At 56.0% G+C, this 95,701-nt stretch carries 86 protein-coding genes, 2 pseudogenes, 1 riboswitch and 1 other annotated feature; of the genes and pseudogenes, 71 read left to right on the top strand and 17 right to left on the bottom strand.

The annotated features are described in order from the left end of the window. Positions 1-498, top strand: a pseudogene (locus AC3WJN_RS12250) (hypothetical protein); the annotation flags it as partial. A 17-nt stretch (positions 499-515) separates the two neighbouring features. Here AC3WJN_RS12250 and AC3WJN_RS12245 read toward each other — a convergent pair. Further along, a pseudogene (locus tag AC3WJN_RS12245) lies at positions 516-1,278 on the bottom strand (MFS transporter); the annotation flags it as partial. Between the two features lie 16 nt (positions 1,279-1,294). Then, on the bottom strand, positions 1,295-1,714 hold the full coding sequence (locus AC3WJN_RS12240) for a MarR family winged helix-turn-helix transcriptional regulator (protein ID WP_310670352.1): 420 nt from the start codon (positions 1,712-1,714) through the stop codon (positions 1,295-1,297). A gap of 195 nt (positions 1,715-1,909) precedes the next feature. After that, positions 1,910-2,129: riboswitch (cobalamin riboswitch) on the top strand. 283 nt (positions 2,130-2,412) lie between these two features. On the opposite strand from AC3WJN_RS12240, the gene cobO reads away from it, so the two are divergent. From cobO to AC3WJN_RS12125, 23 genes are all read left to right on the top strand, one after another. Continuing rightward, positions 2,413-2,952 (top strand): cob(I)yrinic acid a,c-diamide adenosyltransferase, encoded by a 540-nt coding sequence (gene cobO / locus AC3WJN_RS12235; protein ID WP_005831984.1) that lies wholly within the window; start codon positions 2,413-2,415, stop codon positions 2,950-2,952. Beyond that, positions 2,952-4,058 carry a threonine-phosphate decarboxylase CobD gene (cobD, locus tag AC3WJN_RS12230; protein WP_007785829.1) on the top strand — a complete coding sequence of 369 codons (1,107 nt, stop codon included), beginning with the start codon at positions 2,952-2,954 and terminating at the stop codon, positions 4,056-4,058. The genes cobO and cobD overlap by 1 nt, the downstream gene beginning before the upstream one ends. Continuing rightward, positions 4,055-4,594, top strand: coding sequence for a bifunctional adenosylcobinamide kinase/adenosylcobinamide-phosphate guanylyltransferase (gene cobU / locus AC3WJN_RS12225; protein WP_005831989.1), 540 nt, complete (start codon positions 4,055-4,057; stop codon positions 4,592-4,594). The genes cobD and cobU overlap by 4 nt, the downstream gene beginning before the upstream one ends. Further along, positions 4,591-5,331, top strand: a complete 741-nt coding sequence (cobS, locus tag AC3WJN_RS12220; protein WP_005831991.1) for an adenosylcobinamide-GDP ribazoletransferase — start codon at positions 4,591-4,593, stop codon at positions 5,329-5,331. The genes cobU and cobS overlap by 4 nt, the downstream gene beginning before the upstream one ends. Next, on the top strand, positions 5,328-5,951 hold the full coding sequence (locus AC3WJN_RS12215; protein WP_005831994.1) for a histidine phosphatase family protein: 624 nt from the start codon (positions 5,328-5,330) through the stop codon (positions 5,949-5,951). The genes cobS and AC3WJN_RS12215 overlap by 4 nt, the downstream gene beginning before the upstream one ends. Beyond that, positions 5,948-6,907, top strand: a complete 960-nt coding sequence (cbiB, locus tag AC3WJN_RS12210) for an adenosylcobinamide-phosphate synthase CbiB (RefSeq protein WP_007785823.1) — start codon at positions 5,948-5,950, stop codon at positions 6,905-6,907. The genes AC3WJN_RS12215 and cbiB overlap by 4 nt, the downstream gene beginning before the upstream one ends. Positions 6,908-7,006: 99 nt before the next feature. Next, positions 7,007-8,788: a precorrin-3B C(17)-methyltransferase gene (cobJ, locus tag AC3WJN_RS12205; RefSeq protein ID WP_007785819.1), complete on the top strand. Its 1,782-nt coding sequence runs from the start codon at positions 7,007-7,009 to the stop codon at positions 8,786-8,788. A 34-nt stretch (positions 8,789-8,822) separates the two neighbouring features. Further along, complete coding sequence (locus AC3WJN_RS12200) at positions 8,823-9,824, top strand: sirohydrochlorin chelatase (RefSeq protein WP_007785817.1); 1,002 nt, start codon at positions 8,823-8,825, stop codon at positions 9,822-9,824. 13 nt (positions 9,825-9,837) lie between these two features. Continuing rightward, positions 9,838-10,605 carry a precorrin-6A reductase gene (gene cobK, locus AC3WJN_RS12195; protein WP_005832000.1) on the top strand — a complete coding sequence of 256 codons (768 nt, stop codon included), beginning with the start codon at positions 9,838-9,840 and terminating at the stop codon, positions 10,603-10,605. Between the two features lie 62 nt (positions 10,606-10,667). Further along, positions 10,668-11,318 (top strand): precorrin-8X methylmutase, encoded by a 651-nt coding sequence (locus AC3WJN_RS12190; RefSeq protein WP_007785813.1) that lies wholly within the window; start codon positions 10,668-10,670, stop codon positions 11,316-11,318. A gap of 5 nt (positions 11,319-11,323) precedes the next feature. After that, entirely contained in the window at positions 11,324-12,460 is a 1,137-nt protein-coding gene (locus tag AC3WJN_RS12185) for a cobalt-precorrin-5B (C(1))-methyltransferase (RefSeq protein ID WP_007785812.1), read from the top strand. Beyond that, a complete protein-coding gene (gene cbiE / locus AC3WJN_RS12180; protein WP_290426617.1) occupies positions 12,423-13,652 on the top strand; it encodes a precorrin-6y C5,15-methyltransferase (decarboxylating) subunit CbiE in 1,230 nt (409 codons plus the stop codon). The genes AC3WJN_RS12185 and cbiE overlap by 38 nt, the downstream gene beginning before the upstream one ends. Further along, positions 13,649-14,362 (top strand): precorrin-2 C(20)-methyltransferase, encoded by a 714-nt coding sequence (cobI, locus tag AC3WJN_RS12175; protein WP_007785810.1) that lies wholly within the window; start codon positions 13,649-13,651, stop codon positions 14,360-14,362. The genes cbiE and cobI overlap by 4 nt, the downstream gene beginning before the upstream one ends. After that, entirely contained in the window at positions 14,359-15,138 is a 780-nt protein-coding gene (gene cobM / locus AC3WJN_RS12170) for a precorrin-4 C(11)-methyltransferase (protein ID WP_492329272.1), read from the top strand. Before cobI ends, cobM begins: the two co-directional genes overlap by 4 nt. Further along, positions 15,135-16,277 carry a cobalt-precorrin 5A hydrolase gene (locus AC3WJN_RS12165; protein WP_290426619.1) on the top strand — a complete coding sequence of 381 codons (1,143 nt, stop codon included), beginning with the start codon at positions 15,135-15,137 and terminating at the stop codon, positions 16,275-16,277. The genes cobM and AC3WJN_RS12165 overlap by 4 nt, the downstream gene beginning before the upstream one ends. After that, entirely contained in the window at positions 16,274-17,650 is a 1,377-nt protein-coding gene (locus AC3WJN_RS12160) for a cobyrinic acid a,c-diamide synthase CobB (RefSeq protein ID WP_290426620.1), read from the top strand. Before AC3WJN_RS12165 ends, AC3WJN_RS12160 begins: the two co-directional genes overlap by 4 nt. Further along, positions 17,643-19,160 (top strand): cobyric acid synthase, encoded by a 1,518-nt coding sequence (locus AC3WJN_RS12155; RefSeq protein WP_492329271.1) that lies wholly within the window; start codon positions 17,643-17,645, stop codon positions 19,158-19,160. Before AC3WJN_RS12160 ends, AC3WJN_RS12155 begins: the two co-directional genes overlap by 8 nt. Then, positions 19,157-20,209: a nicotinate-nucleotide--dimethylbenzimidazole phosphoribosyltransferase gene (cobT, locus tag AC3WJN_RS12150; protein WP_007785801.1), complete on the top strand. Its 1,053-nt coding sequence runs from the start codon at positions 19,157-19,159 to the stop codon at positions 20,207-20,209. Before AC3WJN_RS12155 ends, cobT begins: the two co-directional genes overlap by 4 nt. Continuing rightward, positions 20,206-20,994 (top strand): uroporphyrinogen-III C-methyltransferase, encoded by a 789-nt coding sequence (gene cobA, locus AC3WJN_RS12145; RefSeq protein ID WP_310670346.1) that lies wholly within the window; start codon positions 20,206-20,208, stop codon positions 20,992-20,994. Before cobT ends, cobA begins: the two co-directional genes overlap by 4 nt. 90 nt (positions 20,995-21,084) lie before the next feature. Then, on the top strand, positions 21,085-21,738 hold the full coding sequence (locus AC3WJN_RS12140) for a precorrin-2 dehydrogenase/sirohydrochlorin ferrochelatase family protein (protein WP_327953288.1): 654 nt from the start codon (positions 21,085-21,087) through the stop codon (positions 21,736-21,738). A 188-nt stretch (positions 21,739-21,926) separates the two neighbouring features. After that, complete coding sequence (locus AC3WJN_RS12135; protein ID WP_327953286.1) at positions 21,927-23,294, top strand: YcdB/YcdC domain-containing protein; 1,368 nt, start codon at positions 21,927-21,929, stop codon at positions 23,292-23,294. Positions 23,295-23,544: 250 nt separating this feature from the next. Beyond that, a complete protein-coding gene (locus AC3WJN_RS12130; protein WP_007785798.1) occupies positions 23,545-24,237 on the top strand; it encodes a hypothetical protein in 693 nt (230 codons plus the stop codon). After that, on the top strand, positions 24,227-24,784 hold the full coding sequence (locus tag AC3WJN_RS12125; RefSeq protein ID WP_005832024.1) for a peroxiredoxin family protein: 558 nt from the start codon (positions 24,227-24,229) through the stop codon (positions 24,782-24,784). Before AC3WJN_RS12130 ends, AC3WJN_RS12125 begins: the two co-directional genes overlap by 11 nt. Before the next feature lie 271 nt (positions 24,785-25,055). Here AC3WJN_RS12125 and AC3WJN_RS12120 read toward each other — a convergent pair whose 3' ends face one another. Together AC3WJN_RS12120 and AC3WJN_RS12115 are read right to left on the bottom strand one after the other, a co-directional pair. Further along, positions 25,056-26,285 (bottom strand): cation:proton antiporter, encoded by a 1,230-nt coding sequence (locus AC3WJN_RS12120; RefSeq protein ID WP_005832025.1) that lies wholly within the window; start codon positions 26,283-26,285, stop codon positions 25,056-25,058. 2 nt (positions 26,286-26,287) lie between these two features. After that, positions 26,288-26,785, bottom strand: a complete 498-nt coding sequence (locus AC3WJN_RS12115) for a cation:proton antiporter regulatory subunit (RefSeq protein ID WP_005832026.1) — start codon at positions 26,783-26,785, stop codon at positions 26,288-26,290. Positions 26,786-27,065: 280 nt separating this feature from the next. Between AC3WJN_RS12115 and AC3WJN_RS12110 the strand changes: the two genes are divergently transcribed. Then, entirely contained in the window at positions 27,066-27,320 is a 255-nt protein-coding gene (locus tag AC3WJN_RS12110) for a hypothetical protein (protein ID WP_005832027.1), read from the top strand. Between the two features lie 161 nt (positions 27,321-27,481). On the opposite strand, the gene AC3WJN_RS12105 is transcribed toward AC3WJN_RS12110, so the two are convergent. After that, complete coding sequence (locus AC3WJN_RS12105) at positions 27,482-28,777, bottom strand: dicarboxylate/amino acid:cation symporter (protein WP_007785794.1); 1,296 nt, start codon at positions 28,775-28,777, stop codon at positions 27,482-27,484. 264 nt (positions 28,778-29,041) lie between these two features. Here AC3WJN_RS12105 and AC3WJN_RS12100 point away from each other — a divergent pair, with 264 nt between their 5' ends. From AC3WJN_RS12100 to AC3WJN_RS12090, 3 genes are all read left to right on the top strand, one after another. Next, complete coding sequence (locus AC3WJN_RS12100) at positions 29,042-29,788, top strand: stalk domain-containing protein (RefSeq protein ID WP_005832029.1); 747 nt, start codon at positions 29,042-29,044, stop codon at positions 29,786-29,788. A 167-nt stretch (positions 29,789-29,955) separates the two neighbouring features. Continuing rightward, entirely contained in the window at positions 29,956-30,642 is a 687-nt protein-coding gene (locus tag AC3WJN_RS12095; RefSeq protein ID WP_007785791.1) for a response regulator transcription factor, read from the top strand. Continuing rightward, on the top strand, positions 30,632-32,059 hold the full coding sequence (locus AC3WJN_RS12090; RefSeq protein WP_007785789.1) for a HAMP domain-containing sensor histidine kinase: 1,428 nt from the start codon (positions 30,632-30,634) through the stop codon (positions 32,057-32,059). The genes AC3WJN_RS12095 and AC3WJN_RS12090 overlap by 11 nt, the downstream gene beginning before the upstream one ends. 23 nt (positions 32,060-32,082) lie before the next feature. Here the strand turns inward: AC3WJN_RS12090 and AC3WJN_RS12085 are convergent, their stop codons facing one another. After that, positions 32,083-33,132 carry a DctP family TRAP transporter solute-binding subunit gene (locus AC3WJN_RS12085; RefSeq protein ID WP_005832031.1) on the bottom strand — a complete coding sequence of 350 codons (1,050 nt, stop codon included), beginning with the start codon at positions 33,130-33,132 and terminating at the stop codon, positions 32,083-32,085. A 127-nt stretch (positions 33,133-33,259) separates the two neighbouring features. Between AC3WJN_RS12085 and AC3WJN_RS12080 the strand changes: the two genes are divergently transcribed. The 10 genes from AC3WJN_RS12080 (at position 33,260) to AC3WJN_RS12035 (ending at position 43,096) form a co-directional block, all read left to right on the top strand. Beyond that, entirely contained in the window at positions 33,260-34,819 is a 1,560-nt protein-coding gene (locus AC3WJN_RS12080; RefSeq protein ID WP_007785786.1) for an ATP-binding protein, read from the top strand. After that, a complete protein-coding gene (locus AC3WJN_RS12075) occupies positions 34,819-35,577 on the top strand; it encodes a response regulator (RefSeq protein ID WP_007785784.1) in 759 nt (252 codons plus the stop codon). Before AC3WJN_RS12080 ends, AC3WJN_RS12075 begins: the two co-directional genes overlap by 1 nt. Beyond that, positions 35,574-36,944 carry a sigma-54 interaction domain-containing protein gene (locus AC3WJN_RS12070; RefSeq protein WP_005832034.1) on the top strand — a complete coding sequence of 457 codons (1,371 nt, stop codon included), beginning with the start codon at positions 35,574-35,576 and terminating at the stop codon, positions 36,942-36,944. Before AC3WJN_RS12075 ends, AC3WJN_RS12070 begins: the two co-directional genes overlap by 4 nt. Before the next feature lie 231 nt (positions 36,945-37,175). After that, positions 37,176-38,105: a S66 peptidase family protein gene (locus AC3WJN_RS12065; protein ID WP_007785781.1), complete on the top strand. Its 930-nt coding sequence runs from the start codon at positions 37,176-37,178 to the stop codon at positions 38,103-38,105. A 16-nt stretch (positions 38,106-38,121) separates the two neighbouring features. Next, entirely contained in the window at positions 38,122-39,309 is a 1,188-nt protein-coding gene (locus AC3WJN_RS12060) for a M20 metallopeptidase family protein (protein ID WP_492329273.1), read from the top strand. Between the two features lie 113 nt (positions 39,310-39,422). Then, positions 39,423-39,875, top strand: a complete 453-nt coding sequence (locus AC3WJN_RS12055) for a Dps family protein (RefSeq protein ID WP_007785779.1) — start codon at positions 39,423-39,425, stop codon at positions 39,873-39,875. Between the two features lie 22 nt (positions 39,876-39,897). Beyond that, on the top strand, positions 39,898-40,563 hold the full coding sequence (locus AC3WJN_RS12050; RefSeq protein WP_005832038.1) for an RNA polymerase sigma factor: 666 nt from the start codon (positions 39,898-39,900) through the stop codon (positions 40,561-40,563). Beyond that, a complete protein-coding gene (locus AC3WJN_RS12045; RefSeq protein ID WP_310670343.1) occupies positions 40,554-41,531 on the top strand; it encodes a hypothetical protein in 978 nt (325 codons plus the stop codon). The genes AC3WJN_RS12050 and AC3WJN_RS12045 overlap by 10 nt, the downstream gene beginning before the upstream one ends. A 169-nt stretch (positions 41,532-41,700) precedes the next feature. Then, the gene (gene coaA / locus AC3WJN_RS12040; protein WP_005832040.1) at positions 41,701-42,633 is read left to right on the top strand and encodes a type I pantothenate kinase; all 933 of its coding nucleotides are present in this window, start codon (positions 41,701-41,703) and stop codon (positions 42,631-42,633) included. 22 nt (positions 42,634-42,655) lie between these two features. Then, on the top strand, positions 42,656-43,096 hold the full coding sequence (locus AC3WJN_RS12035) for a 2-thiouracil desulfurase family protein (RefSeq protein ID WP_005832041.1): 441 nt from the start codon (positions 42,656-42,658) through the stop codon (positions 43,094-43,096). Between the two features lie 653 nt (positions 43,097-43,749). Here the strand turns inward: AC3WJN_RS12035 and AC3WJN_RS12030 are convergent. Beyond that, positions 43,750-44,619, bottom strand: a complete 870-nt coding sequence (locus AC3WJN_RS12030) for a LysR family transcriptional regulator (RefSeq protein WP_007782867.1) — start codon at positions 44,617-44,619, stop codon at positions 43,750-43,752. A 145-nt stretch (positions 44,620-44,764) separates the two neighbouring features. On the opposite strand from AC3WJN_RS12030, the gene AC3WJN_RS12025 reads away from it, so the two are divergent. From AC3WJN_RS12025 to AC3WJN_RS11985, 9 genes are all read left to right on the top strand, one after another. Next, positions 44,765-46,057: an NCS2 family permease gene (locus tag AC3WJN_RS12025; protein WP_007782864.1), complete on the top strand. Its 1,293-nt coding sequence runs from the start codon at positions 44,765-44,767 to the stop codon at positions 46,055-46,057. Between the two features lie 82 nt (positions 46,058-46,139). Next, complete coding sequence (locus tag AC3WJN_RS12020; protein WP_007782860.1) at positions 46,140-47,546, top strand: competence protein CoiA; 1,407 nt, start codon at positions 46,140-46,142, stop codon at positions 47,544-47,546. Between the two features lie 135 nt (positions 47,547-47,681). Further along, the gene (locus AC3WJN_RS12015) at positions 47,682-48,467 is read left to right on the top strand and encodes an ABC transporter ATP-binding protein (protein ID WP_007782858.1); all 786 of its coding nucleotides are present in this window, start codon (positions 47,682-47,684) and stop codon (positions 48,465-48,467) included. Further along, positions 48,464-50,386: an AMP-binding protein gene (locus AC3WJN_RS12010; protein WP_007782855.1), complete on the top strand. Its 1,923-nt coding sequence runs from the start codon at positions 48,464-48,466 to the stop codon at positions 50,384-50,386. Before AC3WJN_RS12015 ends, AC3WJN_RS12010 begins: the two co-directional genes overlap by 4 nt. Continuing rightward, on the top strand, positions 50,386-51,270 hold the full coding sequence (locus AC3WJN_RS12005) for a branched-chain amino acid ABC transporter permease (RefSeq protein ID WP_005832048.1): 885 nt from the start codon (positions 50,386-50,388) through the stop codon (positions 51,268-51,270). The genes AC3WJN_RS12010 and AC3WJN_RS12005 overlap by 1 nt, the downstream gene beginning before the upstream one ends. 4 nt (positions 51,271-51,274) lie before the next feature. Then, positions 51,275-52,336, top strand: coding sequence for a branched-chain amino acid ABC transporter permease (locus AC3WJN_RS12000; RefSeq protein WP_310670340.1), 1,062 nt, complete (start codon positions 51,275-51,277; stop codon positions 52,334-52,336). A 47-nt stretch (positions 52,337-52,383) separates the two neighbouring features. Continuing rightward, positions 52,384-53,628 (top strand): ABC transporter substrate-binding protein, encoded by a 1,245-nt coding sequence (locus AC3WJN_RS11995; protein WP_007782849.1) that lies wholly within the window; start codon positions 52,384-52,386, stop codon positions 53,626-53,628. Positions 53,629-53,648: 20 nt separating this feature from the next. Beyond that, positions 53,649-54,437 carry an ABC transporter ATP-binding protein gene (locus AC3WJN_RS11990; protein ID WP_005832051.1) on the top strand — a complete coding sequence of 263 codons (789 nt, stop codon included), beginning with the start codon at positions 53,649-53,651 and terminating at the stop codon, positions 54,435-54,437. A gap of 205 nt (positions 54,438-54,642) precedes the next feature. After that, positions 54,643-55,107 carry a GNAT family N-acetyltransferase gene (locus AC3WJN_RS11985; RefSeq protein WP_007782845.1) on the top strand — a complete coding sequence of 155 codons (465 nt, stop codon included), beginning with the start codon at positions 54,643-54,645 and terminating at the stop codon, positions 55,105-55,107. A gap of 258 nt (positions 55,108-55,365) precedes the next feature. Here the strand turns inward: AC3WJN_RS11985 and AC3WJN_RS11980 are convergent, their stop codons facing one another. After that, positions 55,366-56,424, bottom strand: a complete 1,059-nt coding sequence (locus AC3WJN_RS11980) for a YybI family spore inner coat protein (protein WP_007782842.1) — start codon at positions 56,422-56,424, stop codon at positions 55,366-55,368. A gap of 281 nt (positions 56,425-56,705) precedes the next feature. On the opposite strand from AC3WJN_RS11980, the gene AC3WJN_RS11975 reads away from it, so the two are divergent. The 4 genes from AC3WJN_RS11975 (at position 56,706) to AC3WJN_RS11960 (ending at position 65,291) form a co-directional block, all read left to right on the top strand. Next, entirely contained in the window at positions 56,706-57,386 is a 681-nt protein-coding gene (locus AC3WJN_RS11975) for a queuosine precursor transporter (RefSeq protein ID WP_283858823.1), read from the top strand. An 855-nt stretch (positions 57,387-58,241) separates the two neighbouring features. Further along, a complete protein-coding gene (locus tag AC3WJN_RS11970; RefSeq protein WP_005836666.1) occupies positions 58,242-58,898 on the top strand; it encodes a SurA N-terminal domain-containing protein in 657 nt (218 codons plus the stop codon). Between the two features lie 53 nt (positions 58,899-58,951). After that, on the top strand, positions 58,952-59,182 hold the full coding sequence (locus tag AC3WJN_RS11965) for a hypothetical protein (protein ID WP_221843649.1): 231 nt from the start codon (positions 58,952-58,954) through the stop codon (positions 59,180-59,182). A gap of 592 nt (positions 59,183-59,774) precedes the next feature. Further along, positions 59,775-65,291 (top strand): DUF8508 domain-containing protein, encoded by a 5,517-nt coding sequence (locus AC3WJN_RS11960; RefSeq protein ID WP_492329270.1) that lies wholly within the window; start codon positions 59,775-59,777, stop codon positions 65,289-65,291. A 136-nt stretch (positions 65,292-65,427) separates the two neighbouring features. Here the strand turns inward: AC3WJN_RS11960 and trpS are convergent, their stop codons facing one another. Next, positions 65,428-66,411 (bottom strand): tryptophan--tRNA ligase, encoded by a 984-nt coding sequence (gene trpS / locus AC3WJN_RS11955; protein ID WP_005836084.1) that lies wholly within the window; start codon positions 66,409-66,411, stop codon positions 65,428-65,430. Positions 66,412-66,479: 68 nt separating this feature from the next. Then, positions 66,480-66,744, bottom strand: a binding site (T-box leader). A 138-nt stretch (positions 66,745-66,882) separates the two neighbouring features. On the opposite strand from trpS, the gene AC3WJN_RS11950 reads away from it, so the two are divergent. The 5 genes from AC3WJN_RS11950 (at position 66,883) to AC3WJN_RS11930 (ending at position 72,135) form a co-directional block, all read left to right on the top strand. Further along, a complete protein-coding gene (locus AC3WJN_RS11950; protein WP_487091729.1) occupies positions 66,883-67,491 on the top strand; it encodes a TetR/AcrR family transcriptional regulator in 609 nt (202 codons plus the stop codon). After that, positions 67,484-68,023: an HXXEE domain-containing protein gene (locus AC3WJN_RS11945; RefSeq protein WP_327991482.1), complete on the top strand. Its 540-nt coding sequence runs from the start codon at positions 67,484-67,486 to the stop codon at positions 68,021-68,023. The genes AC3WJN_RS11950 and AC3WJN_RS11945 overlap by 8 nt, the downstream gene beginning before the upstream one ends. 72 nt (positions 68,024-68,095) lie before the next feature. After that, a complete protein-coding gene (locus AC3WJN_RS11940; RefSeq protein ID WP_492329269.1) occupies positions 68,096-69,394 on the top strand; it encodes an ArsR family transcriptional regulator in 1,299 nt (432 codons plus the stop codon). 227 nt (positions 69,395-69,621) lie between these two features. After that, a complete protein-coding gene (locus AC3WJN_RS11935; RefSeq protein WP_026557928.1) occupies positions 69,622-70,851 on the top strand; it encodes a Zn-dependent hydrolase in 1,230 nt (409 codons plus the stop codon). Positions 70,852-70,953: 102 nt separating this feature from the next. Then, on the top strand, positions 70,954-72,135 hold the full coding sequence (locus tag AC3WJN_RS11930) for a M20 family metallopeptidase (RefSeq protein WP_007782819.1): 1,182 nt from the start codon (positions 70,954-70,956) through the stop codon (positions 72,133-72,135). A 77-nt stretch (positions 72,136-72,212) separates the two neighbouring features. On the opposite strand, the gene AC3WJN_RS11925 is transcribed toward AC3WJN_RS11930, so the two are convergent. From AC3WJN_RS11925 to AC3WJN_RS11905, 5 genes are read right to left on the bottom strand one after another with little or no spacing between them, the layout of a single operon-like run. Next, positions 72,213-72,689, bottom strand: a complete 477-nt coding sequence (locus tag AC3WJN_RS11925; protein ID WP_005836091.1) for a DinB family protein — start codon at positions 72,687-72,689, stop codon at positions 72,213-72,215. 28 nt (positions 72,690-72,717) lie between these two features. Further along, a complete protein-coding gene (locus AC3WJN_RS11920) occupies positions 72,718-73,224 on the bottom strand; it encodes a HugZ family pyridoxamine 5'-phosphate oxidase (protein WP_492329268.1) in 507 nt (168 codons plus the stop codon). Between the two features lie 28 nt (positions 73,225-73,252). Then, positions 73,253-74,032: an ABC transporter ATP-binding protein gene (locus AC3WJN_RS11915; RefSeq protein WP_005836095.1), complete on the bottom strand. Its 780-nt coding sequence runs from the start codon at positions 74,030-74,032 to the stop codon at positions 73,253-73,255. A gap of 1 nt (position 74,033) precedes the next feature. Then, positions 74,034-75,029: a FecCD family ABC transporter permease gene (locus AC3WJN_RS11910; RefSeq protein ID WP_007782812.1), complete on the bottom strand. Its 996-nt coding sequence runs from the start codon at positions 75,027-75,029 to the stop codon at positions 74,034-74,036. A gap of 15 nt (positions 75,030-75,044) precedes the next feature. Next, entirely contained in the window at positions 75,045-76,055 is a 1,011-nt protein-coding gene (locus AC3WJN_RS11905; protein ID WP_492329267.1) for a helical backbone metal receptor, read from the bottom strand. A 547-nt stretch (positions 76,056-76,602) separates the two neighbouring features. On the opposite strand from AC3WJN_RS11905, the gene AC3WJN_RS11900 reads away from it, so the two are divergent. Beyond that, the gene (locus tag AC3WJN_RS11900) at positions 76,603-78,717 is read left to right on the top strand and encodes a polymorphic toxin-type HINT domain-containing protein (protein ID WP_157179527.1); all 2,115 of its coding nucleotides are present in this window, start codon (positions 76,603-76,605) and stop codon (positions 78,715-78,717) included. Positions 78,718-78,734: 17 nt separating this feature from the next. Then, entirely contained in the window at positions 78,735-79,121 is a 387-nt protein-coding gene (locus tag AC3WJN_RS11895; protein WP_007782801.1) for an Imm8 family immunity protein, read from the top strand. A 494-nt stretch (positions 79,122-79,615) separates the two neighbouring features. Here the strand turns inward: AC3WJN_RS11895 and AC3WJN_RS11890 are convergent, their stop codons facing one another. Continuing rightward, positions 79,616-80,212 carry a MerR family transcriptional regulator gene (locus AC3WJN_RS11890; protein WP_007782798.1) on the bottom strand — a complete coding sequence of 199 codons (597 nt, stop codon included), beginning with the start codon at positions 80,210-80,212 and terminating at the stop codon, positions 79,616-79,618. Positions 80,213-80,498: 286 nt separating this feature from the next. On the opposite strand from AC3WJN_RS11890, the gene AC3WJN_RS11885 reads away from it, so the two are divergent. The 3 genes from AC3WJN_RS11885 (at position 80,499) to AC3WJN_RS11875 (ending at position 82,267) form a co-directional block, all read left to right on the top strand. Then, complete coding sequence (locus AC3WJN_RS11885) at positions 80,499-80,693, top strand: hypothetical protein (RefSeq protein WP_005828092.1); 195 nt, start codon at positions 80,499-80,501, stop codon at positions 80,691-80,693. A 169-nt stretch (positions 80,694-80,862) separates the two neighbouring features. Further along, positions 80,863-81,558 carry a metal-dependent hydrolase gene (locus AC3WJN_RS11880; RefSeq protein WP_005828090.1) on the top strand — a complete coding sequence of 232 codons (696 nt, stop codon included), beginning with the start codon at positions 80,863-80,865 and terminating at the stop codon, positions 81,556-81,558. Positions 81,559-81,808: 250 nt separating this feature from the next. Further along, entirely contained in the window at positions 81,809-82,267 is a 459-nt protein-coding gene (locus tag AC3WJN_RS11875; protein ID WP_429775992.1) for a TspO/MBR family protein, read from the top strand. Positions 82,268-82,286: 19 nt separating this feature from the next. Here AC3WJN_RS11875 and AC3WJN_RS11870 read toward each other — a convergent pair whose 3' ends face one another. Further along, positions 82,287-83,579: an amidohydrolase gene (locus AC3WJN_RS11870; RefSeq protein ID WP_238503933.1), complete on the bottom strand. Its 1,293-nt coding sequence runs from the start codon at positions 83,577-83,579 to the stop codon at positions 82,287-82,289. 209 nt (positions 83,580-83,788) lie between these two features. Between AC3WJN_RS11870 and AC3WJN_RS11865 the strand changes: the two genes are divergently transcribed. The 10 genes from AC3WJN_RS11865 to AC3WJN_RS11820 all read left to right on the top strand — a co-directional run bounded on the left by AC3WJN_RS11865 (position 83,789) and on the right by AC3WJN_RS11820 (position 94,022). Continuing rightward, a complete protein-coding gene (locus tag AC3WJN_RS11865; protein WP_035423134.1) occupies positions 83,789-84,646 on the top strand; it encodes a MurR/RpiR family transcriptional regulator in 858 nt (285 codons plus the stop codon). A gap of 21 nt (positions 84,647-84,667) precedes the next feature. Beyond that, positions 84,668-85,705, top strand: a complete 1,038-nt coding sequence (locus AC3WJN_RS11860) for a serine hydrolase domain-containing protein (protein WP_197187254.1) — start codon at positions 84,668-84,670, stop codon at positions 85,703-85,705. A gap of 57 nt (positions 85,706-85,762) precedes the next feature. Beyond that, positions 85,763-87,061 carry an ABC transporter substrate-binding protein gene (locus AC3WJN_RS11855; protein ID WP_005828078.1) on the top strand — a complete coding sequence of 433 codons (1,299 nt, stop codon included), beginning with the start codon at positions 85,763-85,765 and terminating at the stop codon, positions 87,059-87,061. Positions 87,062-87,087: 26 nt separating this feature from the next. Beyond that, positions 87,088-88,077 (top strand): carbohydrate ABC transporter permease, encoded by a 990-nt coding sequence (locus AC3WJN_RS11850; RefSeq protein ID WP_005828076.1) that lies wholly within the window; start codon positions 87,088-87,090, stop codon positions 88,075-88,077. 60 nt (positions 88,078-88,137) lie between these two features. Next, on the top strand, positions 88,138-88,962 hold the full coding sequence (locus AC3WJN_RS11845) for a carbohydrate ABC transporter permease (RefSeq protein WP_025846788.1): 825 nt from the start codon (positions 88,138-88,140) through the stop codon (positions 88,960-88,962). Next, entirely contained in the window at positions 88,949-89,923 is a 975-nt protein-coding gene (locus tag AC3WJN_RS11840) for an N-acetylglucosamine kinase (RefSeq protein WP_005828072.1), read from the top strand. Before AC3WJN_RS11845 ends, AC3WJN_RS11840 begins: the two co-directional genes overlap by 14 nt. A gap of 8 nt (positions 89,924-89,931) precedes the next feature. Then, positions 89,932-90,834: an N-acetylmuramic acid 6-phosphate etherase gene (gene murQ / locus AC3WJN_RS11835; protein ID WP_005828070.1), complete on the top strand. Its 903-nt coding sequence runs from the start codon at positions 89,932-89,934 to the stop codon at positions 90,832-90,834. 173 nt (positions 90,835-91,007) lie between these two features. Then, complete coding sequence (locus AC3WJN_RS11830) at positions 91,008-92,420, top strand: PAS domain-containing sensor histidine kinase (RefSeq protein WP_122952882.1); 1,413 nt, start codon at positions 91,008-91,010, stop codon at positions 92,418-92,420. A 33-nt stretch (positions 92,421-92,453) separates the two neighbouring features. After that, positions 92,454-92,780 carry a DUF3870 domain-containing protein gene (locus tag AC3WJN_RS11825; RefSeq protein ID WP_005831450.1) on the top strand — a complete coding sequence of 109 codons (327 nt, stop codon included), beginning with the start codon at positions 92,454-92,456 and terminating at the stop codon, positions 92,778-92,780. Positions 92,781-92,807: 27 nt separating this feature from the next. Then, positions 92,808-94,022 (top strand): sensor domain-containing diguanylate cyclase, encoded by a 1,215-nt coding sequence (locus AC3WJN_RS11820; protein WP_005831448.1) that lies wholly within the window; start codon positions 92,808-92,810, stop codon positions 94,020-94,022. On the opposite strand, the gene nhaC is transcribed toward AC3WJN_RS11820, so the two are convergent. Next, positions 94,019-95,389 (bottom strand): Na+/H+ antiporter NhaC, encoded by a 1,371-nt coding sequence (gene nhaC / locus AC3WJN_RS11815; protein WP_005831446.1) that lies wholly within the window; start codon positions 95,387-95,389, stop codon positions 94,019-94,021. The genes AC3WJN_RS11820 and nhaC overlap by 4 nt on opposite strands. Positions 95,390-95,701: the final 312 nt, after the last annotated feature.

Genomic DNA, 95,701 nt, shown 5'->3' with positions numbered 1-95,701 from the left:
GAACGCTTAGTCATTCAAGAATCCCACCCGTACACCGCAAGGTGGAAGGCTTGCGGCTTTAGCCGTGGGAGTCTCAACAGTCAGCCCTATTGCGATTTGCCCGAATGTTATGCGGGCTGGATGATACGCAAGGCTCCACAGTCGGGGGAAATTTTTGAACCGCAGACGGTGCAGGACAAGATCGACCTCGCTTCACGCTCTACGATCTGCATCCCGGTCATTCTCGATCTGGCGGAGCGAAAAGTGATCTGGACGGACATCGCGCTGCGCTCCCACCCCCGGTTTGTCAATAACGTAGAGGCGAACGGAGGCGGCGTGGAGTGGATGGGAAGGGCGCTCACCTCGCTGGTGAAGCCCACTCTCTATGAGCTGTTCACGCTTCATGCGCAAGCGAGAGGCACGCTGACTGACCGGGCGGATGAGGCGGACACGGTTTTCTCCATGGACGAGGGAATCACTCCGTTTGACCTGGAAATCATCATGGCGGACTTTTTGTAAGCTCGCTGGTTTCGTTAGGCAAAGGGAATGAGGTGCGTGTCCATTAAGCCGGTAGTGGTGAATCCGCAGATGAAAAATGGCAAAATCAGAAACCAGAAAGCTTTGGTTGGAAATATCCGCCTGACCGGTTGCCGGCTGGAAGGATGTATTTGTTGTCTTTCATCTGCAATCTGTGGCGACCTCCTATCGGTTGCAACCCCTTTTCGGCAGGATGATTCTTCAGAAGAAACATCATGACGGGAAATACCACGATCAGTAAAAAGAGACCCAATACCGCAACAGCCATTTTCCAGTCAAACCACTGTATGAAAAACAGTGAGGCTGGCACAACTACCATTTGGCCTACGCTAAAGCCAGCCTCTATTACTCCGAATGCGAGTCCACGCCTTTTATTGAACCAATTTGTGACCATAATGGTTGCGGCTACATTGGAGGCACCTCCAACACCAATGGAAGCGAAGACACCATAGAGAATAAACAATTGCCAGAGGGAAGTTACCCATTGCGTGAAAAAATGCTCAGACCAACCAGAAGTGTGCTGCCTAAGAGAATGGACCTGGCACCAAAGCGGTCAATCAACCTGCCTGCTATTGGTTGGGATATGCCATAAATGACAAAACTCAATGTGGAGATGAGAGAAATGGTACCTCGATCCGCGGCAAAGCCATTCTCCCAAGGTTCAATAAATGCTCCGAAAGAAAGTCTTGCTCCTTGCACAGCCAACAATGCGAAAAAGGTGACAAATAAAATGATCCACGCGTAATGCACTTTGCTCTTCACAGGCTCAACGCACTCCTTATGAGTTTAATCCCAATCTGGTCAGCATGTTTTTGAATAATTTCGCTTCTTCTTCACTGAATATGGACATCGCTTCTTGATTCACTTCGTCACTGATCTGATTCAGAGGTTGTTCCAATTCCTTGCCTCGCGGAGTCAGAAAAATCAAGTTCGTCCGGCTATCATTGGGATCGGAACGACGCTCGATGAGCCCCATATTTTGCAGTCGATCGAGCACCCCCGTGATGGTTGCTCCATCCAAGCGAAGCCGACTACCCAATTCCACACCTTTTTGGCCATCTTTTTCCCATAGCGCATGTAATAGAACAAACTGCACGGGAGTAATCCCGTACGGCGATAATTTGGCCTTTTCCATTTGCCAGATTTTTTGATACGCCTTCCCGAGAAGAAACCCATAGCAATCCTCAATCCGATCCATATGTACCTCCAAATATTTTATTGGAAATCGATGTAAGAATAAGATAACACGCACACAAAAGATTTGTGTACAAATAATTAGTTCACAAAACAAAGATCAATGCCCAGTATGTTCCTATCCGCAGCTTTTGCTTGAATCCCCGGTAGCATTTGCTATTATTAAAGCAAGTGCTTGTCATAGAAAAGAACGACATTTGAATATGGTAGAAAAACAGGTCCTTGTTTTTCGCAAGCGATAGTTTGCGAATGCGAGGTTAAAAGGGAAGTTTGGTGAAAAGCCAACGCGGTCCCGCCACTGTAAAAGAGGAGCTCTTCTTCTTGGCAACGGCGCCATCCACTGCACGCCAGCGTGCGGGAAGGAGGAAGAAGAGCGAAGATCCTTGAGCCAGGAGACCTGCCTGTTTTGATGTCCACTGATTTCCTTCGGGTCAAAGGATGAGGTGAGGATTGTTGCAGTCGGCTATCCGCGCTTTGTTTTCCTTGGAGGTTTGGGGAAACAAGGCGTTTTTTTGTACGCGGAAAGCGAAACAGGAAGCAAATCGGCAAACTCTTCACTTTTTCAGTCAGGTAAATAACGAGGCTATGGAAAACATTTGAAATAGGCAACGGAGCCTAAACTGCATTTTTGGAGCGCTGTGCCTCCGAAAATTATTAGGGATGGGCAACGGGGCCTACAGTTTATTTTGGGGGTGAGCGTACTTGAGCAACAAGCGGGGCCTGTTTTTGGTCTACACCGGAGACGGCAAAGGAAAGACAACAGCCGCGGTGGGGCTGGCTGTGCGCGCGACTGGACGAGGCAAAAAGGTCATCATGATCCAGTTCATCAAGTCGCCGGAGCGCACGTACGGAGAGAAAATCATCTTCGACAAGCTGGGCATCGAAATCGTGCAAAAAGGCGTAGGCTTCACCTGGACGAAGACGCCGGAGGAGCATCGCGCGGCGCTGCAGGAAGCGTGGGCGTTCGCCCGGGAAAAGCTCGCTTCGGGCGAGTACGATGTCGTCATTCTCGACGAGCTGAACAATGCGCTGGCGATCGACCGTTTTCCGATTGCGGACGTGCTGCCGCTCGCGGACGTTTTGGAAGCGATTCAAAACAGGCCGAGCCATGTGCATCTGGTCGTGACGGGGCGGAGCGCCAAGCAGGAAATCATCGACATGGCCGATCTCGTGACAGAGATGAAGCCGATCAAGCATTACTACGATGAAGGAATACCAGCGGTGCTGGGGGTAGAGTTTTGATGAACGTACTGGAAGCGTACGGCCACGGCGGAGATTTGCTGACGGCAGCGGACCGCTTTGGGATGGAGCCGGGCCAATTCCTTGATTTCAGTGCCAATATTAACCCGCTGGGCATGCCGGACAGCGTGCGCGAGATGCTTTTGGCCTCGCTGTCTGCCGTGCTGCGTTACCCGGACCCTGGGCATCGCCAGTTTCGCCGGGCGTTGGCGCAGCGGTTGCAGTTGCCAAAGGAATGGCTTTTGCCTGCGAACGGAGCGGCAGAAGCGATGGCGCTCGCGATTCTCGGGCTGCAGCCGCAAACAGTCGGCGTGATTTATCCTTGCTTTTCGGAATATGCAGAGCTTTCCGAGCAGTTTGGCGCAACCGTCATCGGCTGCTACGGAAAAGAAGAGAACGGCTACAAGGCCGACAGCGCCGAGCTGTACCGTCTGTTCGAACAGGCTGATCTGGTGTTTGTCGGCTCGCCGAACAATCCGACTGGCATCTTGTATGAGCCACAGGAGCTGTTGCAGATGGCGGACTGGACGGCCCAGACCGATACGTGGCTGGTCGTGGACGAGGCGTTTCTCGATTTTGTGGAAGAAAGCCGCCAGTTTACGCTGGCAAGTCGGCTGGAGCGCTTTCCCCGCGTCATTTTGCTGCGGTCGATGACGAAAATGTACGCGATCCCCGGCTTGCGTCTCGGATACGCGATCGCCCAGCCTGACGCGATTGCGAAAATGCGCGCGAAGCAGGTGAGCTGGAGCGTGAATGCGCTTGCGCTTTTGGCGGGGGAGCTGTGCTTGCAAGAGCATGAGTACGAGCGGCGGACACGCAGCCTGGTCGCCAGGGAGCGCGCTGGCCTGGTCGCGTTTATTCGCGGGGAGCTGGGCTGGAAGGTCTGGCCGGGGGAGGCGAACTTTTTGCTGCTTCGCTCGCCGGAGGGCTTGCCAGCCGCACAACTGCAAGAGCGGCTCGGCAAAAAAGGCGTGCTGATTCGCAGTTGCGCCATGTATCCCGGATTGACGGCGCATGACGTGCGCATCGCCGTTCGCGGGCCAGAAGACAATGCGCGCTTGATCGCGGCCTTGCGCGAGGTACACAGCGAAGGGAGCGGGGAGCGATGAGTCTTGTGCTGGTGACAGGCGGCGTGCGCTCGGGAAAAAGCCGCTTTGCGGAAGAACTGGCGCAACAGGCCGGAGAGCGCGTCCTGTACGTGGCGACGGGTCAGGCGTGGGACGAGGAAATGCGGCAGCGGATCGAGCGGCACAAGGAGCGGCGGCCGAAGCAGTGGGGCAGCGTGGAGGTCGGCGAGCGGCTGTGCGACTACGAGCCTGCTAGCACACCTTACGACGTCGTGCTGATCGATTGCCTGTCGACGTGGGTGAGCAATCGGCTGATGAGCGTCGAGGAAGCAGAGTGGCGAAGCGAGGCGCACACAGAGGCGCTGCTTGCGGAGGCAGAGGCGTGGCTTGGGCTTGTCCGGCGCTCCCCGCAAAAAGTGATTGCGGTCACAAGCGAGGTCGGGCTGGGCGGTGTCGCCATGAATCGGCTCGGCCGCTGGTTCGCAGACGCGCTGGGCGACGTCAACCAGCGGGCTGCGCGTCAGGCAGAGAAGGTCTACGCGGTCATGGCCGGAATCCCGTGGAGGATCAAAGGATGAATGCATTTTGGCACGCGATCGCCTTTTTCACCCGGATTCCGGTTCCGTGGCTGCGCCCGTCCGACGAGGCGTGGAAAAAAAGCGTCAACTGGTATCCGGCAGTCGGGCTGGTCATAGGTATTTTGCTATGGGGAGTCCACCAGACGGGGCTTGTGCTCTTTAGCCCGTGGCTGTCCGCCGTGCTGACGCTCGCTGTCTGGGTGTACATCACAGGCGGACTGCATCTGGACGGCTGGATGGATTTGGCGGACGGACTGGGAAGCAGCCGGCCAAAAGAGCAAGTGCTCGCGATCATGAAAGATAGCCGCGTGGGCGCGATGGGGGTTTTAGCCGCGATCTTGCTACTTTTACTCAAGGCAGGGGCCGTCGCGGAGCTTGCGCATCCTGGCTGGGGTGTGCGCCTCGTATTCGTTCCTGCCATAGCGCGGACACATGTGCTGCTGTCGATTCGGCTGTGGCCGTATTTATCGCAGGAAAAAGGGATCGGCAAAGGCATCAGTGCAGGGCTGTCGCCTGTCGCCATCGCCGCCGGATACATCGTTCTCGCCGCGGCTGGCTGGTTCGCCGGAGGTTTGCAGGTCGTCGCGGCAATGGTCGTCTCGCTTTTGTTCGTGCTGTTGTTTTCCCGCTCGGTCGCCCGCAAGCTCGGCGGCCTGAACGGAGACTGCTACGGAGCAGCTATCGAGAGCGGCGAGGCGGTCATGCTGCTCGTACTGGTCGGGAGCTGGTGGACATGAAGTTGATCTGGATACGGCACGGGGAGACAGACAGCAATCGGGAGCGCAAATATCTCGGGCATAGCGACATTCCATTGAACGAAAAGGGGGAGCAGCAGGCGCGCGAGCTGGCGCGGCAATTGTCGCAGCAACTAAAACGGCCTGTCGCGCTGTACGCAAGCGATTTGCTCCGCTGCACGCAAACGGCCCGGCCGCTGGCAGACGAGTGGGGGCTGCCGATCATTTCCGTCCCGGCTTTGCGCGAGCTGTCGTTTGGCGACTGGGAGCTTTTGACCTACGAGGAGCTGATGCGCTCGGATGCCGAGCGGGCTGTCCGCTGGTACGACGACCCGTATCGCTGCAGTCCGCCGAATGGCGAGAGCTTGCAGGAACTGGGGCACCGGGTGGACGGCTGGCTGCGCAAGCTTTTGGAGCAGCGGCAAGCGGCTGCGGACGAGACTACGGTTTGCGTCGCGCACGGGGGAGTGATTCGCTGGTTTCAGGCGGTTTGGCTGGAAAACGACCCTAAGCGATATTGGCACGTAGATGGCGTAGGGCACGGAGAGGCCCTGCTGGCGCAATGGGACGGGCGACGCTGGCGAAGACTACGGCTGGAAGGTTTAAAGAGAGGGACAACATGACAGAAGTATGGATATTGTGCGCGGCATACGTGATTGACCGGGTGGTCGGCGACCCGCGCAGCCTGCCGCATCCGGTGGTCATGATCGGCTGGTGGATTACGCGGCTGGAACGGGTAATTCGCGCGGCAGTCAAGCGGGAATCGCAACTGAAGCTGGCTGGCGTCCTGCTCCCGCTGTTGATCGTCACAGGCAGCTACGCGGTCGTCTGGCTGCTGTTATGGGGAGCGGCGTTCATTCATCCGCTGCTCTCGTGGGTGTTGAGCGCGTGGCTCATCTCCACGACGATTGCCACAAAAGGACTCGCGGACGCGGGACTGGAGATCGCCCGCCACCTGCTCGCCGGGGACATGGCAGCGGCGAGGCGCTCTCTGTCGATGGTGGTCGGCCGCGATACGGATCAACTGGACGAACCGGAGATTTGCCGGGGGGCCGTGGAGACGGTGGCGGAAAACATCGTCGATGCGATCGTTTCCCCGCTGATCTATGCCGCGATTGGCGGCGCGCCGCTGGCGATGGCGTACCGGGCAGCCAACACGCTGGACTCGATGGTCGGCTACAAAAACGAAATGTACAAAAATCTCGGCTGGGCGTCCGCCCGCTTCGACGACGCGATGAACTACATACCCGCCCGGCTGACGGCATTGCTGTTGGTAATCGCAAGCGGGCTGCAGCGGCTGGATTGGCGACAGTGCTGGGCGATGATTCGCCGGGACGCGCATCTGCACCCGAGCCCGAACAGCGGGCTGCCGGAAGCGGGAGTGGCTGGCGCGCTGGGCGTGCAACTTGGCGGGCTCAACTACTACCAGGGAGTGCCTTCCAACCGGGCGCGGCTCGGGGATGCGCATCGGCCGTTGGCTGCGGCGGATATTATGGCGACGATTCGGCTGATGTATCTCACCTCCTTGCTGTGCCTGCTCGTGTGCCTGGCGATTGCGGCTGCCATTGCTTTTATATAGGGCGGCACTTGAAACGAAGCGTAAGACAACGGAAGAAATGAGAACGAACGAGATAACGGCTGCCTGCGACACGCAGGCAATGGAAAGGGGAGGGGCCGTATGAGCGGCAAGTTGTTTGTGATCGGGTTTGGCCCAGGAAGTTTTGAGCATATCACCAAGCGGGCGCGGGAGGCACTGCAAGAGTCGGACGTCATTATCGGCTATTCGACTTACGTGGATTTGATCCGCGGACTTTTGACCAACCAGGAGATCGTCAGCACCGGGATGACGGAGGAAGTGACGCGTGCGCGCGAGGCGGTGCGTCAGGCCGAGGAAGAAGGCAAAAAAGTAGCGGTCATCTCCAGCGGCGACTCCGGCGTCTACGGGATGGCGGGACTGGTCTACGAGGTGCTGGTGGAAAAAGGCTGGACAGAAGCGACAGGCGTTCCGATCGAAATCGTGCCGGGCATCTCGGCGATCAACTCCTGTGGCGCGATCCTCGGCGCTCCGATTATGCACGACGCCTGCACGATCAGCTTAAGCGACCACTTGACGCCGTGGGAGCTGATTGCCAAACGGATTGACGCAGCCGGGATGGCCGACTTTGTCATTGCGCTGTACAACCCGCGCAGCGGCAGGCGGACGCGGCAGATCGTCGAGGCGCAGCGCATTCTGCTGCAATACCGCTCGCCAGATACCCCTGTCGGTATCGTGAAGAGTGCCTACCGCGAGCGCGAGACGGTTGTCGTGACGACGCTTGCGCAAATGCTCGAGCACGACATCGGCATGCTGACGACGGTCATTATCGGGAACTCTTCGACGTTTGTCTACGATGGCAAAATGATTACGCCGCGCGGCTATCAGCGCAAGTACACGCTGTCTGCGGATGAGCAGCCGCTGAAGCCGCACCAGCGCCTGCGCGTGGAAAACGAACCGTGGTCGCTCGAAGCAAGCGGCGAAAGCGTCAACGCCTCTGCGGCCAAGCCAGCCGAGCCTGCGAGCGAGCGCCCTGTGCTGGCTGGGGAAGCTGCGAAGCCAACGGCGCCGGAAGCGGCGTTTTCCGGCACGGCGACCAGTACGGCTGTTCTGGAAGCGCCGCCAGTCGAACAAAAGGTGGAGACAGCAAAGCCCGAAGCAGAGCGTCCGCCATTCGAATGGGCGATGCAGGCGCTGAATGCGATCCATGCAGCCAAAGGCATCGAAACGACGCCTGCCACAGCAAGCAACGTGCGTCCAGCCTCGGCGTTTCAGCCGGAAATGATTTTCGAATTTGCGGTCAGTCCAGGCGTCGCCAACAAAAAAATTACGCCGCAGCAAATGATGGCCATTGCCGAGGTGGCGGGTGAAAAGGGCGAGATCGAATACACGCCGCACCACCAGATGATTTTGCGCGTGCCGACTGCCGACCCTGACAGCATTACAGGCCGACTGCGCGAGCTTGGGCTGATCCTCAGTCCGATCGGAGACGTGTTGCAGGTAAAAGCGTGCGATTTTTGCGACGGCGAGAAAAAAGACAGCATTCCGTATGCGGAGGAGCTGCACCGAAGACTGGGCGGAAAAGAAATGCCGAAGGAGCTGAAAATCGGCTTCAACGGCTGCGGAATGGCCTGCTACGGAGCGGTTCAGGAAGATATCGGAATCGTGTTCCGCAAAGGCAAGTTCGACCTGTTCCTGGGCGCGAAAACAGTCGGGCGCAATGCGCACTCCGGCATTCCGGTCGCGGAAGGCATCGACAAGGAGGATATCGTGCCGATTGTCGAGCGAATCGTGAATCGATTCAAAAAAGAGGCATTTCCGAACGAACGCTTCCACAAGTTTTTCCAACGGGTAGGCGAACTGGAAGGCTACGCCTGGTACGAACCGGCCAAGGCGGAAATCGAGAACGCCGCTTGCGGAGATTGATCGGTTGTTCGAACAAATACGAGGGGGAAACGAAATGGACGCGGTATTATTTGTAGGACACGGGAGCAAGGACCCGGAAGGCAACGAAGAAATCCGGCAGTTTGTCGCTTCGCTTGCGCCAGAGCTGGATGTGCCGATCATCGAGACGTGCTTTCTGGAGTTTGCGCGCCCAGACATGCTGCAAGGCTTGAATACGTGCGTCGCTCGCGGCGCTACGCGGGTGGCGGTCATTCCGATCATCCTGTTCTCTGCGGGACACGCGAAAATCCACATTCCGGCGGCAATCGACGAGGCGAAGGAGCTGCATCCGCACGTGCAGTTCATCTACGGCCGTCCGATCGGCATTCACGAGGAAGTCATCAACATCCTGTCTACACGGATGGCGGAAGCGGGCTTTGCCTCCGGCGAAGACCACGACGACCTGGCAGTGCTCGTGATCGGGCGCGGCAGCAGCGACGCGGACGCCAACAGCGATATTTACAAAATGTCCCGCCTGTTCTGGGAGCGCTACAAGGCGCGCTGGGTAGAGACGGCTTTCATGGGCGTGACCTATCCGCTCTACGACGAGGGCGTGGAGCGCTGCCTGAAGCTCGGCGCGAAGCGGATCGTGCTCTTGCCGTACTTCCTGTTTACCGGCGTGCTGATTAAGCGGATGAGCGATCAACTGGAAAAGTTCCGCCAGCAATACCCGGAAGCCCAGTTTGAGATGGCTGAGTATTTCGGCTTCCACCCGCTGTTAAAAGAAGTGATGAAGGACCGGATCGAGGAAGCGCTGCACGGGGAAGTGAAGCTGAACTGCGACACCTGTCAGTACAGGCTGGCAGCGATGGAGCACATCGACCATCACCACCACCATCATGACGACGAGCACGGTCATGGTCACCATCACCATCATCACCACCATGGTCATCATCACGATCATGACCACGACCACGAGCACCACCATGGTCACGATCATCACCACGCTCACGACCATCACCATGACCACGACCATGACCACAAGCATGAGCATAAACACGACCACGTATCGAAGTAGGAGGAGACACAGCATGATTCTGGTACTGGCTGGAACGAGCGACGCCCGCGAATTGGCCCTGTTAATCAAGGAAAACGGCTACGACCTGCTGACGACGGTCGTAACGGACAACGCTGCGAAAAGCATGGAAGAGGCAGGCGTGCCTGTCCAGGTCGGACGCTTGAGCGCGGACGACATCCAGCAGTTGATCCGGGAAAAAGGCGTGCGGTGCGTGGTAGACGCAAGCCACCCTTTTGCCGAGGAAGCCTCGAAAAACGCCATGGCTGGCGCGCAGGGCGCAGGTGTGCCGTACATCCGCTACGAGCGGGAAAGCCTCGCTGCGCCAGGCAGCGAAAAGCTGATCGTCGTCGAGGATTACGTGCAGGCGGCTGAGCTTGCCGCTGAAAAGCGCGGGGTCATCATGCTGACGACAGGCAGCAAGACGCTGAAAACGTTCACGGATCGCCTCTTGGGCCTGCCGGATACGACTTTGGTCGCCCGGATGCTGCCGCGCCTCGACAACATGCAAAAATGCGAGGAGCTCGGCGTGGAGCAAAAAAACATCGTCGCGATGCAAGGGCCTTTTTCCAAGGAGCTGAACAAAGCGCTCTACGCCCACTACGGCGTGACGCTGATGATTACGAAGGAGAGCGGCAAGGTCGGCGCATTTGACGAAAAGGTGGAAGCGGCGCTGGAAATGGGCATCGAAACCATCGTCATCGGCCGGCCGAAAATCGACTACGGGACCAAGTTTTCCGATTACGAAAGCGTGCTGAACCAGCTCAAAGCGGTCGTTCTATAAGCGCCAGGCCGTGTGCATGCAATGAGCACCTACCCCAAACAACTGACTGGAGGAAACCAACCATGGATTTCAAGACGGAATTCAAGCCTTTGACTGTACAACCGCAAGAGATCGAGGACATGAGCTTTCAGATCATTACCGATGAGCTAGGCGAGCATCCTTTTACCGCCGAACAATTTCCTGTCGTGCAGCGCGTCATCCACGCTTCCGCAGACTTTGACCTCGGACGCAGTCTCGTCTTCCACCCGGATGCTGTCCAATCCGGCATTGAAGCGATCCGCAGCGGCAAAATCGTCGTCGCGGACGTGCAAATGGTTCAGGTCGGCATCAGCAAAAACCGGATCGAGAAGTTCGGCGGCCAAGTGAAGGTGTACATCTCCGACCGCGACGTCATGGAAGAAGCGAAACGCCTCAACACGACGCGCGCGATCATTTCCATGCGCAAAGCGGTGAAGGAAGCAGACGGCGGCATTTTCTGCATCGGCAACGCGCCGACAGCGCTCCTGGAGCTGATCCGCATGGTCAAGGAAGGCGAAGCGAAGCCAGGTCTTGTGATCGGGATGCCAGTCGGCTTCGTCTCTGCGGCAGAGTCCAAGGAAGAGCTGGCGAAGCTCGATATTCCGTTCATTACGAACATCGGGCGCAAAGGCGGAAGCCCTGTGACAGTAGCTGCATTGAATGCCATTTCCATCATGGCGGAACGGTTGGGATAAAAGAGATGGCAGCCAAAGCAGCGTCGGACGAAAAAGAGGCAAAACCCCTCCGCCACGGCTATACAACGGGAGCATGCGCAACGGCGACGACCAAGGCTGCTTTGATCGCGCTGATTACCCAGGAGCCGCAGTCAGAGGCGACCATCCGCCTGCCGATAGGCGAGGACGTGACGTTTCGGATGGAGAGCTGCGAATTTTCGCCGGAAAAAGCGACGGCGGGCACGATCAAGGACGGCGGCGACGACCCGGATGCGACCCACGGTGCGCTGATTCTCTCCACCGTGGAATGGTCCGATGAGCCTGGCATTATACTGGACGGCGGCGTTGGTGTCGGTCGGGTGACCAAGCCAGGGCTGCCTGTTCCGATCGGAGAAGCGGCGATTAACCCCGTCCCGCGCAAAATGATTCGGGAAACCGCGCAGGCGGTGCTCGATGAGTACGGAACAAAGCGCGGGATCAAAATCGTCATTTCCGTGCCTGCAGGCGAGGAAATCGCCAAAAAAACATTGAATGGACGACTCGGCATACTCGGCGGCATCTCTATTTTGGGGACGCGCGGAATCGTGGTGCCGTTTTCCACTTCTGCCTACAAAGCGAGCGTGGCGCAAGCGATCAACGTCGCCAAGGAGGCGGGCTGCGACCACATCGTCCTGTCCACGGGCGGCAAGAGCGAATCGTTCGGGATCGCCACCTACCCGGAGCTGTCCGAGGAAGCGTTCGTGGAAATGGGAGACTTTGTCGGTTTTGCGCTCAAGCAATGCAAGAACCGAAACATGCGCAAGGTGACCTTGGTTGGAATGATGGGCAAGTTTTCCAAAGTGGCGCAGGGCGTCATGATGGTCCACTCGAAAAGCGCCCCTGTCGACTTCGGCTTTCTCGCCCAGATGGCAGAAGAGGCGGGCGCGCCGCAGGAGCGGACCCGCGAGATACTCACCGCGAACACGGCCTCGCAGGTTGGCGATCTGATGGCAGATACGCCTGCCTTTTTCGAGATCATGTGCGCGAACTGTTGCCGGGCAGCCCTGAAGGAAGTGGGCGGCGGTATGGAGGTAGAAACCATCATCATTACTATGAAAGGGTCCCTGTTGGGAAGGGTGACGATCAATGACACAAGCGATGAAAGTGATCGGGATCGGGGATGACGGACAGCAAAGCCTGCTGCCGTTGTACCGGACCTGGATTGAAGAGAGCGAGCTTCTGGTCGGCGGAGAGCGGCATCTGGGCTTTTTTCCGGAGTACAAAGGGGAAAAACGGGTGCTGAAAGGCGGCTTGTCCGCGATGGTGGAGGAGCTGCGCTCCGAGACGCGCAAGACGGTCATTCTCGCTTCGGGCGATCCGCTCTTTTACGGGATCGGCAGCTTGCTGGCGAAAAAGCTGAACGTGGAAATTTACCCGCACCTAAGCTCCATTCAGCTCGCTTTCGCCAAAATGGGCGAGGCGTGGCAGGATGCGGCGCTCGTCAGCGTGCACGGCCGCAGTATCAAGGGACTGGCGCAGCGCATCGACGGGAAGGAAAAGGTCGCACTGCTCACCGACCGGGAAAACTCGCCAGCGGCTATCGCCCGTTATTTGCTGTCGTTTCAGATGACGGAATACGAGGCGTTCGTGGCCGAGAACCTGGGCAGCGCCGAGGAGCGGACGGGCTGGTACACGCTGGAGGAAATGGCAGATGGCGTCTTTTCCGATCTGAATGTCGTGATTTTGAAAAAACGCCGTCCAGGCCCGGTCTGGCCGTTTGGAATCGCGGATGAAGAGTTTTCCCAGCGCAAGCCGGACAAAGGACTGATTACGAAAAAAGAAGTGCGCATTGTAAGCATCGCCCAACTGCAACTGCACATAAAAAGCATCGTCTGGGACATCGGCACGTGCACAGGCTCTGTCGCCATCGAGGCGGCGCGGATCGCGCGGGAAGGCGAAGTGTACGCCGTGGAGAAAAACGCGGACGATTTGGAAAACTGCCGCCAGAACATGGCGAAGTTTCGCACGGATTTGACCGTTGTGCATGCGCGCGCGCCGCAAGGACTGGACGAGTTCCCGGATCCGGATGCCGTGTTCATCGGCGGCAGCGGCGGGGAATTGCGCGAGCTTTTGCATATTTGCTGCACGCGTCTGCGTCCGGGCGGCCGAATCGTGGTCAACGCCGCGACAATCGAGACGCTGTACGAAGCGACGCAAGCTTTTGCAGACGAAGGCTTTGAAACATCGGTGACATTGGCGCAGTTGTCGCGCAGCAAGCCGATTTTGTCTCTGACGCGGTTTGAGGCGTTGAATCCGATCTACATCATCACGGCCTGGGCCAAACAGACAGAGGAACAAGGGGGAGACAGCAAGTGAGCAAGATCGGAACATTGTACGGGCTGGGCGTAGGTCCAGGCGACCCGGAGCTGATTACTGTCAAGGCATTCCGCCTGTTGCAGCAATCTCCGGTGATCGCGTACCCGAAAAAGCGGATGGGCAGCAAAAGCTACGCGCACCAAATCGCCGAGCTGTACGTGCAGCAGTCAGAAAAAGAAATGCTCGGACTGGTGTTCCCGATGACGCGGGACAAGGAAATTTTGGAGCGCGAGTGGAACAAAACGGTGGAAATCGTCTGGGAGCGTCTGTCCGAGGGAAAAGACGTCGCGTTCGTGACGGAAGGCGATCCGATGTTTTACAGCACGTTTATCCACATGATGCGGGTGATGCACGACGCGCACCCGGAAGTGCCTGTGGTGACCGTGCCGGGCGTATCCTCGTTTCTCGGAGCAGCTTCGCGCTTCAACCTGCCGCTTGCGGACGGCGACGAGCAGATCGGAATTATTCCGGCGACAGAAGACCGGGAAGCGATGCGCAAAGCGCTTGAGAACCACGATACCGTCGTGTTTTTGAAGGTAGCGAAAGTGCTGCCGATGATAATCGGTTTGCTGCAAGAAATGGGACTCAGAGACAAAGCCGCCGTCGCGACAAAGGTCACCTCTTCCGAAGAGATGGTCTGGACGGACATGCGCGAGCTGGAGCGGGCAGAGCTTGGCTATCTTACACTGATGGTGGTGAAAAAGGGATGAAACTGTACATAGTGGGAGCGGGTCCCGGCGACCCTGACTTGATTACCGTAAAAGGCTTGAAGCTTTTGCAAAAGGCAGACGTGATTTTGTACACCGACTCGCTCGTCAACGAAGAGCTGGTGGCGCTCGGCAACCCTGACGCTGAGGTGCTGCACAGCTCCGGCATGGCCTTGGAAGAAATGGTGGCGCTGATGGTGGACCGGATCAGCAAAGGCAAAACGGTCGTGCGCCTGCATACGGGCGATCCGTCTGTGTACGGGGCGATCATGGAGCAGATCGCGCTGTTGAAGGCAGAAGGCATCGAGGTGGAAATCGTGCCGGGCGTAAGCTCTGTGTTTGCGGCGGCAGCGGCGGTCGGTGCGGAGCTGACGATTCCCGAGCTGACCCAGACGCTGATCCTCACCCGCGCGGAAGGACGCACGCCTGTGCCAGACAGGGAAAAGCTGCGCTCACTCGCGGAGCATCATTGCACGCTGGCTCTGTACCTCAGCGCGACTTTGACGAAAAAAGTGGTGCGCGAGCTGATCGAGGCGGGCTGGAGCGAGGATACGCCCGTCGCTGTCGTGCAGCGGGCGAGCTGGCCGGATCAGTTGATCGTGCGCACGACCTTGAAAAACCTGGACGAAGACATGGGCAAAAAAGGGATTCGCAAGCACGCGATGATTTTGGCCGGCTGGGCTTTGGACCCGGACATTCACGAAAAAAGCGAGCAATACCGTTCCAGGCTGTACGATAAAACCTTCACGCACGGGTACAGAAAAGGTGTGAAAGAATGATAATCGAACTGGTCGAAGGAGAAATTCCTGTCATCCGTCAGCAGGGCGATTACGCGATTGTCGCCATCACGAAGCACGGGGTCGAGATGGCCCGCGATCTGGCGCAAAAATTTCCCGGGACAGACCTGTACTACATGAGCAAGTTCGCGCGCGGGGATGAGGAAGCGCGCGGCATCCAGCTTTTTTCCAACAGCGTGCGGATGCTGTTTCCGGCGCTGTGGCCTGTGTACAAAGGGCTGATTGTCATCATTTCGCTCGGGGCGGTCGTGCGCATGATCGCGCCGCTGCTCGAAGACAAAAAGAAAGACCCGGGCGTCGTTGTCGTCGACGACCGGGGGGAGAACGTCATCAGCGTGCTGTCCGGCCATCTGGGCGGGGCCAATGAGCTGGCCCGCGAAGTGGCGGCGGTCATGGGCGCCCGCCCGATCATCACGACCGCGTCCGACGTGCAGAAGACGATTCCGGTCGATTTGTTCGGTCGCCGTTTTGGCTGGGAGTGGGACTCTGCCGACAAGCTGACGCCTGTGAGCGCCTCGGTCGTCAACGAGGAACACGTAGCGGTCGTCAACGAATCCGGCGAACGCGACTGGTGGATGCACGACACGCCGATGCCGCCGTCGATCAGGGAGTATGCGAGCATCGCCGAAGCACAGGCTGCCAAGCCGCACGCGGCCCTCGTCGTAACTCACCGCCTGCTTGCGCCGGAGGAACAGCCGATTTTGGACAACGGCGTCCTGTACCGCCCCAAGGTGATCGTGTTGGGGATGGGCTGCAACCGGGGAACGTCTGCGGAGGAGATCGAGGCGGTCATCCGCGAGACGCTGGACGAACTGCAATTTTCGCTCAAGAGCGTCAAGGCGCTGGTTACCATCGAGCTGAAAAAAGACGAGGCCGGGTTGCTCGCCGTATGCGAGAAATACGGCTGGCCGTTCGTCTGGTACTCACCACAGGAGCTGAACCAGGTGGAAATCAGCGAGCCGTCCGAGACGGTGTTCAAGTTTACGGGAGCGTACGGGGTGAGCGAGCCTGCGGCCAAGCTGTACGCAGGCGTCGACGAGCTGGTGCTGACCAAGAAAAAGTCGGGCAACGTCACCATTTCGGTCGCCCTGATGCCCTATCATAAGGAGGAGCGCGCATGATGGACAGCCGCCGTATCGTAATCGCCGGAACAGGCAGCGGAGCGGGGAAAACGACGGTAACCATCGGGCTGATGGCTGCCCTGATCCGCAAAGGCTATATGGTGCAAGGCTTCAAGTGCGGTCCTGACTACATCGACCCGACTTACCATACCGCGGTGACGGGCAGAGCGTCGCGCAATCTGGACAGCTTCATGCTGGAGCACGACGTCGTGAAGGAGATTTTTGTCCGCGGCAGCGACGGCGCGGATATTTCGATCATCGAAGGCGTCATGGGCATGTACGACGGCAAGGAAGCGACCAGCGACAAGGGCAGCACGGCCGAAATCAGCATTTTGACCGGATCGCCTGTATTGCTCGTCGTCAACTGCCAGAGCATGGCGCGCAGTGCGGCTGCGATTGTAAAAGGCTTCCAGTTGCTCAATCCGCAGGCGAAAATCGTCGGAGTGATCGCGAACAAGGTCGGCAGCGAAGGCCACCACAAAATCGTCAAGGCCGCGATTGAGCAGGAGTGCGGGATTCCGGTCGTCGGCTACCTGAAGCGGGAAAATGAGCTGGAAATTCCCGAGCGCCATCTGGGGCTTGTGCCGTCTGTGGAGCGCGGCGAGCTGGCGCCGCTGTTTGCCAAGCTGGCTGACCTGATCGGGGAGACGGTAGACCTGGACCTGGTCTGGGAGCTGGCCAAAGCCGAGCCGCTGCAAGTGGAGCCGAAGCTGTTCGCACCGCGCGAGGCGGCTTTCGACGTCACGATTGCCGTAGCGAAAGACCCGGCATTCCATTTTTACTATCCGGAAAATCTGGAGCTGCTGCAAGCGTACGGCGCGAAGCTGGCCTTTTTCTCGCCGCTTGCGGGGGAGGGCGTACCGGAAGCAGCGGACGGCTTGTACATCGGGGGAGGCTTCCCGGAGGAGTTTGCCGCCGAGCTGTCGCAAAACGAGGCGGTGAAGGAATCGTTCCGCCAGGCGGTCAAAAAAGGCTTGCCGACCTTGGCCGAGTGCGGCGGATTCATGTTTTTGACCGAGGCGATTGTGACGACAGACGGGGAGAGCTATCCGATGGTCGGACTCATCCCCGGCAAGGTGACGATGCAAAAAAAATGGGCGGCGCTCGGCTATCGCGAGGTGCGCGGCAAGGAGGGCAACTTCCTGATCGGTCCAGAGGAACAGGCAAAAGGCCACGAGTTCCACTATTCGACCTATGCCACCGACGAGCAGCTCCCTGCGGCCTACGAGACAAAAGGGCTGCGCGGCACCAAGCCGGAGGGCTTTGCCAGGGACAATCTCGTCGCGGGGTACACGCATTTGCATTTCGGCTCCAACCCGGCGCTGGTGAAGCGCTGGCTCGGTTTGTGCGCGGAGGTGGCCTCCCGTGCCTAAAGCGCTCCCGCTGATGATTCAGGGAACCAGCTCCGATGCCGGAAAAAGTGCGATCGCGACAGCGCTCTGCCGCATTTTTGCCCAGGACGGCTACAAAACGGCGCCGTTCAAGTCGCAAAACATGGCGCTCAATTCCTATGTGACGCTGGACGGAAAAGAAATCGGGCGGGCACAGGGCGTTCAGGCGGAGGCGGCGGGCATTCTCGCCACGACCGACATGAATCCGATCCTCATCAAGCCGACGCGGGATTCGGAGTCGCAGATCGTGGTGAACGGCGAGCCGTACGCCAACATGAAAGCGATGGCGTATCGGACGGATTTTTACGACGAGGGACTGCGCATCATTCAGGAGTCGTATCAGCGGCTTGCTGCCGCTTACGAGCGCATCGTCATCGAAGGAGCGGGCAGTCCGGCGGAGATCAACCTGAACGACCGCGAGCTGGTCAACATGCGGGTTGCCCGCCTGACGAACGCTCCGGTCATTTTGGTGGCGGACATTGAGCGCGGCGGCGTGTTTGCCAGCCTCGTCGGCACGCTGCAACTGCTTGAACCCAAGGACCGCGACCGGGTGATTGGCGTCATCATCAATCGTTTTCGCGGCGATCTGACGCTGTTGCAGCCAGGTCTGGACTGGTTCGAGCAGTACACAGGCAAGCCTGTGCTTGGCGTGGTGCCGTTTATTCCCGACTTGTGGATCGACGCGGAGGATTCGCTCATTTTGCACCGTTACCAGGGCAAGCGGGAGACGCCGCGCGAGCTGGATATTGCCGTCTTGCGCTACCCGCGCATCTCCAATTTTACGGATGTCGACCCGTTTTTTGTGGAGCCGGACTGCCGTCTGCGCTTTGTGACCCGGCTGGAAGAGTTGGGCGAGCCGGACCTGATCGTGCTGCCCGGCAGCAAAAATACGTTGGAAGACTTGCAATTTTTGCGCGAGACGGGACTGGCCGAGGCGGTGAAAAAGCTGCATCTGCAAGGCAAGTCGTACGTGGTCGGCCTGTGCGGCGGCTATCAGATGCTCGGCGAGTCGATTCTGGACCCGGCTTGTGTGGAGTCGCCGCTGCAACAGCTTGACGGGCTGGGCCTGATTCCGATGGTGACGACGATGGAGCAGAAGAAAACGACGGTGCTGTCCCGCGGGGAAGCCACATTCGCCGGAGAACAGCTTACGCTCGAAGGCTACGAGATTCACATGGGCCAATCCGTTTATGCCAAGAGCGAATGTCCTTTTATTCAGATGGGAGATCGGGCAGAAGGCTACTGTCACGAGGAACGCCGGCTGATCGGGACGTATTTTCACGGACTGTTCCACAACGACCGCTTCCGCACGCTCTTGCTGAACGCGATTCGCGCGAAAAAAGGGCTTGCGCCGATCACAGAGCGCCCATCTTTCGTGGCGCTTCGCGAGCAGGGCTACGATCTCTTGGCGGATACGGTACGCCGTCATGTGCGGTTGGATGCGATTGAAGAACAGATGAAGGCTTATCAGGAAAAAGAGGTGCGTAGATGATGGCAGGCTTGGAAAAGCGATTTCCGGCGATTGCGCCGCGAAACCAGGAAGCGAGTGAGCAAACGAGACAGCATGTGGATCAACTGACAAAGCCGCTGGGCAGTCTGGGACGTCTGGAGGAGCTGGCCGTCGAGCTGGCCGCGATGACGGGCGAGACGTTTCCGGTCGTCACGCCGCCGGGCGTACTCGTTTTTGCCGCCGATCACGGGGTGGCCGCAGAAGGAGTGTCGGCCTACCCGCAAGAGGTGACGGCGCAAATGCTCTTGAATCTGGTGAACGGCGGCGCGGGCATCAACGTTTTCGCACGGCAAATCGGCGCGATGCAAAAGTTCGTCGATGTCGGCGTGGCAGTAGAGGTCGAGGCGCCAGGCGTCATCAACAGAAGAATCAGGGCAGGCTCGGGCAACATGCTGAAGGAAGCCGCCATGTCCGCTGACGAAGCGCAGCGCACGCTCGCGGTCGGCATCGAGCTGGCAGAGCAGATTATCGACGAAGGCGCCAAGGTGCTGATCGTCGGAGAAGTAGGAATCGGCAACACGACGGCGAGCAGCGCAATCCTGTCTGCCTTGACCGGGGCGGACCCGGACGAGATCGTCGGCCGCGGCACAGGACTGGACGATGCGGGCTGGCAGCGCAAAAAAGCGGTCGTGCGCGAGGCGCTCGCCCTGCATCGCCCGGATGCCAACGAACCGCTGGACGTCCTGGCAAAAGTAGGCGGGTTGGAGATCGGCGCGATGGCAGGCGCGATGATCGGCGCGGCTTCGCGGCGCGTTCCGGTGCTCTTGGACGGCTTTATCGCCACCGTGGCGGCACTGCTGGCCGTGCGGCTTGCGCCTGCGGTCGCAGACTACCTGATTGCCGGGCATCGCTCCCAGGAGCCGGGGCACGCTTTTGTGCTGAACGTACTCGGCAAACAGCCGCTGCTCGACTTAAACCTGCGACTTGGCGAAGGCAGCGGAGCGGCCGTTGCGTTTTCGATCGTCGAGGCGTCGTCGCGAATGGTTCGGGAGATGGCGACATTCGCATCGGCGGGGGTCAGCGACCGATGAGCGGCGCAGGCAAAGTGTATCTCGTCGGCGCAGGCCCAGGCGACCCGAAGCTGATTACCGTAAAAGGTCTGGAATGTCTGCAAAAGGCAGACGTAGTCGTCTATGATCGGCTGGCGAATCCGGCTTTGCTCGCGCATGCGCCCGAGACAGCGGAGCGCATCTACTGCGGCAAGCTCCCCGATCATCACACGATGCGGCAGGAGTCGATCAATGAGGTGCTGGCCGCAAAGGCGCTGGAAGGCAAAGTCGTCGTGCGGCTGAAAGGCGGCGATCCGTGCGTCTTTGGCCGCGCGGGAGAGGAAGCGGAGTATCTGGCTACGCGCGGCGTCGCGTTTGAAATCGTGCCGGGCGTGACGGCAGGAATCGCCGCTTCGGCGTACGCGGGCATCCCGGTGACGCATCGCGATCACGGCTCGTCGTTTGCCGTGGTGACGGGGCATTTGCGCGAGGACAAACCGGAGCTGGCCGTGGAAAAATGGCGGGCGCTGGCAGGCGGGATCGACACGGTTGCTTTTTACATGGGCGTCGCCAACCTGCCGCTCATCCGCACGCAGTTGATGAAGCACGGCCGCGATCCGAAGACGCCCGTCGCCGTCATCTCCTGGGGGACGCTGCCAAAGCAGGCTGTCGTCACAGGCACGTTGGCGGATATCGAGGAGCGCTTGGCAGAAAATAGCCATATCACCAATCCGGCGATCATTCTCGTCGGAGACGTCGTGAAAATGCGGGAAAAGATTAACTGGTTCGAGGCTTCGCTCGGTCTGAACGAGGGGATTCCCGGGTAAGCCAGGGCAGGCGAGGCGGGCAAGCGGATGAGGCGGTCGGAGGAGCCATCCGCTTGGTTGCCTGAAACATTTTGGGAGGAGGGATGCCGGATGCGGCCGTATGCCATGATGGTCAACCTGGAAAACAAACGCTGCGCAGTCGTCGGCGGCGGGCAAGTCGCGGAGCGGAAAATCGCCAGTCTGCTTGCCGCTGGGGCAGCCGTCAGCGTCGTGAGTCCCTCCTGCACAGCGTTGATCCGCGAATGGGAGCAAGCTGGCAAGCTGACGCTCCGGCTGCGCCCGTTCGTCCCCGAAGACGTCGCGGACGCCGTGCTCGTCATCGCGGCGACCAGCGATCCGGCTGTCAACCTGGCCGTCTATGAGGCGTGCGGGCCGCAGCAGTGGGTCAACGTGGCAGACCGTCCCGACCTGTGCTCGTTTACGGTTCCGTCCGTAGTCGAGCGCGGCGACCTGACCGTTGCCATCTCCACCGGAGGAAACAACCCGGGCCTGGCGAAAAAAATGCGCCGCCAACTGGAAGCGTGGATCGGGCCGGAGTACGAGGACTACACGCTCTTCTTGGGCAAAATGCGCCGCCGCGTACTCGCGCTGGATGAGCTTCGCCCGGCAAACAAACGCGCCATTTTGGCAGAGCTGTTGGACGACCGCTTTTTGCACTGGACCCGAAGCGGGGAGATCGAGCGGAGGGACCGGGAGGCAGAGGCGGTTGTCGCGGGATGGCTGGAAAGACAAGAAGAAACATGAACGGAAACAACCTGAGCCTGTTCAGCATATGGGCTTGGGTTATTTTTTTGTGAAAAAGATGACTGCATCCTGAAATGCGCTTTTGTGGTAAAATTTAGTATATGAAGCTATCGGCGCATCCAATTTTCATTCAAGCTCCCATGAGATGTACCGGGACGAGCGATAAACAGGAGTAGGAGAAGATAATTATGAGGCATACTGGCAGAAAAAGATTTTGGAAACGAATGTCGATTCTCACGCTTTTATCCGTATTTGCAGTGGGCAGTTTCGCAGGTGTGAGTCAACAGGTACACGCAGTTGAGCAAAAATCCGCAAAGCTTCTTTCAGAACAACAGGCTGTAGAAGCGGCGAAGAAATGGATGGATATCCCCGCAGGCTACCAATATTCTTACGGACTATACTTCGAACCGTACGAAGAGGACAAGACACCGTACGGAGCATGGTTTCTCGCCTGGCATCACCCAGACGGTTCGTTCATTTCGTATAAAATTCACCCTGTCTCAGGCCGCCTGTTGAGCTACGATCGTTACGACAATGACACTAAACCCGCTGGCACTGCTCCCCCGATTCAAAAGCAAATGGCCCGTGAGAGAGCGTTGCAGTTTCTTGCAAAATTCGTTCCCTCAGAGGAGCGGGCAAAGCTGATGGAGCCAGAGGAATGTACATATACGAGATACGGTTCGCCAAGATATGGAATTAAATTTAAACGTGTTGAAAACAGCATTCCTTTCAAAAACAATTCGATTGACGTAGTTTTGGGAGGAGACGGAAAGCTTCTCCACTTCGTGCGGCACTGGTATGAGGGAGAGGTGCCCGACGCAAGCAAGATCATGGCAGAAAAGGCAGCGCGGGAACTTCTGGAGCAAAATGCGGAGCCGACCTTGTACTATAGGGAAACGCCTGATAACTTGCAAGGGAAATACAAGCAAAAATATATGTTAGTCTATGATTATTTGCGGGGCGACCCCCAATTCGTCGATGCGATCTCAGGTGTGATGGTGGACAAGTATGGAACCTTGGCAAAGCCGAAGCAACCGATCAAGAGCCTGAAAGATTTGCCGCTTGTAGCTGCTCCGAAAGAGGGAAACGGGATAAAAGGAACGTTTACTCTGGAGCAGGCGAAGGCTGCGGCAATTCATTTTTTACAAACCACACTCAAAGATCAACTAGATCATGTCTATCTGGAACCGGAGATTATACCGAGATCGGCTGATTGGAAAGATTACAGTTTCAAATTTAGCTGGTTGCATAAAGGGACTCTGGTTGACTACGCTACATTTGAAGTAAGGGTCAATCCGGACACCGCAGAAAGTCATTTTCGGGGAGAACATCCTCTCCCGCCTGTGATTGATGACAACAACGCGCAGAGAGTGGATGTGGCCACAGCGAAAAAAACGGAGCAGACGGTGAAAAAATCGCTTGAACTTTTCTACTTCCAGTCAAATCAATATGACGATGAGGCCAAGGAACCAAAAGCGTTGCTTCTGTACCGTTTCGTCCATGAGCCGGGCTTCGTCGACGGACATACCGGAAAATGGATCAGCCTTTCGGACTGAGCAGAAAACAAATAAGCAGCGGTGTCATCTGAAAAAACGCCACTTGATGAGGGTGGTGTTTTTCATTTGGGGATGATTCCTGCCCTGCTGCACGCGAAACTGCGCCGAACTCGTGCAGCAGGCACAGCCAAGTCGCCCATGCAACACAAATTTCCCCGGAGCATTCCATTATTCCCCTTTTCCTGATATGGTGATAGATGGTATGCAACTCCTTCAAGCGCAAGCCATCTTTTCCAAGGAGGAAACAGCTTTGTCGGACGCCTTTCAGATCGGTCCCTTTTTGTTGAAAATGAGCACGCTGGCCGTGATCGTGTCCATCGCCAGCGGCTTTCTTGCGATTACGTTTTTGTTTCCAAAAGAGAGGGCGACAAGAGTTGCCATCACAGAGCTGCTGAGCAACGCGGTCGTTCTCGCCTTTCTCGTCTGGAAGCTCAGCTATGCGCTGTTTCATCTGGAGCAAATGCTGCAAAATCCTTCGTCGATCCTCTACTTCTCCGGGGGCGAGAGCGGAGCGTGGCTGGCAGCCGTGGCGGTTGCGGTCTACCTCGTGGTGACGGTGCGCAAAAAAGCTTTGCCGGTCCAGCTCGTGGCCTGGGCGATGGCGATCGGCTTTTTGGCTGCGGCTGGCGTGCACCATCTGCTGACGGCTTTGCTGGAAAAAGGCGGCGTGTGGTACCATGGCCAGCAGCTCGTGCTCTGTCTGTTGTTCCTCGGCTGGCTGCAACGTGTGCGAGAAGCACTCACCGAGCTGCCTGCCTGGCTTGCGCCGCTCATGTGGTATGCGATCGGGCAGGTCTACGTGCTGTTTTACTTCGAGCCTCGCCAAGCGGTGCTGCTGGGACTTTCTGCGGAGCAGCTCGCTTATTACGGCTGCGCCCTGCTGCTGCTGTTTTTGTCCAGGCGCGCCACCCAAGCGAAAGGAGAGGCGTTGGATGAAGCGTAATCACATATGGGCGGTTGTCGTGCTGGTCGCCTTGCTGGCGTGGGGTGTCGTGGATGCATACGTCCTTGACACAGGAGCGGAAAATGCGGCGACAAGCGAGCCGGGCAGCGTGCCGATCGGGTTGAAAAAAGGCAACCTGGCGCCAGACTTTGAGCTGCGGCAGCTCGGTGGCGGCAAGGTGAAGCTGTCCGATTTGCGCGGAAAAAAAGTCATCGTCAACTTGTGGGCGACCTGGTGTCCGCCGTGTCGGGCGGAAATCCCGGACATGCAGCGGTTTTACGAAGCAAACAAGGCGAACGGTGTCGTCATCCTGGGCGTCAACCTGACAACAACGGAGACGAAGCCAGAAGATGTCGAAGCGTTTGTCCAGGCGTACGGCATGACTTTTCCCGTGCTGCTCGATGACGAAAAGCACGTATCCGGCGCGTACAAAGCCATTTCCATTCCGACCAGTTTCCTCATCGACAGCAATGGCGTGATCCGCGAAAAGTACATCGGCCCGATGAGCTACGAATGGATGGAAAAGACGCTGGCGGGGATGCAGTAAAGTGAGCCGGGCACGCGCAGCGGCCGTTTTTGACGCCGGTCTTTGCGGGCGGCCATCTCTCATGCTCATGTACGGATGCGAGTTGCGTCGTCGCCTGACCCAAGACCAGCTCCAAAGCCAAAACGAGAACCTCGTGCGAGCGCGAAAAAAAGCAGCCCGCTGGATGAGAACAGGCTGCCGTGCAGTCATTTTTGTTAAACGTGAAAGGATGGCAAAGGCCAACCACCACCAGCCTGACTGGGAAAGCTGCGAATATCCGCAATCGGTTCAATCAGTTGCCGGGATTGTTTTCCGGCGATTTGCTTTTGCTGCCCCGGTCCAGAGGAAGCACGGCATTCAGCAACTGGTAGATGAGCTTGGATTCCTTGGTCAAAAGAGGGCCTAATATCGCCAGGATAAGCACGTACAGCGCGGCGAACGGCTGCAGGATATCCATGAGTGCGCCCGCTTTTCCCAGATTAGCCATGATGATGGAAAACTCACCACGAGAAACGATTGTCAGCCCGATGTTCGTGGAAGCCTTGGGCGGCAGTCCGGCGCTGCGGCCTGCGAGCAGACCGGCGGCGACGTTGCCGACGAGCGTGATGATGACCGCCACGATGGACAGCCAGACGGCTCCCCCGAGCGACAAGGGATCAATCGTCAACCCGAAGCTGAAGAAAAACATGGCGCCGAAAAAGTCGCGAAATGGCAGTATCAGATGTTCGATGCGTTTCATATGTTGTGTTTCCGCTAATACGAGCCCCACGAGCAGTGCGCCGATGGCTTCAGCTACATGGATAGTCTCGGAAAAACCCGCAATCAAAAACAGGGCGGCGAACACCGTAATCATGAACACTTCGTTCGATTTGATGTTCAGCGCGCGGTTCAAAAAGGGGACGAGCTTGCGTCCGACGATGATGAGCAAAAGCATGTAGCCCAGCGCGATCAGGGCGGAAGAGAGCACGCCGCCAAGCGAAGTGGCACCGGAGAGGACAAGCCCGGAGACGATCGAGATGTACACCGCCAAAAAGATGTCCTCGAACATGATGATGCCGAGAATCATTTCGGTTTCGCGATTGGCGGTGCGCTTGAGATCGACCAGCACTTTGGCCACGATCGCGCTGGAGGAAATCGTGGTGATTCCGGCGACGATCAGCATTTCCTTGAGCGGAAAGCCGGCAGCCCAGCCAAACAGCAGACCGAGCGTAAAGTTGATGGCGATGTAGATCGTGCCGCCAATCGCAATAGAGCGGCCTGCCTTGACGAGCCGCCCTACCGAAAATTCAAGACCGAGGTAAAACAATAGAAAAAGCACCCCGACTCTGCCCATAAATTCGATGAGCGGAGCGCTGTCGATAAAGCGAAGGTCGAACAGGCCGATGTCGGGCGCGTGCGGACCGACGACCATCCCGACCAAAATGTAAAAAGGGACGATGGAGAACTTCAGCTTGATGGAGAGAAAGCCGGCGATGGCTATCAGAGCGAGCGCAAGGCCGACTTCAAACACGATGTGCTCCAAGGTCAATCACCCCCGTTGCTGAGAATAGTCTTGAGCGCCTTCACCTGCTTTCGTTCACCTGCTACAACTAGAGTGGAGCTTGCACAGAGCACATACTCGGGGCCCGGGTTGATCGTTTGCTTGTGATCTTTGTCAATGACCGCGATGATCGTGGCTCCGGTCTCCTGTCGCACGTCCAGCTCGCCGATGGTCTTGCCGATCGCGCGTGCACCCGGTTCGATCTTGTACCACTCGATCATTAGCTTGTCCAATGCGACCTCGACTGTTTCCAAAGCGGATGGCTTGTACGTCAGCCCGCCGACGATTGCGGCAATTTGCCGGGCCTCGTCATCATCGAGGGTCACCATCGAAATGTTGTCGTCCGGATCTTCGCGATCAAAATGGTACATTTCCCGGCGTCCGTCATCGTGAATGACGATGACCAGCTTATCGCCGCTTTTTGTTTCCACCTGGTATTTTCTGCCGATGCCCGGCAAATCTGTTTCTCGAATAGAGAACATGCAACAGCCTCCTCCAAATTCACATCTGTAATTTATATTAGGTAGTCGCTCTTTGGCGCGAAAGAGCGCTTTTGCATGTCGCCGATAATCATTTGGAATTATAACCATTCCGGTGCTATTTTAGTAATAATCCCGGTGCATGCACGGTGGCATTGTCGACATACGTACCTATTATCCATTATTATACACGAAGCGGCATCCGCTTTTTGGAATGAATCCAAATTCACATAGATGCAACAAATTCGCACAGATTTGACACATTTTTTAAGGGTGATGAAGCGTGGCCAACAAGCAATATCGTTTAACCGAAGCCGAATGGCATTTTATTCAGGACATGCGCTCCATGGAGATGGATGAGCTGCTGGACATCGTGATTGCCTTGCGCAATGAGGTGCGGGAGCTGGAGAAAAAAGCAGAAATCATCCGCGAGCGGGAAAAGGAGCACTGGCTGGAGGAATACCAGGCTGCGCAGAAGCGGATCAAACATCTGCGCCAGTTCGAGCAGGACCTGCGCAAGACATGGCCACATGACTGAGCAAGGAGCACCCTTCTTCCACCAGTGCGCATGAATTTTGGCGGATGGTGTATCCGTGTCAAAAACTTGCCTGAGAAAAGAAGAGCCTGTCACGAAACAAGGGAACCCACGAGAAGGGTTCCCTTGTGTTATAGCCAGAAGCAGCGGCACATATCATGTTGTTAGGCCAAGATCGCTTTGCTCTCTGCTTCCTGCCCAGAGTCTGGCTCTGGCGTGTCACTCGCTTGCTGGACGCGTTCCGGATGGAATTCGTCTTCTTGTTTGGCGATGACAACCGCTGCTACGCCGTTTCCGATCAGGTTCGTAATCGCACGCGCCTCGGACATGAAGCGGTCAACCCCGAGCAGCAAGGCAATGCCTTCGACCGGAATCATCGGGAAAGCTGCCAGTGTAGCCGCCAGCGTAATGAAGCCGGAGCCTGTCACGCCCGCCGCGCCTTTGGACGTAATCATCAAAATGCCGAGCAGCGTCAACTGTTGCCAGATGCTGAGATCAACCCCGTAAGCCTGGGCGATGAACATGGCCGCCATCGACAGGTAGATCGAGGTTCCGTCCAGGTTGAACGAATAGCCTGTAGGAACGACGAGGCCGACAACCGATTTGGAGCAGCCGTACTTTTCCAGACGATCCATCATCCGCGGGAGTGCAGATTCCGAGGAGGAGGTGCCAAGCACGAGCAAAATTTCTTCGCGAATGTATTTGATAAACGAAAAGATGCTGAATTTGTAGTAGCGGGCGATACCGCCCAACACCAGGACGATGAACAAAAACATGGTGATGTACACCGCTGTCATCAGCAGGCCCAGACGGGTAAGAGAGCCGATGCCGAATTTGCCGATCGTGTAAGCCATTGCACCGAATGCCGCCAGCGGGGACACTTTCATAATCATGTTGACGACGCCGAAAAATCCGTGTGTCAGCTTGTCAAACAGCTTGATGACAGGCTGGGAGGCAGGACCCATTGCCGCGAGCGACAGCCCGAACAGGACAGCGAAGAACAGGATAGGAAGCAGTTCGCCTTTTGCCATGGCACCGACGACGTTTTCCGGGATGATGCTGGCGATAAAATCAACGAAGCCGTGGCTCGACTGCGCAGCCGCCTCTGTGTACTTGCTTACGTCGCCGCTTGTCAGGCCCGTTTTGTCGAAGCCTTCGCCCGGTTTGATGAGGTTGACGACGAGCAGCCCGATGGCGAGCGCGATCGTGGTAACGATTTCAAAATAAATCAGCGCCTTGCCGCCGATCTTCCCGACCTTTTTCATGTCGCCCATGCTCGCGATTCCGTTGACGACGGTGAAAAACACAATCGGCGGAATGACCATTTTAATCAGCTTCACAAAAATATCTGCCAATACTTTCAGTTCTGCGCCGAACTTGGGAGCAAAATGCCCGACGATAATCCCGAGGATGATGGCAATCACAACCTGAACGGTCAGGTTTTTAAAGTTGATCCGCATCGAACCGACCCCTTTTCTCTTTCGTCTTTAGAAATGCTGTTGTAAGCGCTTCACTCATCTATTTCGCATTGTATAGAATGGACAAAAAATTGAAAATGATACGGTCATATTGGTTGTTTTGGTCGTTTTGGTCATGGACTCTCCTGAAACTGGAAAGGAAAAAAATGCAATGTTGACATACGCTCGACACGATCAGTAGGTAAAGTAAGTTATGTACATAGCGACATGACATGAAAAAGACAACCGGGAGAAGGAGGATTTTCGATGTTTAAAAAACAGTATCTAGCAGTTTTCTCAGCGGTGGTTCTTGCGACAAGCTTGCTGCCGACTGGCTCTCAGGCAGCGACTGGAACAAAAAACTTGCAGGCGAAGTACAACAATATCAAGGTTTTGTATAACGGCGCTGCCGTTCCGACTACGATCGAACCATTCATCGTCAACGGAACCACCTACATTCCGCTGCGCATGATGGCAGGCGTGTTCAACAAGGAAGTCGTCTGGGATGGCAATACGTACACTATCACGGTAAAAGACCAGGCTGATGCCCAGCATGCGGCTGAACTGGCAGCGCGCGATGCCCAAATCCGCAGCCTGCAAAGCAAAATCGACACGCTGAACCGGCAAATTTCCGATCTGGAAGACGATCTGGAAGATGCGAAAAACAAAGATGACGACGACGATTTCGACGATCAACTGGATGACTTGGAAGATGCTCTGAATGACGATTACGAAGACTTCCGCGGCGCTGAGTGGGATATTACCCTGAGCGGCGACGAAGATGAGATCGAGGTAGAAATCGCTCTCGACTTCGATGAGTACGAGGACGAATTGGACGATTCCGACTATGAAGACCTCGTGATTAACGTCATCGAGGACATCTGGGATGAATTCGACGATGCAGACGTGGTAGGCGAGATCGTCGACACCAGCAACAACGACAAGAAAAAATACGACTTTGAAGGCGATGCAAGCGATGGCGACATCTACTTCGAGGACGACATTATCAACTAATGGCAGTCAAAAAGCCTTGTCTCCTGTAAGGGGGCAAGGCTTTTTTCCTATTTTCCAAAAACACGCAAATCCAATTATAAAAAGAAAGGGGTAAACTGATAGTATAGTAGTACGTAGCAGAAAGAGAGGACCATGCGAGCAATCGCGAATGGGAGAATAGGAAGCCTATGAAAAGCAAAAGCATTTTGTTGGTAGAAGACGAACTGGTGATCTCGCGCGTGTTGAAAGCGTACCTGCAAAAAGCGGACTATGAGGTCTGGCAGGCTGAAGACGGCATCGAAGCGATCCGCCTGTTTGACGAAAAAAAACCGGATCTCGTTCTTTTGGATCTCATGCTTCCCGAGCGAAGCGGCTGGGAGATTCTGCAGTATATTCGGGAAAAAAGCGCCTGTCCGGTCATTATTATGACGGCGCTGGGACAGACCGATCAAAAGCTGAAAGGGCTGAACCAGGGAGCCGACGACTACATAACAAAGCCGTTTGTCGCCGAGGAAGTGGTGGCGAGGGTCAATGCTGTGCTGCGCCGCTCGGTGATTTTGGTCAAAGACCAGGAGACGCGCTTTTTCGGCAGCCTGAAAATCAATTTCCAGTCCCACCACGTCACGCTGCACGGGCTGGAACTGGTGTTTCATCCGCGTGACCTGTCGCTGCTGCTCTTTCTGGCGCAAAACCCGAACCAGACCTTTACCCGCGAGCAGTTGATTGAGCAGGTGTGGGGAATGGACTACGGGGGCAGCGACCGCGCCGTGGATCTCGCCATCAAGCGCGTGCGAAAAACATTGGAAAATTGGCCCGCCCACGAAGGCGAGATCAAGACGCTGCGAGGGGTGGGTTATCAATTCTGTGTTTACTAAAAAAAAGGAACCCGTTTCGCTCCTGCGCTACTGGACGACCCGCTACCTGCTGACACTGGTCGTAGGACTGCTCATCGTCGGGGCCGTGTCTGCCTACTGGATCAAATATGCTGCGGTGGAAAAGCAGATTGAGGTGACCCGGCTGTTCGCCGAGGAAGTGGCGGATCGGGTCGTAGACGACGAAGGCGACATTTTGGTGGGGGCCAAGCTGCATCAGGTGCTGGACAACCGGCGCAAGTTCATGGGGGTGGATCGCAACCTGGTCTTGTTTATTAAAAACAATCAGGGAGAGGTCATCTACAGCCGCCCGGGAATGCTGCCGCCCACGCTGGAAAAAGCGCTTCCCGGCTTGCTTGAGCAGGCTGATACGGCAGACAGGATCAAGCAGGCATCGGGCGACACGCTGTACGTCATCAGGAAAAATTTGGAATATAATGACAATATTATCGGGAAGGTCATTTTGCTTTTTCCCGAGACCGATATCAAAATCGGCCGGGAGCAATTGCAATATTTGGTCATCATGCTCGGCAGCCTTGGCGTGCTTGGCTGGGCGGTCATTTACTTTCACTCCCGGCGGCTGTCGGAGCCGATTCAGCAAGTCGTGCTGTCGGCGCGCAAAATCGTGGAAGGCAACTACGATGTCGCGATCACGCAGCCAATCCAGGAACGGGAAATTCACGAGCTGGTCTACACGTTCAAGGAGATGGCTGACCGCCTGCGCCAACTGGAAAGCATGCGGACAGAGCTGTTGGCCGGAGTAACGCACGAGCTGAAAACGCCCGTGACCTCGATCAGCGGGCTGGTCCAGGCGATTAACGATGAAGTCGTATCGGGGGCAGAGCAGAAGGAATTTTTGGAGATATGCCTGCGCGAAACAAGGCGTCTGCAAAAAATGGTCGAGGACTTGCTCGATTTCAACTCGTTTGCCGTAGGGGCGATTACCGTCCACAAGGAGGAGCAGGACATCAGCAAGCTGGTCAGGGAAATCGCCTCGCAGTGGCGAATCGTGCAAGACCTGGGGGCGATCTCGTTTGAGGTCGTCATCCCGGAAAAATCTGTGACCGTTTTTGTTGACCCGGGCCGCGTCCAGCAAATTTTGACCAACCTGCTCAACAACGCGAGACAGGCGATCGGAAAAGCAGAGGCCGAGGGGAGCATCCAGCTTGTTTTGTACGAAACCGAAGGCGACATGCGCATCGACGTGAAGGACAACGGACACGGGATTCCGGCAGAGGAGCAGCCGCTTGTCTTCGAGCGGTTTTTTCGCGGCAGCAACAAAAAAGACAAGGTGCGGGGGCTGGGACTTGGGCTGTCGTACTCGCGCATGATGGCCAAAGCGCTGGGCGGCGACCTCATGCTTCGGCAAAGCAGTGAACAGGGCTCGGTCTTTACCCTCATCCTGCCTAAGCAGACGTAAAGACGGGCGAGAGCGGAAGAGCTTCACCGTCTCTGGTGAAGCTCTCTGATTTTTTCCATCAAGTCAGCCCCGATGCTGTCTGCGAACTTGTCGTAGACTGGCTGCACGGCTTGAATCCAGGCTGCGCGCTCTTCTTCTGTCTGCACGTGGATCTGGATGTTTTTCTGCTCCTGGAGCATGCGCAGTTGGCTCGCGTTCATGGAAACAGCCAGTTGATTGTTGTACGCGGTCGCTTCCTGCATCGCCTCTGTGATCGCTTGCTGAATATCCGGGGGGAGCTTGTTCCAGAACGATTGATTAATGACGACCGCGTAGCCGAGAAAGCCGTGGTCGCTGATGGTCATATACTTTTGCACTTGATACAGCCGCTTCGTGTACACGTTGGAAATCGTGTTTTCCTCGCCGTCCACTTTTCCGCTCGCCAGCATGCTGTACAGGTCGCCGAAGTACGAGCCGATCGGAATGGCATGAAAAGAGCGAAACTGCGCTTCCAGCACGGCGCTCGGGATGATGCGAAAACGTTGGCCGACGAAGTCGTCTGGCGTAATCAGCGGGCGATTCGCCGTCATCTGCTTGAAGCCGCTCGACCAGAAGGCCAGCCCCTTCATATCGGATTGTTCCAGCGTGGAAAACAGCATTTGCCCGATTTCGCCGTTGAATACGTTTTCCACGTCCTCCTGCGTCCGAAACAGATAGGGCAATTCGAGCACAGCCCAGGCGGGAATCATGCTCGACAGGTGGGAGAACGCAGGCGCGATCATTTGCACCTCGCCGTTTTGCAGGGCCGATATCTCCGTCTTTTCGGAGTGCAGCACGCTGTTGGGGAACACTTGCACCTCGACGCGTCCGTGAGTCTTGTCTTTGACAAGCTGCGCGAACCGTTCCACCGTCAAGCCTTTTGGCGTGTTTTCCGCAACCACGTGGCTGAATTTGATGATGATGCGCTCGGACAGTCCCTCCTGCACCTCGTCATAGCCGAGCTTCGCCATCGACAGGTCTGTCCCGAAGCCGATCATGACAGCGCTCACAAGCGCGATCATCACAAACAGCGCGATGCTCAGAAAAGATTTCATCTTTTTTCACCTGCCCACGATCAGTTGATTTGCTGGATGTACTGTACCAAAATATAGAGAAGCAAGCAATCCCCACTGGAAAGGAAGAGCTGGTCTGTTCAAACAGTTAACGATCAAATGGAAGATTATGCTGCTTTCGGTGGGAATCGTGCTGTTCTCTCTGGTTATTGGGCTGCTGATTATTGTGGGAGGCATGATTCGGGTCACGGAAAATCAGCTTGGCCAACGGCTGATGACGATCGCCCGCACTGTCGCCCAGATTCCGCTGGTGCAGGAAAGCATCCAGGAGCCGGACGGCTGGCGGCAGATCAACCCGACGGCGCACAAGCTGAGAGTCGTCAATGACGTGACGTACATCGTCGTCTTGAATATGGAGCGGGTGCGCTACTCCGACCCGCTGGACGAGCGGATCGGCACCGTGTTCGAGGATGCGGCTGTCGAGGAGGCGTATTCCGAGCACTCCTATTTGCAAAAGGTGAAAGGGGACATGGGCACGGCGCTTCGCGCTTACGTGCCGATCATGGACGAGCAGCACCAGCAGGTCGGGGTGGTGCTGGTGGGCCGGGTGATGCCCGGCACGTGGGAGGTCATGAAAAGCGAGCGCGGCAACATCGCGCTGACGCTGATTCTCTCGCTTTTGGTCGGCGTCTGGGGCAGCTATTTGCTGGCTCGCCACATCAAAAAGCAGATGCTCGATCTGGAGCCGGAGCAGATCGCGCGCATCCTGGTCGAGCGGACGGCAACCTTCCACGCCATGCACGAAGGGGTCATCGCCATCGACAACCGGGAGCACATCACGATTTTCAACGATCGGGCCAAGCAAATTTTCGGGATCGAGGGAGACGTATTGGGAAAATCCATTCGCTCGGTACTGCCCGACACCCGCTTGCCCGAGGTGCTGGAACTGCGGCAAAACTTTACGAACACCGAACTGCACGTAGGCAATGCCTTGCTCTGGTCCAACCGCTTTTTGGTTAAAGTCGAGGACAAGATCGTCGGCGCCCTCGCCATCTTCCAGGACAGGACAGAGGTTGCGCGGATGGCGGAGGAACTGACAGGGGTCAAGGAGTTTGTCGGCGCCCTCCGCGTCCAAAACCACGAGCACATGAACAAGCTGCACACGATCGCGGGCTTGCTGCAGCTCAACCAATACGACAAGGCGCTCGCCTACCTGTTCGAGATCAACGAGGAGCAGGAGGAACTGACGTCTTTTCTGACGACGCGGATCATGGATGAAAACTTGTCCGGGCTGTTGATCGGCAAGGTCAGTCGCGGCAAGGAACTGGGCATTCGCGTGGTCATCGACAGGATGAGCCACCTGGAAAAATTTCCACCCTACATGGACCACCACAACTTCGTGCTCATTTTGGGCAATCTGATCGAAAATGCATTTGACTCGCTGGAGCAGTGCGAGCGTGCGGACAAGGAGATTACGATCAGCATCGAGCAGGATGAAGAGGTGTGCTCGATTCTCGTGGAGGACAACGGGATCGGGATGGACGAAGAGACGCGCGAGAAGATGCTGGAAAGAGGCTTCTCCACCAAAAGCCGGGCGAACCGCGGACTCGGTCTGCACCTGGTGCATCAACTGGTGCGAAAAGGAAGGGGCGAGCTGGTCTGCCATTCCCGGCCGGGAGCAGGAGCGAGCTTCATGATTACATTCCCGATGAAGGAGGTGGACGAATAGTGGAGACGGACAGCATTCGCGTACTGGTAGTGGAAGACGATCCGATGGTGCAGGAGATCAACAAGCAGTTTATCGAGCGCGTGCCAGGCTTCACCGTCGTCGGGATGGCGGCGAACGGGGCCGACGGCGTGCGGATGGTGCAGGAGCTGGGGCCGGACTTGGTCATCATGGACATTTTCATGCCGATTCAGGACGGGGTCAAAGCGCTCGCGGAGCTGCGCGCGGCCGGTCAGGACGTCGATGTCATCGTGGTGACCGCGGCCAAGGACAAGGCGACGATTCAGGCGATGCTGCGCGGCGGCGCGATGGACTACATCATCAAGCCGTTCGCGTTTGACCGGATGAAAAAGTCGCTGGAAACCTACCGCGAGTTTCGCCAGAAGATCGAACAGGCAGGGGCGGCTTCGCAGGATGAGGTAGACCAGCTTTTGTTTCGCGGGGCGTCAGAGCGCGAAGAGGAACAGGCTCGCTCGGCTTCGGCAGGCACAGGCAGCAAGCTGAGTCCGCTGCCAAAAGGGCTACACGCAGTGACGTTAGAGCAGATCATTCGCCAGCTCGACAACGAGGACCAGGCGCTGTCGGCGGAAGATGTGGCGGAGCGGGTAGGCATCGCCAGGGTGACGGCGAGGCGCTATCTGGACTACCTGGAGAAGGCCGGGATGGTGAGAATCGACGTCAGCTACGGCGGAGTCGGCAGGCCGACGAATCGCTACGTGCGCGTCGACGAGCATGAGACAGGGGGTGGCAGGCGGGCATGATCGACTTTGAAGCCATATTGGACGGGCTGTTTGACATCGTTCACGTGACGGATGAAAAAGGACGGACACTGTATTGCTCCGGGCGCTACGAAGAGTTTTTCGGGATCGATCCGCAGGAAATGATCGGCAAGCCGATTGAGGAATTTTACCATCTGGGCTATTTTTCCCCGACGATTACGATGCGCGTCATTCGCGATCGGAAAAAGGTGCACACGATCCAGACGACCCGGAAAAAACGCCGGCTGCTGGTCGAGGGCACCCCGCTCTGGGACGCGGACGGCAACTTTTGCGGAGTCGTCAACACGTCGATTGACATTACCGACCACGAGCAGTTGCAGCAGGAGCAAAATGAGCGCAAGTACGTCGGCGGCCTTTTGCAAAGCGAAATGACAAAGGAGAACAGCAGGCGAAAAGGCAAAATCAGTCTCGTCTACCGCAGCCAGTCGATGGAGCAGGTCACCGCGCTGGCGGAAAAGCTGGCGCAGGTCGAGTCGTCCATGATTTTACTGGGAGAATCGGGCGTCGGCAAAGGCGTGCTCGCGAAGTACATCCACGAGTGCAGCCCGCGCGCAGACAAGCCGTTCGTCCACATCAACTGCGGAGCGATCCCGGAGACGTTGCTGGAATCGGAGCTGTTCGGGTACGAAAAAGGAGCGTTTACCGGAGCGGACAAGGACGGCAAAGCGGGCCTGATCGAAAAGGCGAACGGCGGCACGCTGTTTTTGGACGAGATCGGAGAGATGCCGCTCGCCTTGCAGGTGAAGCTGCTCAACGTCTTGCAGGAAAAAACGATTACGCCCGTAGGCAGCGCCGTTCCGCGCAAGGTCGATGTGAAGCTGATTACCGCCACCAACCAAAACTTGCGGCAAATGGTCAAAGAGGGCAGGTTTCGCGAAGATTTGTACTACCGGATTCACGTCGTGCCGCTGGAAATTCCGCCGCTGCGGGAACGCCGCGAGGAAATTCCGGTGCTCGTCCATTATTTCCTGGGCGTTTTTTGCGAAAAGTACTGTCTGGATCGGCAGCTTTCCGACGCCTGCTTCCGGATTCTCGCGGAATACGATTGGCCAGGCAATGTGCGCGAATTGGAAAATGTAGTGGAGCGGCTCGTGGTGACCGCCCCTGACGTCCTCATTACGCCGACGCAAATCCCCCGGTACATCCACAGCCACGAGGATAGCGCCTTGGGCGGCATCAAGGTCGAGCGGGTGATGCAGATGCAGGAGGCGATGGAGGAAGTCGAACGGCAGTTGCTGCAGCGCGCCTACGAGCAGCACAAGACGACGACAAAAGTAGCGGAAGCGCTCGGCATCAGCCAGCCATCCGCCAGCCGGAAGCTGAGAAAGTGGGTATTCACAGGTGAATAATCGCTATTCGCGCGTGAATAGCATGCAGGATGGTTCCTGCGCGAATGGGCGGTGCTTGTATGCGGCCGTGAATAGCCGCTGTACATACAGGGAGCGGGCAGCTTGTTGGCATTGTTTTTGCAATATTGAAAAAGTCATGAACGGATGAGGGAACGCATACGTGTGTGCAAAAGCTGCTTGCGCAAGGGCCGCTGTGGACAGATGGACAATTGATAAAGGGAGACGTGTCGGATGAATAAAGGAAAAGCATTGCGGGCAGGAGATACAATCGGGCTGGTCGCCACTTCCAGTCCCGCTACGGAAGAGGTGCTGGGCAAGGCAGTGGCCGCGATCATGGAGATGGGCTTCAAGGTAAAGGTCGGGCAGACGTGCTATGAGACGTACGGCGGCTATTTGGCGGGCACCCCGGAGCAACGGGCAGGCGAGCTGAACGCGATGTTTGCCGACGACGAGGTGGACGGCATCATGTGCATGCGCGGCGGTTACGGGTCCCCGCAAATTTTGCCGCTGCTCGATTACGACCTCATTGCGCAAAATCCGAAGCTGTTTGTCGGGTACAGCGACATTACTGCGCTGCACGCCGCTTTTGGACAGGTATCGCATCTGGCGACCTTGCACGGGCCAATGGCGACCTCGGATATTGCGCACGGCCTGGACGACTGGACCAGGCAGTATTTGCTGCGGGCGCTGACCCGGCCTGAGCCGCTCGGGCCGATCATCAACCCGCCGGGAGAGGACATTCTCTGTCTCGTGGAAGGGCAGGCGTACGGCCCGATTGTCGGCGGAAACCTCGCTTTGATCGCCACGCTAATGGGCACGCCGTATCAGGTGGATACCCGCGGCAAAATCCTGTTTCTGGAAGACATTGACGAGGAGCCGTATCGCGTAGATCGCATGCTGACACAGCTTGCGCTCGGCGGCCTGTTCGCCGATTGCGCAGGCATCGTCATCGGCACGTGGACCAACTGCGAGCCGAAGAAGCGCGAAGGCTTTTCCGTCTGGGACGTGTTCCAAAACATCGTCGTGCCTTACGGAAAGCCGACGATCTGGAACGTGCAGATCGGGCACGGCTCTTACAATATGGCGCTGCCCTTCGGCGTCGAGGCTACGCTTGACGCGACTTCAAGAATACTCGCGGTAGAGGAGAGTGTGACCGTATGAGTCCCGGACAAAACGACTGGATCATGCAGCAAGCGCAGGAGCTTGGCTGAGGGCAGTTCGCCGCGATTTTCATCAATTTCCCGAGTTTGGGCTGGAGGAGTTTCGCACACAGGAAAAAATTAGCGCCTACTTGAACGAGTTGGGGATTCCGCATGCAAAAGTGGCGGGCACAGGTGTCGTCGGACTGATTGAAGGCGCACGGCCAGGAGCTGTCGTCGGGCTGCGCGGCGACATGGACGCGCTGCCGATTGTAGAGGAAAACGCCGTGGAGTACCGCTCGCAAATCGCCGGACGGATGCACGCCTGCGGCCACGATGCCCACATGACGTGCCTGCTCGGTGCGGCGCGGCTGCTCGCGGCGCAGAAGCAGCAACTGTCCGGCAGCGTGAAGCTGTTTTTCCAGCCTGCGGAAGAGACGGTGGGCGGGGCGCTGCCGATGATCCGCGAAGGCGTGCTCGACAACCCGCGCGTGGAAGCGGTTTTTGGCTTGCACGTATCGCCTGAGCTGGCTGTCGGTAGCATCGCGGTCAAGTACGGACAGATGAATGCGGCCTCTGACGATGTGCACATTGTCGTCCGCGGGGAAAACGGGCACGGAGCCTACCCGCACAACGGCAAGGACGCAATCGTGATCGCGGCTCACGTCATTACCGCCCTGCAGACGATCATCAGCCGCAACGTCGACCCGCGCGACTCGGCGGTGCTTTCGCTTGGCATGATCGCTGGCGGGACGGCAAGCAACATCATCGCCTCGGAAGTGAAGCTGACCGGAACGATCCGGACGCTGGACAAAAAGGTGCGGGCAATGGTGAAAGAGCGCGTGCGCGAGGTAGCCGAACTGACGGCGAAAAGTCTCGGCGGCTCGGCAGAGGTGGCGTTCGAGGAAGGCTACACCTCGCTCATCAACGACAACGCTATGGTCGACCTGGTGAAAAAGTGCGGCGAAGAACTGCTCGGAAGAGAGCGGGTCAAGGTGAACGAGCTGCCGAGCCTGGGCGTGGAAGATTTCGCCTTTTTCGCGGAGCATGTCCCGAGCGCCTTTTACCACCTCGGGGTGCGCAATGAGGAAGCAGGCTTCGTCTATCCTGTTCACCATCCGCGCTTTGACCTCGATGAGCGTAGCCTGGTGATCGGCACAGCGATGCAGACGTACAACGCGATCACCTTTTTGCAGGAGCGGGCGGCCAGCTTGCAGGAAAAATAACGCAGGCTTCTCACACGCCGTTTTTCAAGGCAGGGTCCGGGTATAGGATGAGGCGAGCGGCGGAACACTACAGACGCTGTATCTTTTTCATCAGAGAAAGGAGCGTCCTTTTCATGAGCATGACGATAAGTCGGCCCGTCACCGATGTCTTAAATAAACAGGTTGCCAACTGGTCTGTGATGTATGTGAAACTGCACCATTTCCACTGGTATGTAAAAGGTCCGCACTTCTTTACGCTCCACGCCAAGTTCGAGGAACTGTACAACGAGGCGGCGACATATGTGGACGATCTGGCGGAGCGGCTGCTTGCCGTCGGCGGCCAGCCTGTCTCGACCATGAAGGCCTGTATCGAGCAGGCTTCGATCAAGGAAGCGGCTTCTGGCGAGACAGCCGAGCAGATGGTGCAGGCGGTCGTGAACGACTTTACGACGTTGATCGGCGAGCTGAAGGAAGGGATCGTCGCCGCAGAGGCAGCCGATGACGAAGCGACGGGCGACATGTTTTTGGGAATGAGCGAAAGCCTGCAAAAGCATGTGTGGATGCTGCAGGCGTATTTGGGAAAATAAGCGCAAGCAGGAGAGCAAGCTGATGCCGTCGGTGTCAGCTTGCTTTTTTATCCAGATAAGAATTTGTGGATTCGCCAAAAAACGTGTAAGAAAATGCGGGCTGCGGTATCTAAATGCTGAAAGGGAGGGGAGGACGCTGAGAGACAAAGAACTGCTGCCGTCGCTCTCGATTCTTCGCACGACAGTCGACGTCTCGCTGGAAGCGATCATGGACGCTCATCTGTACCGGATTTACCGTCTCTGCTGCTGGCTTGTCCAGGACAGGCAGGTCGCAGAAGATATTGCCCAGGAAGTGTTTTTGCGCGCGTACCAGCACCTGCCGCGCTTTCGCGGAGAGAGCAAAATCGAGACGTGGCTGTATCGGATTGCGGTAAATGAGTGCAAACGCTACATGCGCTCGTGGTCGTTTCGGCATTTGCTGTATCAGGCGGAACCGGCTGTGCCTGGCTTTTCCGGGCTGGAAGAGGAAGTGCTGCAAAAAGAAGAGTGGCGCCAACTGGCAGGCTGTATGGCGAAGCTTTCGTATCGTCATCGGCAAATGCTGGTTCTCCACTACTACGAAGAACTAAGCGCGGAAGAGATCGCGGCGGTTCTCGGCATATCGCCCGGCGCTGTCTACACCCGTTTGCACCGCGCGCGCGAAAAGCTGAAAAAGCTGTTGCTAAAGGAGGGAGAACCGTGGACGTAGAAAAAGGATTGCGCCAATTGGCAACAGTCGAACGGCAAGCGTGGAAGCTCGACGACGAGCGGAAGGCACGCATGGAGCAGAACATTCTCGCACAGGCAAAAAGACGGAAAAGCGCGCTCCCGCGAATCGGAGGGGCGGTTGCTGCCGGAATCGTGCTGGCGGTCACGGTCGGCGTCGGCCTTCAGGTTGGTGTGAGCAATCAAGGGGGCAAACATCCATTGGAAGCGCCCTATGGCGAAGCGGTACTCAGTCAGCGCGCGGCTCAGCTAATCGAGATCATGGCCTTGTACGGCGGAGTACACGCAGCGAAAATTTCCGCTTCTCCGTTGGCGGGAGTTTTTGCCGAGGCGCAGGAAGCCGTTCTGTTGGAGGAACCGTACAGGAAGGTGCACATCCTCTTTTTTCCGGAAGGGTACCGGGCCGATCAAATCAAGATCGTGGAGGACTTCACTCGCCCGAAGGAGGTCACTTATACGTTTCAGGGGGCGAAGCTGCGGGAGGATCTCCTGCCGCTTTCGGCGAGCGGCCCGACGTATTTGTATGCGGTCAAAAACGTCCTGTTTCTGACCAACAGCTTGTCGCTGCATGCGGACGTGAAATTTGCGCTGGACCGCGAGCAGCGGCATGAACAGTTTTTGCAAAGCTTCGGGCTGTCGCTGTCGGCGTATGCGTACCTCCACGATTACAAGCAAAACGCGATCTATACAGACATGGGGTGGAAGCAAGACGCGCTGAAACAGATCAGGTTGCTTTCCCGCCAGCCGATGGTGGAGCGCGGAACGGCCTACAAGGGCAGTATTCCTGCCGTCTTTTTGAAAAAAGACGAGCCAGTGGCTGTCGTCATATACAATGACGGGCTGGGAAGCAACCACCTTGCCAAATATCGCTGGGACGAGCAGGCGCAAAAGTGGGAGCTGGAAGAAAAAAAGCGCATGCCCGCAACAGGTCCGGCAGCGACGGCGACGTAACAGCGAGGCGGGATTTTCCGTGGGTGCGCATCTGTTTTCCATAAACAAAGAAGGTGCTGTGGCTCTATTTGGGACATCCCTCTTGTTCCCAAGAGAGGCATGCTAGTGTAAACTTACCTTGTGATGAAACAAAGAAAGCACTTTCATGATGGAAAGGATGTACATTCCCATGGCATCACCCTACGTTACGTTTAATCGCGAGCAGTGGAGAGCGCTGCGGGCCTCCACACCGCTTACCATATCAGACGAAGAGCTCGCCTGTTTGCAGGGGTTGAACGAAAATATATCCATGACTGAAGTGACCGATATTTACTTGCCGCTGTCCCGGCTGCTGAATTTGTACGTCGGCGGCATGCAGGAGCTGTATCAGGCGACGCATACGTTTTTGGGCAACCAGGACGGCAAGGTGCCGTTTATCATCGGGATCGCCGGAAGCGTGGCGGTCGGAAAAAGCACGACAGCGCGTATTTTGCAGACGCTTTTGTCGCGCTGGCCGAATCATCCCAAGGTCGATCTGGTGACGACGGACGGCTTTTTGTATCCGAACCGCGTCTTGGAAGAACGGGGGATCATGAAGCGCAAAGGCTTCCCGGAAAGCTACGACCTGCGCCGCTTTATCAACTTTTTGGCCGATGTGAAGTCCGGTCTTCCCGAGGTCAAGGCCCCGGTCTACTCCCACCTCGTCTATGACATCGTGCCAGGGGAATGGCAGACTGTCCGCCAGCCCGACATCCTGATCGTGGAAGGCTTGAACGTGCTCCAGCCGCCAAAAGGCGACGAGCCGCACATTTCCGAGGTGATCGTCTCCGACTTTTTCGATTTTTCGATTTACGTGCACGCCGAGGAAAAAGATATTTTGCAATGGTACGTGGAGCGGTTCAAGCTGCTGCGCCAGACGGCATTTTCCGATCCGAACTCGTATTTCCGGCGCTACGCGAGCCTGTCTGACGAGGAAGCGACAGAGGTGGCGACAGGCATCTGGACGGAGATCAACGGAGCCAACTTGGTGCAAAACATTTTGCCGACGCGCGTCCGTGCCCAGTTGATTTTGAACAAGGGACAGGACCACATGGTGCAAAGCGTCAAGCTGCGCAAGCTGTAAACACATGGGAGGGGGATCGCTTGTGAAAATGATTAGCGCTTGCCTGATCGGCTGCGAATGCCGCTACGACCAAAAATCGTGTCTGGACAAGGAACTGGAGCAGTTGCTACGGGACGGCAAAGTAATCCCTGTCTGTCCGGAGCAGTTGGGCGGCTTGCCTACTCCGCGTCCGCCAGCGGAGATTGTCGGGGGAGACGGAAACGACGTGCTGGATGGGCGGGCAAAAATTATCGACCAGACAGGCTGTGACGTGACGGCTGAATTTGTGGCGGGCGCTTATCAGGCGCTGAGGCTGGCGCAAACGGTCGGGGCGACGTCTGCCATCCTGAAAGAAAACAGCCCGTCCTGTGGCAGCTCGTTCGTGTACGACGGCCAGTTTTCCGGGAAAAAGGTGCCGGGAGCTGGCGTGACGGCGGCGCTGTTTCGCAGACACGGCATAGAGGTGAAGTCGGAGCGGAACTAGCTTAGCGCATTGGAAAACTTGGCTGCGCCAAGCCATCGGCGCAGCCTTGGTTGCCCTTGTACTCACCCACGCATCCCCAGCCGAAAAGCAGAGGAAAAGAAAGAACCCGCCGCAAAGCAATAGCGCCGTTTTTCGGAAGCGAAGCTGCGAATAGTAGGGGCGGAAAATAAGGGCAGAGAGCAGGAAATAGACGATATTGGCGAGGAAAAAGACTAGCTCTTGTTCCCCGTGAAGCAAGCGGTGCACTTCGTTTTGCAGCTTTATCCATGTGGACTCGGTGCTCTCGGCAGGAATCAGCCGCTCCCGAACGTAGTCAGGGCCGGAAACCGTATGGTATGCTACAACATTTCCTGCCCGATCCCGTTCGTATTCGATTTTGTACATGACGTCGGAAAAGAGCGACTTCGTGTAAACCAGCTCATCGGTGGCAAAGTGGTGGCGCTCCTTTGCGTTTTCCCAGACGATGAACCAACTGAAAAAGAGCGCGATCACTACCGTCAATTGCCAGTATGATTTTGGTTGTACGCGTACTTTTGGTGTGCTTTGCAAATTCGATCATGCCTTTTTTGTGGTTTTTTACAAATTATACCACAAAAACCCGTGCGCGTAGCAGATGGCTGTGCGCACGGGTTTTTGTTTCGGTTTCTACTCGTTTACGAAAACGTCTCGATAAACCGCTTGGCAGCCTTGGACAAGTGTCGGCCCGACTGCCAGACGACAGCGGCAGACGAGTAAATGGACGTCCCGGCAAGCCTGATTCCGCGGATTTGTTCGCTCTTGTGCGTCTCCCAGGCGGAAATCGGGACGATGGACGAGCCGACGGAAGCGGCGACCATGCTGACGATCAGCGAGATGTCCGGGCATTCGCAGATGACGTGCGGCGCAACGCCAAGGCGCGAAAACTCTTTGACGATCAGGTCGTAAATGCCAAGGCCGGGCAGGCTGGGCATGATGAGCGGAAGCTTGGCGATTTCCCGCATGTGAATCTCGGTGCGGTCCGCATACGGCGAGCTTGCGGGGACGATCAGGACGAACGCCTCTTCCTCCAGCGGAATCATCGTGCAGTTGTTGAGCGAGTGGGGCAGGCGCACGATCGCGACCTCGATGGTGCGTCGCTCCAGCCACTGGTTGAGCAGTTGGGTATCGCCCTTCCAGACTTTGTAGGTAATGAGCGGATATTTTTGCTGAAACAGGCGAATCTGCTCCGGCAGACGGTAGGCGGACAAGGCGCTCACCCCGATGGACAGCGTCCCGCGAATGCCTTCGCCCGTTTCTTTTACTTCGGAGAGCGCTTCCTCCATCTGGTGGACGATGTTGAGCGCCTGGCGGTACAAGGTAAGCCCGGCTTCGGTCAGCTCCATCCGCTTCCCGGAGCGCTCCACGAGCGTGACGCCCAGCTCGTCCTCCATTTGCTTGAGCTGCTGGCTCAAAGGAGGCTGGGCCATGTTCAGCCGTTTCGCCGCCCCTGTAATTTGGCCTTCCTCCGCGATGGCGATAAAGTAGCGCAATTGCCGTATATCCACGTGTCATCCTTCTTTCGTTTTGCTCAACTATATGATTTCGATATGAAAATCAGATTTACTCGATATTTTTCATATTGTTGTTGCTATGATAGCATATGTTTCAGCAAAACATCGAGAGACGACGAAAGAAGGAAGGGAAATAGACGTGCGTACGTGGCTGGATAAGCTGTTTCACTTGCGCGCTTGCGACACGACGTTTCAACGGGAGCTGATCGCCGGATTTATCGGCTTTGTCACCATTGTCTACATTGTTGCCGTAAACGCTTCGATTTTGCAGGATGCCGGAATCCCGATGGAGGCAGGGATTTTGGCGACTGTTCTGACCGCTTTTATCGGATCGCTGTTAATGGCCTTCTGGGCGAATGCCCCGATCATCCTCGTCCCCGGCATGGGGATTAATGCGCTGTTCACCTATACGCTCTGCCAGTCGATGGGCCTCACCTGGCAGGAAGCGCTGGCGGCTGTATTCGTTTCCGGCCTGATCTTTACCGTCATCGCCTTTACCCGCGCGGCGGCGATTTTGTCCAATGCGATTCCCGCTTCGCTGAAGGAAGCGATTACGGTAGGCATCGGCTTGTTTTTGACCTTTATCGGGCTGCAAAAAGGCGGCCTGATCGTCACCAATCCGTCCACATTCGTCGCGCTGGGCGATTTGTCCAGCCCGCATGTGCTCGTGACGTTGGTAACGCTCCTCCTCACGCTGATCCTGTTTGTGCGCAATGTCCCCGGCAACTTCCTGATCGGGATTGCGGCTGGTACGGGACTTGGCTTTTTGTTCGGGATCGTCGAGCCGGGGACAGGAGAGACGTTTTCGTTTGCGCAGTACGGACAAGTATTGGGCGGCATGTCGTTTTCCGCCATCTGGACCTTGCCGTTCTGGATCGCGACCTTTTCGCTTGCGCTGGTGATCGTGTTTGAAAACATCGGCTTGCTGCACGGGCATACGGCGATGATCGGCCAGCCGCAAAAGTTCCGCCGCTCGCTGCAAGCAAATGCTTTGTCGGCGGCTATCTCCGGCATCCTGGGAACGAGTCCGACCGTATCCACGGTAGAGACGGCAGCCGGAATCGCGGCAGGTGGGCGGACCGGGCTGACCACGCTCGTCACCGGGACGCTTCTGTTGTTCTCGCTCGGCCTGATTCCGGTGGTGAAAATGATTCCGGACGGCGCGGTTGCGCCTGTGCTCATCATCATCGGGGCACTGATGCTGCAAAATGTGCAAAACATCAATCTGAAAGACTTTTCGGAGGGCTTCCCCGCCTTTTTGATTATCGCGATCATTCCGCTGTCCTACAGCATCGTGGACGGCATCGCTTTCGGCTTCGTGGCGTACCCGCTGATGAAGCTCGCGCTGGGCAAGCGCCGGGAAGTGCCTGCCTTGCTGTACGTCATCGCCGGGTTGTTTTTGCTCAATCTGATGCTGCCTGTATTCACGTAAGGAAGAGATACCCCGACTTTCCGTTGGGGTATTTTTTTGTCCTTCTGCCTTCTGGTACGGTATGGCCGAGGGGGAATGGACAGTGAGACAGTGTGTGCACGGAGAGGGCTTTTCGGTTGATCCGCAGACGCATTCGCCGGAGTTGCTGCGGACATGGTCCGGCAAGCAGTTGTTTTGTCAACAGTGTGGGGCGAAAGTGATCTTTCGGCGCGGACAGCGCGTGGCTCCGCACTTCGCCCATGTAGCGAGCAGTTGCTGTGACGCTGGTGAGCCGGAGACAGCCGAGCACAAGGCGGGAAAACAACTGCTGGTGGAGTGGGTCCGGGAGCTGTATCCCGCGAATCACACGCGTCAGGAAGCGTATTTGGAAGAGATCGGGCAGCGCGCAGATGTTTTGACGATTTTCCCGAACGGACAGCGGCTTTGTATCGAATACCAATGCTCACGGATCGAGGACAAGGCATTGCGCAAACGGATCGAGGGATATGACCAGGCGCAGATCGCGCAAATCTGGATCATCGGGAAAAGCGTCTTTGCGAGCCGGTCTGTCAATCGCTTTCGGCTGCAAGCCTGGGAGAAAACGATTTGGGAGCGGCAGCGCCTGCTGTGCCTGCTCGATCCGCTCGGGAGGAAGCGCCTGGACGTGCTCCTGGATTTGGCAGCAGTGGCGGGAGCGAAGACGCTGTTTTCCTGCAAGCGCAGGGCGGAGTGGGAGCTTTCGCGGTTGAAGCTCACGCCGGAAGCGCAGCTTTTGCAGGCAGACGATGCCCCGCTGGCGGCGGAAAAGAAGCGACAAAGCCCGCAGGCCCAAAAAACATCCCGGCGCAGGGCAACAAGGGAAAAGGCGGCGCTGGCACATAAAAAAACGGAACGCGAGCGAGAGCGCGAGTTTTTGGCCCACCCGTTGCGAAAGTTCGCGCTGGCGAGAGTGGGCGACTATCTTTCGCATCCGCTGTTCAACCAGAAGCTGGAGGGCGACCAACTGTTTGTCATCGACCATCGCCTGTGGCAAAGCTATCTGTTTTTGACGGAAATTCACAAGGTCTATCAAAGGAAGGCTGTATTTGCCACCGGAACGGAAATTCCCCGGCTCTTTATCAAGCACATTTTGACGAAGGATGACCGCTTTTTCGAGCGGCCGTTTCGCAGCGTAGTGACCAGGTACGTCGACCAGCGGCTGGCGCAAACGATCCGTCGCCCGAACGAGCGAGAGTCGCCTGGCAAAGCGGTTCACGAGCTGGTGTACGAGTACTTTTGCCGCCTGGAGGCGCTTGGCTTTTTGCGAAATACAACGCCAAACAAAGAGCGCATTTCGGCGAGCGGTATGCTGTACGGAAGGTTTGACGTGCTGTTTGACCGTTTTTGTCCCGACTTGTTCGGCCATACGGAGCGGGAACTGGTCGCCTTTTTTCGGCAGCACGACCTTTGCTATCTGAAGGGAAGGTGGTTTGACAAAAAGCAAACGCGGAAAACGCCGCTGGATGTATAGGGAGAAAGAATGGAAAATCAATTAGATTGAAAATAAAGAAAATTTTAAAAATTTAAGAAGGGCTTTGCGGTACAAGCAACGAATGTAATGTTTACATCCAGCATATACATTGCGAAAAAGAAGGGGGGATTTCAGATGGCGTTGCTTGAGGTAGACCGGCTGTCGCTGCAGTTTGGCGGGGTAGCAGCGTTGTCGGAGGTGAGTTTTCACGTGGAAAAGGGCGAGATTTTTGCCCTCATCGGGCCGAACGGAGCAGGCAAGACGAGCATGCTCAACTGCATCAGCGGCCTGTACAAACCGACCTCTGGCACCATCCGCTTCCAGGGCGAGCCGATTCTTGCGCTTCCTCCCTACAAGCGGGCGGAAAAAGGCATTGCGCGCGCCTTTCAAAACATCGAGTTGTTCAAACATATGACTGTTTTGGACAACATCATGCTGGGCAGGCACGTGCGGATGCGGGCCGGGCTTTTGTCGTGCGGATTTTACTGGGGGAAGGCACAGCAGGAAGAGATCGAACATCGGCGGGCTGTGGAGGAGATCATCTCGTTTCTCGAGATTGAGTCCATTCGGCACAAGCCAGTGGGCACTTTGTCGTACGGCCTGCAAAAACGCGTGGAAGTCGGGCGAGCGCTCGCTCTGTTTCCGGAGCTGCTGTTGCTCGACGAGCCGATGGCGGGGATGAACAGCGAAGAAAAAGAAGATATGGCGCGGTTTATTCTCGATATTCACGAGGAGCGGGGCACGACGATGATCTTGATCGAGCACGACATGGGCGTAGTCATGGAGCTGTCTCAGCACATTGCCGTACTGGACTTCGGCAAATGCATCGCTTTTGGCACGCCGGAACAGATTCAGACCGACCCGCAAGTGATCGAGGCGTATTTGGGGCAGGAAGGGACAAAAGAGGGGAGGAGCGCATGAAGCTGAAGACCATTCCGCAATATTTGCTGGCAAGGGGAGTGCAGTGGCCGAACAAGACAGCCATGCGCCAAAAAAAGCTGGGCATCTGGCAGGAGCTGACCTGGAGGCAACTGTCGGAAGAAGTGAAAGCGCTGTCAAGTGGGCTTAGAGAGCTGGGCTTTTCGCGCGGCGACAAGCTGGCGATCATCGGGGACAACCGTCCGGAGTGGGTGATGGCCGAGGCAGCCGCGCAAGCGCTCGGGGGCGTATCCGTCGGCTTGTACCAGGATTCGCTGCCAAAAGAGATCGCCTACATTTTGAACCACTCCGATGCAAAAATCGTCGTAGTCGAGGATCAGGAGCAGGTCGACAAGCTGCTGGAAATTGCCGACGAGCTGCCGTTTGTGCAAAAAATCGTGTTTTACAAGGACAAAGGGATGCGCGGCTACGATCACCCGCTGCTCTCCCCGTTTCGCGACGTCCAGCAGCTTGGGAGGCAATGCGCTTATTACGCATCAGGCGAGTGGGAGCGGGAGGTTGAGCAGGGAAGCGTGGAGGACATCGCGATATTGTGCTATACCGCCGGAACGACCGGACCGCCAAAAGGGGCGATGCTGTCGCACCGCAATCTGCTGCACATGACGGAGAGCCTGTTTTCCATCGACCCTGTGGACGTGTCCGACGAGTACGTCTCGTTTTTGCCGCTGGCCTGGATCGGGGAGCAGATGATGAGCGTCTCCGGCGCGTTTCTCGCAGGCTACACGGTCAACTTCCCGGAGGATACGTCTACGGTACAGGCGGATTTGCGCGAGATTGGCCCGCACCTGATTTTTTCCCCGCCGAGAATATGGGAGGACATGGTGTCGCGCGTCCAGGTCAAGTTGCAGGACGCGGGCTGGTTGAAGCGCTCGGTGTACGAATGGTTCCGTCCGTACGGCGAAGCGAAGGCGCAGGCCGCGATCACGGGCGGGCGGCTGACAGTCTGGCAGCGCGTGATGTACGCGCTCGGAGACTATCTCGTCTTTTCCGCGATCAAGGATCATCTGGGGCTTTTGCGCATCAAGCGCGCCTATACGGGAGGCGCCGCGCTGGGAGCAGACGTCTCCCGGTTTTTTCAGAGCCTTGGGGTCAATCTGAAGCAAATATACGGGCAGACGGAAGTGTCCGGGATCGCCGCCGTTCACCGCGACGGTAAAATCAGGCCGGATACGGTCGGCGAACCGCTCCCGGGGACGGAGATCAACGTCTCGGACAAAGGGGAAATCTGGATCAAAAGCCCGAGCGTTTTTGCGGGCTACTATAAAAATGAGCGGGCGACGGAAGCGGTGCTGGTAGGCGGCTGGCTGCGGACAGGAGACGTCGGCTACACAGACGAGAGCGGACAGTTGGTCGTGCTCGACCGTTTGCAGGATGTGATCCGCTTGGACAACGACGAGCTGGTGTCTCCGCAGTTGATCGAAAACAAGCTGAAATTCAGCCCCTATATCAAGGAGGTGATGGCGATTGGCACGGATCGCCCGTATGTGACGGCGATTCTCAATATCGACATGGCGAATGTCGGCCGCTATGCCGAGCTGAATCAGGTCGCCTACACGACGTACAGCGACCTGGCGCAAAAGCAGGAGGTGCTGCTGCTCATTCGCCGCGAAGTCGAGCGGATGAACAGCGAGCTTGCGGAAAAGGAAAAAGTGAAGCGGTTTGTGCTGCTCCACAAGGAACTGGATGCGGATGACGAAGAGCTGACGCGGACGAAAAAAGTGCGGCGGAGCTACGTCGCAGACAAGTACGAAGCGGTAATTGACGGCATGTACAGCGATTTGAACGCGGTCTGGGTAGAGGGCGCGGTCCGCTACCGAGATGGTCGGGAAACAGCCGTCCGCACGCAACTGAAAATCGTCGATGTGGACGCGCCGCTGGCGTCGGATGGGGAGGTGGCGTAATGGATATGTTTTGGCAACTGCTGGTCATGGGGCTGGCGGTAGGGAGCATTTACGGCTTGATCGCGCTCGGATTTGTCCTCATTTACAAATCGAGTGACGCGATCAACTTCGCGCAGGGCGAGTTCGTGCTGGTCGGCTCGTACGTCTGCCTGACGCTGATTACTTCCTACCAGATACCGTTTTTGCCCGCCTTGCTGCTGACGCTCGTCTTCAGCGCGGTGCTCGGCTGGGCGGTGGAGCGCGTCGTCTTGCGGCCGTTCATCGGCGTGCCCGTCATCTCCATGATTATGGCGACGATCGGTCTGTCCAGTGTCATGGCGGGGATCGTCCACCTGTTCTGGGGGACGGATACACGGGTGTTTCCGGCGATTTTTCCTGTGCAGCCGCTTGCGCTCGGTGGCGTAGTCGTCCCACAAGTGTACGTCTGGTCGCTGGTTACCGTACTCATTTTGCTCGGGTTGTTTACGTTGTTTTTCAAGTTTTCCAAGCTCGGAATCGCCATGCGCGCAACGGCGGACGATCAGCAGGCAGCTCTCTCCATGGGGATCAGCGTAAAAGTGATTTTTGCCGTCACTTGGGCGATTTCCGCGATTGTCTCGTCAGTCGGCGGCGTACTGCTCGGCAATATTAATGGGGTCAACTCCTCGCTGGCGCTGATCGGGCTGAAGGTGCTGCCAGTAGCTTTGCTCGGCGGACTGGACAGCATTCCCGGCGCGATTGTCGGCGGCTTTATCATCGGCGTGCTGGAGACGCTGGCGGGCGGGTACCTCGATCCGATTTTGGGCGGCGGGGTCAAGGAAGTGTTGCCGTTTGTTGTACTCGTGCTGATTCTCATGTTCAAGCCGTACGGGTTGTTTGGCAAACGTGAGATTGAAAGGGTGTGAGCGGATGAGTAGTCCATTTGTCAGTGAATGCGGAGAGTTTCGCACGACGTATCGGGAAGACATGGCGCTGTACAAAATTCCGCGCATCCGCTACCGGGTGTACGCGCTGCTCGGTTGTTTTCTCCTGCTGCCCTGGGTGGTCAGCGAGTATGTGACCAGTCTGGCTGTCTTGTGTGCCATCGCCTCGATCGGCACTATCGGTCTGAATATTTTGACAGGTTTTACCGGGCAAATTTCCATCGGGGTCGGCGCTTTTCTCGGAGTGGGCGGGTACGCATCGGCGCTGCTCACGACGTCGCTTGGCCTGAGCTTCTGGATTTCGCTGCCGCTGGCCGGAATTGCGACGGCATTGGTCGGGGCGCTGTTCGGAATCCCTTCCTTGCGGCTAAAAGGGCTGTACCTCGCGATGGCGACTTTGGCCGCGCAAGTGATTATTTTGTATGCGATGAATCATTGGGATGGGCTTACGGGCGGTACAGCCGGGATGATTTTGTCCCGCCCGACGCTGGGCAGCTTTTCGTTCGATTCGGAGATGAGCTATTACTATTTGACGCTGGCTGTGCTCGTGGTTACGTTCGTCTTTTCGGCAAACCTGTTTCGCTCCCGCACCGGACGCGCGTTTGTCGCCGTGCGCGACCGCGATCTCGCCGCAGAGGTCATGGGGATCAACCTGTTTCGCTACAAAGTGCTGGCTTTTGCCACCAGCTCGTTTTTCATCGGGATCGCAGGCGCGCTGATGGGCCATTACACGCTGGTGATTTCCCCGGAGCACTTCGACATCGGGGTGTCGATCGAGTATTTGGCGATGATTTTGATCGGCGGGCTGGGGAGTGTCGTCGGCTCGATTTTCGGCGCGGTGTTTCTCACCTTGCTGCCCGTGCTGTTGCGCGAGCTGATGGATTTGCTCGCTGTGCTGTTGCCGCAGGTGACCGAGCATTACGGCGCCATTCGCCAAATCATTTTTGGCGGCATCGTCATCGGCTTTCTCATCTACGAGCCGGAGGGACTGGCGAAGATGTGGCGCAATTTCAAGGAGAAGTGCAAGCTGTGGCCGTTTTCCTACTAACGCTCTTTGGGCAGCGCCTGTAAAAAATAAAAAGGGGGATTTTCAGGATGAAAAAACGGATGCAAGCGATTTCGGTTGCGATTCTCTCTGCGGTATTGATCGCAGGCTGCGGGGGAGGCGGACAGTCAAGCGCTCCGGCCGCGACAGGCGGCTCGTCGGGCAATTCGTCGGGCGGCACAAGCGCTCCGGCTGCAACTGCGCCTGCGGCCACGATCAAAATCGGCGGGCTGTTTGACGAAACGGGCGGAACCGGAGACGTCGGCAAGCCGTACGCAGAGGGCGAAAAGGCGTACATTGACTACCTCAACTCCAAAGGCGGCATCGAGGGGGCGAAGGTCGAGCTGATCGGCGTGGACTACGCCTACAAAGTCCCGGAGGCGGTGAAAATTTATCAAAAGTTCATCAAGCAGGATAAAGTCTCGGCGATTTTGGGCTGGGGAACCGGAGACACGGAAGCGATGAAGGAGCTGATCGCCAAAGACAAAGTGCCGTTCATCTCCGCCTCCTACTCCGAAGCGCTGACGCAGGTCAACCAGCATCCGTACAACTTCATGACGGCTGCCACCTACTCCGATCAGGCCAAAGTCGCGATCAAATGGTTCCGCGACAACTGGAAAGGCAGCGGCAATCCGAAGCTGGCCTTGCTCTACAACGACACCCCGTTCGGCAAGTCGCCGATTGAGGACGCCAAAGCGTACGCCGCTTCCGTAGGCGTGGACGTCGTGGATGAGCAGATTGTCGATCTCAAGGCGCTCGACGCGACACCGCAGCTTCTTAACATGCAAAAGAAAAATCCCGACTTCGCCATCATCCAGCAGACGTGGGGAGCGACGGCTACCATTTTGAAGGATGCGAAAAAGCTCGGGCTGACGACCAAATTCATCGGCTTGAACTGGGCGGCGGGCGAAGGCGTCATCACGCTGGCGGGCGACGCGGCGGAAGGCTACATCGGTGTCATCACTCACGCCTTCCCGTACGAAAATTTGCCGGGACTGAAAGAAATCGAAGACTACCTCGCCACCAAAGGAGAGAAGCTGGCGGACAAAAACCAGAAGTTCGTCCAAGGCTGGGTCGCAGCGAAAATCATGGTGGAAGGAATTAAAAATGCGGGCGACAATTTGACAGGCGAAGGAATCAAGGCGGGCATCGAAAAAATTTCCAACCTGGAGTTTGGCGGCCTGGCTGCTCCTGTCTCCTTCTCGGCTGATAATCACCGCGGAACGACGCAGGTGCGGCTCGGCGAAGTGAAAAACGGCAAGTTCGAGATCATTACGGACTACATCGGCTACTAAAGGCTGGATCGGGGGAAGCCATGCTAACACTGAACAACGTGGAAGTGATGTACGGCAAGGTGATTCTCGTCCTGAAGGGGATGTCGATGCACGTGCCGGAGGGGAAAATTGTCGCGCTGCTCGGCAGCAACGGCGCGGGCAAGACGACGACGCTGCGGGCGATATCCGGCCTGCTGAAAAGCGAGAACGGCGAAGTGACGGACGGCAGCCTGGAGTACGCGGGAAGCGTCATCACCGGGAGAGAGCCGGAGGAAATCGTCAAAAGCGGAATTTTTCAGGTGATGGAAGGCAGGCGCGTGTTCGAGCATCTCAGCGTGGAGGAAAATCTCATCGCCGGAGCCCATACGCGGCGGGAACGCGGCTCGCTCAAGGACGAGATGGAGCAGGTCTACCACTACTTTCCCAAGCTGAAAATGCTGCGCACAAGAACGGCTGGCTACTTGAGCGGCGGCGAACAGCAGATGCTGGCGATCGGCCGGGCGCTGATGGCCCGTCCACGGTTGCTCTTGCTCGATGAGCCATCGCTCGGTTTGGCCCCGCTGCTCGTGAAGGAAATTTTTTCGATCATCAAAAAGATCAACGAGGAGCAAGGCACAACGATACTCGTCGTCGAGCAAAACGCGAATGTCGCCCTGTCCATTGCCGATTACGGCTACATCATGGAAAACGGCAGGATCGTGCTGGAAGGGGACGTGGAGTCGTTGCAGTCCAACGAGGACGTTCGCGAGTTTTACTTGGGTATGAGTGACGGGAAGCGAAAAAGCTTTCGCCAGGTGAAGCACTACAAACGGCGGAAGCGCTGGTTGTGACGGCAGAAAGCGGCAAAGGCAGCCATCCTCTTTGGGGGGTGGCTGTTTGCTTATTGATCTTTTCATCCAGCCAGTGGTAAATTTAGGGGTGCTGTAGCGGGTGCGCACCATGGCGTGCCTCGCTGCCACACGTCCATTCACGGGCTTTAACGCAAGGCTGGCCGCTTTGCGAAAAGACTGCACGGCCCGATCAAGGAGGGAAAGCATGCTTCCGTTAACGTTACAACAGGTCGATGAGCTGACCGCCGATGTCGCGGCCGTAATCGCGCCGTGCCTGTACAACCCGACACCGGAAAAGCTGAACGTGCTCATGAGATTGTACAAGACCGATCCGAATCGGAGCTTGTACGCCTGCGTCGATGGCGACAGCGTCTTCGCGATTATCGGGCTGAAAAGGAATCCGACTGAGAATACGGCGGTCATTTTGCATATTGCGGTCACAGAAGAGCGGCGGGGACAAGGCGTCGGACGCCAATTGATCGACGACGTCTTGGCCCTGCACTCGTTGGCTGCCATTCAGGCGGAAACCGATCGGGAGGCGGTTGCTTTTTATCGGTCGTGCGGGTTTGCGGTGGAGAGTCTGGGGGAAGTCTACCCCGGCGTTGAGCGTTTTTTATGTATGAAAAAGAATGAGGCTGGACTTGCGGGGAAGAGGGAAAGCGCCAGGTAAGCCAGTTTTTGCAAAAAAGGACACCTTTTGCTTCGTCATGAGCAGAAGGTGTCCTTGCTTGTTGAGCGAGTTGCTTGTTGAGCGAGTTGCTTGTTGAGCGAGTTGCTTGTTGAGCGAGTTGCTTGTTGAGCGAGTTGCTTTGTTGAGTGAGCTGCTCTGCTTGGTGAGTTACTTGTTTGCTGAGCTACTTGTCTGCTAAGCTGCTTGTTTGGTCCGTCGCCCATCTCCCTCAGTTGCCCGAAGCGCCTGTTGCCAAGCTTAGCGCTTCACCAGCACGAACGCCTTTTTCACTTCATCCAGCGTCATGACGAGCGATTGAAACTTTTTGCCTTTGTCAGTCGCCGGGTCAAACACGCTGTCTTGTGGCAGAGCCGCGACGTAGACGGTGTTGGTTGCGGGATTTTGCGCGATTTCGTAGCCGACTGGCGGTTCATTTGGCGTGTTCAGCTTTTTCCAGTCGCTTTTGTCAAAAGCGTAAATCACGACGACCGCTGCCTGGTCTTCCGCCTTGCTGCTGTTGAACAGGAAGGAGGTCACGCTCTTGGCCTCTGGCAAGTATGGATCGGCATGCGGGCCTGTTTTCTCGTCGATCAGGATGTTCCCGTTCCACGATTGTGGCGCGAGAAAATCATAAGCGGAGTCGTAGCTGCGAAAAGAGCCTTGATACACTGTTTTCTCCGCTTTGGTCGGCTCAAAATGGGCGCTCATCAGTTCCCACTTGCTTTGGCTCCATTTCCATTTCGATTTGAGGTAGCCGCGCACGTCTGCGTTGTAGTCTCCGGTCAGGCGCTCTGTGCCTTCCAGCACGTAAAGACCGTTTTTGTTGTTGTCGATTGGCTTCAACTCGACAAATCCGTCTCCAACGATGCCTTGTTTGTCTTTATCAAGGCCAGGCAGGCTGAGCTTTTCGGCTTTGCCGTTTTGGACGGTGTAGATGTGCTGGATGGTGTAGCCGCCGCTGCCGCCCGTATTTGCGGTAACCATGATCTCGCCTTTTTTGTCGTAGGTGAAGTCTTGCACGGACAGCTTGGGCTCATAGCCGCCGTCTTTGACGTCAATCGGAAACGACTTCTTGGTCTGGCCATCTGTTACTTTGACAGTGAGGGCGGAAATGTACGGGCTGTTTTTGTCCTTTTTCCCGTAGAGCGTGATCGTGTCGGCCTTTTTGTCGCCTGTCACGTCAGCCGTTTTTTCCGCGAGCGCCTGCAGGTCTTTTGTGGCAGAGCCTGTGCTTGCGGCGTCGGCGGTCAGGGCTTGTCCGGTGAAAAGCACCGAGGTGAGCAATGTCCCTGTGACGATTTTGTTCCAGTTGTTCATGTTGAATGTTCTCTCCCATCTTGGTGTTTGTTCATGGTGTCAGGTGAGTGTGTGGTGAGTGAGTTCATGTGTCTTGCTACACGTTCATTATGTACGATAGAGTGGATCCGATGGTTACAGACAAGTGACAGCCCGCCTACAAAACAGTAACAGGGAAAAAGCGGGCGGGGCAGCTTCCTGCGAGCATTGCGCAAACAGCCGATTCCAAGTAGAATGATGAAATGCCCAAAAGGGCCGCGGTTCGAAAAACTCCCGCGTTATCAAAACTAGGAGGCTATCATATGTTTAATCTTGCACTCGGAGTATGTTTTGCTCTGGTGAATTTCGGGCTGTTTCTGCTCTGCTACCGCCTGTTCGGCAGAATGGGGCTGTACGCCTGGATCGGAATGGCTACGGTGCTGGCGAACATTCAGGTGGTCAAAACCATCGAGATGTTCGGGCTGGTCATGACGCTCGGCAATACGATTTATGCATCCATCTACCTGGTGTCAGACCTGCTGAATGAAAAGTACGGCGAGCGGGCGGCGAAAAAGGCGGTCTGGTTCGGCTTTTTCACCTTGATCGCGACGACGATCATCATGCAGCTCGTGCTGTTGTTTGATCCGCAGCCGGAAGACATTGCCCAGGAATCGCTGGAAAAGCTGTTCGGCCTGATGCCAAGGCTCGCTTTGGGCAGCCTGTGCGCGTACTTGCTGAGCCAGTTCGTGGACGTGAAAATTTACTCCTGGCTGAAGATAAAGTGCCCGGGACGCAACCAGTTGTGGATTCGCAACAACGGGAGTACGCTGTTCAGCCAGTTGCTCGATTCCTTGACGTTTTGCACGATCGCTTTTTGGGGCGTCTACCCGCTGGAGGTATGGTGGCAAATCCTATTGACCACGTATCTCATCAAGTTCGTCGTCTCGGCTGCTTCGACGCCGTTTCTCTATGTTGCACGCAATATGAAGGTGCCGGAAGAGTAAGCACAAAAAGACAAAAAAAAAAAGCCACCTGATCTTACCCTTGTAAAGTAGACAGTCTATAAACAAGCCTTTATAAGTCTATCGCCACACACGTTTTGGGCTCTGGGTGGAGAGGTCCGCCTCTTCCCCGTCCGCACTCGCAGATTTTCACAAAGAAATCATGTTCAACATTCATCCTACAAACAAAGTCTCGTTATATCCCTTCAATTAGTGAGTTTTGAAGATACACCATACTGCCCCCCAAAAAATAAATTGTATTTTTTGTAACTTTTTGTAACATTCATCCGTCTTTATTAGTGTAATATTCCAAAAATTAGAACTAGAGGAATCACTAGTGAAAAAAGGCTCTGCAATTTTTACGGCAGCAACACTTTTAGTGGGAGTACTGTCTTTTTCGACACCGAGTCACGCGACAACCACTTCGTTTACTGATACCGACTGGTTAAATGCCTGGAGGGTTTCTTCATCAGGCTATATATACACGCCTGTTGCTTTAACCACGAAGGTCATCTCAGATTTTTCAATTGACTACACAGCTAAAACAAAAGTAGCAACTAGGTGGGATCTAAGTGCAAGCATTAGTTCGAGTGCCGCAAGTACTTTTGGAGGTAGCCTAGGTGTGGGTACACTAAATGTCAGAGGGTCCTCGGTATCTTTGCCTAACACAAGCTCTTACGTTTCTGAGCCTAATACAGTGGTTACAGGACGAAATTGGACAGGTACAAAATCATATAATGCGACAGAAGGCAGTAGTTATGGCACGAGTGCATATATTGTATCATCGAGCAAAGGTTATCAAACGAATACAACTGGCCAAGTAGACTTTAGCTGGTAAAAAAAGGAGGTAGAAAAAGGATGAAAAAACTCTCAATTTCCCTCTCTCTATTGACTGTATTGGGCTCAGCTTTAGCAATATCCTCTTTTGCGACAAACGAACAAACTGAAGTTTTCAAGTCCCTTAAAGAAGAGATAGTCAACATCAAATCAACTAAAGAAAGCACCTTAGTTCAAGTTGAAAATGAAAGTATTACTGATAAGGAATTTAAAATCTATAAGGCTTACATGAAGGCTAATCAAAAGCTCAATAAAGCCTCGAATGAAATATCAGATAATGATTTGTTGACGGAATTGGTAATGGATGAACTATTAGTTCAGGAAGCTGAAAATCAAGGTGTGTCAGTTAGTTTAAATACAGCAAAAGAATATTCGATCAAAATGAAAGAAATATTAGAAAATGCTGATGAGAAATCCAAAGAATTTCAAAGGAATGCTATAGAAGTAACTGGTTTAAGTGAAGACAAATACTGGGAAGAATATGCTCCGGACATGTATAGGAAGCAGCTAAGTACTTCAAACTTGGTTGAAAAACTCGTAAAAGACGGGGTACTCCCAAATGCAATAGACAATCTTGATGACTTTAATAAAGCATTCGAGAAATACAAGAAAGAATTGTATAAAAAGGCTTCGAAAAAGGTGAAAGTTCTAAATGACGAAGTTCAATTGCAGGACTAAACAAGCTGGGGCTGAGTAGCCCCGGCTTGTTTCCTATGAGGGAGGGATAATAAATGAATGAAAAGAATGAAAAGAATGAAACGATGCCCACAGATAAATCCGTTTCAGAGCGCAATCCTATAAATGAAATGTTGGAGGATGCGCAGCGAATAGAAGGAAGCGGGCCACCTAAAAAAATAAATATGAAAACAATGCCAAGATGGTTGAGAATATTTGGTTATTCATTTCTGATTCTGTTTTTTGTCTTTGTATTATTGATCCTTATTTCGAGTTTGGTGAGATAAACGCATAGTTCGATCCTCTCAGTGAAGGATGCACGTACCCCTGTCAAGTAGACAGCTATAAAAAAGCCTAAGCGGCCAGTGTGTTTCCGTACGCAGCGGGAGCATGTCAACGCCGGAATTAATTTGACCCACTAGCGCCGGGATATTTTTGACCCACCTGTGCGCCTGGCGTCGAATAGATCCCGGTTTTTAGTTTTTCTTCGAGTCGCTTGTTGTACTGCTGGGACGTGTATGGGAAGCTTTGATCCGAATGGAGAATCGCTCCCTGCACGTCTCTTTCCTTATGCAGCTCTTCTACGGTGTCTATGACCATGAAGACCTGCCAAGCGACAATCTCATTGATAGAAAAGATCCTGTATCGCTGACAAGAAATAGAACTTGTCCATCAAAGCAATACAGGAAAAATCCGTTACAAACAGCCGATTCGGTTGCTCTCCTTTGAAGTTGCGTTCACTCGCTTTGAAGGTTTTTATTTTACAAGAATGGAAGGGATATACATTCTTTACATCCAATTTACATAAAATTCGGATTGTATGTTTACGATGTGTATAGTTTATGGTTTCGCATGTTTGAGAGGAGGAAGAAAAAGAGAATGCAAAGCAAAAAGGGAAGATTGCGCTGTCTCTCGAAGCTGGCGCTGATCGCGGCGGTTGTCGCGAGCGCGGTTTTGCCGAGCGGATGGGAGCCGCAGGCAAAAGGGCAGCAAGCCGGACATGTCGTCATCAGCGAGGTGTACGGAGGCGGAGGAAACAGCGGGGCCGATTACAAAAACGACTTTATTGAGCTGTACAATCCGACGGGCACGACCGTCTCGCTTGCAGCCTGGTCTGTGCAGTACGCTTCAGCAAGCGGGCCGACATGGAGCAAGACAGACTTGACGGGCAGCATCGCTCCATACGGATATTACTTGATTAAGCAGGCGGCAGGAACAGGGGGAACGACCGGGCTGCCCGCCGCAGATGACGAGGGCGCGATTGCCATGGGAAGCACGGCTGGAAAAGTGGCCCTCGTCAGCAGCGGAACCATCTTGACGGGAGCCGATGTGTCCGCCCGGCCCGATGTAGTCGATCTGGTCGGCTTCGGAGCGGCCAATGGCTATGAGGGGGCTGGTCCTGCTCCCGCTACGTCGAACTCTGCCAGCGCTTCCCGCAAAAGCCGAGCGGATGGCATCGTGCCAAACGGCGGTAACGGCTGGGACACGGACAACAACAGCGCCGACTTCGTGGTGGGAGAGCCTACTCCGAAAAATACGCAGAGTCCGGCAGAGCCGCCGCCGACAGAGAGCGATGTCAGCGAGAAGCCGAGCGGCCGGGAGCTGCTGTTTGACAATACGAATCCGGCGGAAGCCGTCATTCGCGGCCAAGTCCGTCCGCACGTCACCATCAAGGTGTACGCAAGCCCGCCTGCTGGCAGCGAAACGCCTTTGGCTGAGCAGGTGTCGAACGATTCCGGCCAGGTCGAACTGACTTTTGCCCATCCGACTTCGGCAGCGGTCTATCTCACAGCGACGGAGAGCGGCAAACAGGAGAGCGAAAGCATCGAGCTGCTGCCAGCCGAGGCAAGCCCGGCCTTGACGGCTGAAAAAATCAGCTTGCAGCAAACGGGAAGTGCAGCGGAGTTAAACGGCCAAGCGGGGGCAGCCGCAGGCAAGGCGATTTTGCGCGCCTATGATGCGCCAGATGGCAACAGCCTGCTGCTCAGCGGCAATCCGACAGGCAACGCAGGGGAGAACGGCGCGTTTTCTTATTTGCTGCAAGGCATCGAGCAGTTGGAAACCGTCTACGTGACGCAGCAGCTCGCAAGCGAGCACGGCAAGATGTTCGAGAGCGAGCCTGTGCCGATTGCCAAGTCTGTGCTTTCGACCAGCACGATTGCCGAGGCGAGGGCGCTGGCAAAAGGAACAACCGCGAGCGTTGCCGGAACCGTGACGGCCATCTTTGAGGCGGGGGGCCAAAACAACGTCTACATGCAGGACGAAACGGCCGGGCTGGTCGTGCGCGGTCCAGGGCTTGCCGCCAAAATCGCGGTCGGAGACAAAATCCGGGCGACCGGAAAAATGAATGACTACTACGGGCTGGCCCAGCTCGAAGCCGCAACCGACGACGTGACGGTCATAGAGAAGCAGGCAGGTGTGCCAACGCCGCAGTCGGTTACATCGGTGAATTTTGCGTCCCATGCGGGGGAAGCCATCGAAGGCCAACTGGTGACGGTCCGCAATGTGACGGTCCAGTCTGTACAAAGCGGCAATTATACGTTGCAAGACGATCAGGGCAACTTCCTCTCCCGCCCGCCCGTCACCCTCCTGCTGGAACCGGGCACGACTTACGCCAGCATCACCGGAGTGGTCAACTACGATTTTAACGAATACAAACTGGTGCCGCGGACGCAGGCAGATTTGGTCGAGGATGAGACGCGGGTGCCGACGGTGACGGCGTATCCGCAAGGCCCGCTGGTCGCGGCAGGCACCAAAGTGAGCTTGTCCACGTCCATGGCAGACGCGAAAATTTACTACACGACAGACGGCACGGAGCCGACCAGAGACAGTGCCGTCTATACGGAGCCGATCCAGCTCGACGCGGATACGACGATTCAGGCGTTTGCCGTCAAGGAAGGTTTCACGGACAGCAAAGTCGCCAGCTTCCGCTACACGATCCAAAAAGAGAGCGTGCGCATTCGCGATATTCAGGGAGCCTCCCACCAGTCCCCGCTGGAAAACGGCACGGTAAAAGCCGTCACGGGAATCGTCACGGCAGTCGTGAAAAGCGGCGGAACAATACAAGGCTTCTACATGCAAGACCTGCTTCCGGACGACGATCCGCGCACGTCCGAGGGCATCTACGTGTACGAGCCGAGAGCGGCGGTAAACGCGGGCGATGAAGTGAAGGTAGACGGTACGGTGAAGGAGTACGTGTCGCAAAACCGAGCGGCGACCGATCTCACCCAGACGCAGATTGACGCGGCGAGAGTCACCGTTGTCAAAAAGGCGCAGCCGCTCCCGGACCCGGTTGTTTTAGGGAAAGGAAGCTACCGCTATCCGAAGGGGATCATTGACAACGACAGCCTGGGCACATTCGATCCGGAGGAGGACGGCATTGACTTCTGGGAGAGCCTCGAAGGGATGCTGGTGCAGGTCGACAATCCGGTCGTAGTCGGGGAAACAAAAGTTTTCACGAACCCGGCAAGCGTAGAGTTCGTCGTCATTGACGACGAGGCGCATCGCGGACAGCCGCGTACGCCGGCAGGCGGCGTGGTGCTTGCAGCCGACGATTTTCACCCTGAGCGCATCACTGTAGCAGACAAACTCGTGCCGATTTTGGAGCGTCCAATGGTTGGCGACAAAATCTCCGAGCCTCTGGTAGGGATCATTGATTACAGCTTTGCCAATTACAAGCTGTATCCCACCGAAACGGTTTCCGTCCAGTCGGGCGGCAACAAACCGACTGTGACGACACTCGCCCCGAAAGACGATGAGTTGACGATTGCTTCCTACAACATTGAAAATTTTTCGGCCAAAACCGAGTCCCAAAAAATAACGCGAATCGCGGAAACGATCGTCGAGAACATGAAAGCGCCGGATATTATCGGCGTAGTGGAAATGCAGGACAACAACGGACCGACGGACGACGGCGAAACAAATGCCGCGAAATCCGCAGATGCCTTGCGCAAGGCAATCCAGCAAAAGAACGGCCCTGCCTATCGCTACATCGACATCGCGCCAGAGAACAACCAGGACGGGGGCCAGCCAGGCGGCAACATCCGCGTCGGGTTTTTCTACAACCCGGCTCGCGTGCAACTGGCAGAGGGCGTAGCGGGAACGGCAACAGAGGCAGTACAGGTCGAGACACGCGACGGAGCGGCGTACCTCTCGCGCAATCCAGGCCGGGTCGACCCGAACAACGAGGCATTCGCGTCCAGCCGCAAGCCGTTGGCGGCGCAGTTCGTCTTCCAGGGCAAGCCTGTGTTTGTCATCGCCAACCATTTCAATTCCAAGGGCGGGGATGGGGCGCTGTTCGGCAAACAGCAGCCGCCGGAGCTGGTTAGCGAGAAGCAGCGAATGAAAATCGCCCGCGTGCTGAACGGCTTTGTGAAACAAATCCACGCAGCAGATCCCAAGGCCAATGTGGTCGTGTTGGGCGACCTGAACGACTTTCCGTTTTCCAATCCAGTGAAAGCGCTGACGGATGGCGCTCTGACCAATATGGTCGAGAAGCTGCCGCCGGGCAGACAGTACACCTACGTGTACCAGGGCAATTCCCAGGTGCTCGATCAAATTTTGGTCAGCCCCCATCTGGAAAAAAGCACAAAGGTGGACATCGTGCATATCAATGCCGGATTCACCGAGGGCGAGGGCCGGGTGAGCGACCACGATCCGGTGCTTGTGCAAATCCATTTGCAAGATCAGGGCGAGCACGAGACGACGGCGCAGGAAGTGGCGGACGGCATCACGGGTCTTGCGCAGCCGGCAGCGGGGGCGACAAGGCTGCGTTTGCCTGAAGTGCCCGCAGGATTTACGGTCGCAATCAAGCAATCGAGCGACACAGGCGTCATCGCGCTGGATGGCACGATCACGCCGCCGAGTCGCCAGACGGACATCGAGCTGATTTTGCTAGTAACCCGGGGGTCGGACGGTACGAGCGCCAGCACCGAAAAGCTGACCGTCCAGGTGCCAGCCAAACCGACAACCCCGCCGCCTCCTGTCACTCCGCCAGATCCGACACCGACGCCAGACAGGCAAAAAGAAACAAACAAGCAGGCAGAACAGGCCATTTTGTCTGCAAAAGATGAACAGAGCATCGAGGAACAGGTGCAGCGGGTGCTTGCCAGTCTGGAAAAGCTGCTCGCCGCCAAACAGGTCAACCAGGCCGAGAAGTGGGACGCGGTCGCGCATTCCGTTTCGACCGTGCTGGCCGCTGTAGCGGAGCAGGCGGAGCGCGGAGTCGTTCGGGAAAAGACGCTGCTTGCGCTTGGCGAAAGCTTTTTGGACGAAGCATTTGCGCCCCTCGCAAGCGACGAGGAAGCGGATGCGGAGCTGGCAAGGTTGGGGCTCGCCGCCTTGGCGAATTTTGCAAACACAGTGCTGGAACCGCTCGCGCCAAAGGCGGTTCCTAAGGACGTAGCCAAGCGTGTTCGCCTGCTGGCAGAAACGCTGCTGAAACAGGCAAGCACATTGGCCGTCGAGCCTGGGGCCGAGATCAAAGCCCAAGACGAGCAAGTGGGCGACGCGCTCGACACGCTGGACGATTTTTTGGAAGCCATCGAAGACGTGCAGGAAAAAATCGGCTTTTCCCCGGTGCTGTTCATTCGCATGGAAGGCGAGGGGGCAGAGGAAGACGGTGCGGATGCCGATACGGCCGACCGTCCCCGCAGCAAAAAAGCAGGGCAGGCAGATCAGCGGATTACATTGGAGCAGAAGCTGGTCGAGCTGCTGAAGAAAAAAGAGGTCGGCATCAGGCTGACCGTTCCGGCAGGAGCATGGGTAGAAGTACCGGGAGCTTATTTTGCCAAGGAAAGCGGAAGAAAATTTGCCCTCTCCCTGACAGCGGCAGAAGCAAGCGGCTGGAAGGGCGTTTCCCATCCGGGTGAAGCCTATTTGCTCGAAGCGTGGAGCAACGGAAAAGCGCTGGGCAGCCTTGGCGAGCCAGGCTTTACGCTCGCGCTGCCGCTGGCGGCCGATGCAGGTGAAAAGCTGCAAGCTTACACGTACCGCAACAAGCAGTGGCGGGCAGTAACAGGGGCGAAGGGCAAGCCGCTCCAGGTGGCGCAAGAAGCTGACCTGGCCGTCTTCACAGTCAAGTCGGCGGCGACCTACGTCGCGGGGAACGCTGCCTTGGAGGCGCTCGAAGCCAAACTGAAGTCGTTGAAGCTCGCTCCCGGAGAGGAAGCACAGCTTGAGGTGCTGGCGATATTCGGCGACGGCACTTCGGAAGACGTGACAAAGGCAGAAGGAATCGAGTTCGAGTCCAGCCGTCCCGCGCAGATCGAGGTGGACGAGGAAGGCCGGGTGTCAGTTCTGGCCGATGCGGAAGCGGGCACGCGCGCGACGATTTCGATTCGCTATGCCGGAAAAACGGCGAAGGTGCATCTTTTTGTCAGAAGCGCAGAAAAGTAAGGGCCGCGGGGGAGAGCTTCACGCAGGAGCGGGCGGCACAACTGCTTGCCGTCGCAAAGCCGCGCGTCTCGTCTGCCTCGCAAATGAAAAAACGGGTCGGGAGAAGCTTCCCGGCCCGTTTTGCGTCTCGATTTTCCTAGCGCGCCATTCCCATTGCTCTTTCTACTTTGTGCAGCATTTCATTCGCCACGGCATTTGCCTTTTCTGCGCCCGCCGAGAGGATGTCGTCCAGCTCGGAGGAATGGAACAGTTGCTCGTAGCGCTCCTGGATCGGACGCAGCGTCTCCACCACGACTTCCGCCAGGTCGGTTTTGAATGCGCCATAGCCTTTGCCCTCGTACATCGCTTCGATCTCTTCCAGCGACTTGCCGGAGCAGAGCGAGTAGATCGTCATGAGGTTCGATACGGCAGGCTTTTCTGCCTTGTCATAGCGCACGCTGCTGTCCGAGTCGGTCTGCGCGCGCTTGATTTTTTTCGTAATCGTCGCCGGGTCGTCGAGCATGGAGATGAAAGCGCCCTGGTTCGGATCGGACTTGCTCATTTTTTTCGTGCCGTCGGCAAGCGACATGATGCGTGCGCCCGTTTCCGGCAGGCGTACTTCCGGAATGGTGAAAATGTCGCCGTAACGGTTGTTGAAGCGGGTCGCCAGGTCGCGGGTCAGCTCCAGGTGCTGTTTCTGGTCCTCGCCGACCGGAACGTAGTCTGTGCCGTACAGCAAAATGTCTGCGGCCATCAGTGGCGGATACGCCAGCAAGCCGGCCGGAATCGATTCGCCCCGTCCGTCGGATTTGTCCTTGAACTGGGTCATGCGCTCAAGCTCGCCGAGGTACGAGGTGCACAGCATGATCCAGCCGAGTTTGGCATGGGCTGGCACTTCCGATTGGACGAACAAAGTCATTTTGTTCGGGTCGAGGCCGACTGCCAGGTAGAGCGCTGCCAGACGGCGGATGTTTTCGCGCAAGACGGCTGGCTCCTGCGGAACTGTGATCGCGTGCTGATCGACGATGCAGTAAAAGCAGTTGAACTGGTCCTGCAGCGGAACGAAATGCTTCATCGCGCCGAGGTAGTTGCCAAGGGTCAAAATACCGCTCGGCTGAATACCGGAAAAAATGGTTTTCATGAGAGTGCTGCTCCTTTCCATAGAGGGAAATCTGTTTGGGAGAAAAACAAAAAGGTCCATCCGCCCTGGACAGGGACGAATGAACCGTGGTGCCACCCTTGTTATTTTGCACACGGGAAAAGCCATGCGCAAAATCGCTTTGTTCCGTACCGTTTTGATACGGTGTCCTTTGTAACGTACGGACGTCACGCCAAAGCCTACTGCCGCTTTTGAAAAACGGGTTCGGTTTGGAGCTCGGGAGCCCATTCACCATTTCCTTGACACTGATTCGCACCAACCATCAGCTCTCTGCCGTCTCGAAAAATGACTACTCTTCTCCCTCATTGCCATCGAAAGATACCCTTTGAGCAATCATTTTACGCAGTCCAAACCAAAAAAGCAAGAGGGGATTGACAATATCATCCAAAAGTTGTAAAAGTAACTCAAGAGTTATATAACTGAAAAGTTACTTTTTAGGAGTGAACAACACGGATGGACAGCAAATTTTCCAAAGGGGAGCAAAGCCGCGGACGGTTGCTGGCAGCAGCGGCTTCCGAATTTGCGGCCAAAGGCTTTCACCGTGCCAGGGTGAGTGACATCGTGAAGGCGGCCGGGCTGACGCAAGCGTCTTTTTACCAGTATTTCGAGAGCAAGGAAGGGCTGTACCAGCAGCTCATGGACGAGTTTTTCGCGAAGCTGTGGGTGCTGGCCGACGGAGGGAGCAAGGTGACGGCGCTGGACGAAGCGGATGTGTACGGGCAGGTGCGGGAAAATCTCTTGGCGCTGTTCCGCTTCTTTCAGGGGCGGCCGGAGCTGACGCAGATGGTGCTCTATCAGGCGGAGGCGGGAGAGGAGCTGCACCGCAAGCTGGCAGCCATGGTCAGCGCCAATCTGCGGCAAAACCAGGCGGCGGGCCATGTCCGCGCCGACCTGTCGCCGGAGGTGGCGGCAGAAGCAATGGTCGCCGTCTGCTACCGCCTGACGTCCCGCTTTTTGCTGGCGGGGGAAAAGACGGCCGAGCAGCTCGCCGACGAGGCGGTGTCGTTTTTGGCGCACGGAATCTTGCAGGAAAAGACGAGGGAGGGGGCACGGCATGAGTGAGCTTGTGAATCTGATCTGGCTGTTGCTGGTCGTGTTTGTGTTTCACGATCTGGAGGAAATCATCACGGTCGAGGGCTGGCTTGCGCAGAAGCGGGAGCAGGTTTTGCGCGCGCTGCCGAGCTGGCTGCAAAAGTTCGTGGAGCCGTCGCTTGCGATGAACACCGCGCAGTTTGCCGTAGCCGTCACGTGCGTCTTCGCCGTCCTCGCCGCTGCCGTCGTGCTTGCGGCTGCCACGCTGCCGCTTGGGACGTACTTGCCGTTTTTTCTCGTCTGCCTGCACGTTATGTTTTTGCACGTTTTCACGCACATCGGACACACGATTGCGCTGCGCACGTACACACCGGGCGTCGTGACGGCAGTCGTGCTCGTTTTGCCGTACAGCGTCTACACCTATGTCTGCCTGTTTGAAGCAGGGGTGCTTACGTGGCCGCTCGTCTGGAGTACGCTGCCGTTCTGCTTGCTGGCCGTGCCGATTTTGTACGCTGCGCACTGGCTCGGGCAGGCGGCAGGAGGGCTGGTCAGCCGCGGATGAGGCGGGGGTGGCTGTAAGTGCGGGCATATTTTTGCTATTCTAGGAAAAAACGCTGTGAAAGAGGGACGTGTATTGAAGCTGCGACTAGGCGTGATCGGCGCGGATGATTCGCTTGTGATTATCCGATCGGTCATGCAGGAGTTTCCCGAGATCGAATGCTTGCCGATTGTGTATTGGAGAGAAGAGGAAATCGTCGAGCTGCTCATGGCGCATCTGGATGAGGTGGACATGTGGCTTTTCTCGGGTCAGGTTCCTTATGCGATGGCGAGCCAGACCGGAAAAATCCAGGTGCCGATGGCGTATGTGCCGCATATTGGCGCGAGCCTGTACCGGACCTTGCTGCATCTGTCCCATCAGCTCGGGATTCGCGTGGATGAGGTGAGCTTCGATACGTTTTCGGGCGAGGAGCTGGGGCATTTTCTCATGGAAGCGGGAATCGCGGAAGGCTACAAATGGCTGAAGCATTACGAAGGTGCGATCTCTGCCAATGAGCTGGCGGATTTTCATGAGGCATTGTGGAAGGAAGGCAAGACGAAGGCGGCGGTGACCTGCCTGCGGACGGCAGAGCTGGAGCTTGTGCGCAGAGGCGTTCCCGTGCATCGCGTCGTGCCGACGCGAGCGGGCGTGCTGTCGGTCGTCCACATGCTTTTGCGCACGCATGAGATGCTGCATTTCAAAGACACGCAAATCGCTGTGCAGATGATGGAGATTGATCCGTTTCGGGAGCTGGCAGGCGGGAGTTTTTCCACGGACGAATGGCAAAACGCCGAGATCAAGACGATGGAAAAGCTGTTGCGCTACGCCAAGTATTTGCAAGGCTCGCTGAAGACGGCGGGGCCGGGGCGCTACGTCATTTTCACGACGCGCGGAAAAGTGCAGGAAGTCACCGGCGACTATGCGACGATCCCCGACCTGGAGGAGCTGTTCGGGATTCGCGCCGATCTGGTGACGTGCGGAATCGGGATCGGCAAGACGGCGTACGAAGCGGAAATCCACGGCGGCACTGCGCTTTTGCACGCCAAGGAGCGGGGCGCGGGCAACTGGATGGTTTTCCTGGACGACAAAAGCGTCGTGGGGCCGCTCGGACGCGACGAGCAGATCGCCTATCGGTACGACTCGAAGAAGCTGCAGGAGTTGAGCCAGCTTACTTCGCTGAGCGTCATGACGCTGTCGAAGCTGGAGTCGATCTTGAAAAAGCGGGGCAAGCAGGAGATCAACGCGCACGAGCTGGCTTCGCACATGCAGATTCAGCCGCGCAGCGCCCGCCGCATTTTGGTCGAGCTGGAATCGAAGGGCATCGCGCAGGTGGTCGGGGAGGAAAACCCGCATCCGCGGGGGCGTCCGCGCAAGGTGTACCGGATCCATTTTTGAGAAGCTAGGGGGCCTGCCTCTCTACTCAACCAATTGCAATCGTGAACATAGAAAAGGCGTGCAACGAGCAAGCGCATTTGCACGCCTTTTTCCGTGAAAACCAACTGGAAAAATCAGCATGACGCAGGCTTTTCTCCTTTTCAAAATAGACAGACTATTATACAATTAGGGACATAGCCGTAAATCAACCGTTAATAGACGGTTTTACGAAGGAGGAGTCTCTTGTCATGATTAATGCGGACCGATTGTGGGACCGACTAGGGCAGGTAGGCAAGATTGGCGCCCAGGAGGCCGGAGGGGTAACGAGGCTGTCATTTACACCTGAGGAACGGGCAGCAAAAGACATCGTCGCCGGCTTCATGAAGGAAGCGGGACTGGCAGTTCGCGAAGATGCGGTAGGCAATCTGATTGGACGAAAAGAGGGGAAAAACCCTTCGGCACCTGTTGTTCTCGTAGGCTCGCACATCGACTCCGTACCGAATGGCGGAGATTTCGACGGGCCGCTTGGCGTTTTGGCAGGCGTAGAAATTTTGCAGACGATGCAGGAACAAGGCATAGAGACCGAACATCCGATTGAAGTGATCGCTTTCACGGATGAAGAGGGCACGCGCTTCGGCTACGGCATGATCGGCAGCCGCGGGATCGCCGGGCTGATTAAGCGCAGCGAGCTGGAGCAGGCGGACAAGGACGGCATCACGATTGCCGAAGCCATGCGCCAGGTCGGATTGGACCCGGATCAGACAGGTCAGGCGGCGCGCACGCCCGGCAGCGTCAAAGCGTACGTGGAGCTGCACATCGAGCAGGGCAAGGTGCTGGAAAGCCGCGATTTGTCCGTCGGGATCGTGACGGGTGTCGCAGGACCGCTCTGGATGAAATTCGTGCTGGAGGGCGAAGCGGGCCACGCTGGAGCTACGCCGATGAACTTGCGCCGCGATCCGCTGGCTGCGGCAGCGCTCGTGATGCTTGCCATCGAGGAAGAGGCAGCGCGGACGGGCACAAGCGTAGGGACGGTCGGACAGGTGCAGGCGTTCCCTGGCGGAGTCAACGTCATTCCGGGCCGGGTAGAGTTTTCGCTCGACTTGCGTGATGTGGACGAAGCGGTTCGCGATCAGGTCGAGCAGCGCATAATCGAGCGGGCGAAAACGATCTGTGCCGAGCGGAACGTGACGCTGAAAGTGGAATTGTTGCAGCGGATCGCTCCTGCCGTATGCTCCGAGAGCATCCAGCAGGCGGCGGCAGAGGCGTGTGCCCAGGAAGGTTTGGAGGCGTTCCGGTTGCCGAGCGGCGCAGGCCACGACTGCATGCAACTGGTTGACCTGTGTCCGGTCGGCATGATTTTCATTCGCTCCAAAGACGGTATCAGCCACAATCCGGCCGAGTATTCGACAATTGAGGATTGCGCGGACGGAGCCAACGTGCTGTACCGCACCGTGCTGGCTTTGGCGAAGCAAATATAGAGAGACTGACGGAAAAGCAACAGGCGCACAAACAAAAGAGACGAGGGTTCGGCAGCTTGGCGACGACGGGCAAAAAGCGCACCGAACGAGGAGGAGAACCGGATGACAGCGACAGCAACAACATTGAATCAGGCGGCAGAGGCGGTCAAAGAGCAAGTAATCGCGTGGAGACGCTATTTGCACGAGCATCCCGAACTGTCTTTTCACGAAGAGAAAACAGCGCAGTTCGTGTACGAGACGCTTCTGTCTTTTGGCAATCTGGAAGTGAGTCGGCCGACGAAAAACAGCGTAATGGCCCGCCTGATCGGTTCGCAGCCGGGAAAAGTGCTGGCGATGCGCGCCGACATGGACGCTTTGCCGATTACGGAAGAAAACACGTTTGAGTTCGTCTCGAAAAATCCGGGCGTGATGCATGCGTGCGGACATGACGGCCATACGTCGATGCTGCTCGGAACCGCGAAAATTTTGTCCGGGATGAAGGACCAGATCAAAGGCGAGGTGCGCTTTTTGTTCCAGCACGCGGAAGAAGTATTTCCGGGCGGCGCGGAGGAAATGGTGCAGGCGGGAGTCATGGATGGCGTGGACATCGTGATCGGTACGCATCTGTGGGCGACGATGGAGTACGGCACCGTAGGCATTTGCCCTGGGCCGATGATGGCAGCTCCTGATACGTTCTGGATTACCGTGCTCGGAAAAGGCGGGCACGCGGCTCTTCCGCACGAGACGATCGACAGCATCGCGGTTGCGGCGCAAGTGGTGACCAACCTGCAGCACATCGTCTCGCGCAACGCCGACCCGCTCGACAACCTCGTCTTGTCCGTGACGCAATTTGTGGGCGGCACGACACACAACGTCATTCCGGGCACAGTGGAAATTTGCGGGACAGTGCGCAGCTTTGACCAGACGCTGCGCGAATCCGTTCCCGGCCTGATGGAGCGCGTCATCAAAGGGATTACGGAAGCGCACGGCGCAAGCTACAAGTTCAAGTACGAGTTCGGCTACCGTCCGGTCATCAACGACGAGGAAGTGACCCGCTTGATGGAAGAAGTAGTCGTGGAATCGCTGGGAGCGGAGTGGGTGGAGCATATGCGCCCGACCATGGGCGGCGAGGATTTCTCGGCGTTCCAGCAAAAAGCGCCAGGCTGCTTTTTCTACGTCGCTGCCGGCAACAAGGAAAAAGGCATTACGTATCCGCACCATCACCCGCGCTTTACCATCGACGAGGATGCGCTGGAAGTCGGCGTGAAAATGTTCGTCAACGCGGCGAGAAAAATCGTCATGTAAAAATGTTAAACCCAAGCATGAAAAAAGCGCCCCCTGTCCAGGTCGGATGGGGGCGCTTTTTGCGTGAATAGGGCGCTTTAGTGCGTGCGCTCTTTTTCTCTTGTATGAAACGCTTTTTGGATTTGCGAAATCTGTCCGGCGTGGATGCCTGTATGGTACATCAGACGCCCCAGCGCTTCGAGCGGAGTCGAGCTGCCGAGCGGCGTATTGACAGGCGTATGCCACGCTTCCTCGGACAAGCTTTTCATGCCTTCGAGCAAATGCTCGTTGGAAGCCGTCATAAAATCGGCAAGCTCCTGCAAGTTCGTAAACTGCCGCCCCTCGACAGGGCCGTTTTTCGTCAGTAGCTCCACGTCCGCCGGGATGCTGCGGCCGAAAAACCACTCGGCAAACATGTATTCCACTTCGGCGTTATGTCTGAGCATATACCCGATGGAGGCAGGGCCGAGCCCGAGCGTCAAGTCTTGTTCCGGCATGCTTTTGGCTGTCTTGTGGAATCTTTCCTGGATCGTGAGCCAGAGTGTCAGTGCAGTTGAATACGTTGAATTGGTCATGAATTTGCCCTCCTGTTGGCGCGAATGATTATTTGGCGGTTTGGGTGTGGCCGTCGCGATTGACGTGTTCGAACTTGTCGGCGGAAAGATCAATGTCGTACGCCTGGCCAAATCCGGCGACGTAGCGGCCTTCGGATGGCGTCAGCTCAAACAGGGAGAAGTCGAGGCCGCGCAGCATATCCATCATGCTTTTGCCAAAGCGCTGTTCGAACAGCGCGAAAATCTCGTCGCAGTCCGCGTTGCCGATATTTCTCGCTGTGCAGACGAAGCGGGCGCGCTGGCGGGCGAACAGATTGGCCGTCTTCGCTTCATCCTCAATCAGCATGGCATCGACTGCCGACGTTTCTTCCAAATAGCGATAATGGTTGGCGATTTTGCTGATGTAGATATAAAACTTTCCGTTGGTTTTGACAAAAGGGGCATAGGAGATAAACGGCTTTCCATGCTCGTCGACCGTGCTGAGCATGAGCGTCTTCATACCGGCAGCAAACGTTTGGTACTGGACCTTCATCGCTTCCTTCGCCATTGCTTTCATACGAGCATCCCTCGCTTTTCCTGTAGTTTTATTGCGCTTTTTTCAGGACGTGAATACGCGGGCTGGTGCTGTCTGGCGCGTACCGGATTTCTGTGTCGACCCCGTAGACGCTGCGGATCAGCTCCAGCGTAAACACATCCTGAGGCTTGCCGAAAACACGAATGTCCCCGTCTTTGATGACGCAAATTTTATCGCTGTAGGTGCTGGCGTGATTCAAGTCATGCAGCACCATGACAACCGTGAGCTTCAATTCCCGATTCAGCTTGGCGATCAGCTCAAGCACATCGAGCTGGTGGGCAATATCCAGATACGTCGTCGGCTCATCGAGCAGCAGCAGCTTCGGCTTCTGGGCCAAGGCCATGGCGATCCAGGCGCGCTGGGCTTCCCCGCCCGACAGAGAAGCGAGATAGCGGCCCCGGTAGCTTTCCAGTCCTGTTTGCTGCAACGCCCAGTCGACGATTTCGTAGTCGGCTGCATCCAGCCGTTCATACCATTTTTTGTGGGGGACGCGACCGTAGCCGACCAGCTCCTCGACAGTCACATCCGAAGGACAGGAGTTGGACTGGCACAGCATGCACATGATGCGGGAAAGCTGCTTCATGCTCATGTTGTCGGCTGGCTCCCCTGCGATGCGCACCGAGCCGCTCTCGCAAGGAATCAGCCGGGAGATGGCTTTGAGGACCGTCGATTTGCCGGAGCCGTTTGGCCCGATGAGCGAGACAATCTCTCCTTCATGTATATCCAGCGAAAAGTCATTTACGATTCGTTTTTTGCCGTAACAGACGTTCATTGACTGCACGTTCAGCACATCACGTTCCTCCTTTGCGCATCAGATAAAGGAAGTAAGGCCCGCCGACGATGGCCATGACGATCCCCGCCGGAATTTCGAGTGGAGCAAAAAGCGTCCGGCCCAGCGTGTCTGCCACAAGCAGGACGAGCGAGCCGAGCACGAGTCCAAACGGCAAGTTCATCCGGTAATCGGAGCCCATCAGCATGCGCGACATGTGCGGGACGATCAGCCCGACGAAACCGACCAGGCCCACGGTCGAAACGGAGATGGCCGCGAGGTAGACCGCGATCAGGGACAGGGTGAAGCGAAGCCGGTTCAGGTTTTGCCCGAGATTGTGCGCGACCTGCTCGCCGAGACGCAAGATGTTGGCCTGGCGGATACACATCAGCGCAGCGATCCACCCGACGACCGAGTAGGGGAGAATCGTCAGCACGTCGCTTGTGCTTTTCCCGGACAGGCTTCCGTTCATCCATTGCAGAGCCGCTGGCAGCTTGTCGCTGTAGAGGATGGACAACAGGCCGATGACGCCGCCAAATACAGCATTGACGGCGACACCGGACAAAATAATGCGGATCGGGGTGAAGCCCCCTTGCTTTTTCCAGGCCCACAAGTAGACCATCACGGCTGCGATGCCCCCGCCGACAATGGCAAAGAGCGGAATCAGCGCGGAATAACCGGGGACGACCAGCATGATGAACAACACCGTGACCGCTGCCCCGCTGGATACCCCGGTCAGCCCCGGATCAGCCAGCGGATTTTGCATGACAGCTTGCAGCAGCGCCCCGGACGCAGCGAGGTTGGCCCCGATCAGCAGCGCGAGAAACACGCGGGGAATCCGAATGTCCCAGAGAATCGTATGGTTGGCTTCATTGCCTTGGCCGAGTACGGTCGTCATCGTTTCCCACAGCGAGAGCTGCACGCTCCCAAGCCCGACAGACAGGACGATTGCCGCTACGAGCAGCAGGCAAGCGACGCTGAGAAGGACTGGTTTCCTGGTTGAATGGTTCTGGCTCACTGCAAAAACTCCTTATCACTTGTACAGAATTTCCGCGAGCTGCTGGTAGGCGGCAGGGGCGTTGACGATCGAGGCAGTGCCGAACGTGCTGAAATCAAGCGACTGCATTTTGCCGTTTTTGAAGGCGTTCATTTTTTCCCAGGCGCCGTTCTTTTTCACGTCTTCTTCGAATTTTTTCGCTAAGGCATTCGGATCGCCGTGCGCCACGAGCAAAATCACGTCCGGGTTGGCCGCGACGATGCTCTCCATGTTCAGCGGCGCGTACGTTTGCGTTTGCTTCAACGTGTCGGTAGCGACGTTGACGGCTCCTAGGTTGTGCGCGATGCTTCCGGCGAAAGTCTGGTCGCTCATGACCATGAGCGATTCCGCCGAGCCGAACAGGAACAGCACCTTTGGCGTCGGTTTGCCCTTCGTCGTTTCGATGATGCTTTTTTCCTGCTCCGCAATTTTGCTCAGGAGCTGCTCTGCTTTTGCCTCTTGCTTGAACAGCCGTCCGAGTACGACAGTGGACAATTTCAGCTCATCCAAGGAATCGACAGGCAAGTAAGCGGTAGGTGTGCCGGCAGGCTTTAATTTTTTGTCGACGCTGTCCTTGATCGAGGACGGACCGAGCACGAACTCCGGCTGCAGCTTCGCGATTTGCTCCAGGTCCGGCTGGTGCGACGTCCCGATGCGCGGAACGCTGTCCAGAGCCGCTGGCAGCTTGCTGCTCGTCGTCGGTACGCCTACGGGGGCGATCCCGAGTTCATGCAAAATTTCCGTAATCGCGACAGAGATGGTCACGACTTTTGTGGGAGTTTGGTTTTGAAACTGGGCGAGCAGTTCTTCCGCCTTTTTCTCATCAATGCTGACAGAGGGAGCAGCCTGCTCGCTGGATGCCGCTTGCGTGGAGGTGGTTTGGCTCGGTTGTTCGCTGGTTTGGTTCTGCTGAGTGGTTGCCTGTTCGGGAGACTGTGCACTGCTGCACCCGACAGCGCTTGTCAAAAGTAGGGCAATCATGCCCATTTTCCATCCTGATTGCTTCACTATGTATAGCCTCCTGATCTTGATAATGAGAATCAATACTGTTTGGCTTGATTATATAGAGAATGATTACTATTATCAATAAGGATTTTGTAATGAAAAAGGGCCACGAGTGCAGGGGAACCGCCGGAAACCGCAGATTTGTCGAAGGGTGGAAATGGTAGTGAGTTAGAGGAGGTTGTTATTTTGTATATTAATTTGTTCCATTTTTATACAGCAGGACTAGGGGGCGTTATTGTTATGCATACTCGTTTTGTTTGGAGATATTACAAGGGGAGTTTTGAGGGGGGATTGTCAAGATAAGCGGTGTTGAATGGGCGCGGTTTAGTGAGGGCGTGGCGACTTGCGGATACGGAAGCGAGCGGGGGAGTGATGCGGAGGCAATCGTGACGGGGTATTTTGGATCATCGACAAATTCGTTTGTCTATGAATCATCTTGCACGCAGAGTATTTAAGAGTATAACCAAGTCTGCATATCAATTAATTGGAAATAGAGGAAGGGATGTGTAAGATTTGATTCACTTAAAACGACTTTTGTGAGTTTGAGAACTTGGGTGTCGATTCCTTTGTAGATGTAAATAAAAGTAATAGCACAGCGGCTTTCTTTAAAGTGACGCCAGCCCATTCTGGTAAGCACCGAATTTTTTCGTCTCCGTATTTCAATAATGGACTTGAACAAGATACAAGACTGTCTATTTATTCGGATGCAAATTTGCAGAATGAAGTGACAAGCAACGACGATCATGAAGGTCCTTTTGGCACCAAATTTTCAAAAGTCGAATGGGACGCGACAGCGAATACAACATACTACGTTAAGCTTGAAACAACAGCACCTGCCTTGCAGTCTCGACTTACCTTTGAAGAAGACTTGGACAGCACGAGAGAAACAGCCATTCCGGCTGAATGGGATGAAATTTATACGGACAAATTGTCGTCTCCCTATGACGTTGACTACTTTGTGCTCACGGCTGAAGAAATGGCTTACATGAACCTGTATGTGACAAATAACATGCTCATCTTGGAGGACTCGCAAGGAACTGAGCTTAAAACCTTCCACGCGAATGAGGAAGACACGTTGTTTGTTACAGAAGCGGCTGGGACCTACTATGCAAAGGTAGTTTGGAATCAAAGCCAGGCACCAGTCCAATTAAATTCTGGTATTTCGCTATTGTCCGCTGAAATCGGTCAAAGCTATCAAGCAGGCTTTCATGGTCCAAAACGAATTTCCAGTAATTTCGCAGTGGATACAACACCAGGTTTTGAAAAATCAGTAACTGTACAATGGAGATTTTCAAATCCCCATCCAAGCGTAACGATTCAGGTACTCAAGCAGGGAAGACCAGTCTATGAAGAGACCAGAACGAACCAGCCAGCAGGATACCATACGTTCAGTTGGAATGGCATCTACACAAAAGTGAATCCCGGACATCGGGCTGAAAGTGGCGTCTACTTTGTTAAAGTCGTAGCTTCCGATGCACAACAATATCAAATTCTTGTGCCAATAAGTATTGTAAATACAAACCCGAATGAAGAGCTTGATATCCAATATTTAATCTCTCGCTACAACAGCACCATTCCAAGCGCCACGATCCGTCAAGCACAAGAGAATCTGCAGGCTATGCTGTTCTATGATGGCCCGATCACGGGGGCGTACAATGAAGACTTTTTAATGTCTGTCATTGCTTTTGAAGTAATTCTGAACAGAAGCGTGCATGTTTCTCTCAACGTAAACGTTGGTGGTGGAGAAGTACTAGAAGAGAAAGGGGAGTTAACGAATCAGTTAGTTTATTACATCCATTCAGGAAGAGCGACTGGGCGGGATAAATATGGAAAGTTTGCCGAGTTTCTCTTTAATGGAGATGTTGTTATATATGAGACTGGTGCAGCCACGGTTCCTGTGCTTCGTTTGACCAAGGTTGGTGGAAAGCTAGTCAAGAAAGCGGGTAAGACCATTGATGATTTATTTGAATGTAATTGCTTTACAGCAGGGACAAAGGTTTTAACGGATGAAGGTGAGAAACCTATCGAGGAAATCGAGGTCAGGGACAAGGTTCTGGCCAAAGACGAAGAGACAGGCAAGTTGGCATACAAGGAAGTGGAATGGCTCTATCAACGAGATGTTCAAGAGACGTATAATCTTACAGTTTACGGTGAAGTGATTACAACAACAGATGAGCATCCGTTTTGGATTGTTGGCAAGGGGTGGGTGGAAGCTAAAAAACTTGTGCCAGGGGATGTTCTAACCACTTCGAATGGCAAAGAGGTAGCCATTGAAAAGGTGGAGAAGAAGCAGGGGCACACAACCGTTTACAACTTCAAGGTGAAGGATTTCCATACGTATTTTGTCTCCAATCTGTGGATTTGGACGCATAATAGTTGTGAGATCACCCCAGAACAGTTAGCCGAGCTGGCCAGAAACTCGAAACCGATAGATGGATTGGAAGGTACAGTATCCGCCTACGTTGTGCATCAAGCAGCGCGTATTTTTGTCGGAGAGGGTGCGGCTATACAAAAAATTGATGGTGGGATGTTGTATACTAGTAAAGACAAGCTTAGAAGGGTTAGAACTGGACAAAAACTGGGGAAAGGTGTCTATGAAGCCAATTTTGAGACTTTTGATGCTAAAAATACCAAACTTACGAATTACCATGTTGAAATCAAATAAACAGGATGTGATCCTATATGGTAGTGCCAGTTTTAAAAAGAATTGTGTTAGTTGGTGACGAACCAGATGTAACAGATGATGATTTTGGAGTTGCAGCAAATGCAGATATTGGAACGGATGATGCGGAAGGGGTAGATTATTTTTATTTTAGAGTAGTAAGCCCTAAAAGACTGCTTTCTTTTCTGAAAGAGGATAAGATTGTAAATGGTCGAGCTACTTTTATTATGGAAAGGTTCGATTTAAGTTTAGTAGAGGAAGAGATTAACAAAATCTTAGGAGATTGCATTCGCCCTACATGGGCTGAGGTAGCAAAGGCAATTAACCGCCATTTGAATTGGGAGTACGATAACATTCAATACGAAACAGTTGAAGAAGCAATGGCAAGACTAAAGAAGAACAAATGATATATGAGACCTTGAAGGATAGTTTCCTTCAAGGTCTATTTTCTATCACCCATGGACTTGAAATGCATTATTTAAAAGCGCGTAGCGTAGGAACATTAAAAGAAAGTTGGAGATACAAAACCAAGCTCTAGCTGTGCAGTTTGCTCCGTTGCTGCTTTGTAAATGGGTGTAAGGTGCCGTTACTTTCTTGACATCATTGTACGGTGACATTGGAAATGAGCGTAGGTGAAGTCTCGGGAATGTAAATTTTTTTGTGTAAATGGGTTTTTAACAGGCGGATGGTTACGTGGGCGGCTTTACATGGAGGGGCGGGCATGATAGGCTCGTTTGCCATGCGATGCATGGTTGACTGGCATCGCCCCATCGCAAGAAATCATGCCCGCAGAGGCTCCATGAGGCGAGTCAGAGTGTTTTTGCATCGGCCTCACGAACGAACATACGAAACCGCAGAAACCGCCTCCGCCAGCTTGCCAAACCACTTCCTGCCATTACACTTAGCTCAGCCGAAACAGCTTATGCCAAATAGACGTTTTCCGCTCGGCGTCCTTGAGCTTGGCCAACTGGACTTTGGCGTCCATGATGTCGCTCATCGCTTTGGTCAGGCGGCGGTCGCGCTCCTTGAGGCTGCTGCGGATATACGCCTCCTGCTTTTCCAGGCGCGCGAGCAGCGCCTGCTGGTTCTCATCCTGCTGCTTCACGTGCAGCGCCAGGGCGTGCAGCTTTTCGTCGATGGCGTCCAATGCTTCGAGAGTGTCTTCTGTTGCGACGGGATGAGCAACAGGAGCGAGAGCAACAGCCGTCTCTCTGTGAGCCGCTCCCGCTCCCGTGTAGTTTTGGCTGACGATCATTAGCGCGGCTTCTTCCTGGGGAATGAGCTGGTCCTTGGTCAGCTCGTAAAAGCGGGTCAGGCAGGACACATCCATCTGGCGGTATTCGCGCCGGTTTTGATTGTCCCGCAGGAACCAATAGCCGTGCTGCTCGAGCAGCATGCCCCACTTGCGCAATGTGCTCGCCCCGATCCCGAGCATTTCGGCGACTTCCCTGCCGCTGTAGGTCCGTTCCCTGGCGACAAGCTCAATGACGTCTCCCATGCTTATCCCTCCTGCCGTACGTGCTTTTCATCCGTTTTTTACCCATTCTGTGCGGCAAAAGAATTTCCTTTTGCAATCGTGCGACAATTTCCTGCACCGTTCGAATTTTGCGCCGGTGATTGTCCGCGCTCTGTCATCTGCCGACAAAACTCGCCGTTGTGGCGCTGCACGCCGCAAACTAGACGAATGACGGACGGGTACAAGTACATTTTCTGTTTGTCTGTGCATTTGCTCAGTAGGGCTATGCCAAACGTACATAGGATGCTTACAGAAGGAGGGATTGACCATGGCATTCAGAGACCAGGTGAGACGATTCGAAGGGAAAAACGTAAAGGTTGAGACTGTGAATTGCAACTTTTTCGGCAAGCTGATCGAGGTAAAATCCAGCACTATCATCCTGCGCGAACACGACAACCATCGCCGCACCATCATTCGTGATTCTAAAATTATTGCCGTTACGGAACACGACCACGACTGCTAAGCTGCCATACCGTCTTGTTAACAGAAATGAGTTGTTCCTCAGGCTGTCGAGCGATCGGCAGCCTCTTCCTTTCTTTTTGCCGGAGTGTGCAGATGGATTTTATTCCCGCCCCTGCGCATGGTAACATGGTAGAGGAACAAACCAATGATGAGAGAGGGCAGGGGATACCATGTTGGAAATCCGGTTTCACGGACATTCTTCCGTGCAGTTGACCAGTGAAGGGCATTCGATCATGATTGACCCGTTTATTTCGGGAAATCCGCTGGCAAAAACGACGCTTGCGGACATCCAAGTCCAGTACATCCTGCTGACGCACGGACACCAGGACCATATTCTCGACGCAGTCGAGCTGGCAAAGGCAAATGACGCGACCATCGTCGCGACGCATGAGCTGGCTACATACCTTGACTGGCAAGGCGTCAAAACCGTTTCGATGAACCTGGGCGGCTCTGTGACACTGCCTTTTGGAAAAGTGAAAATGACACAGGCGTTCCACAGCTCCGGCGTCGTGCTGGATGACAAGCAGCAGATCGTCTACATGGGGATGCCAGGCGGCTTTGTGATCGAGCTGGGCGGCAAAACGATCTACCACGCGGGAGATACAGGGCTGTTCGGCGACATGAAGCTGATTGGAGATCGCCATGATATCGACTTGGCGTTTTTGCCGATTGGGGATGTATTCACGATGGGGCCGGAGGATGCGGTGATCGCCGCCGAGTGGATCGCCGCCGACTACGTCGTGCCGATTCACTACGATACGTTCCCGCCGATCAAACAGGACGGAGACGCGTTTGTCGCGACTTTGGCCGAAAAAGATATCAGAGGCAAGGCACTGAAACCAGGCGAGGTTTTGCGCCTGCCGTAGTCTGCAAGACTGCGAGCCTGTAAGACTGCAAGCTACAAGCCCGCAAGTCTACCAGCCCGCAGCCGAGAGCAAACCGCCTTTTGCCAAAAAACCGCTTGTCCGAAAAAACGGGACAGGCGGTTTTTCTTTTCCTGTCTTCTATAAAAAGAGACAGGCCAATCTCTGAAAAAGCGGCATGAAAATGGTAGCGACGCTCATAGATATAGAAACATAGGGAAGAGAGCCTGGCAAAAAGGAGAGGAAAGTCTCGATGAGCACTTTGCACCATACGCTGCTGTTTTTCTCGGTGATCGTCCTTTATTCATTGGCGAGCCTCGCCTTTCCGGGGGGCGGGGCCTGGTACGAGTCGCTGACCAAGCCTGAAGGCACGCCGCCCGACCATGTGCTCAAGATCGTCTGGTTTATTTTGCATGTGCTCATTGCCGCATCTGTCGTCATTGCTGTTCGCCGCAAGCAAATGAATCGGGAGCTTTTGCTTCTGTACGGAATAAACTGGTTTTTTCATCAGTTGTTCACGCTGTTGTTTTACAGGCTGCAATTGCCGTTTTTGGCCGCCGTCGACACGATTCTCATCCTGTACTCGACCTGGGTGCTGATCCGGGCGATTCGGCCGCTGGACAAGATCGCCTCCTCCTTGTTGATCCCGTATTTGCAATGGAGCCTGTTCGCCATCTATCTTGCGGTTTCGTTCTGTGTGCTGAACCTGTGAGCGTTGGGAGCGTGCCGGACTACAGCCCTGCGACGAGCCGCTTTGCCCGCTCTGTGGCTTGGCGATACACGTCCTCCCAGGAGATGGTTTGCAGCTTGCGGTCGCGCATCAAAACTTCGCCGTTGACGATCGTGGTATCGACATCCGCGCCGGTCGCGCTGTAGGCGACGAGCGAATGCAGGTCGTGCAGCGGGGCGAGGTGCGGCTTTTTCAGATCGAGCAGGATGAGATCGGCGCGTTTGCCTGTCGCAAGTGTGCCCACCTCGTGGTCGATCCCGAGCAGTCTGGCGCTCTCGATCGTCGCCATGCGCAAAACTTGCTCGGCTGGCAGCACGGTCGGATCGCCATAGTGCAGCTTTTGCATCCAGGACGCCGCCTTGATTTCCGCAAACATGTCGAGCGTCGTGGCGCTGCCTGCTCCGTCGGTGCCCAGGCCGACCGTGACGCCTTGGGCGAGCAGCTCCGCGACAGGAGCGATTCCGCAGCCGAGCTTCAGATTGCTCACAGGGTTGTGCGCGACGCCGCCTCGCATGCCGCGCAAACGGCCGATGTCCTCTAGGCTCAAGTGGACAGCGTGGGCGAGCAGGACGTGATTTTCGTGAAAAGTCCCCAGCTCCTGCAAATACTCGGTCGGCGTCTGGTCGTATTTCTCGCGGATTTTTTCCACTTCCTCGCGGGTTTCGGCCAGGTGGATGTGCAGCGGAATCCGGCGGCTTCTGGCGAGATCGACGACCTCTTTCAGCGGCTGCGGCGGGCACGTATAAGGCGCGTGCGGCCCGAGCATGGTGGTGATTCTGCCGTCTGCCGCACCGGACCATCTGTCGATCAGATCGAGCGCTTCGGTCATGCGCCGTCCGCCGTCATCCTGTAAAAAGATCAGGCCGCGCGTCAGCGAAGCTCTGATTCCGCTGTCCCGCACGGCTTCGGCTACAGCGTCCATGTGCACGTACATGTCGGCAAAAGCCGTCGTGCCAGAGGCGATCATTTCCGCAATCCCGAGCATCGTTCCCCAGTAAACGTCCTCTGGCGTCATCCGCGCTTCCGCTGGCAGCATCTTTTTGTCCAGCCAATCCATCAGCTTCAGGTCGTCGGAAAAAGCTCGCAACAGCGACATGCTCGCATGATTGTGGGCGTTGACAAGGCCAGGCATGGCGACCATGTCTTTGGCCGGAAGCACGGTGCTGGCAGACGCTTCAATCACGGGTGCGAGCTTCGCAATCCGCCCGTCCGCAATCAAAATGTCCCCGACCCACGGCCGTTCTTTTTCCACCATCGTCAAGATATGGCACCCTTTAATCAGTAACGTGTTCATGCAACCATCCTCCTTGGATTTCTGTTCGGTTGCAAGCGTAAAGCTTCACGCGGCGGCAGAGTCAAGAGGGAAATTTGTCGCGAAAAAGAGAAGCAAAGCAGTGCTGATTCGCCGGATTCTGTAATATTGTTTATTAGATAACAATTGACTCAAGAAATAATACTACATAAAATGGTGATAAGATACGAAGGAAGAGAGCGGTGGCGCATATGTTAAACGGAGGACTTGTCAGCCTGCAGGCGATTTTGGACGAATTGAAGCCATCCGAACGCAAGGTGGCCGAGTATATACTGGCTCACCCGGAAGATGTGGTGAAGCTGTCGGTGCAAAAGCTGTCCGAGCTGAGCGGAGTATCGGAGGCGACGATTATTCGCCTGGCTCGTTCGCTGAATATGAAGGGCTATCAGGAGCTGAAGCTGCGGATTGCGGGCGACTTGAACAAACAGACGGCGCCCACGAGCTATCAGGAAATCATGATGGAGGGCACGACCGAGTCGATCATGCAGGCGGTGAGCTGGAACAACATTCAGTCGATTCAGGACACACTCTCGGTCCTGTCCAGCGAAGAAGTGAACAGAGCCGTCGATGCGCTGTCCACAGCGAGAAAAATAGACGTGTACGGAGTAGGAGCCTCCGCGGTCATTGCCGACGACATCAGGCAAAAGTTTTCCCGCATCAACCTGTGGTGCGAGGCTTACTCCGATTTTCACGCGCAACTGACCTCGGCTGTCAACCTGTCGGAAAAAGACGTCGTCATCGGCATTTCCTATTCGGGGCAAACCGAGGATATCATCCAGTCGCTGACAGAGGCGAGACAGCAGGGCGCCACGGTCATTTCGCTGACCAAATTCGGGCCTTCGCCTGTCGCGGATTTGGCTCATATCCGGCTGTTTACCAGCTCCGTGGAAAAAAGCATCCGCAGCGGGGCGATGGCTTCCCGGATTGCGCAGCTCAATGTGATTGATATTTTGTTCATCACGATGGTCAGCAGAAAGCAGGATGATGTGATTCCGTTGCTGGAAAAAACGCGGCTGGCTGTCAGCCGGACAAAACGCTCATCCAATTGACGAAAAGGCGGAGGGGGAAATATGGAGGCGCTCGAAAAACTGTTGCAAGGCTGGATCGGCGAGCGACTGCTGCCGGGAGCTGCCCTGCGCGTCGTCCGCGAGGGGCGTGTCTGCTACTCGCTTGATGCGGGAGCTACGAGTATCGCCGACGGCCAGCCGATCACGAAAGACACTTTGTTTGACTTGGCCTCGCTGACAAAGGTGACAGCGACATTGCCCGCGCTCCTGCTCTTGATGCAGGAGGGGCTGCTCGCCCCCGATGACCGGATCGGCGCATTTTTTCCGGATTGTCCGCCCGATAAAGCCGCGATCACGATCGGGCAGTTGCTCGCGCACACGTCCGGACTGCCGGCAGATTTAGAGACGCGCAGGCGGGATAGCGAGATCGTGCTGCCTGAGCTGTTGTATCGGCAGCAGTTGCTGCAAAAGCCGGGCGAGCGAGTCGTCTACAGCGATCTGGGCATGATCTGGCTCGGCCTGCTCATCGAGCGAGTGGCAGGACAGCCGCTGGATGCGTTTGTCGCACAGCGGGTTTTTGCCCCATTGGGGATGGCGCACACTTGCTACTGTCCTGACGGGAGTTGTTTTCCGAATATTGCAAAAACGGAATATTGCTCGCTCACAAGCGCGTACATCTGTGGGGAAGTCCATGACGAAAAAGCGTTTGCCATGGGCGGAGTCGCGGGGCACGCCGGGCTGTTTGCGACTGCGGACGACTTGTGCCTGTACGCGCAAAGCTGGCTGTACAACGAACCGCCCTTGCTTGCGGAGCATTGGCGCGAGCTGGCGGTGCGCAACCACGCCGGGCAAGCGGGCGAAAGCCGCGGTTTCGGCTGGGAGCTGAACCAGGCAGGAACTACGCTCAGTTGCGGCGATCATTTTCATCCCGCGAGCTACGGACATACGGGGTTCACCGGGACCAGCATCTGGATCGACCCGGTCCGGGAGCTTGCCGTCATTTTTCTCACCAATGCCGTTCACCTCGGGCGCAATCATCAGCTTCGGCAATTGCGGCCCATCCTGCACAACGCTGTCACGACCGCGCTGCAAACGGTCTGACTGATAAAGCGAGAGCACGTGTATGATCGCTTCGAAGAAAAAGGGGGAGGGTTCTGGATGAAGCATTTCCGTTTTCGAAGGGCGGCGTCTGTCTTTTTGGTAGCAGCCATGGCACTGGTCGGCTGCAGTTCAGGTGGAGGGGAGCAAACCGCACCAGGCACCCAGCCTGGTGGCAATGAGGGCGGCGGACAGCAGGTGACGCTGTCCATGCACAGTTGGCGGGTCGAGGACACAGAGGGCTACAAGGCGATTATCAAAGCGTTTGAGGCCGAGAACCCGAACATCAAGATCGAGTTCAAGCCGTTCAAGGCAACCGAGTACAACACCATCCTCAACACCGCGCTGCAAAGCGACAGCGGACCGGACATCCTGCAACTGCGTCCGTATGCCCCGGGTATTTCCCTGGCGGAAGCAGGCTATCTGGAGTCGCTGGACAATGTGCCAGGCATCTCCTCCTTCCCCAAAGACGTCCTCGCAGCGGCGACAGGCAAAGACGGCAAAGTCTACGGCGTTCCGCTCTCCTTAAATTCCACGCAGTTTTACTACAACAAGAAAATTTTCGAGCAAAACGGCCTGACAGAGCCAAAGAGCTGGGACGAATTGATAGCGACAGCCAAGGCGTTGAAGGAAAAAGGCATCACGCCGATTTCGTTTGGCGCGAAGGAAGGCTGGCTGCTTTCGTTGAGCCACGGCGTGATCGCTCCGGCGAGCTACAGCGGCGGCGACTATCTCGACAAGCTGCTCAAAGGCGAAAGCAATCTGCAAAGTTCCGAGTTTCTCCAATCGGTTACACGCATGCAGGAACTGATTCCTTATTTCCCGGAAAATTATGTGGGGCTCGAATTGAACGACATGCGCACCTTGTTCGCGACGGAAAAGGCGGCGATGTTCATCAACGGCAGCTTTGAGCTGGAAGGGCTGAAAAAGCTGAACCCCGATTTGCAGCTAGATTTTTTCCCGATGCCGACCAACAACGGGCAGTCTGTCCTGACGACATGGGTGGATGGTTCGTATGCCGTCAACGCCAAGTCGAAGCATAAGCAGGAAGCGTTGAAATTCATGGAGTTTATGGCGACCAAAAAGTTCGGCGAGCTGTTCGCCAACCAGTTCAAGCGTATCAGCGCAGTGCCGGGAGTGTCGACAGACGATCCGCTCGTAAACAAAATGGCGGAGCTGTCGCAAACAAGCTCGACGCCTTACCTGATGGTCGTGCACTTCGCCGAAGGACAGCCGACAACGAAGCAAACGCTGGAAAACGCCCTGCAAGGCATGTACTTGGGCAAGCTCACGCCCGAACAGGTCGCGGGGGAAGTACAGAAGTCCGCCGCCACCTGGTTCCCTCCGTTTAAAAAGTAGGCAGTGATGATCGTTGGCGGGAGCGGATGAACCGTAGCCCTCCCGTCCGCGAAAGCCAAAAGGGGGTGGAGATCATCGGCACGAGGAACAGGCATACGATTCGACCGAAGGGGCGGGCGCGCTGGCTGATCCACCTGTTTCCCTTGCCCGCCTTGATTGTGTACACGCTGTTTGTCCTGTATCCGATTCTTAGCGCTTTTTTGTACAGCTTGTACGACTGGCAGGGCATCAAGCGGGGAGTGTTTGTCGGGCTGAAAAATTTTGTCACGCTGTTTACGGTGGAGCCGTTCAACGAGATGTTCTGGAACGCCTTCGGGCACAACGTCTCCTACTTTGTCATCGAAATGATCGTGCAAAACGGGATTGCGTTCGGCCTCGCCTTTCTCATCTACCGCAAAATTCGCGGCTCGGCCTTTTTGAAAATCGCTTACTTCATGCCGCGGCTGCTGTCTGTGATTGTGATTGGTTTTTTGTGGAAATTAGTCCTCAATCCGAATTACGGAGCGCTGAACACGCTGTTGGCCGAGGTAGGACTGCAGGAGTGGGCCAGACCGTGGCTGGGCGATCCGGATACGGCGCTGATTGCGATTATTTTGATTAACTGCTGGTTTGGCATCGGCTTTGCCATGCTGATCTTTTTGGCCGGATTGCAGGCGATTCCGGAAGAGCTGATCGAGGCAGCCAGGCTGGACGGGGCGCGGGGCTTGCGGTTGTTGTGGAAAATCATCCTGCCGCTGTGCATGCCGGCGATTACGATCATGACGATCTTCACCTTTATCCAGGCGTTCGAAGCGTTTGAGCTGGTGTACGCGATGCAAGGCTCGATGGGCGAGCCGTTTCGCTCGACGGATACGCTCGCGGTCTACTTTTATCGCATGGCGTTTTCCAGTGCGGGCGGCGCGGGAGACTTGGCTGTCGGGCTCGGCTCCGCATTGGCTGTCGTGCTGTTTTTCATCGTCGCATCCGTGTCGGCTGTCTCGCTGTACTTGATGCGCAAGCGCGAAGTCCAGCATTGAGCGATGAAGCGGACCCGCGAGCAGGCTGGGGCTGAACCGGAACGGGAAGGGGGGATGCAGGTGAAAACGAGCGTAGCGGGCAGGGCGGTTTCGTATGTGGCCGCGTATATGTTTGCATTGGTGTCGCTCTATCCAATCGTGTTAATGATTCTTTCCTCGTTTAAAACGAACAGGGAGATTTTCGCCAGTCCGTTGTCGCTGCCGCAGTCGTTTGGCTTTGCGACGTACCGGAAGCTGTGGGAAGCGGTGCCGTTTGCCGACTTTTTGCTGAACAGCGTATTGGTCAGCGGGATGTCGGTGTTGATGATTACGGTCTTTTCCGCGATGGCTGCCTTTTACTTGTCGCGCTTTTCGTATCGCTGGACAGGGGCGCTGTACTTCTTTTTCATCATCGGGCTGATGATTCCGATCAAGCTGGGGATTGTGCCTTTGTTTTTGCTGATGAAAAATTTCGGGCTGCTCAATTCGCTCTGGTCGCTGATCCTGATCTACACGGCGAGCGGGATTCCGATCTCGGTGTTTATTTTGACGGGGTTTTTCCGCACGCTTCCTGTAGAGCTGGAGGAGGCGGCGCGGATTGATGGCTGCAGCCACTTTCAGGTGTTTTGGCGCGTGCTCTTGCCGCTGATCCGGCCCGCGCTCGCGACGGTTGTCATCATCAACTTCATTCACGCCTGGAACGACTTCTTTTTCCCGCTGATCTTCATTCAGGAAGACGCGCTGAAGACGATTCCGGTGGGGATGATGGTGTTGTTCGGGGAGTACGAAACAGATTGGAGCCTGCTTTTTGCCGGGCTGACGTTGTCTGCGCTGCCAATGATCGTCGTGTTTTTGCTGGCGTCCAGACAGTTCATGGAGGGGTTGACCGCAGGTGCAGTTAAATGACGGGAAAAAATGGTTTATCGGGATAGATGGAGGGGGGACGAAGACAAAAGCCGCCATCTGCGACGAGCAAGGGCAAGTGTGGGCGATCGTGGCAGGGGAGTCATCCAATCCGCTGTCGCGGCCGTGGGCACAGGTGGAGGCGACGCTGCAACAGCTCGTTGCGACTGCGTGCGAGCAGGCGGGAGCGAGAGCGGAAGAGGTGGCGGGGCTGTTCATCGGTCTGGGCGGCGCTGATCGCCCGGCGATTCGGGAAAAGCTGCACGCTTCGTTTGCAGAGGTGTGGCAGGAGCGGCTGCGCGTGGACAACGATGCGGTTCCTGCGCTCTACTCCGGGACGTGGGGGCAGCCGGGGATTGTGCTCATCTCCGGTACAGGCTCGATTGCGTGTGCGCTGACAAGCGGAGGGGCGAGGCACCGCGTAGGCGGTTGGGGCTATTTGCTTGGCGATGAAGGCAGCGGCTACGATCTCGGAAAAAAGGCGGCCATGGCGGTTTTGCGCGCATATGACGGTCGCGGCGAGCCGACTGCCTTGACCGGGCTGTTTCTTGCCCATTACCAGGTGGCAAGCCCGGAAGAGCTGATCGGCGTGATCTACGGGGCCAGCAATCCGCGCATGCGCCTGGCCGGGGCGAGTGAGCTGGTGGAGCAGGCGGCACGGCAGCAAGACAGCCTCGCGTGCAGACTGATTGCAGAAGCGGCGGACGATCTGCTCGAGTTGGCGCAGGCATGCCTGGAAAAGACGCAGGAAGCACTGCCTGTCGTGCTCGCGGGAGGGCTGTTTGCCACCGACACGCTGGTCAGACAGCGAGTGATGGATAAAGCTTCGTTTTCGACGGTCATCCCGGACGTGCCGCCTGTGATCGGTTCTCTGGCAGCGGCGATCACGGGCACAGGCCACCGCCTGGACGAAAAAGCGGCAGAGAAGTTGCGAAAAAGCGGTACAGCCTTGGAAAAGAGGTGAAGCCCAGCATGGACGAAAACCTGCACCAGCTTCAGACGGAAATGCGCAATCCGGCCAGCGAGCGGCTGGATCAGATGACGGCGCTGGAAATCGTCACGCTGATGAACGAGGAAGATCACAAGGTAGCGGTCGCCATCAAGCGGGTGCTGCCGCAAGTCGCCGAAGCTGTCGAGCAGATCGTGCAGGCGCTGTCGGGCGGCGGACGGCTGTTTTACTTCGGAGCCGGTACGAGCGGGCGGCTTGGGGTGCTGGACGCCGCTGAATGCCCGCCGACTTTTGGCACGGATGCTTCCGTCGTGCGCGGAATCATTGCCGGCGGAGCGCAAGCGATGACAGAAGCCATCGAAGGGGCCGAAGACTCGCACGAGCTGGGGCGGCAGGATGTGCGCGAGGCGGGAGTCGGGCAGGGCGATGTCGTCGTGGGGATCGCGGCCAGCGGGCGGACGCCTTATGTGCTGGGAGCGCTGGAAGAGGCGAGGGCGCGGCAGGCTGCAACGATAGCGCTTTCCTGCAATCCCGACCCGGACAGCAGCAAAAGCGCCGACATCGCGATCAACATCGAAGTCGGTCCGGAGGTCGTCACCGGCTCTACCCGGCTCAAGGCAGGCAGCGCGACGAAGATGGTGCTGAACATGCTGACGACTGCGAGCATGGTGCAGCTTGGCAAAGTGTACGGGAATTTGATGGTGAACGTGCAGGCGACGAACCAGAAGTTGCGGGAGCGCGCGAAGCATATTGTCATGCAAGTGACGGGAGCGTCGTACGAGGAAGCGGACCGATTGCTCGGGGAAGCGGCAGGCGATGTGCGAGTGGCGATCGTCATGCAAAAGACAGGCTTGGCGGCAAAGGAGGCGGCAGAGCGGCTGGCGCGTGCAGGCAATAAGGTCAGGGCCGCGATTGAGCACGGGTAAGAATGCTCCCCTCTATCCTATAAAAGAAGATTTATATACATTTCACAAACGCAGGGGATGGAAACGGCAAAAAGAATAGGGTAAAATTGGGTATGAATAGCATTTGAGAACGGTTAAGGCTATTTCCGCTAGGCGGATTAGCCGTTTTCTCGTCCCAGGAGGGGAAGGGCACAATGAAAGGCCTGTTGGATAATGAGTGCAGGAGCAGTCTTCTCTATCGCTCCTTCTTCGAGCAAATGGTGCAAGCGGCTTTTTGGCTGGATCAATCAGGAGGCGTTTGCAGAGGCAATCCCGCCTGCGAAGCGCTGACAGGCTACGCAGCAGAAGAGTGGGAGGGCTACCCGTTTTGGAAGCTTGCCATCGCGGAGGAGCAGGAGACAGTGCGCCGTCAGACGCAATGCGCAGTAAACGGGGAGCCGATGCCATTTTGCACGGTTTTCGCTCACAAGGCTGGTCCGCCGGTACCTGTCCATATTACGTATGGCGCATTTTTGGCAGAAGGTGCCACGATTGGCTATTACGCGATGGTGCAAAAGCTGTCGCAAGCCGTGGCCGACAGCAGGGAGGCCCAATCGTGCAAGGTGCTGGATCTCTCGCTGGAGGCGGCCTTTATCTACGAAAAAGGAGAGCTGAAGTACGTCAACCAATCCGGAATCAGGCTCATGGGAGCACGAGGGTACGAGGAGCTTTTGCCCTATCCGTTCACTTCCTTTTTCCACCCGCGCGACATGCCTTTGATTCACGAGCTGCAAAAGCGGCTGGAGCGGGGAGAGACGACCTCGCCGATTGAGGTGGAGCTGATTCGCCTGGACGGCACGCGAACGGATGTGGAGGTTTGCGGCACATCTGTGGTCATTCAGGACAAGCTACGCCATTACATATTGATACGCGATATGACAGAGCGCAAAAGGGTGCATGAATTTTTGCAAAACTCGGAAAAACTGGCGCTGGTGGGACAGTTGGCGGCGGGGATTGCCCATGAGATACGCAATCCGCTGACTTCGTTGAAAGGCTTTATCCAACTGATGCAAAAGGACGGCATGCGCAAGCCGGAGTACTTTTCCATCATGAGCTCGGAGCTGGCGCGGATCGAGATGATCGTCAGCGAGCTGTTGGTGCTGGCGAAGCCGCACGCGTCTGCCTTTGAGGTGCACGACTTGACCAATCTCATCACCCATGTGGTAACGTTATTGGAAACAGAGGCGATTTTGCAAAAAGTGACGATCCAGGTCGCGTTTGAATCGCCGTTGCCTATGGTTCACTGCGATGAAAACCAGTTGAAGCAAGCGTTCATCAACTTTTTGAAAAACGGTATCGAGGCTACATCAGGCAGTGGGGAAATCGTCATCCGGCTATGGTGCGAGGGCGACAAGGTGGTCATCCGCTTTGAGGACAATGGGGTAGGCATCCCGGCGGAGCAGCTTGCCCGGCTGGGAGAGGCTTTCTTCACCACGAAGGAGACGGGAACCGGCCTCGGCCTGATGGTCAGCCGCAGAATCATCGAAAACCATCGAGGAACATTACGGCTGATGAGCACTCCAGGAATCGGAACGACAGTGGAGGTATGTTTGCCCGTCATCAGCTAGAGCGGGGCGAATGGCGAAGGGGAGGACATGCAGATGGCTGAGTGGAAAAACAAAAACACAGTGCTGACAGCGGGATTTGCCCAAATCCCCAAAGGGACGACGCTGTACGAGGTGTCGACGATGGTGGGCTGTGTGCTCATCATTGATGCCGATGACGGCGTCATATGCGATGCCAGTTTTACCTTTGTGATGGACAAGACGAGCGAGTTTCTGGTCAGTCTGCTCGTGGGCAAGTCAGTGGCAGGGGGGATGCAGGAGATTGCGCAGACGATCCAGGAGCGTTTTCTCGCCCCCGGACAGGGAGCTGTTTTGCAGGCCATTCGTGCGGCTGTCGATCGTTATCACGAGAAAAAAGCGTAAGCCTACCCAATAGCCGGAGGGTTGTACATGCATGAAAACAACGCCGTAAGAGAAGCGTACGCAAGACATCTGCTGGAGCGTTATAGCGGCTGGCTCAGCCGTGTTGACGCCGTGGATCAGGAAGAGATCGAGGCGGTAGCCCGCGAGATTGACGAGGTGTTGGCAACAGAAGACGGGATGCGGCACAAGGAGCTGCTGAAAAAAATCAGCGAGTTGCGGGACAAGGTATCCGAAATGATGTGGATGTCGGAGCACATGAAAATTTTGCACGACTTGAGCCATATTTTTGCGAAGACGTTTGAGGAAGACAAGATTTTGTGGAAGGCTTTTGAGCTGGTCTCCCGCGTGATGCGCGCCGACGCCTTTTTCATCGCGTTTTTTGACGAGGGCGACAGCGAGATCAGAATCCCGATCAGCATCGACAACGGCATCAACTACGGGCCGATTACGGTTCCGTACGGCCAGGCGATGATCTCCAAGGTGATTGAGACCCGGCAAACGATCCACATTCGGACGATGAAGGACGAGCCGAGCGAGCCGGAAATGATTCGCTGGGGCAGCCCGGAGATCGACACGAACACTTGTATTTTTGTGCCGCTGATGCTGGGGAATCAGATCAAAGGCGTCATTTCGGCACAGTCCTATCGCGAGTTTGCCTACAAAAAGGAGCACGAGGAGCTTTTGAAGATCATCGGCTTCCAGGTGGCGAGCGCGATCGAGACGGCGCGTCTGTACGAGCGGATGTACCAGATGTCTTTTCAGGATGAACTGACGGGACTTGCCAACTACCGGGCGTTCCACCGCGATCTGGAAAAGCTGCTGGGAGAAGAAAGCTCCCCGGTGGCGTTGATTATGCTCGATTCGGACAGTTTGAAACTGGTGAACGACCATTTCGGACATCACGCGGGAGATGAGCTGATTAGAAGAATCGCCGAGGCGATGAAAGCCGTGGCAGGGCGAGAAAATACGGCCTACCGCTATGCGGGGGACGAGTTCATGCTGCTCTGCCCGAAGGCGACGATGAAGGAAGCGGAGGAAAAGGTGCGGGCGATCCGCGACTTTTTGCGCATGCACCCATTATTGCAGGACAATTGCTGCATCCCGATCGCGGTCAGCGTCGGCATCGCGCGTTTTCCCGACGACAGCGACACGGCAGACGGCTTGAAGCGGGCAGCAGACGAGGCGCTGTACCGCTCCAAGCGCAGAGGGAAAAATTGTACGACCGTGTATGCGACAGGCTAGTGTCTAGTTTCGACTGTGACTTTTGGCTGCCGCAGAGCAAACAGGAAAGTCAACAGCGGCGAAATCCACAGGTAGATTACATACGGCAAGTAGTCGATTGTCGCCACGTGCAACGTTGAGGTGAAAAAGGCCCCGCTGACGCCCCAAGGAATGAGCGGGTTGACGAGCGTCCCGCAGTCTTCGAGCGTACGGGAAAGCCGTCTGCCTTCGATCCCTTGTTTGACAAAGGCGTCGTGGAACATTTGCCCCGGAAGCAGGATCGACAAGTACTGTTCGCCTGTCAAAAGGTTGACGAGGATGGACGACGAGCCGGCCAGTCCGACCATGCCTGCCGCTTTTTGGATGCGCTGGATCAAGCCTGCAAACAAGGCTTCGAACACACCGCTGTACTGCAAAATACCACCGAGAGACAGGGCGATGAGAATGAGGGCAAGTGACCAGGTCATGGACAACAGCCCGCCCCTGTTCACGATAGAAGCAACGGCTTCGTTGGCGATTTCGCTGGCGAAGCCGTTTTGCATGACGTTCATCCATTCGACCGGGGAGTGAACGCCTTGCACGAGAGCAGCAGTCGCGACTCCGCTCAAGATCCCGAAGACGAGGGTCGGCAAAATCGGCTTGCGCAAGGCAGAACAGACGAGCACGACGGCAGCAGGCAAAAGCGTCGTGATTCCCAGGGAAAAATGCTGCGCAAGCACCGTCTGGATTTCCTGGATCGCCTCCAGGCTTACGTCAGCGGACTGTCCCTGAACGGCGAAGAAAATCGCCGTAATCAGCAGGCCGGGAATCGCGGTGTGCGACATGAATTTGATGTGATTCATCAAAGAGACGTTGGCAATCGCAGCCGCAAAGTTGGTCGTGTCTGACAGCGGGGACATTTTATCCCCGAAGCAGGCGCCGCAAATAATCGCCCCGGCTGTCATTAGCGGGTCGAGCCCGAGTGCGGTCGAGACGCCCATCATCGCTACGCCGATCGTGCTGATCGTCGTAAACGTGCTGCCGGTGACGCTCGAGACGATCACGGTCAAAAAGAGGGCGCTGATCGTAAAGTACTCCGGCGAGATCAGCGAGATGCCAAGGTGCAAGATCATCGGAACCGTTCCGCTCATCATCCAGACCCCGATCAACACCCCGATCAGACAGAGGATCAGCATCGGGGCGATGGCGGTCTGGATGCCTTTGACCAGCCCTTCTTCCATCCGCTTCCACGGCACCCCGAACAGCCGCAGGAGCGTGGCCGCCGCAATCGTGGCGGCAAAAAGCGGCATGTGTGGCTCTACTTTGCCCCAGAACAAGGCAGGAAACAGGATGCCGAAGATCGCCAAAAGCACCCAAATACTTTGCGAAAATGAAATAGATTTGTTCATGATGGCAACTCCTTGCAAAATCAGGCTAACGCGAGCGAGCAGCAAGCAAAGAGACGTGGGCTTTCATGCTTTCGCGCTTTTTGGCTTTGTTGCTTTTTCGCTTTTGTGCGTTCCAGTGATAGGCGTACTTTATCCTGAATGGTTTGATTCGTCAACGTGTTCGCTTGTATTCGGAATCGCAAAATAATACGGAGTAGTAGCACATTTTCGTCCGCTATACGTTTGACTGGCATATCAGCCGATAAAAATTCCTTATTTAAAATTATTATAAAAAGATATTGACTTTTACTTGATATCTAGTAAAATGAGAAC

It is taken from the genome of Brevibacillus sp. FW306-2-1A-C05A (assembly GCF_058781555.1).
The sequence above is the reverse complement of the archived record's forward strand: the minus strand, read 5'-3'. Positions and strand labels throughout refer to the sequence as shown.

What these genes read in the sequence shown, in the direction of transcription:
- AC3WJN_RS11855 (WP_005828078.1), top strand. Translation starts at nt 85,763, where the DNA reads ATGAAGCATTTCCGTTTTCGAAGGGCGGCGTCTGTCTTTTTGGTAGCA.
- AC3WJN_RS11920 (WP_492329268.1), bottom strand. Translation starts at nt 73,224, where the DNA reads ATGAAAGCAATGGCGAAGGAAGCGATGAAGGTCCAGTACCAAACGTTT.
- cobJ (WP_007785819.1), top strand. Translation starts at nt 7,007, where the DNA reads ATGAGCGGCAAGTTGTTTGTGATCGGGTTTGGCCCAGGAAGTTTTGAG.
- AC3WJN_RS12080 (WP_007785786.1), top strand. Translation starts at nt 33,260, where the DNA reads ATGCTGCTTTCGGTGGGAATCGTGCTGTTCTCTCTGGTTATTGGGCTG.
- AC3WJN_RS12005 (WP_005832048.1), top strand. Translation starts at nt 50,386, where the DNA reads ATGGATATGTTTTGGCAACTGCTGGTCATGGGGCTGGCGGTAGGGAGC.
- AC3WJN_RS11975 (WP_283858823.1), top strand. Translation starts at nt 56,706, where the DNA reads ATGTTTAATCTTGCACTCGGAGTATGTTTTGCTCTGGTGAATTTCGGG.
- AC3WJN_RS12190 (WP_007785813.1), top strand. Translation starts at nt 10,668, where the DNA reads ATGGATTTCAAGACGGAATTCAAGCCTTTGACTGTACAACCGCAAGAG.
- AC3WJN_RS12050 (WP_005832038.1), top strand. Translation starts at nt 39,898, where the DNA reads ATGCCGTCGGTGTCAGCTTGCTTTTTTATCCAGATAAGAATTTGTGGA.
- AC3WJN_RS12100 (WP_005832029.1), top strand. Translation starts at nt 29,042, where the DNA reads ATGTTTAAAAAACAGTATCTAGCAGTTTTCTCAGCGGTGGTTCTTGCG.
- AC3WJN_RS11950 (WP_487091729.1), top strand. Translation starts at nt 66,883, where the DNA reads ATGGACAGCAAATTTTCCAAAGGGGAGCAAAGCCGCGGACGGTTGCTG.
- AC3WJN_RS11875 (WP_429775992.1), top strand. Translation starts at nt 81,809, where the DNA reads ATGAGCACTTTGCACCATACGCTGCTGTTTTTCTCGGTGATCGTCCTT.
- AC3WJN_RS11820 (WP_005831448.1), top strand. Translation starts at nt 92,808, where the DNA reads ATGCATGAAAACAACGCCGTAAGAGAAGCGTACGCAAGACATCTGCTG.
- AC3WJN_RS11990 (WP_005832051.1), top strand. Translation starts at nt 53,649, where the DNA reads ATGCTAACACTGAACAACGTGGAAGTGATGTACGGCAAGGTGATTCTC.
- AC3WJN_RS12000 (WP_310670340.1), top strand. Translation starts at nt 51,275, where the DNA reads ATGAGTAGTCCATTTGTCAGTGAATGCGGAGAGTTTCGCACGACGTAT.
- cobD (WP_007785829.1), top strand. Translation starts at nt 2,952, where the DNA reads ATGAACGTACTGGAAGCGTACGGCCACGGCGGAGATTTGCTGACGGCA.
- cobA (WP_310670346.1), top strand. Translation starts at nt 20,206, where the DNA reads ATGAGCGGCGCAGGCAAAGTGTATCTCGTCGGCGCAGGCCCAGGCGAC.
- AC3WJN_RS12105 (WP_007785794.1), bottom strand. Translation starts at nt 28,777, where the DNA reads ATGCGGATCAACTTTAAAAACCTGACCGTTCAGGTTGTGATTGCCATC.
- AC3WJN_RS12135 (WP_327953286.1), top strand. Translation starts at nt 21,927, where the DNA reads ATGAGGCATACTGGCAGAAAAAGATTTTGGAAACGAATGTCGATTCTC.
- cobK (WP_005832000.1), top strand. Translation starts at nt 9,838, where the DNA reads ATGATTCTGGTACTGGCTGGAACGAGCGACGCCCGCGAATTGGCCCTG.
- AC3WJN_RS12160 (WP_290426620.1), top strand. Translation starts at nt 16,274, where the DNA reads ATGATGGACAGCCGCCGTATCGTAATCGCCGGAACAGGCAGCGGAGCG.
- cbiE (WP_290426617.1), top strand. Translation starts at nt 12,423, where the DNA reads ATGACACAAGCGATGAAAGTGATCGGGATCGGGGATGACGGACAGCAA.
- AC3WJN_RS12010 (WP_007782855.1), top strand. Translation starts at nt 48,464, where the DNA reads ATGAAGCTGAAGACCATTCCGCAATATTTGCTGGCAAGGGGAGTGCAG.
- AC3WJN_RS11870 (WP_238503933.1), bottom strand. Translation starts at nt 83,579, where the DNA reads ATGAACACGTTACTGATTAAAGGGTGCCATATCTTGACGATGGTGGAA.
- AC3WJN_RS11970 (WP_005836666.1), top strand. Translation starts at nt 58,242, where the DNA reads ATGAAAAAACTCTCAATTTCCCTCTCTCTATTGACTGTATTGGGCTCA.
- AC3WJN_RS11945 (WP_327991482.1), top strand. Translation starts at nt 67,484, where the DNA reads ATGAGTGAGCTTGTGAATCTGATCTGGCTGTTGCTGGTCGTGTTTGTG.
- AC3WJN_RS11825 (WP_005831450.1), top strand. Translation starts at nt 92,454, where the DNA reads ATGGCTGAGTGGAAAAACAAAAACACAGTGCTGACAGCGGGATTTGCC.
- cbiB (WP_007785823.1), top strand. Translation starts at nt 5,948, where the DNA reads ATGACAGAAGTATGGATATTGTGCGCGGCATACGTGATTGACCGGGTG.
- AC3WJN_RS12185 (WP_007785812.1), top strand. Translation starts at nt 11,324, where the DNA reads ATGGCAGCCAAAGCAGCGTCGGACGAAAAAGAGGCAAAACCCCTCCGC.
- AC3WJN_RS11895 (WP_007782801.1), top strand. Translation starts at nt 78,735, where the DNA reads ATGGTAGTGCCAGTTTTAAAAAGAATTGTGTTAGTTGGTGACGAACCA.
- AC3WJN_RS11980 (WP_007782842.1), bottom strand. Translation starts at nt 56,424, where the DNA reads ATGAACAACTGGAACAAAATCGTCACAGGGACATTGCTCACCTCGGTG.
- AC3WJN_RS12065 (WP_007785781.1), top strand. Translation starts at nt 37,176, where the DNA reads ATGAATAAAGGAAAAGCATTGCGGGCAGGAGATACAATCGGGCTGGTC.
- AC3WJN_RS11930 (WP_007782819.1), top strand. Translation starts at nt 70,954, where the DNA reads ATGACAGCGACAGCAACAACATTGAATCAGGCGGCAGAGGCGGTCAAA.
- AC3WJN_RS12165 (WP_290426619.1), top strand. Translation starts at nt 15,135, where the DNA reads ATGATAATCGAACTGGTCGAAGGAGAAATTCCTGTCATCCGTCAGCAG.
- AC3WJN_RS12115 (WP_005832026.1), bottom strand. Translation starts at nt 26,785, where the DNA reads ATGTTCTCTATTCGAGAAACAGATTTGCCGGGCATCGGCAGAAAATAC.
- AC3WJN_RS11925 (WP_005836091.1), bottom strand. Translation starts at nt 72,689, where the DNA reads ATGACCAATTCAACGTATTCAACTGCACTGACACTCTGGCTCACGATC.
- AC3WJN_RS12070 (WP_005832034.1), top strand. Translation starts at nt 35,574, where the DNA reads ATGATCGACTTTGAAGCCATATTGGACGGGCTGTTTGACATCGTTCAC.
- AC3WJN_RS11960 (WP_492329270.1), top strand. Translation starts at nt 59,775, where the DNA reads ATGCAAAGCAAAAAGGGAAGATTGCGCTGTCTCTCGAAGCTGGCGCTG.
- AC3WJN_RS11850 (WP_005828076.1), top strand. Translation starts at nt 87,088, where the DNA reads ATGAACCGTAGCCCTCCCGTCCGCGAAAGCCAAAAGGGGGTGGAGATC.
- AC3WJN_RS12095 (WP_007785791.1), top strand. Translation starts at nt 29,956, where the DNA reads ATGAAAAGCAAAAGCATTTTGTTGGTAGAAGACGAACTGGTGATCTCG.
- AC3WJN_RS11935 (WP_026557928.1), top strand. Translation starts at nt 69,622, where the DNA reads ATGATTAATGCGGACCGATTGTGGGACCGACTAGGGCAGGTAGGCAAG.
- AC3WJN_RS11995 (WP_007782849.1), top strand. Translation starts at nt 52,384, where the DNA reads ATGAAAAAACGGATGCAAGCGATTTCGGTTGCGATTCTCTCTGCGGTA.
- AC3WJN_RS12015 (WP_007782858.1), top strand. Translation starts at nt 47,682, where the DNA reads ATGGCGTTGCTTGAGGTAGACCGGCTGTCGCTGCAGTTTGGCGGGGTA.
- AC3WJN_RS11965 (WP_221843649.1), top strand. Translation starts at nt 58,952, where the DNA reads ATGAATGAAAAGAATGAAAAGAATGAAACGATGCCCACAGATAAATCC.
- AC3WJN_RS11890 (WP_007782798.1), bottom strand. Translation starts at nt 80,212, where the DNA reads ATGGGAGACGTCATTGAGCTTGTCGCCAGGGAACGGACCTACAGCGGC.
- cobS (WP_005831991.1), top strand. Translation starts at nt 4,591, where the DNA reads ATGAATGCATTTTGGCACGCGATCGCCTTTTTCACCCGGATTCCGGTT.
- AC3WJN_RS12125 (WP_005832024.1), top strand. Translation starts at nt 24,227, where the DNA reads ATGAAGCGTAATCACATATGGGCGGTTGTCGTGCTGGTCGCCTTGCTG.
- cobM (WP_492329272.1), top strand. Translation starts at nt 14,359, where the DNA reads ATGAAACTGTACATAGTGGGAGCGGGTCCCGGCGACCCTGACTTGATT.
- AC3WJN_RS12055 (WP_007785779.1), top strand. Translation starts at nt 39,423, where the DNA reads ATGAGCATGACGATAAGTCGGCCCGTCACCGATGTCTTAAATAAACAG.
- AC3WJN_RS11830 (WP_122952882.1), top strand. Translation starts at nt 91,008, where the DNA reads ATGAAAGGCCTGTTGGATAATGAGTGCAGGAGCAGTCTTCTCTATCGC.
- nhaC (WP_005831446.1), bottom strand. Translation starts at nt 95,389, where the DNA reads ATGAACAAATCTATTTCATTTTCGCAAAGTATTTGGGTGCTTTTGGCG.
- AC3WJN_RS11885 (WP_005828092.1), top strand. Translation starts at nt 80,499, where the DNA reads ATGGCATTCAGAGACCAGGTGAGACGATTCGAAGGGAAAAACGTAAAG.
- AC3WJN_RS12085 (WP_005832031.1), bottom strand. Translation starts at nt 33,132, where the DNA reads ATGAAATCTTTTCTGAGCATCGCGCTGTTTGTGATGATCGCGCTTGTG.
- cobU (WP_005831989.1), top strand. Translation starts at nt 4,055, where the DNA reads ATGAGTCTTGTGCTGGTGACAGGCGGCGTGCGCTCGGGAAAAAGCCGC.
- coaA (WP_005832040.1), top strand. Translation starts at nt 41,701, where the DNA reads ATGGCATCACCCTACGTTACGTTTAATCGCGAGCAGTGGAGAGCGCTG.
- murQ (WP_005828070.1), top strand. Translation starts at nt 89,932, where the DNA reads ATGGACGAAAACCTGCACCAGCTTCAGACGGAAATGCGCAATCCGGCC.
- AC3WJN_RS11985 (WP_007782845.1), top strand. Translation starts at nt 54,643, where the DNA reads ATGCTTCCGTTAACGTTACAACAGGTCGATGAGCTGACCGCCGATGTC.
- AC3WJN_RS11865 (WP_035423134.1), top strand. Translation starts at nt 83,789, where the DNA reads ATGTTAAACGGAGGACTTGTCAGCCTGCAGGCGATTTTGGACGAATTG.
- AC3WJN_RS11860 (WP_197187254.1), top strand. Translation starts at nt 84,668, where the DNA reads ATGGAGGCGCTCGAAAAACTGTTGCAAGGCTGGATCGGCGAGCGACTG.
- trpS (WP_005836084.1), bottom strand. Translation starts at nt 66,411, where the DNA reads ATGAAAACCATTTTTTCCGGTATTCAGCCGAGCGGTATTTTGACCCTT.
- AC3WJN_RS12140 (WP_327953288.1), top strand. Translation starts at nt 21,085, where the DNA reads ATGCGGCCGTATGCCATGATGGTCAACCTGGAAAACAAACGCTGCGCA.
- AC3WJN_RS12215 (WP_005831994.1), top strand. Translation starts at nt 5,328, where the DNA reads ATGAAGTTGATCTGGATACGGCACGGGGAGACAGACAGCAATCGGGAG.
- AC3WJN_RS11880 (WP_005828090.1), top strand. Translation starts at nt 80,863, where the DNA reads ATGTTGGAAATCCGGTTTCACGGACATTCTTCCGTGCAGTTGACCAGT.
- cobT (WP_007785801.1), top strand. Translation starts at nt 19,157, where the DNA reads ATGATGGCAGGCTTGGAAAAGCGATTTCCGGCGATTGCGCCGCGAAAC.
- AC3WJN_RS12240 (WP_310670352.1), bottom strand. Translation starts at nt 1,714, where the DNA reads ATGGATCGGATTGAGGATTGCTATGGGTTTCTTCTCGGGAAGGCGTAT.
- AC3WJN_RS12200 (WP_007785817.1), top strand. Translation starts at nt 8,823, where the DNA reads ATGGACGCGGTATTATTTGTAGGACACGGGAGCAAGGACCCGGAAGGC.